Raw genomic sequence first — 114,594 nt, forward strand, 5'->3', positions numbered from 1 at the left:
CCTCCTGTCGGGGAGGCGCCGGCCGCGAGGGGGGTGGATCAGCCCTTGCTGAGTGCCGCGTAGCGGAACTTGAACGAGGCGTCGAGGGTGTCCTCGGCTCCGCTCACGGTGCTGCCGACGACCGCGACCTGCGAGCCCTGCAGGTAGGGGACGGTCGAGAGCTGCGCCGCGACCTTCTCCTGGATCTGCTCGATCAGCGCGGTGCGCGCGTCGGCGTCGGTGGTCGAGACCTGCTGCGCGATCAGGCTCTGCACCTCGGCGTCGTCGAAGTGGTTGGCGAGGAAGTTCTCCTTGATGAAGAACGGCGAGAGGTAGTTGTCGGCGTCGGAGTAGTCGGGGAACCAGCCGAGCTGGTACGCCGGGTAGACGTCGCTCGAGCGGTCCTTCGAGTACTGCACCCACTCCGTGGTCTGCAGGTTCACGGTGAAGAGGCCGGTCGACTCCAGCTGGTCCTTGATCAGCGCGTACTCGTCGCCCGAGGACGGACCGTAGTGGTCGTTCGAGTACTGCAGGTTCAGGGTGACCGGAGCGGTGACGCCGGCGGCCTCGAGGGTCGCCTTCGCCTTGTCGGCGTCGGGCGCGCCGTTGCCGTCGCCGTAGAGCGACTTGAGCGGCTCGACCGCGCCGGTCAGGCCGGCGGGGACGTAGGAGTAGAGGGGGGTGTAGGTGCCCTTGTAGACCTGGTCGGCGATCTCGTCGCGGTCGATCAGGTCGGCGACGGCCTGGCGCACGGCGAGGGCCTTGGCGCTGTCGGCCTCACCGGTCGTCGCGCCGAAGGGCTGGGTGTCGAAGTTGAAGACGATGTAGCGGATCTCGCCGCCGGGGCCGTCCACGACCTTGACCGTGTCGTTGCCGCGGAGGTCGTCGATGTCCGTCGCCGAGAGGCTGCGGAACGCGACGTCGATGTTCCCCTCCTGGATGTCCAGCTTGAGGTTGGACGAGTCCGCGTAGTACTTGACGTTGACGGTGTCCGTCTTCGCCTCGCCGAGAACGCCCTGGTAGTCCGGGTACGCCTTGTACTGGATGAGGTTGTTCACGTCGTAGTTCGCGATCGTGTACTGGCCGGCGAAGGCGTCGCCCGAGACGATGTCGGCGTCCGCGGTCAGCTCGTCGGCCGAGAAGACCTCCTCGTCCACGATCGGGCCGGCGGGGCTCGAGAGGATCTGGGGGAAGGTCTGGTCGTTCTCGGACTTGAGCGTGAAGACCACGGTCGTGTCGTCCGGAGCCGCGACGCTGTCGAGGTTCGCCAGGAGCGAGGACGGGCCGTTCTCAGCCGCGATGCCGACCTGGCGGTCGAAGGAGAACTTCACGTCGGAGGAGGTGAGGTCGTGGCCGTTGGCCCACTTCAGTCCCTCCTTCAGCTTCACGGTGTACTCCGTGGGAGCGGTGAACTCCGCCGACTCGGCGATGTCGGGCTCGACGTCCGGGCTGCCGTACGGGGTGTTCATCAGGAACGGGAACACCTGGTTCATCACGGCGAACGAGCCGTTGTCGTAGGAGCCCGCGGGGTCGAGCGTCGTGATCTTGTCGGTGGTGCCGATGGTCAGGGCCCCTCCGGCGCTGCCGCCGGACGAGTCGTTCCCGCCGGCGGCGCAGCCCGTCAGCACGAGCGCGACCGCGGCGAAGCCTGCGGCGGCGGCCAGTGCACGGGTGCCGCGAGTGGATGCGGAATTCATCTCCGTCTGCCTCTTCCTGTCAAGGATGGGATGCGGGCGCGCTCCGGGCGCGCGGACTCTCGGCGCACAGATCTCCTGTGGGCTGTGGCGTCACGACACTGGACGCCCGCATTGCTGTTCCTCATAGGTAACACAGTTGGAAGCGCTCTCCGAACCGGCACGGGCGTGCGGCCGATTTCTTCACACGACCGCAACACGCTCACTCCGTGCGCAGCGCCCGCTTCTCGCGCTCGAGCTCGACCAGGCGCACCTGCACCGCGCGGGCCATCACCGGATCGGCGGACGCGCGCTGGAGCGCCCCGCGCAGCTCGGCGATCTCGCGGAGCAGATCGCGCTCGATGAGCGAGATCGCCACGTCGCGGGAGTAGCGGGCGAGCCCCTCCTCGTCGGCGGCCGGGATCGGCGCCACCGCGAGCTGGCGCACCAGCGAGGCGAAGGGGCCGGGGACGTCGTCGGCGACGTGCTCGACCCAGTCGCGGTCCTCCGCCCGCTCGAGGTTCGCGACCACGGCGTCGCGGACCACGCGGAGGGTCTCGTTGGTGACCGCCGCGTGCGCCGCCCGGGCCAGGAGCTCCGGACCCATCGCCTGGGGCAGCTGGAGCATCGCCATCAGCGCCTCGCGCTCGATGCGCGTGACGACGTCGACGGGGAGGTCGGCGATGCGCGCGCCGAGGGGCGCCTCGGCCGCGGACGATTCGCCGCCGCCCCGCCCGCCCTGCTGGTCGCGGCCCTCGGGTCCGGAGGAGCGGGGCCGGGATCCGGCGGAGCGCACGGCGGAGTTGACCTCGGCCATGTCCAGGCCGAGCATCCGGGCGAGCTCGCGGGAGTAGCCGGGCCGCAGCGCCGGGTCGCGGATCTCGGCGACGACCGGGGCGGCCGCGCGCAGGGCCGCGATCCGGCCCTCGACCGTCTCGAGGTCGTAGCGGTCCAGCAGCTGCCGGATCACGAACTCGAACATCGGCTTCTTGTCGTCGATGAGGCGGCGGACGGCGTCGTCTCCGCGGTTCAGGCGGAGGTCGCAGGGGTCCAGGCCCTCGGGCGCGACGGCGACGAAGGTCTGCGCGGCGAAGCGGTGCTCCTCCTGGAACGCGCGCATCGCCGCCTTCTGGCCCGCCGCGTCGGGGTCGAAGGTGAAGACGACCTCGCCGACGCCGCTGTCGTCGCCCAGCACCCGGCGCAGCACCTTGATGTGGTCGACGCCGAAGGAGGTGCCGCAGGTGGCGACCGCGGTGGTGACGCCGGCGAGGTGGCAGGCCATGACGTCCGTGTAGCCCTCGACGACGACCACCCGGTGCCCGCGGGAGATGTCCCGCTTGGCGAGGTCGAGCCCGTAGAGCACCTGGGACTTGTGGTAGACGGGCGTCTCGGGGGTGTTGAGGTACTTGGGGCCCTTGTCCTCCTCGAGGAGGCGGCGGGCGCCGAAGCCGACGGTCTGGCCGGTCACGTCGCGGATCGGCCAGACGAGGCGGCCGCGGAAGCGGTCGTAGACGCCGCCGCGGTTGTTGCTGCTGACCAGGCCGGCCGTGGTCAGCTCCTCCTCCGAGAAGCCGCGGCGCTTGAGCGCGGTCGTGAGCCCGTCCCAGCCGTCGGGTGCGAAGCCGACGCCGAAGCGGTCGGCGGCGGCGCGGTCGAAGCCCCGCTCGCCGAGGAAGCGCCGACCGACGTCGGCGCCCGGGGTCGCGAGCTGCTCGCGGAAGTACTCCTCCGCGGCGTCGTTCGCGGCGAGGAGGCGCGCTCGCCCGCCGGTCTCGGGCGCGCGGCCGTCGCCGTCCTCGTACTGCAGCGGGAAGCCGATCCGCCCGGCGAGGCGCTCGACGGTCTCGCTGAACGAGCTGTGGTCCATCTTCATGACGAAGCTGTAGACGTCGCCCGACTCCTGGCAGCCGAAGCAGTGGTAGAAGCCGGCCTGCGGGCGGACGTGGAAGCTGGGGCTGCGCTCGTCGTGGAAGGGGCAGAGGCCCTTCAGCGAGCCGATGCCGGCCGACTTCAGCGTGACGTACTCGCCGATCACGTCGCCGATGTTCACCCGCGCCTTGACCTCCTCGACATCTGACTGTCGGATCCGAGGCATGGGGTCCATCGTATCGGCCGCCGGGGCCGCCGAGCCGGGGTGGGGAGAACTGCACCAGGGCGGCGCGGATCACCCCGAGACCTGTGATCCACCCGCACCCCGAGATCAGGGTCCTCCCTGATCCGCACCCGCCCGCCGTCTCCGAGAATCGACCCATGCCCCCTGCCGCCTCCCGCCCGCCTCTCCTGCGTGCTCTGCTCGTCGCCCTGCTCGGCGGTCTCGTCCTGGGCGGGCTCACCAGCCTGCTCCAGGGCTCCCTCCCGCCGTCGGTGAGCTCGTTCGCCAACTCCTCCGGGGGCTGGTCCATGCTCGTGTTCGCGCTCGTGCGCCTCGGCGGCGTCCGACCGGCAGCGGGGGCGGCGCTCGGCTTGCTGAGCTTCTGGGCGCTGCTCGAGGGCTACGACCTGGTGACCGCAGCGCGCGGCTTCGGCTACTCGCCTCCCTTCACGGACGTCTTCTGGCTGCTCGCCGTCCCCGCCGGGCCGATCCTGGGCGCCGCCGCCGCACTCACCCTCCACGGCTCGAGGACGTGGCGCGTCCTGGCTGTCGCGCCGCTCTCGGGCGTGCTGATCGGCGAGGGCGTCTGGGCGCTGGGCGCGGTCGCCGACACCACGAGTCCGGTGTACTGGTGGCTTCAGATCGTCCTGGGCGAGGGCTTCCTCGTCCTGGCCGTCGTGCGGAGGAGGCCGCGGGCACTCGTCTCGCTCGCGGCGCTCGGCGTCACCGCGTCGGCCGCCGTCGCCTTCTTCGTCGTCTACTCCGCGCTGTGAAGCGTTCGAGAGGGTCGTCGCGGACCCTCCGCGCACTCGCGGGTTCCGCCCTCCTCCTGGCCCTCGCCGGGTGCACCACCACCGCGGACGCCCCGGTCGCGCCGCCGTCGTCCGCCTCCGTGCCGTCGTCGGCGTCCTCCGCCACCCCTCCTCCGATCGACGTCTCCGCCGAGCTGGCCGTGCTCGAGAACGAGTTCGACGCCCGGATCGGCGTCAGCGCCGTCGACACCGGCTCAGGTCGCCGGGTCGATCACCGGGCCGACGAGCGCTTCGGCTTCGCCTCGGGCCTCAAAGCCCTCGCCGCGGCGGAGTTCCTGCGCACCGTCCCCGCCGCCGAGCGGGACGAGGTGGTCACCTGGACCGTGGCCGACGTCGAGGCGGCGGGCTACTCCCCCGTGACGGAGGAGAGCACCGCCACCGGCCTGCCGCTGTCGCAGCTCGCCGAGGCGGCCGTCCGCCGGAGCGACAACACAGCGCTGAATCTCGTCCTCCGGCGCCTCGGCGGACCCTCCGCCCTCGACCGTGGACTCGAGGCTCTCGGCGACACCACCACCGAGGTGGTGAACGAGGAGCCCGCTCTGAACACGATCGAGCCCGGCAGCATCGACGACACCACCACCCCGGCCGCGTTCACGGCGGACCTCGCCGCGGTCGCCACAGGTGACGTGCTGTCCGCGGAGGACCGGGTACTCCTGCTCGACTGGATGAGCGGCAACGCGACCGGCGACACTCTCGTCCGGGCGGGCGCTCCGGCCGGCTGGAGCGTCGCGGACAAGTCCGGGGGCGCCGGCGGGATCCGCAACGACGTCGCCGTGGTGACGCCTCCCGGGCGGGACGCGGTCGTGCTGTCGATCCTCTCGTCGCGCAACGACCCCGAGGCGGACTACGACGACGCGCTGGTCGCCCGAGCCGCGGCCGTCGTGCTGGGAGCCCTGCGGTAGCGTCCGCCCGGCGTCAGCAGTGCCGGTTCACGTAGCCCGGTGCGCCACGGGGGACGACGTCGCGGTCGCGGAGGGTGACCGAGATGCTCCGGCCCTGCGCGGCGCAGGCCTCGGAGTAGGCGGACCGGCCGTTGTCGGTGTACTCGATCTCGTAGACCTGGCGCCCGTAGACGTCCGTGTACGCCGCGCACTCGTCGTAGACCTGGCACTCCTCGACGACGGCGAAGTCGAAGCCGACCGTCCTCTTCCCGGCAGCGGCGAGATCGGCTCCGTTCTTCTGGCCGATCGCCAGGCCGGAGCGGTGAGCGCGCGCCGTCAGGAGGGTGGCGAACGCCAGCGCCTGCGACTTCGTCAGCCTCCCGCCCGAGCGGGTGTAGCTGTCCAGATTATCGGCCTCGACGGCGTCGAAGCCGTCCTCGGCGCAGCCGTCCTCGGCGCAGCCGTCCTCGGCGCAGCCGTCGATCCAGGCGCCGACGATCGCGAGCAGAGCGGTCCGCTTCGCGGCGGTCGAGACGTCGAAGAGGTACTCGTCCGGCCAGCCCGGATCGGCGAGGGGCTTCCCGTCCGCTCGCCTCACCAGGAGCTCGGGGTGCCGCTTCGCGAAGGCGGCGCTCTCGCCGGGCTGGGTCTGGAAGGCGTTCACGTAGCAGATGCTGTAGCGGCCGGCGGCGGGCGCGTCCGTGCGGTCGCGGTCGACGATGGTGACGCTCGACGCCGGAGCGTAGGCGCCTCCCAGCTGGTAGTCGAGGACGCCGTTCGCGGGAGGGAGCAGCGGTGCCGCCGAGGCCGCGGCGGGCTGGATCAGCAGCAGCCCCGCGACGACCAGGGCGAGGAGGCCGAGACGGGACCGACGCGGCCTCATCCGGGAGCTCCCGGCGTGCGCACTGCGGCTCGCACGCCCGTGGCCGCCGGCAGCGCGCCGAGTGCGAGCTCGCCGATGACCGCGATGCGGTCCGCCGGTGCTCCGTCGCGGGCCTGCGTCGACATCCCGCTGAGCACGGCGACGACGAAGGCGGCGACGGATCCGGCGTCCGTCTCCGGCGGCACGTCGCCCTCCTCGATCCCGCGCTCGACTCGTGCGGCGACGAGCGCCTCCATCTCGCGGCGACGGGCCTCGAGCCGCGGCTCGCTCAGCACGAAGCAGCCGGCAGGAGTGCCGGGCGCGGAGTACCCCTCCGCACTGACTCGGACGACGGCGGCGACGGCCTCGCGCGCCGTCGGCCGGTCGAGCAGCTCCTCGAGCACGGCGTTCGCGGTGCCGGCGTAGCAGGCCGCGGCGGCCTCGAAGAGCTCGTCCTTGTCGCCGAAGGCGGCGTAGAGGCTCGGGGCCGAGATGCCGATGTCCCGGGTGAGCACCGCGACCGTCGTCTCGTCGTAGCCGTCGCTCCAGAAGCGGTTCATCGCGGTCCGCAGCGCCGCTCCGCGATCGAAGCTCCTCGGTCGTCCTGCCATGCCCATTAATCTATAGCAGGCGCTACGGAATGTGCTAGCGTCCTCGCCACCCGTTCTTTATCGATCGCTACAGAAAGCGGACCTCATGCAGATCCACGATTCCACCGCCCTCGTCACCGGCGCCAACCGGGGCATCGGCGCCGAGTTCGTCCGGCAGCTCCGCGCCCGCGGCGCCCGCACCGTCTACGCCGCCGCCCGGGACGTCTCCTCGATCGCGGTGAGCGAGGGCGTCGTCCCCGTCGCGCTCGACGTGACGGACCCGGTGCGCATCGAGGAGCTGGCCGCCGAGCTCGGCGACCTGCGGATCCTCGTCAACAATGCGGGCATCGCGCCGACCGTGCCCTTCCTCACCGGCGACATCGCCGAGATCCGCCGCACCGTCGAGACGAACGCGTTCGGACCGCTCCTGCTGACCCGCGCCTTCGCCGGCCACCTCCGTCGCGCCGGCGGCGGCGCCGTGCTCAACGTGCTGTCCGTGTCGTCCTTCACGTCGTTCCCGGGCGCCGAGTCCTACTCGATGTCGAAGGCCGCGGCGTGGAGCGCGACCGACGGCCTCCGCCTCGCTCTGGCCGAGCAGGGCACCCAGGTCCTCGGCCTGCACATGGGGTTCGTCGACACCGACATGGCGTCCTGGACGGACGCGCCCAAGTCCTCACCCGAGGCGATCGTGACCGCCGCCCTCGACGGACTCGAGCGCGGCGACTCCGAGGTGCTCGCCGACGACATCGCCCGCAGCGTCAAGGCCGGGCTCGCCCTCGATCCCGCGGAGCGCTACGGGCAGCTGCTCGCCGGCTGATCCTCGACAGGCGGCGTCACCGGAGGTCGTCGTCGATGCCGCGGAGGTCGAGGACGAAGCGGTAGCGCACGTCGTTCCTCGCCAGCCGGTCGAGGGCGGTCCCGACCTCCGCGACCGGCAGCACCTCCACCTCCGGGGCGACGCCCTCCGCGGCGCAGAAGTCGAGCAGGTCCTGCGTGCAGCGGCGCCCTCCGCTGCCGGCCGAGGCGAGCCGCTTCCTGCCGACGAGCAGGTCCAGGACGTCCACAGTCACGGTGCCGAGGTACCCGAGGAGGAACAGGGTGCCGTCGAGGGCGAGCACGCGCAGGTAGTCAGCCGGGTCGTGCGGGGCGGACACCGTGTCGATCACGACGTCGAGCGAGTCGCGGACGGCGGTGAGCGCCTCCGCGTCCGTCGTGACGACGACGTGCTGCGCTCCGAGCCGGCGGGCGTCCGCCTCCTTGCCCGGAGACGTGGTCAGGAGCGTGACCTCGGCGCCGAGAGCCGCGCCGAGGCGGACCGCCAGGTGGCCGAGTCCGCCGAGGCCCGCCACACCGAGCCGGGTCCCGGGCCCGACTCCCGACGCTCTCAACGGCTCCCAGACCGTGATCCCCGCGCAGAGAAGCGGTGCGGCCGCGGCCGGGTCCAGGCCCTCGGGGAGTGCGTAGGCGAACCGCTCGCTCACGACGTACCGGCCGGAGTACGCCCCGAGCGTGGGCGTCCCGTCGATCCGGTCCGTGCCGCCGTAGGTGAGCGTCGGGAAGCTCGCGCAGAAGTTCTCCTGGCCCGCGCGGCACATGCCGCACTCGCCGCACGAGTCGACGATGTTCCCCACCGCGACCGCGTCGCCCGGATGGAACGCCGTGACTCCCGTGCCGACGGCGAGGACCTCGCCGACGAACTCGTGGCCGGGGACGAGCGGGAATCCCGCGTCGGCGCCCAGCGCGTGGAGGTCGCTGTGGCAGACGCCGCAGAAGTCGACGCGGACGTCGAGGTCGTCGGCGCGCAGCTCGCGCCGCCCGACGACGGTGGGGCGGAGGGAGTCGCCGGGACGCTCGGCGAGGAGTGCAGTGGTGAGCATGCCGGCAAGACTACCTACCGGTTGGTAGCTTCTCCGGGATCGTCAGCGGAGTCGCAGGGCCGCGTCGACGACCTGTCCCAGTGCGGCTCGTCGGCGCTGGTGCACAGGGTCGGGGTCGCCGGGGTCGGCGACCGTGGTGACGGAGCCCTGGGCCCAGGCCGCGGCGGTAGCGATGAGGAGGGTCCAGAGGTCGGCAGGGTCGAGGTCGGGGCGGAGGAGGCCGGCGCGCTGCTGCTCCGCGATGTCGGCGAGGTTCGCCTCGTCGATGCCCTCGTTGCCCGCGTAGAGGTAGCCGTCCGGCTCCTGCTCGAGCCGCTTCCACATGACCAGGCGCATCAGCGCGGGGTCGGCCAGGTAGTCGTCGTAGAGCCGTCTCGCGTAGTCCGCGGGGTCCGCCGCCGTGAACGGCACCCGCTGGGCGTTGGCGAGCACGTGCGCGTCGAACACCGCGTCGAACAGCCGCTCCTTCGCTCCGAAGTGCGAGTACAGCATCGGCTTGCTCATCCCCGACCGTGCCGCGATGCGGTCGACCCGCGCTCCCGCCAGCCCGTGCGCCGCGAACTCCTCCGTCGCCGCCTCGAGGATCCGCTGCCGTGTCCGCTCCGCTCCCACGCCCTCACCGTACCCGCCGCCCCGCGCCCCTCCGCGCCTCGCGGTGCGGCGCCCTCCCCGCCCTCCGAGCCGACCGGCCGACCCGCACACCAGCACATCGCCTCAGACGACGCACCCGGCTCCCTGGAACCCACCACCCCGACAAGCCGACCGCGGTGACGCCTGGCGGTGACCGGCGTGCACCGGCACCGCCGAACGGCCGATCCGCGTGCCAGCGGATCGCCCCAGGCGGACGCACCCCGCTCCACGAATCGCACTACCCCGACAAGCCGACCGCGGTGACGCCTGGCGTGACCGGCGTGCACCGGCACCGCCGAACGGCCGATCCGCGTGCCAGCGGATCGCCCTAGGCGGACGCACCCCGCTCCACGAAACGCACCACGTCGCCAAGCCGACCGCGCCACGCCGGGCGAGGACCGGCGTGGAATCAAGCACAGCCGAACAGCCGATCCGCGTAACAGCGGATCGCCCTAGGCGGACGCACCCCGCTCCCTCGAACGCACCACCTCGGCAAGCCGACCGCGGTGACGCCGGGCAGGGACCGGCGGCACAGCTGAGCCGGGCGCCGCCCGGCTCAGCGCATCAGCACAGCCTCTCGAACCAGGCGAGGGCGCTCTGGTCGGTGAGGTTGGCGACCTGGTCGACGACGACGCGGCGGCGGGCGTCGTCGTCGGGGGCGGCGTGCCAGTCCTCGGCGAAGCCGGGCTCGAGGGTTCCCGGGCCGCGGTCGAGGAGCGTGTCGGCGAGGCGGGTGAGGACTTCGCGCTGCTGGGCGTAGATGGGCTGGCGGGTGTTCCGCGACATCACGAACGTCGCGACGATCCCCTTGAGCACGGCGATCTCGGCCTGCTGCTCGCGGGGGACGACGACGTGGCCGCCGAAGCGGACGAGGTCGGGGTGCTGGTACGCCTCGCGGGTGGCCTCGGTGGCGGCGGCGGCGAAGCGGCCGATGAGCTGGCTGGTGAGGTTCTTGAGCCGGGCCTGGTCGCGGCGGGAGCCGTCCCAGGAGGAGACCCACACGTCGAGCGAGTCGAGACGGTCGAAGGCGGCGACGAGCTCGTCGTGTCCGACCTCCCCGCCGACCCAGGAGTGCATCGACTGCACGAGGTCCTCGTGGTCGGCGCGGGAGCCGAGTGCTTCGACGTCGATGTAGCCGGAGACCACCGCGTCCTCGAAGTCGTGCACGGAGTACGCGATGTCGTCCGAGAGGTCCATCACCTCGGCCTCGATGCAGCGCACCCCCTCGGGGGCGCCCTCGCGCATCCAGGCGAACGCGGGGGCGTCGTCGGCGTAGAACCCGAACTTGGCGCGCCCCGACGGGTCCGCGACCGAGCGCGTGTCGGGCCAGGGGTACTTGCAGCTCGCGTCGATGCTGGCGCGGGTGAGGTTCAGCCCGTAGGGGCGGGCGTCGTCGCCGAACACCTTCGGCTCGAGCCGCGTGAGCAGCCGGAAGGTCTGCGCGTTGCCCTCGAAGCCGCCGATCCCCTCGGCCCAGGTGTTGAGCGCGCGCTCGCCGTTGTGCCCGAACGGCGGATGCCCGATGTCGTGCGCGAGGCAGGCCGTGTCGACGACGTCGGGGTCCAGGTCGAGGCTCGTGGCGAGCTCCCGGCCGATCTGCGCCACCTCGAGCGAGTGGGTCAGGCGGTTGCGCGCGAAGTCGACGCCCGCCGTGGGGCTGAGCACCTGGGTCTTCGCGGCCAGGCGGCGGAGCGCGCTGGAGTGGAAGAGCCGGGCGCGGTCGCGGGCGAAGTCGGAGCGGCGGGTCGAGTGGTCCTCCGGCAGGAATCGCTCGGTGTCGACGAGCGAGTACCCCCAGAGCGCGCGGTCATCCACCGCTGTTGTGGATCTCGGCGGCCGAGACCGCGTCGCGCTGCCCGGCGTCGAGCTCGCGGGACTCGAGCCAGCGGTCCGGGAGGGAGGGGACCTTGGGCGAGCCGGCGCGGCCCCGCTGCCCCTCGGCCGCCTCGCCCGGGTAGGGCTGCGTCCAGTCGAGCGTCGCCAGGAGCTCGTCGAGCTGCGCGAGCGACTCGACGGTGGCCAGGCGGGCCCGGAGGTCGCCGCCGACGGCGTAGCCCTTGAAGTACCAGGCGACGTGCTTGCGGATGTCGCGGCAGCCGCGCTCCTCGCTCTCGAAGAAGTCGACGAGCAGCTCCGCGTGGCGTCGGAACGCCTCGGCGACCTGCCCGAGCGAGGGGCGGAACCGCTCGTCGGAGCCGGCGAACGCGGCGGCGAGATCGCCGAAGAGCCAGGGGCGCCCGAGGCAGCCGCGACCCACGACGACTCCGTCGCAGCCCGTCTCGGCCATCATCCGCAGCGCGTCCTCGGCCGACCAGATGTCGCCGTTGCCCAGCACGGGCACGCTCGTGACCGTCTCCTTGAGCGTGGCGATCGCCGACCAGTCGGCGTGCCCGCTGTAGAACTCGGACGCGGTGCGCGCGTGCAGCGCGATCGACGCGACCCCGGCGCCCTCGGCGGCACGGGCGGCCTCGAGGTAGGTGAGGTGGTCCGGGTCGATGCCCTTGCGCATCTTGACGGTGAGCGGGACGTCGCCGGCGGCCTTCACGGCGCCCTCGACGATCTGCCGGAACAGCGGGAGCTTCCACGGCAGGGCCGCTCCCCCGCCCTTCCGGGTGACCTTGGGCACGGGGCAGCCGAAGTTGAGGTCGATGTGGTCGGCCCGGTCCTCGGCGACGAGCATGGTGACCGCCTCGGCGACCGTGACCGGGTCCACTCCGTAGAGCTGGATCGAGCGCACCGACTCGCTGGGGTGGTGGCGGATGAGGCGCATCGATTCCGGCGTGCGCTCGACGAGCGCGCGGGAGGTGATCATCTCGCTCACGTAGAGGCCGTTGCCGAACTCGCGGCAGAGGCGGCGGAACGCCGTGTTGGTGATGCCCGCCATGGGGGCGAGCACCACCGGCGCGTCGAGTTCGAGGGGGCCGATCCGGAGCGCCGGCGCGGTGCGCGCGGGCGGGGCGGCCGTGAGAGTGGAGGACATCGGTATCGATTCTCCCAGATCCTGTGTTGGGGAAGGCGGAGTGACGAGCGGAGAGGTGGAGAGATGAACGGGAGCACACCTGTGCAGGACGGTTCGCAGCGGCTGGAGGCGGACGCGTCCGCCCGCGGCCTGGCGGTCGAGATCGTGGAGAGGCCCGCTGCCGGCAGCCTGCATGAGGCGGCCGCGCTGCTCGGCATCGAGCCCGGCGACATCGTGAAGTCGCTCGTGGTGAAGCGCCACGACGGCGGCTACCTGTTCGCCCTCGTCCCCGGCGGGCGGCAGATCGCGTGGCCGAAGCTGCGCGCGGTGGTCGGAGTGAACAAGCTCCGCCTCCCGGACGAGACGGCCGCCCTCGAGGCGACCGGCTACCGGCGCGGCACGATCACCCCGATCGGCTCCACGACGGCCTGGCCGGTCTACGCCGACGAGCGGATCCTCGGCCGCCGCGTCGCGATGGGAGCCGGCGCCGACGGGCGCAGCGCCTTCGTCGACGCGGACGCCCTCGTGGCCGCCTACGGCGCGACCGTGGCCGACATCACCGTGGAGGAGCCTCCGCGCTGATCGGCGGCACCTCGGCCTGCGCTTCCGCGGCCTGCGGCACGGCGCAGACGCCGTCCTCGCACAGCGGCACGCCGGAGTCGCCCAGCATCTCGAACGGCCCGCTCACGCGACGGCCGCCCGCTGCTCCAGCACGTGCTCGAGGACCTCGGTGAACGCCGCCGGCTCCTGGGCGCCGGAGACGCCGAAGCGCCCGTCGAGGACGAAGAACGGCACCCCCGAGATCCCGTACTCGCGGGCCTGGGCGATGTCGGACTGCACCCGCCCGAGGTAGCGCCGGTCCTCGAGAGCGCGGCGCGTCTCCGCCGGGTCGAGCCCGACCTCGCCGGCGAGCGAGGCGAGCACCTCCGGATCGGCCAGGTCGCGGCCCTCGACGAAGTACGCGCTCAGGAGACGCTCGACGAGCTCGAGCTGCAGTCCGTTCTCCTTGGCGTGGTGGAGCGCCTGGTGGGCGGTGACCGTCTTGACGTGGCGCACCGACTCGAAGTGGTAGTCGAGGCCGACGCCCGCCGCGATCGCCGTGACGGAGTCGAGCATCTGCTGCGCCTGCGCCTCCGGGATGCCCTTGTGCTCGGCGAGGAACGCCGCCTCTCCCCCGCGGTAGTCCTCCGGCGTGTCCGGCGAGAGCTCGAAGCTGCGGTACTCCACGACGACCTCCGGAGCCTCGGGGTGCGCGGCGCGGAAGGCCTCGAGCCCGCGCTCGAACCGGCGCTTCCCGATGTAGCACCAGGGGCAGGCGATGTCGGACCAGACGTCGACAGACAGGGGGCTCGGCTCAGCACTCACCCCCAGGACAACGGAGGGGGCGCCCCGCTATTCCCGCAGCACGCGGACGAGCTCGTCCACGTCGGACTCGTCGTTCCAGAGGTGGAAGGCGATGCGGAGCCGGCCGCCGCGGCCCGAGACGCGCAGACCCGCGGCCTGCAGCAGCTCCAGGTCCGCTCCCCCCTCGTCCGGCCAGGACACGAGCGCCCGGTGCTGAGGCTCCCGGTCCAGCCGCTCGCACAGCAGGTCGCCGAGGCCGGAGGCGTGCGCCCAGACCGCGTCGAGGTCGAGCGAGCGGAACAGAGCGAGCGACGCCTCGGCGCCGGCGAACGCCTGCCAGGCCGGCGAGACGTCGAAGCGGCGGGCGTTCTCGGCCAGGTGCATGGCCGGTCCGTAGCAGGACGACCACACGTCCTCCCCCGAGTACCAGCCCGCCTGCACGGGGACGAGCTCGGCCGCGTAGTCGGGCGAGACGGTGAGGAACGCCACTCCGCGCGGCGAGCACAGCCACTTGTAGGCGTGGGTGAGGGTCGCGTCGAAGCGGGAGGCGTCGACCGGCAGGACGCCGGCCGCCTGCGTCAGGTCGCACGCGGTCCGCACTCCGTGGCGCGCGGCCGCCTCGAGGACGGAGTCGAGATCGGCGAGCGCTCCGCTGCTGGACTGCACGGCGGAGAAGACGACGAGGTCGTCCCCGTCCTCGACGGAGTCGGACAGCGCCTCGAGCGCGACGGAGCGCACGGTCACTCCGCGGTGCGCCTGGGCGAGGAAGGGGAACACGATGGAGGAGAAGTCGCCGTCCACGCAGAGCACGCGGGCCCCGTCGGGCAGCGAGGCGGCGAGCACGGCGGCCATGGCGGAGGTCTGCGAGCCGATCGCGACCCGGTCGACCGGGACGCCGGCGATCGCGGCGAACGAGGCCCGCGCGCGCTCGGCGACAGCGCCGTAGGCGGCGGCCGTGCTCTCCCCGGACGACCAGCCGGCGAGGTCCGCCCGCAGCGCCTCGACGGTCTCCCGCGGCGGCAGGCCGAGGGTGCAGGCGTTGTGGTAGCCGCGGGCACCGGCGAAGCGCGCGCGCAGGTCGGCGGAGTTCGGCAGTGCGGTGCTCACCTCTCGAGGATGACGCTCCGGAGCCGGATCGCCAAGACCGGGGAGCGACCGGGCGCGTCGGCGGCGGGCCCGGTCAGCGGGCGGCGAGGGCGTGCGCCTGCTCGAGCACGGCGACGACCTCGCGGGCCTCTCGGACGTCCACCGGCGAGGGAGCGCCGTCCCGGAGCGACCGCGCGACCTGCTCGAGGAACGCGGCGTATCGTCCCCGCTCGCTCGGCACGGGGTGTGCGCCGGAGTCGTCGACGAGGACGCCCCATCCCTCCGGCGCGACCTCGCCGAAGCCGTCGTCGTCCGGTCGGGCGCCGCCGGTGCGGAGCGCGGTCTCCTGCGGGTCGAGACCGTCGACGCTGAAGGCGGCGCGGGTGCCGAGCACGCGGAAGCGGGGGCCTGTCGCCCGGGCGACGCGGCTCATGGTGAGGTGGGAGCGGACGCCGCTGTGATGCAGGAGCGAGACGAACGCGTCGTCCTCGCTCGCGGAGCCCTCATGAACGGTCCGGGTCTCGGCCGCCGTGACGACCGCCGGGCCGAACAGCAGCAGCGCCTGGTCGACCAGGTGGCTGCCGAGATCGAAGAGGATCCCGCCACCCTCGGCCGGACCCGTCTCGCTCTGCCACCGGCCCGTCTTCGGCGCGCTCCAGCGCTCGAAGGTCGACTCGAAGCGGAGGACCTCGCCGAGGACCCCTTCGCCCAGGAGGCGGCGGAGCGTGAGCAGATCGGCGTCCCAGCGCCGGTTCTGGAAGACGAAGACGGGCGCACCGCTCCGCTCGGAGGCGGCGATGATCGCGTCCGCGTCGGCCGTGCTCGGTGCGAAGGGCTTGTCGATCACGACGGCGACACCGGCCTCGAGCACCCGGACGGCCTGCTCCCGGTGCACCGACGGCGGCGAGGCGAGCACGACCAGCTCCGGCCGCTCGGCGAGCACCGCGTCGAGGTCGGGCACGATCCGGGCCTCCGGATGCGCGGCGGAGGCCGCCGCCCTCCGACCGGCGTCGCGGGTGGAGACGGCGACGACCTCGAAAGCGGGATCGGCCGCGAGGAACGGACCGTGGAAGACGCTGCCGGCGAGCCCGAAGCCGACGATCCCGGCCCGGATCACGAGGAGGCCCCCGGCACGTCGACCGCGCCGCCGAAGCGGCGGGAGCGGCCGGAGTAGTGCTCGATCGCGTCCCAGAGGTCGGTCCGCGTGAAGTCCGGCCAGAGCCGGTCGAGGAACACCATCTCGGCGTAGGCGCTCTGCCAGAGCAGGAAGTTGCTGATGCGCTGCTCGCCGGAGGAGCGCACGAAGAGGTCGACGTCCGGCATCTCCGGCACGTAGAGCGCCTTGGCGATCGTCTTCTCGGAGATGCCGGAGGGCTTGAGCCGCCCCGCCTGGACCTCGGCGGCGAGCCGCTGCACCGCGTCGGCGATCTCGGTGCGCCCGCCGTAGTTGACGCACATGGTGAGGGTGAGCACGTCGTTGTCCGCGGTCATCCGCTCGGCGAACTGCAGCTCGTTGATCACCGACGCCCACAGGCGCGGCTTCCGGCCGGCCCAGCGGATGCGCACGCCCCACTCGTTGAGCTGATCGCGGCGGCGGTGCAGCACGTCGCGGTTGAAGCCCATCAGGAAGCGCACCTCCTCGGGCGAGCGCTTCCAGTTCTCGGTCGAGAACGCGTAGACGCTGAGGTGCTTCACGCCGATCTGGATCGCTCCGGCCACGACGTCCAGCAGCGCCGTCTCGCCGCGCTTGTGCCCCTCGATCCTCGTCAGGCCGCGGGAGTTCGCCCAGCGGCCGTTCCCGTCCATCACGATGGCGACGTGCCCCGGAACGGCCTTCCGCGGGATCGCGGGCGGGTGGATCCCGGTCCAGTCGAGAGGGCGGTACGGCTCGGCGTCCTTGTGGGTGAAGGGCTTCATCGGGTGACGTGCTCCAGGGATCTCAGACCGCGTTCGAGGTGGAACTGCGTGTAGGCGGCGACCACTCCGCTCGCCCGCGACCGTGTGGTCGGCTCGGTGGTCTCGGCGTGGGCCCAGTCTCCCGTGAGCAGCGCACCCAGCAGGACCACGACCTCCGGAGCGACCCGCGGTGCGCCGGGCGGCGTGCAGTCGGCGCAGACGACGCCTCCGAGCTGCACCACGACCGCGCCGTGGGGCCCGGGAGCGCCGCAGCGCGCGCAGTCCTCGAAGCTGGGCGCCCAGCCCGCGATCGAGAGCGCCCGCAGGAGGTAGGAGTCGAGCGTCAGCACCGGCTCGTGCTCGTGCTTCGAGAGCGAGCGCAGGGCCCCGACGAGCAGCAGGTACTGCTGCAGGGAGGCGTCCGCGTCGGTGAGGCGGTCCGCCGTCTCGACCATCGCGCTCGCGGCCGTGTAGCTGTCGTAGTCGGCGGCGATCAGCGCACCGTAGGCGCCGAGCGACTCGGCCTGCGTGACGATGTCGAGGCTCCGGCCCTCGTAGAGCTGGAGGTCGGCGACCATGAACGGCTCGAGCCGCGAGCCGAACTTGGAGCCGGTCTTGCGAACGCCCTTCGCCACCGCGCGGATCTTGCCGTGGCTGCGCGAGAGCAGCGTCACGATGCGGTCGGCCTCGCCCAGCTTGTGCGTGCGGAGCACCACGGCTTCGTCGCGATAGGTGGGCATCCTCCGATTATCCCCCCGACCCCCGACACCCGGCCGGCAGCCCGGCCGGAGCAGGGCCCGCGCCGTGGAACGATGTCCGGGTGGCAGCCTCCCTCTTCGAGATCCCGGCCTGGGCCGACCTGCTCGCGATCGCCATCGGCTGCCTCCAGGGCGCGATGTTCGCGGGCGAGTTCCGCGACCGCCGGATCGACCTGCTCGGCGTCACGATCATCGGCACGGCCACCGGCCTCGGCGGCGGCGTGCTCCGCGATCTGCTGCTCCAGACGCCCCTGGTGGCCCTGCACACCGACGCGTACCTGATCGTCGCGGTGACCGCCTCCCTGCTCGGGATGCTGCTCCAGCACCTGCTGAACCGGGTCGACGGGACGATCACCGCCCTCGACGCGCTGACCCTCGGGCTCTTCGGCGCGATCGGCACCACGAAGGCCCTGTCGCTCGGCGTGCCGGAGGTGCCGGCCGTGTTCGTCGGCACCGTCTCGGCCGTCGGCGGATCCGTCGTCCGCGACATCCTGCTGAACCGGCCGATCGCGCTGATGCACGTCGGCTCGCTCTACGCGGTCGCCGCCTCGGTGGGCACGGGCGTGCTGGTCCTCGCGCTGCGCTTCGGAGTGACGATCGACTTCGCCGCGCCGCTCGCGGTGGGCGTGACCACGGTCATCCGCCTGCTCGCGGTCCGCTACGGCTGGAGCCTGCCCGAGCAGCGCGCGCTCAGCGGGGTGCCGCGCCTGCGCTGGCGCCGCCGGACCTAGCGGCGGCCGACCCGGACGCAGGGAGCGGAGTCCCGCGCGGTCCGCGCACGGGAATGCCGTGGGAGCCGCGACGCATCACGGCTCCCACAGCGGGGATCGGGCCCGATCAGGCGGAGGCGCCGGCCAGCTCGCGGACCGGGACCTCCTCGCGCAGGGCGCGGTTGACGGCCGAGACGATGGCCTTGAGGGAGGCGGTCGAGATGTCGGCGTCCACGCCCACGCCCCACAGGGTGCGGCCGTTCACCGTGCACTCGACGTACGAGGCGGCCAGCGCGTCGCCGCCGGCGCTGAGCGCGTGCTCGACGTAGTCGAGGACCCGGACCTCGACGCCCTGCTGCTCGAGCACGGCCTCGAAGGCGTTGATCGGGCCGTTGCCCCGCGAGCTGGCCGACACGCTCTCGTCGCCCACCCGGAGGACCGCGTCCAGCGCGATGCTGCCGCCCAGATCGCTCGACGTGTTCGTGCGCAGCAGCTCGAAGCGGCCCCACTTCTCGTCGGCGCGCTCGGCGGGCGCCGGCAGGTACTCGTCCTGGAACACCGTCCAGATCTGCTCGCTCGTGACCTCGCCGCCCTCGGCGTCGGTCTTGGCCTGCACGACGCCCGAGAACTCGATCTGCAGCCGGCGCGGCAGGTCGAGCGCGTGGTCCGTCTTCAGCAGGTACGCGACTCCGCCCTTGCCGGACTGCGAGTTGACGCGGATGACCGCCTCGTAGGAGCGGCCCAGGTCCTTCGGGTCCACCGGCAGGTAGGGCACGGCCCAGGTGAGCTCGTCGACGCTGCGGCCGGTCCGCTCGGCCTCGGCCTGCATCGCCTCGAAGCCCTTCTTGATGGCGTCCTGGTGCGAGCCGCTGAAGGCGGTGAAGACCAGGTCGCCCGCCCAGGGGCTGCGCTCGGGCACGGGCAGCTGGTTGCAGTACTCGGCGGTGCGCTTGATGCCGTCCATGTCGCTGAAGTCGATCTGCGGGTCGATCCCCTGGGTGAACAGGTTCACGCCCAGCGCGACCAGATCGACGTTGCCGGTGCGCTCGCCGTTGCCGAAGAGGCAGCCCTCGATCCGGTCGGCACCGGCCAGGTAGCCCAGCTCGGCCGCCGCCACGGCCGTGCCGCGGTCGTTGTGGGGGTGCAGCGACAGCACGATGTTCTCGCGCTGCGCGAGGTTGCGGCTCATCCACTCGATCGAGTCGGCGTAGACGTTCGGGGTGGCCATCTCGACGGTGGCGGGCAGGTTCAGGATGACCTTGCGCTCGGGAGTCGGCTCGAAGACCTCGACGACCCGGTCGCAGATCTCGCGGGCGAAGTCGAGCTCGGTGCCGGTGTAGCTCTCGGGCGAGTACTCGTAGTAGACGGCCGTGCCGGGGACGGTCGACTCCATCTCGCGGCACTTGCGGGCGCCGGCCAGCGCGATGTCGATGATGCCCTGACGGTCCTTGCGGAACACGACCTCGCGCTGCAGCACGCTCGTGGAGTTGTAGAGGTGCACGATCGCCTGGCGCGCGCCGCGGATCGACTCGTAGGTGCGCTCGATCAGGTGGTCGCGGGCCTGGGTCAGCACCTGGATGGTGACGTCCTCGGGGATCGCGCCCTCCTCGATGAGGCTGCGCACGAAGTCGAAGTCGGTCTGGCTCGCGCTCGGGAACCCGACCTCGATCTCCTTGTAGCCCATCCGGACCAGCAGATCGAACATGATGCGCTTGCGCTCGGGGCTCATCGGGTCGATGAGCGCCTGGTTGCCGTCGCGGAGGTCCACGGCGCACCAGCGGGGCGCGGTCGTGATGCGCTTCGACGGCCAGGTGCGGTCGGGCAGGTCCACGGCGATCAGCTCGTGGAAGGGACGGTACTTGCCGATCGGCATGGGCGACGGCTTCTGGTTGTTCAGCATGAGGTGCTCTCCCGGCGCAGTGGTGCGCACGTGTCTGTTCTCGCTCGTGACCGATCCCGCTCGCGTGCGGCTCCGCTGGTGGGCGGTGCCGGTCGGGCGGTCTCGCGGGGATCCGGATGCGGATCGACCTCGCGGGCGAGGGATGGTTCAGCCGACGACGGACTCCGCGACGAGGATGGCCTGAGGATCAGATCTCGTCGCGGCGGAGAAGGAGGAGCTGTCCGAAGCGCACCCGGTCAGGGTAGCACCGCCCCCGCGGCGCGTCACCCCGGCGTCCCGCGCTAGGAGACCAGGCCGTTCTCGTAGGCGTAGACCACTAGCTGCACGCGGTCGCGCAGGCCGAGCTTGCCGAGGGTGCGGCTGATGTGCGTCTTCACCGTCGCCTCGCTCAGGAACTCGGCGCGCGCGATCTCGGTGTTGCTCATCCCCCGCGCGGCCAGGTGGAAGATCTCGCGCTCGCGGTCGGTGAGGGTCGCGAAGGCGGGCGGGGTCTCGCGTCCGCTGCCCGCCGCTCCGAAGTGCTCGAAGAGCTCGCGGGTCGCGGAGGCGGCGACCACGGCGGTCCCCGCGTGCACGGTGCGGACGGAGGCGAGGAGGAAGCCGGGCTCCGTGTCCTTCAGGAGGAAGCCGCTCGCGCCCGCCCGGATGGCGCGCGCGGCGGCCTCGTCGAGGTCGAAGGTGGTCAGCACGAGGATGCGCGGAGGCTCGACCCGCCGCTCCTGCGCGTCCGCGAGGATCCGCCGGGTCGACTCGATCCCGTCGACGCCCGGCATCCGGATGTCCATCAGCACGACGTCGGGGGCCAGCCGCGCGACCAGCTCCGCGCCCTCCGCCCCGTCCGAGGCCTCGCCGACCACCTCGAGGTCGGGCTGCGAGCCGAGCAGCATGCGGATGCCGGCGCGGAAGAGGGCCTGGTCGTCGACGAGGACGAGGCGGATGGTGTCGGTCATGCGGGGCTGCCTCCGGAGGCGAGGGGTGGGGCGGTGCGGGCGAGGGACGGGGAGGAGGGCAGGCGCGCGTCGACGACGAAGTCGTCCCCGACCGGGCCGGCGGCGAGCACTCCCCCGACGAGCGCGGCGCGCTCGCGCATGCCGACCAGGCCGTGGCCCTCGCCCGGCAGGGAGTCGCGCTCGACGTCGGCGCACCGGGCGTTGCGCACGGTCAGGGCGAGCTCGCCGCCGTCCTGGCGCAGGGCGATGTCGAGCGGCGAGCCCGGGCGGCCGTGGCGGAGAGCGTTCGTGGTCGCCTCCTGGGCGATGCGGTACAGGGCCAGACCGACGGCGCGCGGCACCGCCTCCAGGTCGACGGCGAGCTCGGCGCGGACGGGGGCTCCGGCTCCGCCCACGCTGTCGAGGAGGGCCGGCAGGTCGCGGGCGCCGGGCTGCGGGCCGTCGCTCTGCGAGTGCCGCAGCTGGGCGAGGAGCACGCGCACGTCGCCGAGGGCGTCCCGGGCGACGGAGGAGATGGTCAGCAGCGCGGCGTCGGTCTGCTCGGGGCTGGTGGCGCCGAGGTAGCGCGCGCCGTCGGCCTGCGCGATCACGACGGCGAGGGAGTGGGCGACGACGTCGTGCATGTCGCGGGCGATCCGGTTGCGCTCCTCCACGGTGTCGAGCTCGCGCTGCGCCCGGGCGCGCTCCTGCTCGGCCTGCGCGCGCAGGGTCTGGCCCTCACGCGCCCGGCGGACCGAGCGGGAGAGCAGTCCGATGGTCCAGGAGAGGCCGAGCGTCGCGAGGATCCCGCCGAAGGTGGCTCCGGCCGACAGGAGGCCGTCGTAGGCGCTCGCGACGAGGTCGAAGACGAGGACGAGGTAGACGACGGCGACCACGGCGCCGAGGACGGCCGACACCGCTCCCGCGATCCGCATCCGCCGCGACTCCGACGCGCCGGCGCCGAAGAGGACGGCCAGGATGGCCAGATCCGCGGGTCCGGGAGCGAGGCTCGCGCTCATCTGCAGGGCGGCACCGGCCCAGGCGATCGAGAGGGCGAGGACCGGGGACCGCCGGTGCAGCACCAGCGCGACCGCGAGCACGCCCGCGACCAGCAGCTGCATCGCGCCCTCCACCCCGGCGAACGGGAGGCCGGCGACGAGGAGGAGCACCAGCGCCTGACCACCGGCGACCCCCACCGCGAAGGGGTCCTGCGGCCCGGCGACCCGGGTCAGCAGCGCGTCGATCCGATCGCCCGCGAGAACCGGCGCCCGCAGCGCGTTGAGGTACACGAGGACCTTCGCCGCACCGAGCACGGAGGCGACCGCGAGAGCGACCAGGGCGAGGACCACGAACTCCACGCGCGCCGGGAGCCCGGACGGATCGAGCGGGCCGGAGAGGCCGAGCGCGACGGTGACGCCGCCGATCCCGGCGAGGATCAGGCCGCCCGCGAGCGCCAGGGCACGGGTCCAGGGGCCCACCCGGCGGGTCGTCTGCCAGAGGACGACCAGGCCGACGAGCACCCCGTCGACGGGGACGCCGCCGAGCAGGACGCCTCCGTCGGCGAGCGCGCCGACCGCGACGAGCGAGGGGGCGAGCGCGGGCAGGAATCCCGCGACGGCGAGGGCCAGCGCGAGCACGAGGCCGCCGGCGATCCGCTCGGTCGGAGTGACCCCGGTGAGCCCGAGCAGCAGATGGAGGGCGGCGAGCAGCGCCCCGGCGATCGGCAGGGCCGCCGGTCGGTCGAGGAGGGCGCGCATGAGGACCACGCTACGGGTCCGCGCGCCCGGGGGCGTCGTCCTGGAGGGTGACCGCGGTCGTCCTCCGGCGTCAGAAGCCCAGGCGCCCCAGCAGCTTCGGGTCGCGCTGCCACTCCTTGGCGACCTTCACCCGGATGGAGAGGAACACGCGGCGGCCCAGCAGACGCTCGATCTGCTCGCGGGAGACGGCTCCCACCTCGCGCAGGCGCTGGCCGCCCTTGCCGATGATGATGCCCTTCTGACTGTCGCGCTCCACGAAGACGTTGGCGTAGATGTCGATCAGCGAGCCGTCCTCGCGCTCGACCATGTCGTCGAGCGTCACGGCGAGGGAGTGCGGCAGCTCGTCCGAGACGCCCTCGAGGGCGGCCTCGCGGATGAACTCGGCGATCCGCGAGGACAGGTCCTCGTCGGTCACCGCCTCCTCCGGGTAGAGGGCGGGCGAGACCGGCATCAGGCGCAGGAGCTCGACGGCCAGGACGTCCAGCTGCTCCTCGGTCACGGCCGAGATCGGCACGATCGTGTCCCACTCGCGCAGCTCCGAGACGGCGAGCAGCTGCTTCGCCACGGACTTCTTCGAGGAGAGGTCGACCTTCGAGACGATCGCGACCTTCCGGGCGCGCGGGAAGGAGTCGAGCTGCTCGTTGATGAAGCGGTCTCCCGGGCCGATCGGCTCGTCCGCGGGGAACAGCATCCCGATGACGTCGACGTCGCCGAGGGTCGAGGTGACGAGCGAGTTCAGCCGCTCTCCGAGGAGCGTGCGCGGCCGGTGGATGCCGGGGGTGTCGACGACGATCAGCTGGCCGTCGGTGCGGTGCACCACGCCGCGGATAGCGCGCCGCGTGGTCTGGGGCTTCGAGCTCGTGATGGCGATCTTCTCGCCGACGAGGGCGTTCGTGAGCGTCGACTTGCCCACGTTCGGGCGGCCGACGAAGGACACGAAGCCCGCCCGGTAGGGAGCGGCGGCGGGAGTGGTGTCGGTCATCGTGCGTCCTCGTGCTGATCGCCCGTGGCTCCGCGGGTGGGAGCCGTGCTCGGGCTGGGGGTGGTGGTGCCGCCGTCCGCGATGATCGCGACGGGGCCGGTGCCGGGCTCGCCGGCGGTGTCCAGATCGGGATCGCGGCGGACGATCACCGTGGAGATGGTCCCACGGCGCGGGTCCGCCTGCTCGGCCTCGAGCAGCACTCCGCCGATCCGCGCCGTCGCGCCGCGCTCGGGGAGGCGCCCGTAGGCCTTGGTCAGCAGTCCGCCGACCGAGTCGACGTCGTCGTCCTCGAGGTCGAGCTCGAACAGCTCGCCGAGCTCGTCCACCGGCAGGCGCGCCGAGACGCGGTAGACCCCGGGCGCCGTCTCCTCGAAGAGGTCGACCTCGCGGTCGTACTCGTCGGAGATGTCGCCGACGAGCTCCTCGATCAGGTCCTCGAGCGTCACCAGGCCCGCGATGCCGCCGTACTCGTCGACCACCATCGCGAGGTGGTTGGACTCGAGCTGCATCTGGCGGAGCAGCTCGTCGGCCTTCTTCGACTCGGGCACGAACAGCGCGGGGCGCGCGAGATCGGCGACCGTGTCGTCGTCGTCCGGCCGCTCGTAGGTGTGCCGGGCCACGTCGCGCAGGTAGAGCACGCCGAGGACGTCGTCGACGCCGTCACCGATGACGGGGAGCCGGGAGATGCCGCGGCTCAAAAGGAGCCCCATGCCGGCGCCGACGGAGGAGGTCGCCTCGATCGTCACCATGTCGGTGCGGGGCACCATCACCTCGCGGACGAAGGTGTCGTTGAACTCGAAGATCGAGTGGATCAGCTCGCGGTCGTCCTGCTCGAGCACGTCCTGCTCGGTCGCCTCGTCGACCATGCTGAGCAGCTGCTCCTCGGAGGAGAACCCCGCCGAGCGCCCGGTCCCCGGCGTCACCCGGTTGCCGAGAGCCACGAGCCCGTGCGCGACCGGACCCAGCGCGAGCCGGAGCACGTGCACGAGCGAGGCGCTGGTGGACAGGACCGCACGCGCGTTCGCGCGCCCGACGCTGCGGGGGCTGGAGCCGACCAGGACGAACGAGACCGCCGCCATGATCAGGACCGCCAGCAGGAGCGCGAGCCAGAGCTGCGGGACCTCGACGACCAGCACCGTGGTGACGAACACCGCGGCCGTCGTCTCGGCCGCGATCCGCGAGAAGTTGACGACGTTGACGTGGGCGCTCATGTCGCCCGCGATCGCGCGGAGAGCGCGGGCGCTGCGGGAGTGCTGGGCCATGTCGAGCAGGTCGCTGCGCGAGAGGACACCGAGTGCGGCGTCGGTCGCGGCGAACCAGCCGCCGACGGCGACGAGCGCGAGGGCGGCGATGAGGAGCTGGAGAGTGGGCACGGCGCGCTCTAGCGGCGTCGCTCGCTGATGTGGAAGCCGACCAGGATGTCGCGCTGGATGCCGAACATCTCGCGCTCCTCCTCCGGCTCGGCGTGATCGAAGCCGAGCAGGTGCAGGAGCCCGTGGGCGGTCAGCAGCTGCAGCTCGTCGAGCACGGAGTGGCCGGCCGACTCGGCCTGGGACTGCGCGACCTGCGGGCAGAGCACGATGTCGCCGAGGAGCCCCGCGGGGGTCTGCTCGTCCTCGGTCCCGGGACGCAGCTCGTCCATCGGGAAGCTGAGCACGTCGGTCGGCCCCGGCTCGTCCATCCACTGCACGTGCAGCTGCTCCATCGCGCCCTCGTCGACCAGCACGATCGCGAGCTCGGCGTCGGGGTGCACGTGGAGCGAGTCGAGCGCGTAGCCGGCGAGGCGCAGCAGGGCGGCCTCGTCGACGGGGACGCTCGACTCGTTGTTGATCTCGATGCTCACGGGGGCGGGTCTTCCTTCGGTTCGGGAGGGGCGGGCGGGCTCAGCCGCGCGGAGGCTGGCGGTCGCCGGGCGGGCGGGCGGCCTGGCCGCGGCGCTCGGCTCGGTTCGCGAACTCCCGGGCCTGCTCGCGCTCGAAGTGCTGCGCCTGCTTCTGCTGGTCGTACTCGGTGTACGCGTCCACGATGCGGCCGACCAGGCTGTGGCGCACCACGTCCTCGCTGGTCAGGCGCGAGAAGTGGATGTCGTCGATGCCGTCGAGCACGCGCGTCACGAGGCGGAGTCCGCTCGCGCCGGTCGGCAGGTCGACCTGGGTGATGTCGCCGGTGACGACCATCTTGGAGCCGAAGCCGAGGCGGGTGAGGAACATCTTCATCTGCTCGGGCGTCGTGTTCTGCGCCTCGTCGAGCACGACGAACGAGTTGTTGAGCGTGCGCCCGCGCATGTAGGCGAGCGGTGCGACCTCGATCGTGCCGGCCGCGAGCAGCTTCGGGACGATCTCGGGGTCCATCATCTCGTTCAGCGCGTCGTAGAGCGGGCGCAGGTACGGGTCGATCTTGTCGGTGAGCGAGCCTGGCAGGTAGCCCAGCCGCTCCCCCGCCTCGACCGCCGGGCGGGTCAGGATGATCCGCTCGACCTCCTTGCGCTGCAGCGACTGCACGGCCTTCGCCATCGCCAGGTAGGTCTTGCCGGTTCCGGCCGGGCCGATGCCGAAGACGATGGTGTTCTGATCGACCGCGTCGACGTACTCGCGCTGCCCGAGCGTCTTGGGCCTCACGCTCCGTCCGCGCGCCGTGAGGATGGCCTGGCCGAACGCCTCGGCCGGGCTCACCGGCCCGCCGTTCTGCAGGATGCGGGCGGACTCGCGCACGCCCTCCGGGTCGAGATCGTGCCCGCTCGCGGTCATGCGCACCAGTTCTTCCACCAGGCGCGTCGCCGCGGCGACGGGCTCGCGCTCGCCGTCGAGCGTCACCTCGTTGCCGCGCACGTGCACCCGGACATCGGGGAATCGTCCTTCGACCGCTCGGATGAGGCGGTCCTGGGGTCCGAGGAGGCGCACCATCGCGACTCCGTCGACGGCGACGACGCGCCGCGTCGTCTCGGACGCGTCCGCGCCGGGGGCGGGACGCTCGTCGGGGCTCGCGCCCGTGTTCTCAACCGGTGGCAAGGGAGCCTTCCGTCTGGTGGCCGCCCAGGACGTGGGCGTGCACGTGGAACACGGTCTGGCCCGCCTCTTCGCCGGAGTTGAAGACGAGGCGGAACTGACCGTTGCTGTGGGCGTCGGCGAGCGACTGGGCGACCTGCACCATCTCGGCGAGCAGGGCGGGATCGGCGGCGGCGAGGGCGGCGACCGTGGCGTGCTCCTGGGTCTTCGGGAAGACGAGGAGGTGGACGGGCGCCTTCGGCTCGATGTCGGTGATCGCGAGGATGCGCTCGTTCTCGAACACCACATCGGCCGGGATCTCGCCCTGGACGATGCGCGTGAAGACGGTGGGTTCGCTCATGCACTCATCTTAAACGGGGCCCGTGCGCGACGGGCGCCGCGTTCGCCCACGGCACCCTGCTCCGGCGCCCCGAGGCGGCTGTGGAGGAGCGTCACCAGCGGCCCAGGCGGGCCGAGAGGACGGCGATGGCAGCGGGACCTGCGGTCGAGGTGCGCAGGACGGAGTCGCCGAGCGCGACGGCCTCGGCACCCGCCTCCGCGAGCAGCCGCAGCTCCTCCGGAGCGATGCCGCCCTCGGGCCCGACGACGAGCACCAGGTCGCGTCCGTCCGGGACCACCTGGGAGAGCCGCGCCTGCGCCGAGGGCTCGAGGACCAGCACGCGGGACGTCGCGGCGCGCGCGACGAGACCGCGCACCTGCTCGAGCGGCGCGACCTCGGGCACCCGGGGGCGCAGCGACTGCTTGCTCGCCTCGCGCACGATGGCCCGCCAGCGCTCGCGCCCCTTCTCCTCCTTCGGGCCCGACCACCGCGAGATCGACCGCGCGGCCTGCCACGGGACGACCTCGTCCACCCCGAGCTCGGTCGCCGCCTGCACGGCGAGCTCGTCGCGGTCGCCCTTCGCGAGGGCCTGCACGAGGACAAGACGCGGGGACGGAACCGGGGACTCCTGCACCGACTCCACGACGAGCACCACTCGCGCCGGCTCCGCGCTCTCGACGACCGCGGTCGCGACGAGTCCGCGCCCGTCACCGACCCGGACGCTCTCGCCCGCGCGGATCCGGCTGACGGTCGCGGCGTGCCGTGCCTCCGCGCCGGTGAGCGCGAGCCGGCCCCCGACGACGAAGCCCTCGGAGTCCAGCGACTCGTCGATGTAGTGGTGCGCCACGGGCTCAGCCCAGGAAGCGGTCGCGGAGCTTCGAGAAGAGGCCCTGCTGGAAGTGGGTCAGCGCGGGCTTCTGCGGCTTGTAGTGCTTCGCGAGCTCCTGGACCAGCTCCCGCTCGCGGTGGCCCAGCTTCGTCGGAGTGACGACCTGGATGCCGATGCGGAGGTCGCCGCGTCCGCTGCCCCGCAGGCGCGTGACTCCGCGTCCCTTGATCGTGACGATCTCGGTGCTCTGCGTGCCCGGCTTGATCTCGATCTCGATGTCGCCGTCGAGCGCCTTGAGCGACGCCGTGGAGCCGAGGATCGCGTCCGTCATCTGCACCTCGAGGGTGCAGAGCAGGTCGTCGCCGTTGCGGCTGAAGACGTCGTGGTGCTTGACCTTGATCTCGAGGTACAGGTCGCCGTTGGGGCCGCCGGCCGGGCCGACCTCGCCGCTGCCGGGCATCTGCAGGCGCAGGCCCGTGTCGACTCCCGCGGGGACGTCGACGGGGATGGTGCGGCGGGCGCGGACGCGTCCCTGGCCCTGGCAGGTGGAGCAGGGGGTCGCGATGACGGTGCCGTAGCCGCGGCAGGTGCCGCAGGGGCTGGCCGTCATCACGTTGCCCAGGAGCGAGCGGACGGTGCGCTGGATCTGGCCCGAGCCGTGGCAGATGTCGCAGGTCACCGGCGAGGTGCCGGGCTGGCAGCACGAGCCCTGGCACGTCTCGCAGAGCACCGCCGTGTCGACCTCGAGGTCGCGGTGGGTGCCGAAGATGACCTCGTCGAGCGAGACCTCCACGCGCAGCAGGGCGTCCTGGCCGCGCTCGCGGCGGGAGCGCGGGCCGCGGGACGAGCCCTGCGCGCCCTGCCCGAAGAAGGTCTCGAAGATGTCGCCGAACCCGCCGAAGCCCTGGGCACCGCCGCCGAAGCCCTCCTGGGGCCCGCGGTCGTACTGCGCCCGCTGCTGGGCGTCGCTCAGGACGTCGTAGGCGTGCGTGACGAGCTTGAAGCGCTCGGAGGCGTCCGCGCTCGGGTTGACGTCGGGGTGCAGCTCGCGGGCGAGTCGGCGGTACGCCTTCTTGATCTCGTCGGCGGAGGCGTCGCGGTCGACGCCCAGCACTTCGTAGTGATCGGCCACAGGTGGCTTCGTCCTTCGTTCGTGGGTCGGTGGGCCGGGCACGGCGCACCGGGGGGATCCGGCGGGGGCCGGGAGGTCGGGCCTACTCCTCGCCGAGGAGGCGGGAGAGGTAGCGGGCGACGGCGCGCACCGCGGTGATGTTGCCGGAGTAGTCCATCCGGATCGGGCCGAGCACGCCCAGGCGCGAGACCTGGCCGCCCGCGGTGTTGTACCCGCTCGTGAGCACCGAGGTCTCCTGCAGCCCGAACGGCGCGTTCTCGCGGCCGATGCGCACCGAGATGCCCCGGGGGTCCGGGGTCATCTCGGCGAAGAGGCGCAGCAGCTCCACCTGCTCCTCGATCGCCTCGAGCACGGGGTAGATGCTGCCCGAGAAGTCCTCCTCGGTGCGGACGAGGTTCGCGGCGCCGGCCATGACCAGGCGGTCCTGCCGGTTGGCGCCGACCTGCTCGAGCAGGGTCTGCACGATCGGCGTCAGCACGTGGCGCCGCTCGGGGCTGAAGCGCTCCGCGACGGAGCCGAGCGTCTCGGCCGCCTGCTGGAGCCCGAGGCCCAGCACGGCCGTGTTCAGCTTCGCGCGGATCTCGCCGAGGAGCGCGTCGTCCACGTCCTCCGGGGTCTCGAGCACGCGCTGGTCGACCCGGCCGGTGTCGGTGATCAGCACCGACAGGAGGCGGCGGGGAGCGAGGGCGACGAGCTCCACGTGGCGCAGCCGCGCGGCTCCGAACGACGGGTACTGCACGAGCGCGACGCTGTTGGTGAGCTGCGAGAGCAGGCGGACGGTCTTGACCAGCACCTCGTCGAGGTCCGGGCTCTGCCCGAGGAACGTCTCGATCGCCTGGCGCTGCGCGGAGGTGAGCGGGCGCAGGTCGGCGAGCTGGTCGACGAAGAGGCGGTAGCCCTTGTCGGTCGGCACGCGGCCGGACGAGGTGTGCGGAGCCGCGATCAGCTCCTCCTCCTCCAGCTGGGCCATCTCGTTGCGGATGGTGGCGGCCGAGACGCCGAACGCGTGGCGCTCGACGATCGACTTGGAGCCCACCGGCTCCCGGTTCGCCACGTAGTCCTGCACGATCACGCGCAGGACCTGGAGACCGCGCTCCGTGACCATACGACCGACCTCCCGCCGGACTCCGAGTGCCCGCGGGCACGACCGTCTGCGGCGCTGACGCCGCGCGGAGCCTGGCACTCCGCAACTCTGAGTGCCAATCATAACCGGGAGGCGGACCGCCCGGCGGGGTTGCGCCGGGATCGGCCGGGGTGCACTCCTGCAGGGCCGCGGGGAGGAGCCCCGTCATCCCCGAGGAGGAGGTCCTGCGCGGCCCGGTGCGGAGGGAGTCGCCGCATGCCACGATGGACGCCGAGCGCACGGGGGACGCCCGTCGCCGCCGCCGGAACGGAGACCATCATGTCGGCCACCCCTCCCCCGCCCCCCGTCTACGGGACCCCGGCTCCGCCGCTGAACCCGGCGGACGAGAAGACCTGGGCGATCGTCACGCACGTGACCGGCATCTTCTTCAGCTTCCTGCCCTCGCTGATCGTCTTCCTGGTCTTCAAGGGGCGCGGACCGTTCCTCGAGGCGCACGCCAAGACGGCCCTCAACTTCCACCTGACGACGCTGATCGCCTACGTCGCCGGGACGATCCTGTCCTTCGTCCTCGTCGGCTTCATCGTGTTCCTGGTCGTGCCGATCCTGGTGATCGTCTTCGCGATCATCGCCTCGGTGCGCGCCAGCGCGGGCGAGTACTACACGTACCCGCTCAGCATCCCGTTCTTCAAGTAGCCGCGGAACCGGGGCGGCCGTGCGTCGGCCGCCCCGGGATCCGGCCTCAGCCGTCGGTGAGACGGCGCACGACCGCGTCGGCCAGCAGACGGCCGCGCAGGGTCAGCACGATCCGGCCGCCGAGCGCCGCCCGGCCGTCGACGAGGCCGTCGGCGATGAGCCCCGCCACCTCGCTGCGCCGAGCGGCGTCGATCGCGTCGATGGGCAGGCCGTCCGCCAGGCGCGAGCGCAGCAGCACGTCCTCCACCCGCCGCGTCCCCGCGTCGAGCGTCTCCCGCCCGGCGGCGGGCGAGGCCCCGGTGCTCAGCCGGTCGGCGTAGGCCGCCGGGTGCTTCACGTTCCACCAGCGCACGCCTCCGACGTGGCTGTGCGCGCCGGGACCGACGCCCCACCAGTCGTGGCCGAGCCAGTACGAGAGGTTGTGCCGGGAGCGGTGGGCTGCGTCGCGCGCCCAGTTGCTGACCTCGTACCAGGAGTACCCGGCCGCGGCCAGGCGCGCGTCGGCGAGCTCGTACATGTCGGCGGTGAGGTCGTCGTCCGGGGTCGCGACCTCGCCGCGGCGGATCTGCCGGGCGAGCTTCGTGCCGTCCTCCACGATCAGGGCGTAGGCCGAGAGGTGGTCCGGCCGGTTGGCGAGCGCGGAGTCGAGCGACCGCTCCCAGTCGGCCAGGGACTCCCCCGGCGTGCCGTAGATGAGGTCGAGGCTGACCTGCAGGCCGGCCTCCCTCGCCCACTCGACCACGAGCGGGACCCGCTCCGGGTCGTGGGTGCGCTCGAGCGTGGCGAGGACGTGCGGCACGGCCGACTGCATCCCGAAGCTGACGCGGGTGAAGCCCGCCTCGGCCAGCGCGCGGAGGTAGGCGGCGTCGACGGAGTCCGGGTTCGCCTCGGTGGTGATCTCGGCGTCGGGCGCGACCCCGAAGTGGGTGCGGAGACCGTCCAGCATCCGCACCAGGTCGCCGGCGGGCAGGAGGGTGGGCGTCCCGCCGCCGAAGAAGACCGTGCGGGCGGGGCGCCGGGGCAGGCCCGCGCGCTCGAGTACCTCGGCGCCGAGAGCCATCTCGGTGATCGCCTCGTCGGCGTAGTCCTGCTGCTTCGCCCCGCGGAGCTCGGTCGCCGTGTAGGTGTTGAAGTCGCAGTACCCGCAGCGGACCCGGCAGAACGGCACGTGCACGTAGAGGCCGAGGTCGCGCTGCTCCACGCCCTCGACGACGGACGCGGGCAGTCCGCCGTCGAGCGGAGCAGGATCGGCGATCGGGAGGGCGCTCCCCACGTCAGCTGACGCGCGCCGGCAGCAGCGCGCGCAGGTACTTGGCGACCTGGCGCTTCTGCACGGCGCGCAGCACCGGCGCGCCCAGGCGGTAGAGGCGGGTGGAGGGACGCGAGAAGACCCGGATGACGAGCCAGACCGAGTCGTCCGCGCGCTTCTCGACGACGAAGGACTCCTCGCCGCTCTCGGGGTGGCCCTCGAGGGTGCCGTAGGCGAAGCCGACCTGGTCGGGCTCGTCGACGACGTAGACCACGCGGACCGGGGCGTCGAAGACGCGGCCGAGCAGGGTCACGCGGAGCACGGCGGTCACGCCGGCGGTGATGTAGGGGGTGCCGTCGGGAGCGAAATGCTCCTCCGTCGGCCGGCTGACGAGGTCGATCGGGGTGCCCGCGGCGTCGAAGTTGACGCCGGTGTACTGCACGCCGCTCCCGCTGGTGATGTCGGTCACCTCGATGCCGCTGCCGCGCTGCACGCCCCAGGTCATCAGGGAGGCGGTGGTGATGGCGAAGCGCTCGTCGCCCGAGCCGAGACGGGCCTCGAAGCGCTCGGCCGTGAAGCCGTCCGGCGGGTACTCGAGCAGGTCGGGTGCCAGAGTGCCGCCGACCGCCGCGTAGGTGACCTGCGGCTGGCCCTCGAAGTTGGAGCGGCGGATGCTCACGTCCCGACCTTCTTCCCGGACTCCTCGAGCGCGGCGCGCGTCGAGTCCGCGTGCCGGGTGGTGCTGTCCATCCGACCCAGCGTATCCGACCGTCGGCGCCCCGAGCCGGGAACGACCGAGGGCCCTCCCCCGCCGGAGCGGGAGGAGGGCCCTCGTCGTGGTGCGGGTCGGGTCAGCTGCAGGGAGTCAGCTTCTGGACGGCCGGCGACAGGGTGCCGGTGCCGCCGAGGAGGACGACGCGCGTCGCTCCGCCGGCCTTGATGTCCTGCAGCACCTTGACCGGCACGCAGGTCGGGGGCACGGCGAAGAGGGGGCTCCCCGTGCGCCCGGCGGCCGCGGCTCCGGCCAGGGCGTCGGGGAAGTTCTCTCCGGTGGCCAGGAACACGGTCTTCGACCCGCGGGGGAAGGCCGCCCGGTTGAGCTGCTCCGAGGTGTCGTAGCGGTCGACCCCGCCGATGCGGGTGACGACCGGTCCGGCCGGCACCGTGAGGGAGTTCTGGATGCCGGCGCTGACCGACAGCTCGGAGCCCGCGATGGTGAGCACCGGAGGCCGGAGCCGCGTCAGGATCCCGACAGTGGTCGGGTCGGCCGCCGGGAGGCCGCCGTTCACGAGGACGACGGGGGCCGAGTTCTTGCCCGCTGCGGCGGTGGCGCTGAGCGCGTCGGGGAACTTCTCGCCGGTCGCGAGCCAGGCCCCCTTCGGCGAGCCGCCTCCGAAGGCGCTCTCGATGATCTTCCGCGACGTGTCGTAGCGGTCGGTGCCTCCGAGGCGGAAGACCCTCCCGTTCGCGTACTGGCCGAGGTCGGTGGCGAGAGCGTCGCTGACGCTGAGGTCGGAGCCGACGACGACGATCCGCTGGGGCTTGAGACGGGTGAGCTCGTCGCGGACGACCTGGCTCACCGAGTCGCGGTCGACCAGGAGGAGCGGGCCGCCCTGCTTCGCGGCGGCGGGACCGGCGCTGAGCGCGTCGGGGAAGTTCGCGCCGGTGGCGATGTAGACGACGGGGACGCCGGGGGTGTCGAAGGTCGCCTTCGAGATCTCGACGGCGGTGCCCTGGCGGTCGGTGCCCGCGAGGCGGACGACCTCCGGGCCGGTGCCCGGCGTCGGCGTCGGGGTGGTGGTCGACGGGACGACGCGCAGCGGCGCGCGCACGATGACGCCGGTGCCGGAAGGCTGCTCCCCGCCGCGGCTGAGTCCCTTCACCTCGACCGACGGGGCGCCGAGCGGCGTCGTGTCGCTGAAGTTGAGGTAGCGGTCGAAGAACTCCTGGGTCGGACGGATCGCGATGCCCCGTCCGCCCTCGACGACCGTGGGGGCGGCCTTCAGGCGGCCACCGTCCTCCGTTCCGACCGTGGCGCTGAGGCCCGCGAGGTCGAAGAAGCCGGGGACACCGGAGTCGAGGACGATGACGTCGCCCGCGCCGGCCTCGGTGACGGTGCCGCCGCCGGCCCAGAATTCGCCGCCGGCGCGCTCGGAGGAGGTGGACGTCGACAGGTCGAGGTCGGCCTCCGCGGACCCGCTCGCAGCAGTCACCTGGAGGGCGGCGGAGAGGGCGAGGACGAAGCCGGTCCGGTCGACGCCGGCCGGAGCGTACGCGTCGTCCGCCTCGTCCTCGGCGCCGTTCAGGAGGAGCGAGAGCGAGGTGCCGCCGAAGGAGCCGGCGGCGCGTCCGATCGGGATCTGGATCGAGTTGGTGGCGGTGTCGACGACGGATTCGCCGCTCTCGAGGTCCGTCGCGGTGCTCCCCAGCTGCCACGTCACGACCCGGTAGCCGGGGTGCGACCACTCGGTGAAGGTGTCGGGAGCGGTGGAGTCGGGCAGCTCGACGGTCAGCGTGGTCGCGTCTGCGGCCACCGGAAGCGGCACGTCGGTGCCGAACCGGGCGTTGTCCGACCAGGAGTACGGCGCGGGCGCGACCGGGATCACCTTGTTCGCCGCGGAGGCCGGCCCTGCCGCCACCAGCGATCCCGCTGCGACGGCCGCGATGCTCGCGAGCGCCGCCCCCGTCCTGATCCAGCGCTTCCTCGTGCTCGTAGGCACCACGGACTACCACCCTTCGTCATGGTGGAGGACCGGTCGTCGACGCTGCAGCCCCCCGTGCGGATCGATACCGATCCACGGCCGCGTCCTGGCGTCCGAAAGCTATCGGTCCGCTGTGAGGCGCCGCAATCCCCGCGGACACGATGTCCCGGACGGGGGGTGCGTCAACCGTCCGGGAGGGGGGACAGGCGCCGACGACGGGGCTCGCGCTACTTCTTGTCCTTCGTCTCGACGTCGCCCGAGAGCGCGGCGATGAACGCCTCCTGGGGGACCTCGACGCGGCCGACCATCTTCATCCGCTTCTTGCCCTCCTTCTGCTTCTCGAGGAGCTTGCGCTTGCGGGTGATGTCGCCGCCGTAGCACTTGGCCAGGACGTCCTTGCGCATCGCGCTGATCGACTCGCGGGCGATGATCCGGGCGCCGATGGCGGCCTGGATCGGCACCTCGAACTGCTGCCGCGGGATCAGCTTGCGCAGGCGTCCCGTCATCAGCACGCCGTAGGCGTAGGCCTTCTCCCGGTGCACGATCGCGCTGAACGCGTCGACCTGCTCGCCCTGCAGCAGGATGTCGACCTTCACGAGGTCGGCCTCCTGCGAGCCGGCGGGCTCGTAGTCGAGCGAGGCGTAGCCGGCGGTCTTGGACTTGAGGTTGTCGAAGAAGTCGAAGACGATCTCGCCGAGGGGCATGTGGTAGCGGATCTCGACCCGGTCCTCGCCCAGGTACTCCATGCCGATCAGGGTCCCGCGGCGGCTCTGGCAGAGCTCCATGATCGTGCCGACGTAGTCCTTCGGCGCGAGGATCGCGGCCTTGACGATCGGCTCCGTGACGGCGGCGATCTTGCCGACGGGGAACTCGCTCGGGTTCGTGACGGTGACGGTCTTCTTGTCCTCCGTCGAGACCTCGTAGATGACCGAGGGCGCCGTGGTGATGAGGTCGAGACCGAACTCGCGCTGCAGGCGCTCGGTGATGATCTCGAGGTGCAGGAGGCCGAGGAAGCCGCAGCGGAAGCCGAAGCCGAGCGCCACCGACGTCTCGGGCTCGTAGACGAGCGCCGCGTCCGAGAGCTTGAGCTTGTCGAGGGCCTCGCGCAGGTCCGGGTAGTCGCTGCCGTCGATCGGGTACAGGCCCGAGAAGACCATCGGGAGCGGCTCGGTGTAGCCGGGCAGCGCCTGCGTCGCGGGCTTGGACGCCGTGGTGACGGTGTCGCCGACCTTCGACTGGCGCACGTCCTTCACACCGGTGATCAGGTAGCCCACCTCGCCGACCGCGAGACCCTGCGTCGCGACGGGCTCGGGGCTCGACACGCCGATCTCGAGGATCTCGTGCGTGGCGCGGGTCGACATCATCTGGATCTTCTCGCGCGGCGAGAGCTTGCCGTCGATCATCCGGACGTAGGTGACGACCCCGCGGTAGGCGTCGTACACGGAGTCGAAGATCATGGCGCGCGCAGGCGCGGAGGGGTCGCCGACGGGCGGCGGGATGAGCTCGGTGACGCGGTCGAGCAGCGCCTCGACGCCCATGCCGGTCTTGCCGGAGACGCGGAGGACGTCGTCCGGGTCGCCGCCGATGAGGCTCGCGAGCTCCTTCGCGTACTTCTCGGGATCCGCGGCCGGCAGGTCGATCTTGTTGAGGACCGGGATGATCGTGAGGTCGTTCTCGAGCGCGAGGTAGAGGTTCGCGAGCGTCTGGGCCTCGATGCCCTGCGCCGCGTCGACCAGGAGGATCGCGCCCTCGCAGGCCGCCAGCGAGCGGCTGACCTCGTAGGAGAAGTCGACGTGGCCCGGAGTGTCGATCATGTTCAGGGCGAACGTGCGCCCGTCGCGCTCCCACGGCATCCGCACGGCCTGCGACTTGATCGTGATGCCGCGCTCGCGCTCGATGTCCATGCGGTCGAGGTACTGCGCGCGCATCGCCCGGTCCTCGACGACACCCGTGATGCCGAGCATCCGGTCGGCGAGGGTGGACTTGCCGTGGTCGATGTGGGCGATGATGCAGAAGTTGCGGATGGACGCCGGATCGGTCGCGGCGGGCTCGAGCCCGGAGTGTGCACGTGGAGACATCGTGGGACCAGTGTCCCATGCCCGGCGGCGGAGGCCGGGACCGGCGGCTACAGATCGAGTCCGTAGGTGCGGGTGGGCTCGACGCCGGGCGGGTTCTCCCGCTCGCCGAGGCGGACGAAGCCCATGCTCTCGTAGAGGGCGTGCGCGGTGGTCATCAGCGTGCCGCTGTTCATCACGACCCGCTGGAGGCCCCGCTCGGCGGCGAGCATCACGACGAACTCCGTGAGCAGCCGCCCGAGACCCCGCCCGCGTGCCTCCGGGGCGACGGCGAGCAGCCGCCAGTCCAGCTCGCCGGGGCGGCCGAGCTCGTACAGGTTCGCGCCCGGGCGCGCAGTGGTGACCGTGGCGAGGATCCGCCCGTCGCCCTCGACGGCGACCCAGACCTCGCCCTCGACGTCGTGCCGGGCGACCGCTGCGACGTCGGCGGCGTACTCCTCCCCCAGCTCGTAGTCGTGGGCGTAGGCGGCGAGCCGCAGGCGCGAGACCTCGTCGTACTCCTGGGCCCGGACGCGCCGGACCAGCACCTCGGCAGCGCTCATCCGCGCACCGGGGCCGGGAGGGCGCGCAGCCCGTGCTCGAGCGCGGCGGGATCCGCGGCGAGGCAGACGCGGATCCAGCCCTCGCCGGTGCGGCCGAAGGCGCTGCCGGGAGCGACGGCGACGAGGGTCTCGAGGAGGAACGACTCGACCCAGGAGGCGACGTCCCCTCCGGTCGCGTGCGCCATGTCGATCCACAGGTAGAACGCGCCCTCGGGCTCGCGGTAGGCGATCCCCCGCTCGTCGAGCACACCCGTCGCGAGCCGCAGGTTGGCGAGGTAGTGGTCGGAGGCGGCGGCCACCGCGTCCTGCGGCCCGGTCAGAGCGGCGAGGGCGGCGCGCTGGTCCGGAGTGGCGACGCAGCTGATCGCCGCCTCCTGCACCGTGACCATGATCGACGTGAAGCCGGGAGGCGTCACGAGGTAGCCGACGCGGACGCCGGTCATCGCGTAGGTCTTCGAGAAGGAGAAGACGCTGAGGACGCGGTCGGCGTCGTCCCCGCGCTCCTGCGCGATCGCCGCGAGGCTCACGTGCGGGCGCCCGTAGGTGAAGTACTCGTAGACCTCGTCGCTGAGCACCCACAGGTCGTGGCGCCGGGCGATGTCGAGCAGGCGCTCGAGGACCTCCCTCGGGAACACCACGCCGAGCGGGTTGGACGGACTGTTGACGATCAGGACGCGGGTCCGGTCCGTGATCAGGCGCTCGACCTCCTCGGGATCGGGGAGGAAGGCGTTCTCGGCGCGCAGCGTGTACGGCACGGGCACGGCGCCGATGGTCCGCGCGTTGGTCGTGAAGACGGTGTAGCCCGGGTCGGGGATGAGCACCTCGTCGCCGGGCCCGAGAAGGAGCGTCATCGCCTGGTGCAGCGCCTGCGTGGCGCCGACGGTCACCCAGACCTGCTCGACGTCCGCCTCGATGCCGTTGTCGCGCGCCAGCTTCTCCACGATGGCCCGCCGGAGCTCGGGGACGCCGCCGTTGGGCCCGTAGCGGGTGTCGTCGGCCGCCCACGCCGCTCGGGCCGCCTCGATGATGTGCGGCGCGGTCGGCACGTCGGGCTCGCCCACCGCGAGGAGGGTGACTCCGTCGAGCCGCAGCGCGATCTCGAACAGGTGGCGGATGCCCGAGGGCGGCACCGCGGAGAGGTGATCGGCGAGACGGGGCACCGGCGTCACGTTACCGGCGGGCCCGGACCGCGAGACGCCACGGCGGTCCGCCTCCCCCGGCGTGTCGCCCCGGCGGGCCCGACCCGGACGGCGCCGCACCCGCGGGCGCGGCGCGGTTGAAGGGTGACGACGGGTGCGCTAAAGTTCCTTGTTGGCTTGCGCTCCCCCTCCGGACACCCGGCAGGCGTGGAGTGATCAGAAGCCGGCGACCTCCAGTCGCACCGCAGGGCGTTCAGACGCCCGCGGAAGGGGCACTCCGTCGAGTAGCCGGCTGCACACACGCACATCCGAGAAGAAGGTAATCCACGTGGCAAACATCAAGTCGCAGATCAAGCGCAACCTCACCAACAAGAAGGCGAACGAGCGCAACAAGGCCGTCAAGAGCGAGCTGAAGACCGCCATCCGCTCGGTCCACACCGCCATCGCCGCCGGCGACACCGAGAAGGCCGGCACCGCCCTCGCCTTCGCCGCCAAGAAGCTCGACAAGGCCGCCAGCAAGGGCGTCATCCACAAGAACCAGGCCGCGAACCGCAAGTCGGCCATCGCGAAGCAGGTCGCCGCGCTGTAATACTGCGCGAAGCGGAAACGACGAAGGGTCCGGCCTCTGGCCGGGCCCTTCGTCGTTTCCGCTTCGCGGTCGACGGGCTCCTCGTGCCTCGTCGCCCGTCGCGCAGTCGGCTTCCGCGCTTGGTCGCGATGGGAGGAGCGGGTTTCGTTCCGGGTACGACGATCCGCTCGCACGCGGATCGCCGGTGACCCTGCGAGGGCATCGTCCGGCTCTCGATCGGCTGCGGCCCGGTCCGCTACCGCGGAGGGTCGCGGGGGGAGGAGCGGAGAGCGTTTCGGGGTACGACGATCCGCTGACACGCGGATCGCCGGTGACCCGCACCGATCTCGACGGGCTCCTCGTGCCTCGTCGCCCGTCGCGCAGTCGGCTTCCGCGCATCGTTGCGGTGGGAGGAGCGGGTTCCGTTCCGGGTACGACGATCCGCTCGCACACGGATCGCCGGTGACCCTGCGGGGTCGTCGTCCGACTCTTCGTCGGCCGCGGTGCGACCCTGCGAGGGGAGGTGAACCCTTCGCTGCTGGTCGAGCGGCCGCGGAGCGGCGTATCGAGACCCGCCGGGGACGAGGTCGGTGCGGATCGCGGGAGCAGGGCCTTTCGGGCGGGTCAGACGCCCCGGGCGGAGACGACGGAGACCATGCGCTCGAGGGCGTACACGGGGTCGCGGGTAGCGCCCTTCACGTTCGCGTCGGCGTCGGCGACCGTCAGGATCGCGGTGCCGAGGCCCTCGCCGGTCCAGCCCTGCAGGTCGCGCCGGGCCCGGTCCACCTGCCACGGAGCGAGGCCCAGACGCGAGGCGACCTGGCCCGAGCCCTCGCGCGAGCCGGCGACCTTCGCCATGGTCCGCAGCTTGCTCGCGAACGCGGCGACGATCGGTACCGGGTCGGCACCGGAGGCGAGGGCGTGGCGGAGCCCGAGCAGTGCCTCGCCGTGACGGCCCGCGATCGCGGAGTCGGCGACGGTGAAGGCCGTGGTCTCGACGCGGCCGCCGTAGTACTTCGCGACGGTCGCCTCGGTGATCTCGCCGGTGACGTCGGACAGCAGCTGCTGGCACGCCGACGCGAGCTCGTCGAGGTCGTCGGAGAAGGCAGACACCAGGGCTCGGACGGCACCGGTGGTCGCCGTGCGGCCGGCGGTGCGGAACTCGGCGATCGCGAAGTCGACCTTGTCGCTCTCGCGCTTGAGCTCGGCGCAGACGATCTCGATGCCGCCGCCCGTGCCCGAGCGGATGGCGTCGAGGAGCTTCTTGCCCCGGTTGCCGCCGCCGTGGCGGAGCACCAGGGTCGCCCCGTCCGCGGGCGCCGAGAGGTAGTCGAGGGTCTCGAGGAGGAACGCGTCCGTGCACTTCTCGACGTTCGAGACGCGGATGAGGCGGGGCTCGTCGAAGAGGGACGGGCTCGCGAGCGTCAGCAGCTCCCCCGGCGCGTAGCCGCCGGCGTCGATGTCGCTGACCTCGAGGCTCGGATCCTCGGCCCGGAGGAACTCACGGAGGAAGCGCAGCGCGCGGTCGGCGAGGAACTGCTCCGGGCCGGTGATCAGCACGATCGGCGCCGGCCGGGTCTGGTTCCAGGCGAGCTGCGGGATCGCCGCCTTCGAGGGCGCTGCCTTCGCGCGCGCCGGGGCCCTGCCTGCCATGCCGTGTCCTTCCGTGCCGCGCCCGTCCGAGCGCCCTCCACCCTACGGCCCGCTCACGGCGCCGCGAGGCCGCCGCGGAAGCCGTCGCGCCGCTCACCCAGACCGCGATCCCGTCGCTGCGGGACGCGAGCACGACCGTACCCTCGACATCCGACCTCAGCGCCTCGACCCCGCGCTCGGCCAGCAGAGCGAGGAGCGACGGATTCGGATGTCCGTAGTCGTTCTCCGCCCCGACGGAGATCAGCCCGACGCTCGCGCCGAGCGCGTCGTAGAGGGCGGGCGACTGGTCGGCGGAGCCGTGATGCGCGACCTTGACCACGTCGACCCGGCCGACCGGCAGCCGGGAGACGCGTCCCTGCTCCTGCTCGCCGAGGTCGCCCAGGAGCGCGACGGAGAGCGGGCCGCCGCGGGCGTCCGGGCCGATGTCGACCCGGAGGGTCACGCTCGCCTCGTTCCCCCGCAGCGCGCTCCGCCGCTCCGGCCACTCGACCCGCCAGCGCAGCGAGCCGAGCGCGCCGCTGTCGCCGCGGACCGCCTCCTGCACGGCGACCCCCGCGCCGGTGAGCGCCGCCCGGTCGCGCTCGTCGTCGCGGCCCGCGGCGGGCCCGACGAGCGCGGCGTCGGTCCGTCCGAGGACGGCCTGGAGCCCGCCGACGTGGTCGAGGTCGTAGTGCGTCAGCACCAGCAGAGGGATCCGGTCCACCCCCATCAGGCGGAGGCAGGCCTCGAGCGGTGCGGGCTCGGGCCCCGTGTCGACGAGCAGCACGCCCGCGTCTCCGCGGAGGAGGACCGCGTCGCCCTGCCCGACGTCGCACATCGCGACACGCCAGTCCTCGGGAACCGAGGCGGCGCGGAGGAGCGGCGTGGCGACGGTGGTGCCGCCGGCGGCGGCGATCGCGCACGCCAGCCCGACGGCGGCGATCCGGCGCACCCGCGCGAGCCGCGGCGACTGCGTGACCAGCACGAGACCGAGCAGGGTCAGCACGGTGAGCGCGAGCGCTCCTCCCACTCCGGGCCACCAGACGATCCTCGGGGCGGGCCACGAGTCGACGGCGCGGGCGATCGAGGCGATCCACCAGGCGGGGACGGCGGCGAGCCGGATCGCCGCGTCGGCGGCTCCGGGCCACCAGGGGGCGAGCAGGCAGCCGATGAGCCCGAGCCCGGTCGCGGCGGGTGCCGCGGGCTCGGCGAGCAGGTTGGCGAGCACTCCGTACACCGGCACCGACGGGTCCACGAGCAGCAGCACGGGCTGGCAGGCGAGCTGCGCCGCGGTCGGCACCGCGAGCAGCAGGGCGAGAGGCCGGGGCAGCACTCGACCGAGAGCGCCCGCGATCGGCTCGGCGAGCAGCAGGAGTCCGGCGGTGGCGAGGACGGACAGCACGAAGCCGAGCCTCCCCGCGATCGAGGGGTCGGCGGCCACGAGCACGACGACGGTCGCGAGCAGGGCGGGCACGGCCGCTCCGGAGCGACGCCCGAGCCGCGCGAGGAGGACCACCGTCGCCATCAGGGCGGCCCGCACCACGCTCGGCTCGGGGGTCACCAGCACCACGAAGCCGGCGAGCAGGGCGAGGGCGGCGACGGTCCGGAGGCGGCGCCCGGCGCCGAGGAGCGCCGCGATCGTCCAGCCGGCGACCACCACCACGGCGCAGTTGGCGCCCGAGACGGCGGTCAGGTGGGTGAGCGACGCGGTGCGCATCGCCTCCTCGAGCCCCGCGTCGAGCGCGGACGTGTCGCCGGTCGCGAGGCCCGGCAGCAGCCCCGCCACGTCGCCGCCGACCAGCGCCGTGCGCTCGAGGAAGCGCGAGCGCAGCACCTCCGCGACGGCCGCCGCTCCCCCGGGACCGTGCCGGTCCTGAACGGACGCCGCCCTCAGCATCGTCGCCTCGCCGACGGGCCCCTCCTGCGCGGCAGCACGCGCCTCCAGGTCGAGCTCGGCGCCCACCGGCAGCCGACCGCCGGGATCGGCGAGCAGCACGCGGACGGGGGCCGCGGTCGACGCGTCTCCCACCCGCAGCGCCGTCGCGTCGAACCACACTCCCCCGGTCGCGAGCGGTCGGGCACCCGTGTCGACGCGCACGGTGACCGGGGTGAGGGCGCGATCCTCCTGCGCCTCCCGCAGCGACGCCGGGTGGTCACCGGGCGCCGCGGCGACGACGGAGGTGAGGGCGAGGGCGGCACCCGCGCCCGCGACGAGCACCGCTCCGACCAGCCGCCCGCCGAGGCCGCGCCGGAGCAGGACGCACGCCGCCCCGAGGAGCACCCAGCCCGCGGCGCACCACGAGAGGCCCCCGTCGAGCACCGCCGCGACCGGCAGCATCCCGGCCGCCCACGCCGTGGTCCAGGCGGACACCGCTGCCGGCAGGAGCCGCAGGTCCGCCGCCCGCACGCTCCTCACGGCGCGACCTGGTCGCGGAACGCGGCGAGCGTCTTCTCGCCGATCCCGGGGACCTCGAGCAGCTGGTCGACAGAGGAGAACGGGCCGTTCGCCTCCCGGTGGGCGACGATCTTCTTCGCGGTCGCCGGGCCGATCTCGGGCAGCTCCTCCAGCTGAGCCGCCGTCGCCGTGCTCAGGCTCAGCACGGATCCGGCGGCGGAGGCCCCTCCCGGAGCGGATCCGCCCGGAGCCGCTCCCGCCGCGGCCGGCGCCGCTCCCACGGCCGGCACGACGATCTGCTCGCCGTCGACGAGCCTCCGGGCCAGGTTGACCGCCGCGCGCTCCGCCGACTCCTGGAACCCTCCGGCGGCGGCGACCGCGTCCGCCACCCGCGCCTCCGGCGACAGGACGTACAGCCCGGGAGAGGCGACCTCACCGGCCACGTGCACGTACAGCGACTCGACCACCGCAGCAGCGGGCGCGCTCGTCGACACGGCGGGCTCCAGGACCCGCTCATGACCGCTCGACCGCGCTCCCGCGAGCAGCACCGCGACCACCGCGGCGCCGATGACGAGCACGACCGCCGCTCCCACTCCCACGCGCCAGCGCGGGCGGGCGCGGCGGGGCCGCAGCAGCGCCGTCAGCTGCTCGTCGTCCGTCCCGCTGGTCTCTGGCATCCGCCGACGGTAGGACCCGTGTCCCCGCCCGGCGCGGCCGCCGACACCGATCCGGGGACAGCCCGCCGGATCGCCTCCCTGTGGAGGAGAGAGCAGCACCGGCGCAGGACGCACGACGGGGCCCCTCCTGCGAGAGGAGGAGCCCCGTCGGGACGGATCGGCGGCTAGACCGCCTTCGTCACCAGGTTCACCAGGCGCGGCGCCCGCACGATCGCCTTCACGACCTCGCGGCCGACGAGAGCCCGGGCGACGCCGGCCGTGGCCCGCGCCTTCTCCTCGAGCTCGTCGGAGGAGATCTTCGGCGAGACCTCGAGCCGGTCGCGGACCTTGCCGTCGACCTGCAGGATCGCCGTGACCTTCTCCTCGACCAGCAGCGACGGGTCGGCCTTGCGCCACAGCGCGTGCGCGACGGTGCCCTCGTAGCCCAGACGGTGCCACATGTCCTCGGCCGTGTACGGCGCGAACAGGTTGAGAGCCATCGCGACCACCTCGACCGCCTCGCGGACCGCGGGGTCACCCGCCCCGGCGCCCGAGTCGACGACCTTGCGGGTCGCGTTGACGAGCTCCATCAGCCGCGCGACCACGACATTGAACTTGAACGCCTCGATCAGCGACGGGGACTCCGCGAGGAAGCGGTGGGTCTGGCGGCGCAGAGCCGCGTCGCCCGACTTCCACTCGACGTCGGGCCTCGAGGTGACGTCCTTCGCCAGGCGCCAGGCGCGGGCCAGGAACTTCGCGCTGCCGCCGGGGGAGACGTCGGCCCAGTCGATGTCGTCCTCGGGCGGGCCGGCGAACGCCATCGTCAGGCGCACGGCGTCGACGCCGAACTCGTCCAGCTGGTCCGAGAGGCGGACGATGTTGCCCTTCGACTTCGACATCGCCGCGCCGTCCATCTGCACCATGCCCTGGTTGAGCAGCGCCGTGAACGGCTCCGTGAACGACACGTAGCCCAGGTCGAACAGCACCTTGGTGATGAAGCGCGCGTACAGCAGGTGCAGGATCGCGTGCGTCACGCCTCCGACGTACTGGTCGACGGGCGCCCACTTCTCGGCGAGCTTCGGATCGAAGGCCTGCGTGTCGTCCTTCGGCGAGAGGAAGCGGAGGAAGTACCACGAGGAGTCGACGAAGGTGTCCATCGTGTCCGGGTCGCGGCGCGCGGGCGAGCCGTCCACCGGGTGCGGCACGTTCACCCAGTCCTCCGCCGCTCCGAGCGGCGACGAGCCCTTCGGCTGCAGGTCGAGGCCGTCGGTGGAGGGCAGGACGACGGGCAGCTGGTCCTCGGGAACCGGCACGAGCTCGCCGTCGGCTCCGTGGATGATCGGGATGGGGGTGCCCCAGTAGCGCTGACGGGAGATCAGCCAGTCGCGCAGGCGGTAGTTCTTGGCCGAGCGGCCGCGGCCGCGCTCCTCGAGCATCCTGATGACGCGCTCGATGGCGGTGCGCTTGGAGAGCCCGTCGAGCGGCCCGGAGTTGATCAGGCGGCCGTCGCCGGTCAGCGCCTCGCCGGTCGTGGCGGGGTCGAGCGAGTACTCCTTCTCGAGCGCGGCCAGCTCCTCCGGGTCCTCCGGGATGACCGGGATCGCCCCGGTGACGGACGCGTTGGTGTCGACGACCACGCGCACGGGCAGGTCGAAGGCGCGGGCGAAGTCGAGGTCGCGCTGGTCGTGCGCGGGCACGGCCATGACGGCTCCGTGGCCGTAGTCGGAGAGGACGTAGTCGGCGGCCCAGATCGGCAGCCGCTCGCCGTTCACGGGGTTCACCGCGTAGCGGCCGAGGAACACGCCGGTCTTGGGGCGGTCGGCGGTCAGGCGCTCGATCTCGCTCGACTTCTGCACCGTCTCGAGGTAGCTGCGGAACGCGTCGCGGATCGCGGGCTCGGAGCCCTCGACCAGCTCGGAGGCGAGGTCGGAGTCGGGCGCGACGACCATGAAGGTCGCCCCGTAGAGCGTGTCGGGGCGCGTGGTGAAGACGGTGACGCGCTCGTCCCGGCCCTCGATCTCGAACTCGACGTCGGCGCCGATGGAGCGGCCGATCCAGTTGCGCTGCATGGCGATGACCTTCGACGGCCAGGAGCCCTCGAGCTGGTTCAGGTCGTCGAGCAGGCGGTCGGCGTAGTCGGTGATCTTGAAGTACCACTGCGTGAGCTTCTTCTTGACCACGACCGCGCCGGAACGCTCGGAGGTGCCGTCCGCGAGGACCTGCTCGTTCGCCAGGACCGTCTGGTCCACCGGGTCCCAGTTGACCCAGCTGTCCTTGCGGTAGGCGAGGCCCTTCTCGTACATCTTGAGGAACAGCCACTGGTTCCACTTGTAGTACTCGGGGTCGGAGGTGTGCAGCACGCGGTCCCAGTCGAAGGACGCGGCGTAGCGCTTCATCGAGCGCTTCTGCTGCTCGATGTTGTCGTAGGTCCAGGTGACCGGGTTCAGCCCGCGCTTGATCGCGGCGTTCTCGGCGGGCAGGCCGAAGCTGTCCCAGCCGATCGGGTGGAGGACGTTGAAGCCCTGCTGGCGCCAGTAGCGCGCGATCACGTCTCCGAGCGCGTACGCCTCGGCGTGGCCCATGTGCAGGTCGCCCGAGGGGTACGGGAACATGTCGAGCACGTACTTGCGGGGGCGCTTGTCGTCGGGGTCGTCCGTCGCGAACGGGCGCGTCTCCTCCCAGATCGGGAGCCACTTCTCCTGGAGCGCTCGGAAGTCGTAGCGCTCCTCGTCGCTCGCGCCGGTCTGCCGGGAGGTGTCTTCTGCCACAGGTGCTTCTCACTTCTGAAGGAGGGGGAGAACGCGCACGCGTGGGCGGCTGCGTTCGACCATCAACCCTACTGGCCCCGCGCGCACGGCAGACGAACGCGGCGCCCGCTCACTCCTCGGCGGCGCCCAGCACCGCGAGGAGCGCCCGCGCCTTCAACCGCGTCTCCTCGACCTCCTCCTCCGGCACCGAGAGCGCGGTGATGCCGCCGCCGGTCCCCAGGCGGGCGCGCTCGCCGTCGAGCACGAGGGTGCGGATGGTCATCGCGAGGTCCAGCGAGCCGTCCGAGCCCAGGCGGCCGAAGGCGCCGGAGTAGACGCCGCGGGGACCGCCCTCCCACTCCCGCAGCAGCTCCACCGCCCGGCGCTTGGGCGCTCCCGTCATCGAGCCGGCCGGGAAGAGGGCCGCGATCAGCTCGGCGATCCCGACGCCCGGCGCGCGGCGGGCCGAGACCTCGCTGACCAGCTGGTGGACGTGCGGGTAGCTCTCCACCTCGAGCAGGCGGTCGACGACGACGGAGCCGGGGGCGGCGATCCGGGCGAGGTCGTTGCGGACGAGGTCCACGATCATCACGTTCTCGGCCCGCTCCTTCACGCTCGACACGAGCTCGTCCCGGAGCGCGCGGTCCTCGTCGGCGTCCCGGCCCCGGGGGCGCGTGCCCTTGATGGGATGCGTGGCGACGCGTCCGTCGGCCCCGCCGGTGAGGAACCGCTCGGGCGAGGCGCTGACCAGCGCGAGCGGGCCGAGGCGGATCAGCCCGCCGTGATGGCTCGGGCTGGAGCGGCGGAGGCGACGGTACGCCTCGACCGGATCGAACCGGCCCTCGACGACGATCTCGTCGGTGAGGCAGAGCTGGTAGGCGTCCCCCGCGCGGATGGCCTCCTGGCAGCGGCCGATCAGCGCCGTGTACTCGGCGGCGGAGTGGCGGCGGACCGGGTCGCCGGCGGGCTCGGGATCCGCGGGGTCCGCGGGTGCGGGCGCGCCGACGAGCTCGAGCAGGCGCGCGGTGAGCTCCTGCACGTCTCCCGTGGCAACCAGGCGGACGGTCCGGGTGCCGTGGTCGAACTCGAGCACGGGGTCACCCCGGAGAAGGGCGAGGGCGGGCGGATCCGCGGGGCCGGTCGGCGCCGAGGACAGGGAGACGGAGGCGGCTCCCGCCTCGTAGGAGATCCAGCCGTAGCGGCCGAGCGCGCGGTCGCCCGCGGGGGCCTCGTCGTCGACCGCGGCGAGCGCCGCCGCCACGTCGCCGCCGGCCTCGACGAGGAGCACGTCCTCGCGGGCGCACGCGCCGAGGTAGGAGCGGCCGCTCGTCGCTCCGAGGCCCGAGTCGAGCCAGAACGACGCCTCGGCCGTGGCGAACAGGGCGTGGTGCGCGAGCTCCGGATCGACCCAGGGCAGCTCGACCGAGCGGACGTGCCGATCCTCCGAGACCACTGGGCTAGCGTAGGCGGTCGTGGACGGCGAGCAGGTTCGGGAGTGGGACGGGCGGGCCCTGACGAGCGTTCCCGAGCCGCCCGGCACCTCCCTGGACGCGGCCGACTCCTGGCTGGTGGACGAGGGCCGGGTCCGCGGACTCGACCTGCACCGCGAGCGGTTCGCCGCCTCCGTCGCCTCGGCGGGCGGGCACCCGGACGTCGAGCCGTTCCTCGACGCCGCGATCGCCGCCCTGCCCCGCGAGGGCCGCTCCTTCCCCCGCGTCGAGCTCTCGGGAGGCGCCCTGCGGCTCCGGCTGCGACCCGCCCCGCCGACGACCCGCTCCGTGGTGCTGTGGACGAGCCCGGTGGATCCGCGCCGGACGCCGTCCTGGAAGGGGCCGGACATCGCACGTCTGGCCCTCCTCCGCACGCGCGCTCACGCCGCGGGAGCGGACGAGGCCGTGCTGCTCGACGCCGACGGCGCCGTCATCGACGGCGCGAGCAGCGCGATCCTGTGGTGGCTGGGCGACGCACTGGTCGTCCCTCCGGCGACGAGCACCCGCGTGCGCAGCGTGACGGCTCGCACGGTCTCGGTGCTCGCCGGCGCGCTCGGCGTGGACGTGATCGAGGCCCCGGCCGAGCCGGAGTCGCTGGAGGGCCGTGAGGTCTGGACGGCCAACGCCCTGCACGGTCTCCGGCTGGTGACCGCCTGGGTGGACGGACCGGCGCTCGCCGCGGAGCCGGGTCGCCTGGACGCCTGGCGGAAGCGGCTGGACGCTCTCAGGCGGCCCCTCCCGGCGCTCTGACCCGCGGAGGACCTCAGCTCCCGCGCGTCCCCCAGACGGAGGGCCCCCGTTCCGGTCGCACTCGGGCGTCGGCCGTGCGAGCATCGAGTACCCCCTCTCCCGGCCCCCGCCGGCCACTCGAGAAAGTCCTGCGATGACGCGTTCCCCCTCCCCCCGCCCCCTCGCCTCCGGGCTGATCGCGCTCGTCGCGACCGGCGCCCTGCTCTTCGGCGCGACCCCGGCCCTCGCCGCGGAGAACCCGCAGAAGCCCCTGTCCTCCTCCGAGGAGGCGCCGACCGGCCTCGCTCCCGCGAGCGAGTCGCCCGAGGCCGCCCAGCAGACCGCCCGCGCGGCCGTCAGCTACTACAACGCCCTCGTCGGCGGCGAGGAGCTGGCCGCCGGACAGCGGATCGTCTCGGGCACGAACGGCTACTCGTTCCGGATGCAGACCGACGGCAACGCAGTGGTCTACGACCCGCAGGGCCGCCCCACCTTCGCCACGAACACCCAGGGCCGCGGCGACCACCTGGTCATGCAGACCGACGGCAACATGGTCGTCTACTCCGCCAAGGGCGGCCCCGTGTGGAGCACGAACACGATCAACGAGGCGGGAGCCTCGGTGATCATGCAGCCCGACGGCAACCTCGTCGTCTACCGCGAGAACGGCTCGCCCGCCTGGGCGAGCAGCGTCCGCCGCGTCATCGCCGAGCCGGTGACCGACACGCTGTTCACGGAGCAGACCCTCCGCCCCGTCCACCAGCTCACCTCCGCCGACGGCCGCTTCAGCGCCGTCATGCAGAACGACGGCAACTTCGTCGGCTACGGCCCCCAGGGCGCCGTCTGGGGCACCGGCACCGGCGGCTCCGGCAACCGCATCACCATGCAGAAGGACGGCAACGCCGTCATCTACGGCTCCGACGGCTCCGTCAAGTGGTTCTCGGGCACGCGCGGCAAGGACCTCCGCCTGGGCATCAACAACGCCGGCTCGCTGATCATCGTGAACCCGTCCGACGACGTGATCTGGACCAGCCAGGCCGCCTTCCCCTCGACCACCCTCTACGCGGCGAACTCGCTCGAGGCGGGCAGCTTCCTCCGCTCCGCGAACGGCGTCTACCGAGCGGTGATGCAGGCGGACGGCAACTTCGTCGTCTACGGCAAGAACGGCCCGATCTGGGCGTCGAAGACCACCCGCGCAGGCGGCTTCTTCGCCATCGACACCAGCGGGCAGATCGCCGTGGGCACCGAGACGACGAGCGGATGGTCGGTCGTCCCGCCCGCCGCGTCGGTCGGCCCCTACAAGCTCGTCATGCAGGACGACGGCAACCTCGTCGAGTACGACAGCCGCCGCGCGGTCTGGGCCAGCCGCGGCTGACGCCCCTCCGCCACGACGCCCCCTGGTCCCCGGACCGGGGGGCGTCGTCGTCTCCCCCGCCGTGGGACGATTCCCCCGACCCCGCCGCCCTCCCCGACAGGACCCCTGCGATGACGCACCTCCCCTCCGGCCGCTCCCTGACCGCCTCCCTCGCGGCGCTCGCCGCCACGAGCGCGCTCCTGCTGGGCTCGCTGCCCGCCGCCGCGGTCGAGGCCCCGCCCTCGGCGTCCTCCGCCGTCGCCTCCGCCGCGGTCCTCCGGGCCGGCGAGCAGCTCGCGCGCGGCGAGCGCCTGGTGTCCCCCGACGGCGCCTCCTCCCTCGTGATGCAGACCGACGGCAACGCCGTGGTCTACGCCGCCGGCGGCCGTCCAACCTGGGCCACGGGCACGCAGGGGCGCGGCGACAGCCTGCGGATGCAGGACGACGGCAACCTCGTCGTGTACGCCGCGGACGGGCGCCCGGTCTGGGCGAGCGGCACAGTGGCCGACCCCGGCGGCGAGCTGCGGATGCAGGACGACGGCAATCTCGTCATCTACCGCCGCAGCGGCTCGGCCGCGTGGGCCAGCAGCATCGGCGGCCGGATCGACGAGCCGCGCACCGACACCCTCCGCCGCGGCAGCACCCTCTACGCGGGGAACCGGCTCGCCACCCCGGGAGGCACCACGGCGGTGATGCAGGCGGACGGCAACCTCGTCGTCTACGGGCAGGGCGGGGCTCTCTGGGCGAGCGGCACCCGCGGCCGGGGCAACGTCCTCCGGATGCAGGACGACGGGAACGCCGTGGTCTACACCGCGGACGGCGTGCCCGTCTGGGCCTCGGACACGTCCGGCGAGCCGGGCGCCACGATGGTCCTCCGCGAGGGCGATCTCCGGATCGCGGACGACTCCGGCGTCCTCTGGAGCAGTGCTGCGCTCGTCGTGCGCGACTCGCTCTCCCCGAGCGGCCTCGTCGTCGCGGGCACGCGGCTGACCTCGGCGAGCGGGCAGTGGCGGGCCGAGATGCAGCGCGACGGCAACTTCGTCGTCTACGGGCCGAACGGTGCGGACTGGGCCACGAACACCTCCTCCGCCTCCGGTGCCGACTTCTCGATGAACTCCGAGGGCTGGCTGACCGTGGCCGACTCCCGGAACCTGTGGCTGCAGTTCCCGAAGACCTTCTTCGGCATCGGCTCGAGCGGCGTCGTCGCGCCCTACCGCCTCGTGCTGCAGAACGACGGCAACCTCGTCGAGTACGACGGCCTCGGCCGGGCCGTCTGGGCGAGCCGAGGCTGACGCGAGACGCATGATGGAGGGGTGAGCGACCCCGGCGACTTCATCCGCTCGGCCCTCGAGTACGAGGGCGACGTCTGGCGCGCGCACGACGTGCGCGAGCGCCTGGGCGCAGGGCTGGACTCGACGGGAGCCTCGGTCGGGGCGGTCCGCGGCACCGTCCGCGACGCGCTGAGGAAGTTCCGCTCGCTCGAGCACGACGACGTGACCGCCCTCTCCTCCGAGCTCTGGGAGTCGGCGGTGTTCGAGCCGCGCCTGGCGGCCGTGGTGCTGCTGCAGTCCCGCGCCGAGTGGCTGCGCGGCTCCGACCTCACCCGGCTCGAGGGCTTCGTCCGCGACTCGCGCGTGGACGAGCTGAGCGACCCGCTGGCCCGCGACGTCGTCGCTCCACTGCTGGCCGAGCTGCGCGGTGCGGCGCGGACCCGGGCGGACGCGGTCCTCGACCGCTGGGAGGCGGAGGGCGGGCGCCTGGCGCGCGCGGCCTCCCTGGCGCGGGCCTCGGCCCGGTCGGAGCACGACTGACCGGCCGGTCGGGCGTGCCGACCGCCCTCGCGGAGCCGGGCGTCCCTCAGGCGGCCAGGTGCTCCACGGCCGCCGTGCCGTCCGCCACCCGGATCCGCGTGTCGAACACCAGGCCGGGATCGACGCGGTGCGCGATCAGGACCACCGTCCGCCCCTCGGCGGCGTGGAGCAGATCCCCGAGCAGCGCGTCGGCCACGGGAGCGTCCACCGACGCCGTCGGCTCGTCCAGCACCAGCACGCGGAAGTCGGCCAGGAGTGCGCGAGCGAGCGCGATCCGCTGCGCCTGGCCGCCCGAGACGAGCGAGCCCCGCTCCCCCACCCGCGCGTCGAGCCCGCCGCGTGCAGCGGCCCAGGGCCCGAGCCCGACCCGCTCCAGCACCGCCTCCAGCACGGCGTCGTCGGCCTCGGGCCGCGCGAAGAGGAGGTTCTGCCGGATCGTGTCGTCGAAGAGGTACGGCTGCTGCTCCACGAGCCCGACCTGCTTGCGCACCTCCGCCTGCGGGAGCGTGCGCGCCTCGACTCCGCCCAGGAGGTAGCTGCCGGAGTGGTCGAGGAAGCGCACCAGAGCGTGCGCGAGCGTGGTCTTCCCGGAGCCGCTGCCGCCGGTGACGAGCACTCGGGCGCCCTCCGGCAGGTCGAGCGAGACGCCGCTCAGCGCGGCCGAGTCCGCACCGGGCCAGCTCACCGACAGGTCGCGCAGGACGATGCCGGCGCCCCGGGGAGCCCGAGCGTGCGGGTCCACGTCCGCATCGGTCGCGAGCGCCGGAGACGCCGCCTCCGCGTCCAGATCGGCCAGGCGCTGCGCACTCGAGAGCGCAGCGCGCGCCGCCTGCACGGCGAGCGGCGCGGCCGCGGCGACCTCGAAGACCGCGAGCGGCACGAGCGCGACGACTCCCAGCGCCGGACCGCCGAGGTCGCCGATCACCGGGATCCCGAGCGCGAGGCCCGCCCAGACCGCACCGCCCGAGCAGAGGGCGAGGACGGCCGCGGCCAGTCCGGCGGAGGCCGCCCGTCGTCGCGCCGCCCGGGCCAGCGACTCCTCCGCGCGTGCCACGTCCGCCAGAGCTTCTCCGGCCGCGTCGAAGGCGATCAGCACGTCGAGGCGGGTGACCAGCAGGTTCAGGCGCTCGGCGAGCTCCCCTCGCAGCGGCGCCAGCTCGCGGTCCGCCTGCGCGGAGAGCCGGCCGGCGCCCAGCGCCCCGCCCGCGAAGGCGAGGACGAGCAGCGCCAGCAGCACGGCGCCCATCGCCGGCAGCAGCAGCCAGACGCCGACCACGGAGACCGTCGCGACCACCGCCGCGACGGCCAGCGGCTGCACGACGCGCAGCGGCACGTCCTGCTGGGCGTCGACGTCCGACACCACCCGGGAGACCAGATCGCCGCGGCGCACGCGGCCCAGCCCGTCCGGCGCGACCGGCACCAGGCGCTCGTACACGCCCGCCCGGAGCTCCGCCAGCGCGCGGAAGGCGGCGTCGTGGCCGGTCAGCCGCTCGAGGTAGCGGAAGAAGGCCCGCGCCAGCGCGAACGCCCGCACGCCCACGACGGCCATCGAGAGGAACAGGATCGGGGGCTGCTCGGCCGCGCGGACGATCAGCCAGGCCGAGCAGGCCAGCAGGGCCACGACGGAGGCGGAGGAGAGCAGCCCGAAGGACAGGCCCGGCAGGAAGCGGCGCGGCCCGGGCATCGCGGCACGGAGGACGTCGGAGCGGTTCACCTCGCGACCACCCCCGCGGGCGCCAGGGCGATCACGGTGTCGGCCGCCGCGACGGTCGCGGGCCGGTGGCTGGCGACGACGACGATCGTCCCGCTCTCGGCCAGCGTCCGGAGCCCGGCGAGCAGGGCCCGCTCCGACTCCTCGTCGAGGGCGGCGGTCGGCTCGTCCAGGGCCAGCACGGCGCACTCGCGCTCGAGCAGGCGGTGCACGGCGCGGGCGACGGCGACGCGGGCGCTCTGCCCGCCCGAGAGGCCCGTCCCCTCGGCGTCGAGCCGGCGCTCGGGGTCCACGTCGGCCGCGGCGATCGCCAGGGCCCGCCGCACGCGCTCGGGGTCCGGCGAGAGCGCTCCGAGCCCGACCGTGGACGCGACGCTCCCCGGGAGCAGGTCGGGCCGCTGGCCCGCCCAGGCGAGCGTCGACCGCAGATCCGCGACCGGCGACCCGCCGAGCAGCAGCGTGCCCGAGAAGGGCACGAAGCCCGCGAGCGCGGCGAGCAGCGTCGACTTCCCGGATCCGCTGGGCCCGGTCACCACGGTGATCGACCCGACGGGGAGCACCGCGTCGACAGGAGCGAGCGCCCGCCCGCGTCCGTCGTCGACCGCGAGACCCCGCAGCTCGAGCGCCCCCGTCGCCGCCGGAGCCGTCCCGCGAGGGGGCAGCGCCGCCGCGCGCTCGAGGACGGCGAAGGCGCGGTCCGCAGCCTGCACCCCGTCGGCCGCCGCATGGAACTCGGCACCGACCTGGCGCACCGGCAGGAACACGTCCGGCGCCAGCACCAGGACGAACAGCCCGACGGCCAGCCCCAGTGAGCCGTCGACGAGCCGCAGCCCGATCGAGACGGCGACCAGTGCGACCGAGAGCGAGCCGGCGAGCTCCAGCACGAAGCCGCTGACGAAGGTCACCCGCAGCACCTTCATCGTGTGCACGCGGTAGTCCTCGGTCAGCGCGCGGATCCGCGTCGCCTGCCGCTCGGCCCGCCCGAAGATCTTGAGTGTTGCGAGGCCGCCGACGGTGTCGACGAAGCCGGACGCGAGCGCCTGCAGCCGCTCCCACTGCCGCGCCTGCACGGCCTGGGTCGCCCAGCCGATCAGCACCATGAACACCGGGATGAGCGGCAGGGTCACCACCAGGAACACCGCGCTGAGCGGATCGGCGAGGAAGACCACGAGTGTCAGGAGCGGCGTCGCCACCGCGGTGGCGATCAGCTGCGGGAGGTAGCGGGCGAAGTAGCCGTCGAGGGAGTCCAGTCCGCCGCCCAGCAGCGCGACGACCCCGCCCGAGCCCCCCTCGGAGCGGCCCGCCGGGCCGAGCTCGACCAGTGCGGCGAGGACCGCCTGCCGCAGCTGCGCCTTCGCTCCTGCTCCTCCGCGCACCGCGTTCACCTCGGTCGCCCAGGCGAGAGCCGCCCGCGCCGCGACGACCGCGAGCAGGGCGGCCAGCAGCGGCGCGAGATCGTCGGCGGTCCTCCCGTCGACCGCACCGGCCACCAGCTGCGCCACGAGCCACGCGAAGGCGACGATCGCCAGGGTCCTCGCCAGCGCGAGCACCCCGCCGAGCAGGAGGAACACGCGGGCCGCCCGGGCGTGGCGGAGCAGGCGCGGATCGAGGGGCTTCACGTCAGTGGGCGTCGACCGGGATGTGCGCGCGGCTGATGCGCTTGCGGAAGATCCAGTAGGTCCAGGCCTGGTAGCCGATGATGAGCGGCACGAACACCAGGGCGGTCCAGCTCATGACCGTCAGCGTATAGGGCGAGCTGGAGGCGTTCTCGATCGTCAGCCCGTAGGCGGGGACGTTCGAGGCGGGCATCACCGCGGGGAACAGCGTCGCGAAGAGGGCGAGCACGGCGAGCGCGATGGTGCCGGCCAGCAGCGCGAAGGCGCGTCCCTCCCGGCCCCGCGTGATGGCGAGCCAGCCGCCGACGAGGGTGGCGGCCGCCCCCGCAGAGAGCGCCCAGGAGGCGGTGCTCCCCTGGCCGAGGTTGGTCCAGGCCAGGAAGACCGCGGCGACGACCACAGCGAGCAGCCCCGCGCGGGTCGCCAGGCGGCGCGCCCGCTCGCGGATCTCCCCCTCGGTCTTCAGGGCGACGAAGACGACTCCGTGCGTGAAGAAGAGCAGGAGGGTCGTCGCTCCGCCCAGGAGCGCGTAGGGGTTCAACAGGTCCAGGGCGGTGCCGGTGTAGTTGTGGTCGGCGTCCATCGGGACGCCCCGCACGATGTTGGCGAAGGCCACTCCCCAGAGGAAGGCGGGCACCGCGGAGCCGACGACGATCATCGCGTCGAAGCGCCGCTTCCACTGCGCCTCCGGGCGCTGGTGCCGGTACTCGAACGAGACGCCGCGGGCGATCAGCGCGAGCAGGATGAGCAGCAGCGGCAGGTAGAACCCGCTGAAGAGCGTGGCGTACCACTCCGGGAAGGCGGCGAACAGGGCGGCTCCGGCGACGATCACCCACGTCTCGTTGAGGTCCCACACCGGGCCGATCGTGTTGATCAGCACGCGGCGGTCGGTGTCGTCGCGCCCGAGGAACGGGAGCGACATGCCGACGCCGAAGTCGAACCCATCGAGGACGAAGTAGCCGATGAAGAAGAACGCGACGATCCAGAACCAGAGAACGGCGAGATCCATGGGGGGGTGCCTCCTAGTAGACGGTGCCGACGAGCTGCGGGCGACCGCTCTCCTCGTCGACCTCGGGAGCGTCGTCGGGGCCGGCCTGCGCGGCCCGCTTGATCAGGCGGAACTCGACCACGGCGAGCGTGCCGTAGATCGCGGTGAAGGCGAGCAGCGAGATCAGGACCTCGAGGCCGCTCACTCCGGGCGAGACTCCGTCGGCGGTCTTCAGCAGTCCGAACACGAGCCACGGCTGGCGGCCCATCTCGGTGAAGACCCAGCCCACGATCATCGCCATCAGCGGCAGCGGGGCGGCCCAGATCGCGATCTTCCACATCCACTGCTTCGGCTCGCGGCCCTTGCGGGTGAACCACAGGCCCGCCGCGGCCACGCCGATGGCGAGGACGCCGAGCGCCATCATCCAGCGGAACGACCAGTAGGTGACCCAGATGATCGGCGTGTAGTCGCCGGGCCCGTAGACCCGGGTGTACTGCGCCTGGAGGTCGTTGATGCCCTCGACCGTGCCGGTGAAGGTGTGCGTCGAGAGGAAGGAGAGCAGGTAGGGGATGCGGATCGAGAACAGCTCGCTCGAGCCGTCCGGAGTGCCCCAGGTGAAGACCGAGAAGGAGGCGTCGACGCCCGTGGACGTCTTGTAGAGCGCCTCCGCGGCCGCCATCTTCATCGGCTGCGTGTCGACCATCGCCAGGCCGAGCGAGTCGCCGGTGAACAGGGTCAGACCACCGCTTATGAGCATCATCCAGGCGCCGAACCTCAGCGCGGGGCGCATGGTCTCGAGGTGCTGGTTCCGCGAGAGGTGGTACGCCGCGACGCTGACGATCACGGCCGCCGAGACCATGAAGCAGGCGAAGATCGTGTGCGGGAACGCGGCGAGCGCGACCTTGTTGGTCAGGAGCGCCCAGATGTCCGTGAGCTCCGCGCGGCCCTTGGTCTCGTTGATGCGGAAGCCGACCGGGTTCTGCATGAACGCGTTCGCGGCGATGATGAAGTAGGCCGAGAGGGTGGTCCCCAGCGTGGTCAGCCAGATGGTGGCCAGGTGCAGCTTCTCGGGCAGCTTGTCCCAGCCGAAGATCCAGAGGCCGATGAAGGTCGCCTCGAGGAAGAAGGCGAGCAGGCCCTCGAACGCGAGCGGCGCCCCGAAGACGTCGCCGACGAAGCGGGAGTAGTCGCTCCAGTTCATCCCGAACTGGAACTCCTGGACGATCCCGGTCACGACGCCCATCGCGAAGTTGATCAGGAAGAGCTTCCCGAAGAACTTCGTCAGCTGCAGGTAGTGCACCTTCCCGGTGCGCACCCAGCAGGTCTGGAAGATCGCGACGGTGAGCGCCATGCCGATCGTGAGCGGCACGAACAGGAAGTGGTAGATCGTCGTCAGACCGAACTGCCATCTCGACAGCAGGAGCGGGTCCAGGAGTTCGTTCACAGCTCCGAGAGTAGGTCGGCGGAAGGGGTCCGACGGCCTTCGATCCCAGTACTGGGGCGGATGTGCGGCCTTCCGCGAGCTCCTGGCGGCACCCTTTCCGGGGTGGCCCCGGACGCCCCTCCGAGCGCTCCCGCCGACCGGTCGCTCGACGTCGAGACAGTCCCTCTCGACGTCGAGGGAGTCCACCGCGCGGCGACTGCCGAGCGGGGCTCGCCTCCGTCGGACGCGCCGCCGCCGGCCTCTCGACGCCGAGCGATCAGGCGGGCGACGGAGCGCTGAGACTTCCTCTCACGGGCCTTCAGCGGATTCCCAGGCGCACGTCCGCGAGATCGGCTCTGGGAATCCGTTCACCGCGCGACGCATCGACGGACTCGCCCGGTGAAGAGACTCCCGGGGCCGATGCCGAGGCGCCGTCGGCGGGCGCCCCGCGGTCAGCCGGCGTCGACGCGAGAGCGGGAGCCGGAGAACCAGGCGGGCGCCTGGAAGCCGTACTTCAGCACGGGCAGGTCGCGGGTGAGGCGCCAGTAGCCCAGTGCGGCCGCGACGCCGATCCCGCAGACCAGGAGCGGCACGACCGGCCCGATGACGTCGAGCCAGCGCTCTCCGTCGAAGAGCAGCAGGGCGCTCGTGGCGAGCGAGACGAAGAGGACGTGCACCACGTACACCGGGAGCGTGTTGCGGCCGATGAAGGTGATCCAGCCCGCGCCGCGCCTGGTCGAGAGGAAGCGGGCGACCACGAGCCCGGCGAGGACCGCCAGCACGCTCACCAGGACCAGCCCGATCGTCAGCAGCGGGAAACGGGCGCGGACGGCGAGGATCACGCCGGCGAGCACGAGGAACAGCACGCCGAAGCCGACTCCGCTGAGGATCCCGCGGCGCTCCACGAACGCGATCACCGCGTTCCGCAGGTAGAGGCCGAGCAGGAAGAACATCAGGTAGCGGGCCATGCCGTCCCAGGCGATGTTCCCGGTGCCCTCGGAGGTGCTGGAGCGGACGGCGTACCAGACCACGGCGATCGCGGTCGCGATGCCGATCTGCACCCGCCAGTCGATCCGGCCCTGCGCGAGCTTGGCGGCCACGAAGAAGATCGTGAGCGCGTAGAGGAACCAGAGCCCGTTGTGCGGCATCACCGGCTGGAGGAGCAGCGCGAGCGGGTCGGACTCGTCGGTGCCGCCCGGGTTGGGCACCACCAGGAAGAAGAGGAACCGCACCACGGACCAGAGCAGGAAGGCCCAGACCAGCAGGCTCAGCCGCGAACGCCAGAGCTCCGGCCACGACCGGGTGAGCACGGAGCCGGCGAACAGCCCCGAGGCGAGGAAGAACAGCGGCATCCGGAAGGTGATGAGGAGGAGGTTGATCTCGTTCCACGAGTCGGGGGCGATCCCGGCCGTCGTGGTCCACTGCACGGAGTGGGCCAGGGCGACCAGGATGATCGCGATGCCCTTCGCCGTGTCCACCCAGGTGATGCGTGCGCGTGCCATGAGTCCTCGTCGTGATCGTCCATCGGAAGTCGGCCGGCGGCGACGATGACGATGGCGATGTGCAAGTGTCGCACGGCTGTGCATCCTCTGTGATGTTCTGCGCGGATCCGATCACGGCGATCCGGTGACGGAGAGACGGCCACCGGGTGCGCGGGTCCTCGGACGGCCTCCTCGTGGACGACGCGCCCCCGCCGATGCCGGAGGATCGAGCCATGACTCGAGCGACGCCCTCCGGCTCCGCCCCCGGCCCCCGCCGCATCCGCCTCCGCCTCCTGGTCGCGCTGCTGGTGCTCGCGCTGGTCCTCGCCGGCGCGGGCATCGCCCTCTCGCTCGCCTCGCGGAGCGGAGGCGCGGGCGCTCCGGCCGCGAGCTCCCCCGACCCCGGCCCGACCTCCTCCGTCGACATGGCCGAGCGCGTCGCCGGTCTCGAGAAGCGCTTCGCCGCCGGGTTCCCGCAGCACAGCATCGTCCTCACGGGCAGCTCCACGATCGGCCGCTGGACGACCTCCAAGGAGGACCTGCGTCCGCTCGAGACCTACAACATCGGGATCGGCGGCACGACCGTCGCCGATCACCTCGCGTGGCTGGACCGCATGGTCGCCCCCTTCGATCCCCGCGCCGTGATCGTGTACGTGGGAGCGAACGACATCAGCGGCGAGGAGGGTTCGCGCACCGGCGCCCAGACCGCCGGCGCCGTCGTCGAGTACCTCCAGCGCGTGGAGGAGGTCGCCCCCGACGCCGAGCTGTTCTACGTCGAGATCGCGGAGACGCCCGCCCGCGCCTCCGTCGGCGCCGAGGTCCGCGCCGCCAACACCGCGGTCAGCGCCTACGCCGAGACGGACGACCGCGTCACCTTCGTCCCCACCGCCGACGCGCTCGTCACCTCCGACGGCTCTGTCGACCCCTCCCTCTTCGTCGACGACGGCCTGCACTTCGACGAGGCCGGCTACGCCCGGTTCTCGGAGGCGGTCCGCGCGGTGGTCCTGCCCGCTCTGGAGTGAACCGGCGGGCCGACGCACTGCAGCCCCGCTCGACGTGAGCGGCCCGGGGACACCGCGCCCGGAGCCCCCAGTGTTGACCCTGAAGGGGGACACGGCCCCTCCGCCGCGCGCGCCTATCCTGGCCCCGCGTCATCGCCGACAGCGCCCTCTGCACCGCCGCAGACCGCCGCTCGCTCAGCAGCGCCGACCGTCTCGGAGTCACCGATGCCCCGCTCGAGGATCCGCCCCCGCGGTCTCGCCCTGCTCACCGTCCTGGCGATCACGGCCGCCGCGCTCGTCGCCGGGCCCGCGGGTCCGGCGTCCGCCGCTCCCGTCGTGCCCGTCGGCTTCACCGACTCCCGGGTGGCGGCCGTCCCCGCGCCGACCGCCCTCGCCTTCACGACCGACGGGCGCACCCTCGTCTCCTCGCAGACCGGAGCGATCCGGGTGATCCGCGGAGGCAGCCTTATCGCCACCCCGGCCCTCGACCTGCGCTCGAAGGTCTGCGCCAACGGCGAGCGCGGCGTGCTCGGCCTCGCGGTCGACCCGGCACCGGGCTCGCGCACCGTCGTCGTCTACTACACGGCGAAGGGCTCCGACTCCTCCTGCCCGACCAACGCCGGCGGCACGGTGAACCCCGCGGGAGCCCCGCGCAACCGCGTCTCCTCGTTCCAGCTCGGCACCGACGACCGCATCGACCCGGCCTCCGAGCGCGTCCTCCTCGACGGCATCTACTCCCCCGCGAGCAACCACAACGGCGGCGACCTCGCCATCGGCAAGGACGGCCTGCTCTACGTCAGCGTCGGCGACGGCGGCTGCGACTACCGCGGCGGGGTCGGCTCGCCGGGCGGCAGCGGCTGCGGCGGCCGGAACGACGCCGCCCGCGACCCGAACATCCTGAACGGCAAGATCCTCCGGATCACCCTCACCGGCGGCGTCCCGGCCGGCAACCCCTACCTGGGCACCGGGACCGCCTCCTGCCGGCTCGCCCCGGCCGCCGAGGGCCTGCGCTGCCGCGAGACCTTCGCGAGCGGCCTGCGCAATCCGTTCCGGATGGCCTTCGACCCGAACGCGACCGGCACCGTCTTCCGCATCAACGACGTGGGCCAGGACGCCTGGGAGGAGATCGACCAGGGCGTCGCCGGCGCCGACTACGGCTGGAACACCCGTGAGGGCCACTGCGCGAAGACCGGCTCGGCCTCGAACTGCGGAGCCGCGGCGCCCGCCGGGCTCACCGACCCGGTCCACGACTACGCGCACAGCAGCGGCTGCGCCTCGATCACGGGCGGCGCCTACGTCCCCCGCGGCGTCTGGCCGGCCGCCTACGACGGCGCGTACCTCTTCGGCGACTACGTGTGCGGGAAGATCCGGACCCTCGGCCGCACCGGCGCGGCAGGCGATCTCGTGACCGGCCTCGGCGGCAGCAGTGCCGTCGCCATGGCCTTCGGCCCCTCGCGCGGGACCCAGGACCTCTTCTACACCAGCTACGCGAACGGCGGCGAGGTCCGGCGCCTCGCCTACACCGCCGCGGCGAACCGCGCCCCGACCGCGGCCCTCACCGCCGCCCCCTCCTCCGGCGCGGCTCCTCTCGCCGCGCGGCTGAACGGCTCGGGCAGCAGCGACCCGGAGGGCGGTGCCCTGACCTACCTGTGGTCGTTCGGCGACGGCACCCCCGACCGCATCACGACCGGCCCGACCTTCACCCACAGCTACGCCGCCGGCAGCTGGACCGCGTCCCTCCGCGTCCGCGATCCGAAGGGAGCCGTCTCCGCACCCGCGACGACGAGGATCACCTCGGGCGACAGTGCCCCGACGGTGAGCATCACCGCACCCGCCGACGGAGGGGTGTTCGTGACGGGCCGGAGCTACGGCCTCCGCGCCACGGCGACCGACGCCGAGGACGGCGTCCTGCCCGCCTCGGCGCTCACCTGGACCGTCCAGCGCCGCCACGCTCAGCACACGCATCCCTTCCTCGGGCCGCTGACGGGGAACGACCTCTCCTTCGTCGCCCCCGGCCCGGAGGACCTCGCCGCCGCCGCGGACAGCGACCTCCTGATCAGCGTCACGGCGACGGACTCGAGCGGAGTGTCGACGACGGCGACGCGGACGTTCTCCCCGCAGAAGGTCTCCGTCACCCTGGCCACCGCTCCCGCCGGCCGGACGGTCGTCGTCAACGGCACCGAGGTCGCCGGAGGCACGACCGTCGTCTCGTGGGCGGGCTCGGCCCTCCAGCTGGAGGTCCCGGACCAGACCGACGCGTCGGGCACGGCCTACCGGTTCTCATCCTGGTCGGACGGCGGCGCCGCCTCGCACAGCGTCGTCACTCCCGGGAGCAGCACCACGCTGACGGCGACCCTCGTCGCCGCCGGGCTCCCCGGCGCGCCGACCGCGGTCACCGCCACGGCGGGCTCGGACGGCACGGCGACGCTCGCGTGGTCGCCCCCCGCGGGGACCGGCGGCTCGGCGGTCACCGGCTACCGGGTGTCGCGCGACGGGTCCGACACGAGCGGAGCCGGAGCCTGGAGCGCCGTGGTCGCCGCGACCAAGCGCTCGCAGACCTTCACGAAGCTGGTCCCGGGCCGCAGCTACACCCTCTCGGTGCAGGCGGTCACGGCGAACGGCACCGGCCCGGCGGCCTCCGCGCTCGTCGCCGTCCCCTGACCGCTCGGCGTCCACCGGCCTCCCGGGCGCAGCCCTGCCGCCGCCCAGCCGTGCGCCCCTACGATCGAGCCATGCCGAGCATCCGGAGCCGCCGTCGGCCCCAGCCCTTGATCGAGTCCGCGGCGGGCGGGGGCGCCCGGTGAACGACACCCTCACCGGGATCCTGGACTTCGTCGTCAGCGTCCCCCCGGTCTGGCGGACGCTCCTCGCCGGACTCGCGATCTTCTTCGAGACCACGATCCTGGCGGGCCTCGTCGTCCCCGGCGACACGATCGTGATCGTCAGCGCGACCGGCGTGACCAGCCCGCTGCAGTTCGCGGCGCTGGCCGTCACGGTCGTCATCGGCGCCCTCTGCGGCGAGTCCGTCGGCTTCTACCTCGGCCGCTGGTTCGGGCCGCGGATCCGCGCGTCGCGCCTGGGACGCCGGCTCGGCGAGAAGAACTGGCTGAAGGCCGAGCGCTACCTCGCGCGGCGCGGCGGGTTCGCCGTGTTCCTCTCGCGATTCCTGCCGGTGCTGCACTCGCTGATCCCGCTGACGGTGGGGATGAGCGGGATGCGCTACCGGACCTTCATGGCCTGGACGATCCCGGCGTGCGTGCTCTGGTCGTCCGCCTACGTCGGCGTCGGCGCGGCCGCGGCGGGCAGCTACCGGGAGCTCTCGGAGAGCCTGCACGGCGCCGGCTACGTCTTCGTGGGCGTCATCGTCGTCTTCGCCCTGCTCGTGCTCCTCGGGAAGAAGCTCCTGAACAGAGCGGAGGCGCGTCACCTCGACGAGTGACGCGCCTCCGGGCGTGGATCCGGGGAGGATCAGTCGACGAGACCCGCCGACTTCAGCCACTCGCCCGCGATCGCGGACGCGGACTTCTGCTCGTTGACGCTCTCGGAGTTGAGGGCGACGAGGTCGTCCGCCGTGAGCTTCGCGCTGACCGCGTTCAGCACCTCGGCCGCGTCGTCCGTGATCTTGCTCGAGACGATCGGCACGACGTTGTCGGCCACGAACAGTCCGTCCGGGTCCTCGAGAGCGACGAGGTCGTTCTTCTGGATGTTCGGGTCGGCCGTGTAGACGTTCGCCAGCTGGATCTGGTCGCTGGTGAGCGCGTCGACGGTGGTCGATCCGCCGCTGTCCTCGATCGCCTGGAAGGTGGTCGTGATGCCGTACTTCGACTGCAGGGTGTCGGGCCCGTAGGGGCGCGTCTGCAGCTCGGAGTTGCCGCCGACCACGATCGGGTCGGTGACGTTCTTGAGCGACGCGATGTCGGTCAGGTCCCACTTGTCGGCGAAGGCCTGGGTGACGGTGTACGAGTTCTGGTCGCTGGCCTCAGCGGCGTCGAGGGCGCGGAGGCCGTCGGGCAGCGCGTCGCCGAGCGCGGAGTACACGTCGTCGGCGGTGGTGGCCGTCGCGTCGGGCTCGAGCGCCTGCAGGAGGCTGCCGTCGTACTCCGGGAAGACGTCGATGGATCCGCTCTCGATCTCGGGCAGGTAGATCTCGCGCTGGCCGATGCGCAGCTGGCGGTCGACGGTGAAGCCGTCGTTCTCCAGCGCCTGCGCGTAGATCTCGGCGAGGATCTCGTTCGAGTAGTAGTCCTGCGAGCCGACCACGATGGTCTCGCTGCCCGCAGTCGCACCCGATCCCTCATCGAGCGGATCGCTCGAGGAACACCCTGCCAGTGCCACGACGGCACCGACCGCGAGTGCGCTGAGCGCGACACGGCCCTTCGTGAAATGTGCTGTGAACATTGCTATTTCCCTTCTTCGATGGGGATTCCCATCACCGCGCGTCGTCGGGGCGACGAAGCGCGGGAACCTGTGCGGCCGGCGGTGCCGGCCAGGCCGAGCACGACTCCGCGCGGCACGGCGAGCCGCTGGAGGAGGGCGAAGAGGACCTCGCTGAGGAGCGTCAGCACGATCACCAGGATCGAGCCGGCGAGCATCTGCGGGTAGTCCCCCGACTTCACTCCGCGGAAGATGTACTGCCCGAGGCCGCCGGCGCCGATGTAGTCGGCGAGCGTGGCGGTCGCGATGATCTGCAGCGCCGCCGAGCGGAGCCCGCCGATCAGCAGCGGCAGCCCCAGCGGGATCTCGACCTTCCTCAGGATCTGCCACTCGGTCATGCCCATCGAGCGCGCCGCGTCGATCGTGCGGCGGTCGACCGCCTCGAGCCCGGAGTACGCGCCGGCGAGCACCGACGGGATCGCGAGCACGACGAGGGCGATCACCGGAGCGCCGAGGCCGAGCCCCAGGCTCATCGCCGCGAGGACGAGCACGCCCAGCGTCGGCAGGGCGCGCAGGCCGCCTGCGACCGGCACGGCGATGCCCTTGCCGCGCCCGGTGTGCCCGATCAGGTAGCCGATCGGGATCGCGATAGCGGCCGCGATCACGAGCACCAGCAGGCTGATGCCGACGTGCTGGGCGACACGGGTCGGGATCGCGTAGACCCCGGTCCAGTGCGCGGGGTCGGCGATCCAGGCGAAGGCCTCGGCGATGAGGTTCACGACGTCACCGCCCTCTCGACCGCGACCGGTCTGCGCGAGCGGCGCGTGCGGTCCAGAGCCGTCCAGGGCATGAGGAGACGGCCGATCAGCACCAGCAGTCCGTCGAGCACCAGCGCGAGGACGATCGTGAGGACGATGCCCGTGACGATCTCACCGGTGATGCCGCGCTGGAAGCCGTCGGTGAAGAGCAGGCCGAGGCTCTGGATCCCGAGCACCGCGCCGACCGTCACCAGGCTGACCGTGCTGACCGTGACCACGCGCAGGCCCGAGAGCAGGACCGGACCGGCCAGCGGGAACTCGACCCGCCAGAAGCGCGCCCAGCCGGAGTAGCCCATCGCGGTCGCCGACTGGCGGACGTCGTCCGACACCGCGCCCAGTGCGTCCGAGGTGGTGCGGACCATCAGCGCGACGCCGTAGAGGGTGAGACCCGTGATCACGTTGGCGGTCGAGCGGAGCGGGATGCCCAGCAGGACCGGCAGCAGGATGAACATGGCCAGCGAGGGGATGGCGTAGAGCACGCCGAGCCCTGTCAGCAGGGTGCCGCGGCTCCAGCGGTAGCGGTTCGCGAACCAGCCGAACGGCAGCGAGACGAGGAAGCTGAGCAGGATCGGCGGGACCGACAGGGCCAGGTGCGCCAGCAGGTTCGCGACGATCGCGTCCGTGTTGTTGACGACCCAGTTCACGCGGCGGGGCCGTCCTGCGCGCGCAGCACTCCGGTCGGGCGCCCGTCGCCGTCGACCACGATGCGGGCGCCGTCGCGCTCCTCGATCCGGAGCGAGCGCTTGCCGCGGTCGGCACCGACGAAGCCGGCGACGAACTCGCTCGCGGGGTTCGCCAGGATCTCGGCGGGCGAGCCCTTCTGCGCGATCCGGCCGCCCTTCTCGAGGATGACGACCTGGTCGCCGAGGAGGAACGCCTCGTCGATGTCGTGGGTGACGAAGACCACGGTCTTGTCGAGCTCGTCCTGGAGCCGCAGGGTCTCGCGCTGCAGGTCGGCGCGCACGAGAGGGTCGACCGCGCCGAACGGCTCGTCCATCAGCAGGATGTTCGGGTCGACCGCCAGGCCGCGCGCCACCCCGACGCGCTGCTGCTGGCCGCCGGAGAGCTGGCTGGGGTACCGGGCGGCGAGCGCACGGTCCAGTCCGACCGTGTCCATCAGCTCGAGCGCGCGGGCGTGCGCCTGCTTCTTGGCGACCCCGTTCAGCCTCGGCACGGTCGCGATGTTGTCGATGACCTTGCGGTGCGGCAGGAGGCCGGAGTTCTGCATCACGTAGCCGATGCGGCGGCGGAGCGCGACGGCGGGCAGGGACGAGATGTCCTCGCCGTCGATCTCGATGGTGCCGGAGGTCGGCTCGATCATCCGGTTGATCATGCGGAGGATCGTGGTCTTCCCGCACCCCGAGGAGCCGACGAAGACGGTCGTCTGCCGGGAGGGCAGCACGAGCGAGAAGTCGTCGACCGCCCGCGTGCCGTCCGGGTACTGCTTGCTGACGTTGCGGAACTCGATCACGAGGCCGCCCGCCGTCCGGCGGTGTGCGCGCCGATCTGTCCCTGGTCCACGACTGTGCCCGCTCTCGCTCCGCGCGTCCGGCCGTTGCACGGCCCGCGGCCCCGAACGGGGCCAGGCGGCAAGGAAAACACCAATAGCAGCCGCCTGCCAACCCGGACCGCGAAGTGTTGCGGGATGTTCCGGGAGCGACTAGGGCCTTGACAGTCCTAGCCGGTCAGGACTCCTCGACGGCTCCGTAGTGCGAGGTCATGTAGTGGCGCAGCAGCGAGCGGCTCTCGTCGATGAAGCGCTGGTCGCCGTTGGGGTCGATGAGGAACGCGCGCGTGAGCAGCGCGTCCGCGACCTCGATGGTCACCTCGAGGCGGAAGGACAGCTGCGCGCCGCCCGGGAGGCCGTACTCGGACGCGAGGATCTCGGCGAAGCGGCGGGCGAAGAAGCCGGCCTCGAACGCCTCGCCCGCGACCTCGGGGGCGTGGATCGTGTCGACGAAGCGGATGGAGCGGAAGCCCGGCTCGTTGCGGTGCATCTCGCAGAAGGCGTCGATCGCGCAGTCGACCGCGCCCCACCAGTTGCCCGGGTGGGTGTCGCGGATCTCGGTGATGACGCGGCGGCGGAAGCGCTCGAGGGCCCGCTCGCGCAGCGCCTGGAGGACGGCGATGCGGTCCGGGAAGTAGCGGTAGACCGTGCCGATCGCGGCTCCCGCGCGCTCGGCGACCATCGCCGTGGTCAGGCGGTCGAAGCCGACCTCGTCGACGACGGCGGCCGCCGCGTCGAGCAGCGAGGCGAGACGGGCGGCGCTGCGCACCTGCACCGGCTCGTTGCGGACCTGGGACGATTCACCGAACGGTCGATCGACGAGGTTTCCAAGAGGCACGGCGGGCTCCTTCGGTCGTGGTTCCTACAATCGTACGCACGGCGACCGCCGGTCGGGGTCGTCTCATCGAAAGTCCCTCGTGTTTCGCGCCCCCGGAAGGGCGACGGCTCCGCGGGTCCGATCCACCCGGGAGAAACCATGTGCGGACGCTTCGTCCTCTCGCAGACCACCGCCGACCTGGTGGCGCTCTTCGACATCGACGAGCCGGGCGCCGACCTTCCGGAGCCGTCCTGGAACATCGCGCCGACCCAGCGGATCGCCGTCGTCGCGGAGTCGATGAAGGGGGTCGAGGAGGGCAGCCCGCCGCGGCGTCGGCTCGCCGGAGCCCGCTGGGGCCTGGTGCCCCGCTCCGCCGCCGACCCGTCCGCGGGGCCGCCGCTGTTCAACGCGCGGATCGAGTCCGTCGCCGAGAAGCCGTCGTTCCGCGAGTCCTACGCCTCCCGGCGCGCGATCGTGCCCGCCTCGGGCTGGTACGAGTGGCGGGTCGGCGCGGACGGGGCGAAGGCACCCGTCTACGTCTCGCCGGGCGAGGGCTCGCTCCTCCTGTTCGCCGGTCTCTACGAGTGGTGGCGCTCGGCCCAGCCGGGCTCTCCGTGGCTGCTCTCGGCGACGGTCCTCACCCGCCCCTCCGCCGGGCCGCTCGCCGAGGTGCACGAGCGGATGCCCGTGCTGCTGCAGCCGGAGCTGATCGAGGACTGGCTGGACCCGGCGTCCCCCGGGGACGGCGAGCTGCTGCGCGCGGCCGCCGAGGGCGCGGCCGAGCTGGCCGAGGAGCTCGAGGTGCACGGCGTCGGCGCGGCCGTGGGCTCCGTCTCGGCGAACGGCCCCGAGCTGATCGAGCCCACCGGAGGCTGACGATCGCGTGAGAGCGCGATCTGCGGTCCGGCATCCGGTCTGACAGACTGGGCGGATGCCGCTGACGCCCGAGAGCAAGCCCCTGAGCGCAGGCAAGGCGGAGGTCATGCACCGCGCCGCCCGCCTCGAGGACCGACTCCACTCCTTCCGGATGAGGCGCGTGAAGCGCAAGGGCTACGTCCCGAGGGTCATCCCCTACACCGGCTACGGCTCGACGACGCAGCTGCGCGTCCTGGCCCGCGTCCTCTACACGCGGCCGACCCCTCCCGGGGTCGAGGAGGTCCGCCCCGTCGAGGGCGTGCGCGGCTGGCGGAGCTTCACCAGCGTCTTCGTGAGCGGGGCCGTCGTGACCGTCGAGGCCGACGGGCAGACCCACCGGGTGACGGCCGACCGCGGCGGAGTCGTCGACGCGGACCTCCCGATCACGCTCGAGCCCGGCTGGCACACCATCACCTTCTCGACCGCGGGCTCGAAGCCCGTCGAGGCGCCCGTGTTCATCGTGCGTCCGGAGGCGCGGCTGGGCGTCGTGTCGGACGTGGACGACACGGTGATGGTCACCGCGCTCCCCCGCCCCTTCGTCGCCGCCTGGAACACCTTCGTGCTCGACGAGCACGCCCGGATGCCCACGCCCGGCATGGCGGTCTTCCTCGACCGCTTCGCCCGGCAGTACGAGGGCTCCCCGGTCATCTACCTCTCCACCGGCGCGTGGAACGTCGCCCCGGCGCTCACCCGCTTCCTCTCGCGGCACCTGTACCCGGCCGGAGCGCTCCTCCTGACCGACTGGGGCCCGACGCACGACCGCTGGTTCCGCAGCGGCAAGCAGCACAAGGAGATGAACCTCCGGCGACTCGCGGCCGAGTTCCCGGACGTGCGCTGGCTGCTGGTCGGCGACGACGGGCAGCACGACGAGGAGATCTACTCCGACTTCGCGGACGAGCACCCCGACAAGGTCGCGGCGATCGCGATCCGCCAGCTCTCCACCGGCGAGGCGGTGCTCGCGGGAGGCCGCTCCAAGGCCGAGGACCGCTCCCTGACCAGCGGCACGACCTGGGTCTTCGCGCCCGACGGCGCGGGCATCTCCGAGCAGCTGACGGAGCTCGGCATCCTCTGATCCCGCACCGGCTCCGGGAACGACGGAGCCGTCCGCTCCCCGGGGGGAGGGACGGCTCCGGTCGATCGGCTCGGACTACGCCTGGTGGGCGGCCTGCAGGTCGAGGGTGATGGTGACCTTCTCGCCGATGAGCACGCCACCGGTCTCGAGGGCCGCGTTGTAGGTCAGACCGAAGTCGGTGCGGTCGATGGTCGCCTTGGCGGTGAGGCCGGCCTTGTAGTTGCCGTAGGGGTCGGTGCCGAAGCCGCCGAACTCCACCTCGAAGGTGACGGGCTTGGTGGTGCCCTTGATGGTGAGCTCGCCGTCGACGAGGAAGTCGTCGCCGTTCGGGCGGACGGCGGTCGAGACGAAGTGGATCTCCGGGTACTTCTCGGCCTCGAAGAAGTCGCCGGTGCGGAGGTGGCCGTCGCGGTTGGGCTCGTTGGTGTTGACGGAGGCGACCTCGGCGGTGGCCTCGACCTTGGAGTCGAGCGGGTTCTCGCCGGTGGTGAACGTGGCGGTGAAGCGCTCGAACTTGCCCTTGACCTTGCTGATCATCAGGTGGCGGACGCTGAACGCGACCTCGCTGTGGGTGGGGTCGATGACCCAGGTGCCGGCCTTGTAGCCGGGGATGGTGACGGTGTCGGTCATGGTTTCTCCTCGAGTGTGACGGTCGTCGCGGGGAGAGCGTCCCCGTCCGATGTATGCAAGCGCATCGACGTCGATCAGTATTCCATGTAGCGACAACTATTTCATCCACGTTCCGTCGAAGGATCGGCGGACATCGCGTGAACGCGGAGCGCCGCACCCCGGACGGGGGTCGGAGACGCTCCCCGAGCAGTCGTCAGCGGTCGGCGGGAGCCGGGTTGCGGATGCCGAGGAGGGAGACGACGCCGCCGGCGACCAGGAGGGCGGAGGTCGCGACGGCGGCACGGGAGAAGCCCTCGACGTCGAGCGAGTCGCCGACCACGAGCGAGGTCGCGGCGATGGCGACCAGCCCCGCGATGCGCGAGACGGCGTTGTTCACGGCGGAGCCGACTCCGCTGTGCCCGTCCTCGACCGCGCCGAGGATCGTCGAGGTCAGCGGGGCGACCGTCACCGCGAGGCCGAAGCCGAAGAGGAGGATCCCCGGCAGCAGCTGCGTGGCGTAGTCGGCGCCCTCGTCGACGAAGGAGAGCAGGAGGAACCCGGCCGCGGCGATCAGCGGTCCGACGCCCATGAAGAGCCGCGGGCCGAACCGCGCCGACAGCGACCCGGAGACCTGCGAGAGCAGGAGCAGCAGGATCGTCGGCGGGAGCGTCGCGAGCCCGGCCAGGGTCGCCGAGAAGCCCAGGGTCTGCTGCAGGAACAGGCCCAGCGCGAAGAAGCCGAAGGAGAGCGCGCCGTAGACGAACGCCGTCGAGACGTTGCCGACGGTGAAGTTCCGCGACGCGAAGAGCGACAGCGGCAGCATCGGATGCGCCGCGCGCCGCTCCCACACGACGAACGCGACGAGGGCGGCGACTCCCCCGATCAGGGCGGTCAGCACGAGCGGATGCTGGACCCCGAGCCGCTCCTGCTCGATCAGCGCGAACACCGGCCCTCCCAGGCCGATCACCCCGAGCACCGCGCCGACGCCGTCGATCGGCACCCGGGTCCCCGAGTCGACCGCGCCGAGCCTGCGCAGCAGGACCAGCGTCACCGCGATCGGCAGCAGGTTGAGCGCGAAGACGTACCGCCACGAGCCCGCGTCCACCAGCAGGCCGCCGAGCACGGGGCCGGCGATCGTCGCCGTGCCGGTCCAGGCCGTCCACGCGCCGATGGTCCGGGCCTGCGCGGCGCCGTGGACGGTCGCGATGATGAGGGCGAGCGAGCTGGGCACGAGGATCGCGCCGGCGGCGCCCTGGAGCATCCGCGCCACGATGAGGACCTCGGCGGTGGGGGCCAGCGCGCACAGCAGCGAGGTGACACCGAAGCCGATCAGGCCGATGGTCATGCTGCGGGCCCGGCCGATGCGGTCGGCGAGCGAGCCGGCCACGAGGATCAGCGCGCCGAGCGTGATCAGGTACCCGTCGACCACCCACTGCTGCACCGCGAGCCCGCCGCCGAGCTCGCGGGTGATGGCGGGCAGGGCGACGTTGACGACGGTGCCGTCGAGGAAGGCGACGAAGGAGGCGAGGACGGCCACCACGAGCACCGCGCGGCGGCGCGTCTCGGCGGGGTCGGCGGAGGCGGTCATGCTCGGGCTCTGGTCACCCGCTCACCGTACCGGCGGCCGCCGTTCCCGGGGCCGGGAGGGCGGGCATCAGGGCCCGCGAGCGCGGCCGCACGACGGATCCAGACTCGTCGCCTACTCTCGTAGCCATGTCTGCGCAAGGAACCGCCCGCGGCGGCGTGCTCGCCCGGGTCCTCGGGATCGTCGGAGCCAGCCTCGCCGGGGGCCTGCTGATCACGGTCGGGGTCACTCCCGCCCTCGCCGTCACCGGTCTCGCCGAGAACAACCCGATCGGGCTGTTCGAGACGGTGCCGGAGTACCTCGAGCTCGGCCAGCTGGCCCAGAAGACCGAGATCTACGCCAAGCGCACCGACGGCTCGGACGAGCTGCTCGCCTCCTTCTACGCGCAGAACCGCGAGGAGGTGGCCTTCGACCAGGTCAGCCAGTCCGTGAAGGACGCGGCGGTCTCGACCGAGGACCCGCGCTTCTACGACCACGGCGGCGTCGACCTGCAGGGCACGATCCGCGCGGTGCTCAGCAACATCGTCGGCGGGGACCTCCAGGGCGGATCCTCCATCACCCAGCAGTACGTCAAGAACGTCCTCGTGCAGAAGGCGGAGTCGCTGAGCGCGACCGACGAGGCCGCCTCGGAGGCCGCCTACGAGGAGGCGACCGCGACCACTCCGAGCCGCAAGCTCAAGGAGATGAAGCTCGCCGTCGACCTCGAGAAGAAGTACAGCAAGGACGACATCCTCCTCGGCTACCTCAACATCGCCGGCTTCGGCGGCCAGGTCTACGGAATCCAGGCGGCGGCCGAGTACTACTTCTCGACCACCGCGGCCGACCTGAGCCTGGCGCAGGCCGCGAGCCTGATCGCCACGGTCAACAACCCCAACGGCCTCCGGATCGACCAGCCCGAGAACATCCCGGACAACAAGATCCGCCGCGACTACGTCCTCGACCAGATGCTGCAGGAGGGGAAGATCTCGCAGGCCGACCACGACGCCGCCGTCGCCGAGGAGGTCGTCCCCGCGATCACGCAGACGCCCACCGGCTGCCAGACCGCCGGCAACGCGGCCTTCTTCTGCGACTACATCACCCGCGTCGTCCAGAACGACCCGGCGTTCGGCGACGACGCGGACACCCGCCTCGCCAACTTCCAGCGCGGCGGCTACAAGATCTACACGACGCTCGACCGCGACCTGCAGGACACCGCGGCCAACGCGACGAACAACGCCGTCCCCAAGGTCCCCACCCTCGACACCAACATCGGCAGCGCGACCGTCTCGATGGAGGTCGGCACCGGCCGGATCCTGGCGATGGTGCAGAACAAGGACTACGACGCGGCCGGCGCCGTGAACGGCGCGAACTTCTCCGCCGTCAACTTCAACACCGACACGGCCTACGGCGGCTCCGCCGGGTTCCAGGTCGGATCGACCTACAAGGTGTTCACGCTCGCGCAGTGGCTCGCGAGCGGACGCACCCTGAACGAGACGATCAACGGCCGCGAGCGCACCTTCTCGGGCTTCCCCGCCAGCTGCGCGCCGGGCGGCGAGCTCGACACCTCCTACGAGGTCAACAACGACGACAGCGAGAACGGCAGCTACAGCGTGCTGACCGGCACGATGCAGTCGATCAACACCGTCTACGTCTCGATGGCGCAGCAGCTCGACCTCTGCGCGATCCGCGACCGCGCGGTCGGCTTCGGCGTGAAGGCGGCCGACGGCGGCGAGGTCGACTACAAGCCGTCCGCCGTCCTCGGCTCGGACACGCTCATCTCCCCCCTCTCGATGGTCACCGCCTTCGCCGGCTTCGCCAACAACGGCACCGCCTGCTCCGCGATCGCCATCGACGCGATCACCGACGCGACCGGCGCCGCCGTCCAGCCGCCGGCCTCCACCTGCAACCAGGCCCTCAGCCCCGAGCTGACGGCGGTCGCGAACTACGCCCTGCAGCGCGTCGTCACCGGCGGCACGGCCGCCCAGTCCGACCCGGACGACGGCATCGAGCACATCGGCAAGACGGGCACCACCGACAACGCGGAGTCGACCTGGATGGACGGCGCGAGCTCGCGCGTCGCGACCGTGGTCTGGGTGGGCAACATCGACGGCCACACCTCGATGCGCGAGGTCCGCTTCCCGAACTCGGAGCTCGAGAGCCGCCCGTACGCCTCCAACATCCGCCACTACATCTGGAACTCGGTGATGACCCGCGCCGACCAGAAGTACGGCGGGGACGACTTCGAGGAGCCCAGCAGCGCCCTGCTGAACGGCCGCCAGATCGCCGTGCCGACCGTCTCCGGCCGCTCGGTCGACGACGCCACGGAGGCGCTGGAGGACCTCGGCTTCGACGTCGAGGAGGGGGCGACCATCGACTCGTCGCTCCCGGCCGGCGTGGTGGCGGGCACCGACCCGGCCGCGGGCACGACCGTCGCGCGCTACTCCGACATCGCCCTGCTGATCAGCAACGGCTCGCAGGTCCCGGCTCCCGCCACCCAGGCACCGGCTCCGGCTCCGACCGGCACGGGAGTCCCCGCGACCGAGGCTCCCCCGGCGACGCCCACGGCGACCCCGACAGCGACAGCCACGGCGACTCCGACGGCGGAGGTCGAGGAGTGAGCTTCGACGCGGACTTCCTCGGCGTCCCCGCGGCGGCGCCGCGCCTGAGGGTCGAGCGCCCGGTGCGGCTCCTGCCGTACACGCACTTCGAGGTGCTGCTGGATCCGGAGCGGCGCCTGGCCGTCTCGACGGCCGTGAACATCGACGGCGCGCGCCTGGTCGAGCTCGGCCGCGGCGACGACTGGCACCTCGACGACCGCATCCCCGCCTCCGAGCAGACCGGGCCGGAGGTGTACGCCCGCAACGACCTCGACCGCGGCCACCTGGTCCGCCGCCGCGACCCCGTCTGGGGCGACCGGGACGAGGCCGCCGCGGCCAACCGCGACAGCTTCTGCTACACGAACGCCGCGCCCCAGGCGAGCGGCTTCAACCAGTCGCAGGAGCTGTGGCTCGGGCTCGAGACGCTGGTGCTCGAGTACGCGCAGACCTGGCGCACGCGCCTGAGCGTCTTCACCGGGCCCGTGCTCGCGGACGACGACCCGGTCTACCGCGGTACGGGCATCCCCCGCCGCTTCTGGAAGATCGCGGCGTGGAGCCCGGACGGATCGACGCTCGCGACGAGCGCGTACCTGCTCGACCAGAGCGAGCTCGTGGAGCGCGTGCGCGAGGGCCTGGTGCCGCTCGGCGGCTTCAGGACGTTCCAGCTGCCGGTCGCCGCGATCGGCGAGCTGACCGGTCTCGACGTGGACCTCCTCGCCGGGGCCGACGTGCTCGGCTCGGCAGGACTCCGGCCGGAGCCGTGGCGCGAGATCGTCGAGCCGTCAGACGTGGCGAGCGGCCTCCTCCCCCGCTGAGGCTCCGCCGGGGGCAGGATGGGCGGATGAGCACCCCCGTCCTGGTCGAGATCACCTCCGGCGCCGTCGTCCTCCGCGACCCGGAGGGTCCGCTCGTCCGCGTCGACGAGGCGGGCTACCTCCGCGGCGACGGGGTCTTCGAGACCGTCGCGGTCCTCGACGGACGTCCCCGCGCGCTCGGCGAGCACCTCGCGCGGCTGGCCGGATCGGCCCGGGCCGTCGGGCTGACGATCCCGGAGGCGCCCCTCTGGTCCCGAGCGGTCGACCTCGCCGTGGCGGAGCACGACCGGGTCGACGACCTGACGGTCCGCTTCATCGCCGCCCACGGCTCGGGCGACTCCGCCCGGTGCACCGTGCGCGCGGCTCCGACTCCCGACTCGAGCGCGCTTCGGGAGAAGGGCGCGGCCGTCGTCGTGCTGGACCGCGGGTACGCGAGCGGTCCGCTCGCGCCGTGGCTGCTCCCGGGCGTCAAGACCACCTCGGGCGCCGTCACCCGGGCGGCGCTGCGCGAGGCGGCGTCCCGGGGCGCGGACGACGTGGTCTGGCGCACGAGCGACGGGCTTCTCCTCGAGGGGGCGACGTCGAGCCTGGTGCTCCTCGGCGACGGGGTGCTCGCGACGCCGCTCTCGGGCAGCGTGCTCGCCGGCACGACGGTCGAGCGGGTCCTCGCGCTGGGCGAGCGCCGCGGGCTCGCGTCGTCGCGCCGCGAGCTGCCGGTCACGGCGCTCACCGGTGCGGATGCGGCGTGGCTGGTGTCGAGCACCCGGCGGGCGATCCCCGTCCGCTCGGTCGACGGCGCACCGCTCGCGATCGACGCGGGCCTGACGGCGGCGTTCGAGGCGGGGCTGCTCGCCGGCTGACCGTGTCCGCGGCTCGGACTCCCTGCGCGTCAGGCCGCTGCGGCCAGCGCGCGGGACGTATGCGGGCCGACCCCGGCCTCCTCCGCGTCTCCGAGATCGGCGAGCGTGTCGACGTCCAGCCTCAGCGTCGACGAGCCGGGCAGCACGACGACGGCGCAGCCCGCGTCGCGGTGCCGGGCCAGCGAGCCCGGGCCGAACGCCGGAGCGACGAGGGCCCCGGCCGCCAGCAGGAGCGCCGTGGTGCCGCTCCCCTCGCGGTCCGGGACGACGGCCGGGAGCGACCGCGTCGCGAGCGCCTCGGAGAGGTCCGACGGCAGCAGGGCGGGCAGGTCCCCGGTCAGCACGATCACCGGGGCGCCCGGCCGGCGGTGGAGGGCGGCCTCGGCTCCCCCGGACACGGCGGCGTCGAGGGTTCCCGGGTCGGGCACCACCACCAGCTGCGGGTGCTCCGCCCGTGCGCGGTCGGCCGCACCGGCGTCGGAGGTGACCAGGAGAAGGCTCGCCACCGGCTCCGCGGCGGCCACGGCGGCGAGCGTGTCCAGGAGGAACGCCTCGGCCAGCGCCGCGCGGCCCGGCACGTCGAGGCGCGTCTTCGAGCCGCCGCGGCCCTTGAACACGACGACCGCGCTCCAGCCGGTCACGCGCGCTCCTCGCGCGAGGCTGCTCCGGCCGCGAAGCCCTCGGCGAAGGCCTCGTCGGCGCCGAGGCGGAACATGTCGTCGGGGCCCGTGCGGGTCAGCGTGCGGGCACCCGGGCTCTCGACCCTCGTCACCAGGCGGGCGAGCCCGCGGACGACGGCGACGGGGCGTCCGCTCGCCTTGCCCTTCACCAGGTCGCCGAGCGCGGCGATCTCGTCCGCGACGGCCGGCATGGTCACTCCCAGCGTGCGCCCCAGGGCGTCGACCCCGCCGCGGAGGTCGTCGATCACGAGGACGCCCGCGGCTCCGATGGCCGCGTCGGTCTGCCCGACCCGCCAGGCGCGGCCCAGGGTGTCGCTGACGAGCACGCCCACCTCCACGCCGAGCCGCTCCCGGAGGCCCGCGCAGAGGGCCCGCGCCGAGGCGTCCGGGTCGAGGGGGAGGAGGAGGACCGTCCCCTCCGCGACGTTGCTGGCGTCGACTCCGGCCGCCGCCTGGACGATCCCGAGGCGGTTCTCGACGATGCGGGTGACGCCGGAGCCGTGCGCCCGGGTGGCGACGACGCGGACGGTCTCGGCCGTGATCGCGTCCTCGCGGTCGGCCGCGGCGACGACGCGCCCCTCCGCCTTCGAGACGATCTTGCTCGTGACGACGAGGATGTCGCCGTCCGCGGGCCGGTCCTCCTCGGCGGCGGCGGCGACGGCCGCGAGGATCAGCTCGAGCAGGTCGTCACCGGGAGTCACCTCCGGGATGCCGTCGAGGGCCCAGGCCTGCACGCGCGTCTCGCTCACCGGTCCATTCTCCCGGCTGCCGCGGGCGCACGGGTCCACGGCCCGAGATCGCCCGAGCAGGCGATCGGCGGCGCCTCAGCCGGCGGCGAGGTACGCGGCGACCGCGGGCGGCACGTAGGGGGCGACGTCGCCGCCGAGGGAGGAGACCTGCCGCACCAGCGAGCTCGACACATGGGCGTGCGCGGGATCGGGCAGGAGGAACACCGTCTCGACGTGCGCGAGGTTGCGGTTCACGATCGCCATAGGGGTCTCGTACGCCACGTCGACCTGCGAGCGGATGCCCTTCACCAGGATGCTCGCGCCGACGTCGGTGCAGTAGTCGACGAGCAGGCCCATGCTCCACGAGGCGACGACGATCCGCCCCTCGACCCCGGCCTCCGCGATCGACTGCTCGATCAGCGAGACGCGCTGGGCGATCGGCAGCAGCGCCGTCTTGGCGGGGTTGTGCACCACCACGACGTGCAGCTCGTCGACCAGGCGCGCGGCCCGCTCGATCACGTCGAGATGACCGAGGGTCACGGGGTCGAAGGAGCCGGGGACGACGGCGATGCGGGCCATGCCGACAGAGTAGCGGGCGGGCACCGCCTAGCTCTTGGCGAGGAACTCCCGGTCGCGGTCCTGCACGCGGCGCTCGAGCGCGGCACGGAGCCGATCGTGCGCGGCGAGGGACGGGTCCTCCGCGAGGAGCCGCTCCGCCAGCGCCCGCGCCTCCACGATCACGTCGGCGTCCTGCACCACCCGCAGCAGGCGGAGCGACGAGCGCCCGCCGGACTGCGAGTCGCCCAGCACGTCGCCCTCGCGGCGCAGCTCCAGGTCGACCTCGGCGAGCGCGAAGCCGTCGAGCGTCGCGGCGACCGCCTCCACCCGCTCGCGCGCGACCGTCCCCGCCTCCGCCGCCGTCACGAACAGGCACACCCCCGCGACGCCGCCGCGCCCGATGCGCCCGCGGAGCTGGTGCAGCTGCGACACTCCGAACCGCTCCGCGTCGAGCACGACCATCATCGAGGCGTTCGGCACGTCCACGCCGACCTCGATGACCGTCGTCGACACCAGGACGTCGATCTCCCCCGCGGCGAAGGAGCGCATCACGGCGTCCTTCTCCTCCGTCGTCATCCGCCCGTGCAGCGCGGCCGACCGGCGCTTCCCGAGCAGCGGATGCGCGCGCACGCCCTCCAGCGTCGCCGCGACGGTCGTGAGCGGCGCGGCGGCGTCCTCCTCGGGCGGCTGCGCGCCCTCGGCGGGCTCCCCCGGCTCGATCGCCGGGCAGACGAGGTAGACCTGGTGCCCCGAGCGGATCTCCTCCTCGGCGCGCTCCCAGGCCCGCGCGATCCACGCGGGGTGGTCGGCGAGCGGCACCACGTGGCTCGTGATGCCGGGGCGCCCGGCGGGCAGCTCGCGGATGGTCGAGGTGTCGAGATCGCCGAAGACCGTCATGGCGACGGTCCGCGGGATGGGCGTGGCCGTCAGCACCAGCACGTGCGGCGGGGTGGCGCCCTTCCGGCGCAGAGCGTCCCGCTGGTCCACGCCGAAGCGGTGCTGCTCGTCGATCACGACGAGGCCCAGGTCGTAGAAGGAGACCGCGTCGCCGAGGAGGGCGTGCGTGCCGACGACGATCTTCGCCGTGCCCGAGACGATCCGGAGGAGGGCCGCACGGCGCTGCGCCGCCCCCAGCCCGCCGGTGAGGAGGGTCGGCACCAGCTCGGCCGCGAGCTCCGGGCCGAGGGTCCTCGCGATCGAGCGGAGGTGCTGCCCCGCGAGCACCTCTGTGGGAGCGAGCAGAGCCGCCTGCCCGCCGCTCTCGGCCGTGGCGAGCATCGCCCGGAGCGCGACGAGGGTCTTGCCGGAGCCGACCTCGCCCTGCACCAGCCGGGTCATCGGGCTCTCAGCGGCCAGGTCGGCGGCGATCTCGTGCCCCACCGCGGTCTGGTCTCCGGTGAGGGCGAAGGGCAGCGCGGCGTCGAAGCGCTCGAGCAGCCCGCCGGGGCCGGGCACGCGGGCGGTCGCGGGGCTGCTGCGCGCCGAGGCCCGGCGCTCGAGCAGGGCGAGCTGCAGGAGGAACGCCTCGTGGAAGCGCAGCGTCTCGCGCGCCTGCGCCTCCTCGCCCTCCCGCTGCGGGCGGTGGATCAGCTCCAGCGCCTCGCCGAGGCCCAGCAGCGAGCGGCCGGCGCGCACCTGCTCGGGCATCGGGTCGGGCACGTCGCGCAGGCCGTCCAGCAGCACGCCGATCGCGGCCTGGAGCTGCCAGCTCGAGATCGCGCTGGTCGCCGGGTAGATCGGGATCGGCCGCTCGGCCCAGTCCTTCGCGAGCTCACCGCCTCCCGTCTCCGTCGCGGCGGCCTCCTCGTCGTCGAACAGGCGGTAGTCGGGATGCGTGAGCTGCGGGGTGTCGCGGAACATCGAGACCGTGCCCGCGAAGATCCCGCGCACGCCGCGGTGGAGCTTCGCCGCGCGCCAGGGCTGTCCGAAGAACGTCAGCGAGAGCGTGCCCGAGCCGTCCGAGATGATGACCTCGAGCAGGGTGCCGCGCCGGTTGCGCATCGGCCGCTCGCGCACCTCGCGCACCTCCGCCACGATCGTCACGCTCTCTCCCACGGGGAGGCGCGAGAGCGCCGTCAGCTCGCCCCGCTTCGCGTAGCGGCGCGGGTAGTGGCCCAGGAGCTCGCCGACCGTGCGGTACCCGAAGGCCTTCTCGACCGCGCTCGCCGTGCGCGGCCCGATCAGCGGCGCGAGCGAGGCGTCGAGGGGGTCCGGGATCACCTAGCGATCATAGGTCGGACCTCGGACGCGCGAGCCGGGCGACCGGGTCCAGCGCCGAGCGGGGCACGACCGACGCGAGCACCCGACGACCGGCACCCGCGGAGCCGCGGAGCGCGGCGGCCACGGCGGTCGCGTCGTCCCACGCCTCCGACTCGCTCGCGGACGGCGAGTAGCGCCGGCGCTCGACGCGCTCCCGGAGCCCCTGCAGACGTGCCGCCGCTCCGGGGTCGAGGGCGGGAGCCATGCGGGCCTCCTGCGCGCGCGGCGACTCCGTGTCCTCCACGGGGACGCCCAGGTCGCGGGCGGTCGCCAGAAGCTCGGCCCACGCGGCCTCGACGGAGCCGGAGCGCGCGGACCGGCGCCGCAGCGCGCGCTGGACGGCGCGCATCAGCCAGGGGACGAGCACGAGCAGCAGGAGCAGCACCCAGAGCGTCGCCGCGGGAGCCGCCGTGGTGCTCGAGGCGCCGACGGCACCGGGGGTCGGCGTCGCCGACGCGGCCGTCGGAGTGGGTGTCGCGGCGGGAGCGCTGGTCGCACCGGGCGCGGTGGTCGCGGTCGAGCCCGGGGCGGTGGGGCCCGAGGACGCCGTCGCGCTCGGCAGGGTGTACGAGGCCGGAGCGCCGCGGCTGGGCGTCGGCTCGAAGGGCAGCCAGCCGACCCCCTCGAAGTACAGCTCGGGCCAGGCGTGCAGGTCGGAGGAGAGGACGCGGTAGGTGGTCAGGTCGCTGCCGCCGGAGGGCACGACGGAGCCGGGCTGGTAGCCGATGGCGAGCCGCGACGGGATCCCGAGCTCGCGCGCCATCACCGCCATCGCCGAGGCGAAGTGGACGCAGTAGCCCTCCTTCGTCGTCAGGAACGCCGAGAGCACGCCGACTCCGTCGCCGTCGTAGCCCTCCTCCGCGGGGGTGTCCTCGGAGTAGCGGAACTCGGACGAGCGGAAGTACGTCTGCAGCGCGCGCGCCCGGTCGTAGGCGGTCGGAGCCTCCGCCGTGACCTCCTCGGCGGTGGTGCGGACGATCTCGGGCACGTCGTCGGGGAGCGAGAGGTACCGGTCGACGCCGGACGGCGCGGGCGCGGCGAGCAGCTGCTGCGGGTCGGGCTCGAGCCGCAGCGCCTGCACCTGGTAGTCGTCTCCGGAGCGGGTCGTCGCGTCGCCGCGGATCGAGCCGTCCTGCACGTCCTGGAGCCAGCCGTCGCCGACGCCCGTCAGCGACGAGACCGGATACGGCACGGGGAGCCACTGGCTCCGCAGCGTCTCCACCGAGACGTCGACCTCCTCCGCCTCGCGCGGCACGCTCTCGGAGAGCCCCTCGGGCGCGATCGGCGCCTCGATCGGAGCGGTCTGCTCCGTCTCGCTCGGCGCCCAGTCGTCACCGTCGAAGTCCGAGACGGTCAGCACGCGGAGGTAGACGGGCAGGTCGGAGTCGGTGGCGTAGCGCAGCACGGTCACGGGGTTCGGGCGGCGCAGGTCCGCGCCGAGAGCGACCACCGGGTCGATCGCGCCGTTGAAGAGGCTGCCGGAGACGCCCGAGGGGGCGGTGGTGCGCGCGTAGCCTGCCGCCGACCCGGCGACGACTCCCGCGCCCAGGACGACGACGGTCACGGCCGCGAAGGCGGGCAGCACGGCCGAGGCCGCGCTCGGGCCGCTCGGGCGTCGGGGGGCGGCCGTGGCGGCGAGCACGCCCGCGTAGGCGAGCGCAGTGACGACGAGGCTCGCCCAGGACACCTCGGAGGGGTCCACGATCGCCGGCACCGCGAGCAGCGCCGCGGGGAACAGACCGGCCAGGGCGGGGAGGCGGACGGAGAAGGCGAACAGGTCGGCCGCCCAGGCGAGCACGACCACCCCGCCGATCAGGAGGAACGAGATGCCGTCGTCGGCGACCGCCGGGAGCCCCTGCTGCGCGATGGACTGGAAGCCGCCCTGCGCGAGCGCCTCCGCCTGCGCGACGGCGCCGGGCGTGGGGATCACGAACAGCAGGGCCCGACCGGGCACGAACATCGCGGTCAGCACGCCGACCATCGTCAGCGTGCCGAGGATCGGCGGGACGACGGGGTGCACGCGCAGAGCCCGGGCGGCGGCCGGGACGCCGAGCACCACGGCGACCGCGCTCGCGAGGAGCACCAGCCAGTCGACGCCGACGAGGAGCCGACCGATCCCGGCGGCGGCGGCCGTGATCGCGAGGAAGAGCAGACCGCTCAGAGGAGCCGACCCGGCGCGCGGATCGCTCTCGACGCGGCGGCTCACGCCACCACCCGCAGAGCGAGGGCCTGCGCCCACGCCTCCTCGACGGAGGCGCTCGGGTCGACGGACACCGCGTACCAGCCGAGCGAGGCGAGAGCCGCCTCCTCCTCAGCGGTGCCGGCGACGACGAAGGCGATCGCGGGGCGCGACTGCGCGGCCAGGGAGCCGAGGCCATCGAGGTCCGACTCGAGGAGTCGGGTGAGCACGGCGAAGACCGGTCGTACTCCCCCGGTGTCGCGCATGTCGGCCGAGATCCGGGTCACCGCGTCGACCGACTCGCGCGAGGGCGCCAGCTCGGCCAGGCGCAGCAGCACGTCGTGCGCCACCTCGCGCTCGTCCTCCGAGTGCTCCGGCTCGCCGTCCGCACCCGTCTCGACGAGGTGGGTCTCGAAGCCGCGGTCGAGCAGGTGCACGGCGAGGGAGGCCGTCATCGACACCGCCCACTCGAGCCGGTCGTCGCCGCGCCGCTCGAGCACGCGCTCGGCCCGGGTCTCGAGGAGGATCCACGCGTGCGGATCGGTGTTCTGCTCGTCCTGGCGGACCATGAGCTCACCGGAGCGGGCGCTCGCCCGCCAGTGCACCCGGCGCATGGCGTCCCCCGGGCGGTAGTCGCGCGGGATCACGTCGTCCGTGCCGGCGCCGGCCGTCGCGTGCGCGACCGGGCTCGATCCGCCTGCTCCGTGCGCGTCCAGGACGTCGCTCTGGAGCGGCACGACCCGCGGAGTCACGACGAACGGCTGCGCAGCCCCCACGACGCTCTCGCGGAGCGCGAGCCCGAGGCCGTCGCCGCGCACCAGGCGCAGCGGGCCGATGCGGTGGATCCCGCGCCCCTCGGCGGGCAGACGGTAGCGGGCGCGCACGCGGCCGCCCGACGGGACGCCCGGCAGCCCGAAGACGCCCTCGGCGACCGGCCGGCCGACGACGACCCCGCGCTCCACGCGCTCGAGCCGGTCGTGGGCGCGCGCCCCGCTGCGGACGGCGCGGCCGCGGTTCTCGAGCAGCACGTCGACCTCCACCACGTCGCCGGCCGCGACGGTCTGGGGAGCGAAGCGGCGCTGCACCCGGAACGACGCCGGCGCCAGGAGCAGGGAGACGAGCGCGCCCAGGGGCAGGCCCAGCAGCACCAGGCCGACGAACAGCAGCTCGCGGAACTCTGTCAGCGGCGCGATCACCACTCCCGCGACGCCCAGCAGAACGAGCGCCCAGCCGCGCAGCGTCAGCGCGACCCCGCGGAGCGCGGGCAGACCGCCGAGACGGGACGACGGCGTCTCGGCGGGGCGGGCCTCAGTCGCCACGGTTGCCGAAGGGGACGGGGGTGGCCGCGACGATGCGCTGCACGATCTCGGTGACCGAGTGCGAGGATCCGGCGCCGGAGCGGCCGGGGAGGCGGGTGGCGGGCAGGAGGCGGTGGCCGAGCACGGGGACGGCGAGCGCGTCCACGTCGTCCGGCACCACGAAGTCGCGGTCGCTGAGGGCGGCGAGCGCCTTCGCGGCGGCGATCAGCTGGAGCGTGGCGCGCGGGCTCCCCCCGAGCCGCAGCTCGGGGTCCACCCGCGTGGCCTGCATGATCGCCACCACGTACTCCTGCACGGGCGGTGCGACGTACACGGAGCGCACGTAGGCCATCATCCGCTCGAGCTCGGCGAGGCCCACGACGGGCCGCAGCTCCTCGAGCGGGCTGGCCGAGTCGCGGGTGCGGATCATCTCGAGCTCGGCGCGCTCATCGGGGTAGCCGAGCGAGAGGCGGGCCATGAAGCGGTCGCGCTGGGCCTCGGGCAGCGAGTAGGTGCCCTCCATCTCGACCGGGTTCTGCGTCGCGATCACGGCGAAGGGGCGCGGGAGGAGGTGGGTCGTGCCGTCGACCGAGACCTGGCGCTCCTCCATGCACTCCAGCAGCGCCGACTGCGTCTTGGGCGAGGCCCGGTTGATCTCGTCCCCGATCAGGATGTTCGCGAACACCGGCCCCGGCTTGAACTCGAAGTCCCGCGTCGCCTGGTTGTAGACCGACACTCCCGTGACGTCGGAGGGCAGCAGGTCGGGCGTGAACTGGATGCGCGCGACGCTGCCGCCCACGGAGGCGGCGAGCGACTTCGCCAGGACCGTCTTGCCGGTGCCGGGGACGTCCTCCATCAGGAGGTGCCCACCGGCGAGGAACACCGTCAGCGCCATCGAGACCTCGGCCGACTTGCCGTCGATCACGCGGGTGAGGTTCCCGAGGACGGCGCCGCAGTGCGCCGTGAACTCCTCGCGGGTCAGGGGCGTCTCGGGAGCCGCTCGGCGGCCGACAGCGGAGCGGGTGTCTTCGAGCGACGTCATAGCTACGGATTCTCGCAGTCCTGACGGGAAAAGGGTCCAGGTTCCGCGAGTTCGCAGTGTGCCGCCAGGCGGGAGCCGCGCGGCGGCCACCGGACGCCGCAGGCAGGGGTGCCGCCCTATGCTCGGTCCGGTGACCAGGATCATCGCCGGATTCGCCGGCTCGCTCACCCTCCGGGTCCCGCGCGCGGGCACCCGCCCCACCAGCGACCGCGTGCGCGAGGCCGTCTTCTCGGCCCTCGAGGCCCGGGACGCCCTCGACGGCGCGACGGTGGTCGACCTCTACGCGGGCTCCGGCGCCCTCGGGCTCGAGTCGGCCAGCCGCGGAGCGAGCGCGGTCGTCCTGGTCGAGCGCGACCCGAAGGCCGCGAGGACCGCGGGCGAGAACGCACGGGCGATCGCGACCGCGGCGGCCAAGAACAAGCGGCCCGCCCCGCGGATCGAGGTGGTGACCGGCTCGGTCCGCTCCTTCCTCGACGGCTCCCCGGCCCTCAATACAGACACGGTGTTCCTCGACCCGCCCTACGACCTCGGCGAGGACGACCTGGCCGCCGATCTCGCCGGTGTGCTGCCGCTGCTGCGCGAGGACGCGGTGGTCGTCGTGGAGCGGAGCTCCCGCAGCCCGGAGCCGCGCTGGCCCGCGGGTCTGGAGCGGGAGCGGAGGAAGGACTACGGCGAGACCACCATCTGGTGGGCTTCGCCTGCGTCGCCCGCGCCGGCCGCCTCGCCCGCTTCCTCCGCGGCCGGCTGACCGGCCTCAGCCCGCCGCGCCGTCCCAGCCGAGGTACGGGTCCCAGCCCCCGCGCCCCTCGAGCGCGACCCCGCCCAGTCGCACCTCCGGGTCCCCCTCGCGGACGGCCCCGAGCGGGACGAAGCCCTCCGGCAGCGCCGCGGCGGGCGGGAAGCACGCGAGCATCGCGTGGTCCTCGCCGCCTCCCAGCACCAGCGCCCTCGCCAGGTCGAGGTCCACGCCCTCCACCCCCGCGAGCCCGCGCGCGTGCACGTCGACCTCCGCGGGATCGAGGTCGATCGCCACTCCGCTCGCACGCGCCATCCGACGGGCGTCGAGCACCACGCCGTCCGAGACGTCCATCATCGCGGTGGCGGTCCCGCCCGCGGCCTCGCCCGCGGAGATCGGCGCGGTCGGGCGCAGCTGCGCCTCGAGGAGGGACGGATGCCGCTCGCGGAGCCGGTCGGCGAGGTCGGCCGACGGCTCCCCGTCCCGCCGCGCCTGCTCGAACAGCAGGCGCAGCCCGAGCCCCGCTCGTCCCAGCGGGCCGGCCACAGCGAGCACGTCCCCCGGCCTCGCACCGCTGCGGAGCACCGGCGGTCGTCCGTCGAGCGAGCCGAACGCCGTGATCGAGAGCGTCAGTGTCGCGGAGGCGGACAGGTCTCCCCCGACGACTCCGCATCCCGGCGCCATCGCGGCGCAGCCGGCGGCGAGTCCGCCCGCGATCCCCTCCAGCACGTCGACGCCCAGCGACTGGGGCGCCGCGAGCGCGACGACGAGCCCGGTGGGACGGGCCCCCATCGCCGCGACGTCGGCGAGGTTCGAGGCCGCCGCCTTCCAGCCCAGGTCCGCCGGGCTCGACCAGGCCAGCCGGAAGTCGGGGCCGTGCACCATCATGTCCGTGGTCACCACGAAGCGGCCGTCGGGAGCGCGCAGCACCGCGCAGTCGTCCCCGGGCCCGACCAGGGTCTCCGCTCCCGGGCCGCCGAGGCGGGCCAGCACCCTCGCGAGCACCTCGCCCTCGCTGAGCTCGGCCAGGGTGGGACTCCGATCCTCTGCCATGGTTCACACGCTAGCGTTGACGGCGATGTCAGCCGACACGCCCTCCTCGAGTCGACCAAAGAGGATGCTGACCCCCGGTCATGCTGTAGAGCACGAAGTTTGTGTCGTCTTGCATAACAACCTTGAATTCTTCTCCGCTATGTCCAGCCGTTCCCGAACTCCACAACGGTCGGTCACTGCGGCTGTAAACGACAATATTCCCGTCACTTTGAAGCGCGAGCTTCTTCCCCGACGACCTAGTGCCCGACGCCCAATACGGTGATCGATTTGCGTCGTGCGCAACAAAGTTGCCATCAGACTGGAAGTACGTGTACGAGTCGTTCGATCGAGCAACGAAGCGACCGTCAGATCCATTTCCATAGATCCGGGAAATTGGTCCGGTAGAACCGCCGGGTATCTTGCCGAATCGAACTTCACTAGGTGCCGCATTGGCACTTTCAGCAAAAGTTACAGACCCCACAAGGACGAGACAAAGCGCCATCGCGGGAGCGAAAATTGACTTCTTATTCACCTGGGCTTCCTTTCGTTCGGAAGCCTCAACTTATCGCATCACAGTGCCTTCGCGGGCGATCGCGCCAATGTCGCGCCAACACTACTGCGGAGCGTCCGTCGGCAATACGAGGTCTCCGAGGTCCTGGCACTCAACATTTCCCGTGGGAGCAAGGGCACCGACTGCAGGAGCCAAGTCGACGAGCACGGTACTTCCGGAGATTGACTCGCTATCAATGATTACTTCGGTCGCAGGTACGCGACCAAAGGTAACGAATCTATAATTTGGTGCGTCGGAGTCATCTGGGATCCAATCAATACCATTTACTTCGATACATCTCGGATCCGCAGCCGGGGGCTCAAGACCGCACCGCAAAAGAACTATTGCTGGAGAACCCCAAGCTGCGGTCGCTTGGGCGTTTGTTTCGCGTCGCGCGACATCCCCGCCAGCCCCGTCGGTCAGCCCATCGGGAAGCCGTGACGAGATTGTTGCGCAGCTAGCACTCTCCGAGTCGTCTGCAGCCTCCAATGCAACTACAGGCGCGCATCCGCTCAACAACAGGGCTGCGAGCCCGTAAACTCCGTATAGCGAGTATCGGGAACTAGCCAAATGACCACCTAGCCAATCGAGTATATTCAGATAACAACGGAAAACACACAGTAAAGCATTTTCATCATTTAGGGCATGTTAGAAGAATCCTCAAAGCGATAGAAGAGGATATAAATTTTCTCGGATTAAAACGTGGAGCTTCGGAACTAAGTTGCGGATATCTGCACACACCGGTCTCCACCTGCGCCAAAGAACTACCTGATCTTATCCCACTAGAGACGCCCCACCAGTCTGGTGCTCTAAACGCCGCAAATCTACCTATTCCCTCATAAGAGTTGAAGTAGGCCTTGCTGAGGGCGACGACGGGCGCGCTCCCCGAGAGCAGCAGCGCCGCCGCGCCGAGGAGCACGGCCCCTCCCCGCGGCCGTCGGTCGAGCATCGTCCGGCGCCTCAGCGGTCCGGTCGCAGGGCCAGCCCGACGACGCGACGGGCGTGCTCCTCCGCCGCCCCGAGCTCGCGCGCGCGGGACGCGTACACAGCGGCCGCGGCCTGCAGCTCGCGCTCCAGCGCGTCGACGCCTCCCGCGACGACCGTGCCCGCCCGGCCGCGCGTCTCGACCAGGCCCGCCGACTCCAGCTCCCGGTAGGAGCGGGCGACCGTCCCCGCGGCGACGCCCAGCGTCTCGGCGAGTGAGCGCACCGGCGGCAGGCGGGTGCCCACCGGCAGCTCGCCGGCGGTGATCAGCGCCGTGATCTGCTCGCGGATCTGCTCGAACGGCGCGGCGGCCGCGCCCGCTTCGACGCGGACCGCGAGCGCCGGCGTCATCGTGCGGCGACCGGCTCGCGGTCGAGCGCCGAGTCGAGCAGCTCGCTGATCAGGTCCGGGTAGTCCACGCCGCTCGCGCCCCACATGCGCGGGAACATCGAGACCGGCGTGAAGCCGGGCATGGTGTTGATCTCGTTGACGACGAAGCCGTCGGCGGTGAGGAAGAAGTCGACCCGGGCGAGGCCCTCGGCTCCGATCGCGTCGAAGGCGCGGATCGCGAGGGACCGCATCTCGGAGAGCTCGCCGTCCGTGAGATCGGCCGGGCAGACCAGCTCGATGCCGGACGCCCCGAGGTACTTCGCCTCGAAGTCGTAGAAGCCGCGGCCGGAGACGACCACCTCGCCGGCGACGGAGGCGCGGGCCGGAGCACCGCGGCGGCCGCCGAGCACGCCGATCTCGACCTCGCGGCCGACGATGCCCGACTCGATCAGCACCCGCGAGTCGTGCGCGAACGCCTCCTCCAGCGCGGCCTCGAGCTGCTCGCGCTCGTCGATCCGGCTGACGCCCACGCTCGAGCCGGCCCGCGCCGGCTTCACGAACGCGGGCAGGCCCAGCTCGTCGAGCGCCGAGGAGGCGTCGCCCGGGTCGGCGCGCCACTCCGCCTCGGTCACGAGGTACCAGGGCGCCACCGCGAGGCCCGCGGCCCGCAGCACCGTCTTGGTGAAGTGCTTGTCCATGCCGAGCGCCGACGCGAGCACGCCCGAGCCGACGTAGGGCAGCCCGACGAGCTCGAGCATCCCCTGGACGGTGCCGTCCTCGCCCCACGGGCCGTGCAGGATCGGCAGCACCACGTCGACCTCGCCGAGCGAGCGCGTCGCGCCGTCCTCGGTCGTCACGGTGAGCTCGCGCGAGAGGGCCGACTCCGGCCAGCGCACACGGGAGCCGTCGTCCTCGACGCGGGGCAGCGACGCGGCGTCGAGAGCGAACTTCTCGGGACGGTCCTCCTCGAGCACGAACGCGCCGTCGGAGGTGATCCCGACGGGGATCACCTCGAAGCGGTCACGGTCGATCGCCCGCAGCACCCCGGCCGCCGTTGCGCAGCTGATCGAGTGCTCGCTGGAGCGCCCCCCGAACAGAACGGCCACGCGGAGCTTGCTGGTCATCGAGGTTCCTCTCACCCTGTGGCTCGTCCGAATCCGTGGTCAGGTGCGGCGCGATGTCCTTCGGATCGAGCGTACCGGCGAGCACCTGCGACACCTGCTCGACGATGGGCATGTCGACTCCCCTGGCGCGCGCCAGCTCGAGGACCGGCGCGACGGAGGCGAGCCCCTCCGCCGTCTGCTGCATCGACTTCACCACGTCGGTGAAGCTGTAGCCCTGGCCGAGCAGGCGCCCGGCCGTGTTGTTGCGCGAGAGGGACGAGCTCGACGTCGCGATGAGGTCGCCGAGCCCCGCGAGTCCGGCCATCGTCTCGGCCCGTCCGCCGTACGCGACCGCGAAGTCGGTCATCTCGGCGAGACCGCGCGTGATGATCGACGCCTTCGTGTTCTCGCCGTAGCCGACGCCGTCGACGATGCCGATCGCCACGGCGATGAGGTTCTTCAGCACGCCGCCGAACTCGGTGCCGATCACGTCGGTGTTGACGTAGGAGCGGAAGTAGCGGTTGGTCGCCGCGAGGGCCACCTCCTGCGCGGTGACGAGGCTCTCGGAGGCGATGACCGCCGCGGTCGGCTGCTCCTTGGCGATCTCGAGTGCGAGGTTGGGCCCGGAGGCGACGGCGATCCGGTCGGGAGAGACCGGCAGCATCTGCGCGATCACCTCGCTCATCCGCTGGCCCGTGCCCTTCTCGACCCCCTTCATCAGGCTCACCAGCACCGTGCGCTCGGTGAGGAACGGCGTGATCGCCTCGAGGTTGCTCCGCAGCGACTGCGACGGGATGGAGAGGTAGACGTGGTCCGCGCCCTCCAGCGCCTCCTCGATGCGCGGCGTGGCCCGGATGTTGCGCGGGAGGTTGATGCCGGGGAGGTAGTCGCTGTTGCGCTTGGCCTCGGTGATCTCGCGGGCCAGCTCGGCGCGGCGCGCCCACATCACGACGTCGGAGCCGCCGTCGGCGAGGATCTTCGCGAACGTGGTGCCCCAGCTGCCGGCGCCGAGGACGGCGACGCGGCGGGGCACGGGGATGGGCGCCTTCCTACTGCTCGGACTCAAAGCGACCCGTGCCCTTCTGGTTGTGCTCGGAGGGGTTCCAGCGCTTCTCGGGCGCCGCCTCGCCGCGCAGCTCCTCGAGCAGGGCGGTGATCGCCGCCATCACGACCGCGGAGGCCTCGTTGAGTGTGGCGGAGTCGAGGCTGCGTCCGCGGAAGGCGGACAGGTCGACGGGGTCGCCGACGATCACGTCGACGCGCTTGCGGCGGAAGAGGGTGATCCGCTTGGAGTAGCGGCCCATCAGCTGCTGCGCACCCCAGTGCGCGACCGGGACGACGGGCAGGCCGTACTGCAGCGCCATCCTCACCGCTCCCGTCTTCCCGCGCATCGGCCAGAGCTCGGGGTCGCGGGTGAGGGTGCCCTCGGGATAGATGATGACCGAGCGGCCCTCGTCCACGAGAGCCTTGGCGGTCTTCAGCGGCTCGCTGCCGCGGACCGAGCCCGAGCGCTCGACGGGGATCTGCCCGGAGCCGCGCAGGATCGAGCCGAGCACGGGCACCGAGAACAGCGAGGCCTTGGCGAGGAAGCGCGGTGCGCGGCCGGCGCGCCACAGGGTCCAGCCCGTGATGATCGGGTCGATCTCGCTGTAGTGGTTCGGCGCGAACACGAAGGCCCCGGTGCTCGGGATCTTGTCGCCGTTCCGGATCCGCAGGTCGACCGAGGCGGTCATCACGGGGATCACCGCCGCCGCGAGGAACCAGAAGATGGACGGACGGCTTCGCTCAGACACCCGCCCATCCTCGCATCCCGCATCGGAGGGGCCGCGTCCCCACGCCCGGGAGCAGCTGGGCCCCGCGGTGGGAGGAGCGGCCCGGCCGCCGGGTACGGTACCGGCATGCCCCGTCCGCGTCGCCGCCCGTCGCCGTGGGACGCCGTCGGCAGGGCCCTCGGCCGCCTCGCCGACTCGCCGATCGCGCTGTCCGGCCTGGTGCTCCTGATCGTGTGGGGAGTCGTGCTGCTCGCCACGCAGGCCGACCGCGATGCGGCCGCGCTCGGCGACGGCCTCCTGCTGACGCTCGCGGTCCTCGTCGGCGGCTCGGCGTCAGTCGCCCTCGTGATCGGCGGGGTCGACACCCTCTGGCGCGTGGCGGTGGCACCGCTCGCGCACGTCGAGGCGGAGGCGACCGGCGGCGTCGCCGTCCTCGGACGCGGCCGGCTCGGAGCGGGCCTCCGTCGTGTCGAGCCGCGGTTCCCGCTGCCGACGCTGCGGCCCTACGCGGTGGTCGTGCCGCGCCGCCGGGGACTGACCGTCTCCTTCGGCGACTGGGGCGTCGTGGTGCCCTGGGCGCGGATCGCGCGGCTGGAGCGGCGGTGGGTCCTGGTGGGCCTGCGTCCGCGCGAGGCCCTCGACGTCGTCCTGGCCGGCACGCGGCGCGGGCGGCTGACGCTGGTCCTGGTCGAGTCGCCCGGACCGCTGGGCCTCCGGCCCGCGCCGGAGACGACGCTCGCGCTCCTCGAGAAGCGGATCCGGGGACGCCTGGAGGAGGCCGCGGAACCGCCCGCGTGGGGCGCGCCCGGACGCGACAGGACCCCGGGCCGCTGAGGACGGTCGTCCTCCGCGGCACCGGGGTCCCGGTGGGCGGCTACGCGTCGAGCGAGAAGTCGGCGCCCAGCAGCTCGAGCTTGGTGAGGAAGTTCTCGTAGCCGCGGCTGATGATGCCGACGTTCGAGACCGTCGAGGTGCCCTCGGCCGAGAGCGCCGCGATCAGGTGCGAGAAGCCGCCGCGCAGATCCGGCACGACGATGTCGGCGCCGTGCAGCTTCGAGGGTCCCGAGATCACGGCCGAGTGCATGAAGTTGCGCTGCCCGAAGCGGCAGGCCTGCCCGCCGAGGCACTCGCGGTGGATCTGGATGGTCGCGCCCATCTCGACGAGCGCGTCGACGAAGCCGAAGCGCTGCTCGTAGACGGTCTCGTGCACGATCGAGACGCCCTTGGCCTTCGTGAGCGCCACGACCAGCGGCTGCTGCCAGTCGGTCATGAAGCCGGGGTGCACGTCGGTCTCGATGATGACCGGCTTGAGCTCGCCGCCCGGGTGGTAGAAGCGGATGCCGTCCTCGGCGATCTCGAACGCGCCGCCGACCTTGCGGAAGACGTTGAGGAAGGTGGTCATCTCCTGCTGGCGGGCGCCGCCGACGAAGATGTCGCCGTCGGTCGCGAGGGCCGCGGCCGCCCAGGAGGCCGCCTCGTTGCGGTCGAAGAGCGCGCGGTGGGAGTAGCCGGTGAGCCGGTCCACGCCCTCGATGCGGATCACGCGGTCGGTGTCGACCGAGATGATGGCGCCCATCTTCTGCAGGATGTTGATCAGGTCCATGATCTCGGGCTCGATCGCCGCGCCCGAGAGCTCGGTGATGCCGGAGGCGCGCACCGCGGTCAGAAGGACCTGCTCGGTCGCTCCGACGCTCGGGTAGGGCAGCGACACCTTGGCGCCGTGCAGGCCCTCGGGAGCCGACATCCGGATCCCGGAAGGCAGCTTCTCGATCACCGCGCCGAAGTTGCGGAGGACCTCGAGGTGGTAGTCGATCGGGCGGTCGCCGATGCGGCAGCCGCCGAGGTCGGGGATGAACGCCTCGCCCAGGCGGTGCAGGAGCGGGCCGCAGAAGAGGATCGGGATGCGGCTGGAGCCGGCGTGCGCGTCGATGTCGGCGAAGTGCGCGGACTCGACGTTCGAGGGGTCGAGGATCAGCTCGCCGACCTCGGCGCCCTGCTTCACCTTGACGCCGTGCACCTCGAGGAGGCCCTTCACGACGCGGACGTCGCTGATGTCGGGCACGTCGCGGAGGGTGGACGCGGTCTCGCCGAGGAGCGCCGCGACCATCGCCTTGGTGACGAGGTTCTTCGCTCCCTTGAGCTCGATGCGCCCCACCAGCGGCCGACCGCCCTTGATGGTGATCCGCTCCGTCGTCATCCCCACGCGGGCTCCCGAGGCCTTGGCGTCCTGGAGGGCCTTGGCGTCCTGAAGAAGTGTGTTCACGCTATTTCACCGGCAATGTCTTGGGCCGCCAGCTCTCGCGGCGGGTCTCGAATTCGGAAATGAGCGCTTCGTCGCGCAGGGTCAGGCCGATGTCGTCCAGGCCCTCGATCAGGCGCCATCGAGTGTAGTCGTCGATCTCGAAGTCGAAGGCCTCGCCACCGGCGGTGACCGTACGCGCAACCAGATCCACCGTCGGTTCTATTCCCGGGGTGCTCTCGATGATCTCCCACAGGCGCTCGACGTCGGCCTCGGACACGACGGCGGCCAGGAGTCCCTGCTTGCCGGCGTTGCCGCGGAAGATGTCGCCGAAGCGGGGCGAGATCACGACCCGGAAGCCGTAGTCGCGCAGCGCCCACACGGCGTGCTCGCGGCTGGAGCCCGTGCCGAAGTCCGGCCCGGCCACGAGGATGCCCGCACCGCGGTACCGCTCCTGGTTGAGGACGAAGTCCTCCTCCTGGCGCCAGCCGTGGAACAGGGCGTCCTCGAATCCGGTCTTCGTGATGCGGCGGAGGTAGACGCCGGGGAGGATCTGGTCGGTGTCGACGTTGGCGCGCTTCAGGGGCGCGGCGATCGCGGTGACGGTCTCGAACTTCTGCACGGTCAGACTCCTGCTCTCTCGCGCGCCGGCTCCAGGTCGGAGGGGCTCGAGAGCGTGCCGCGCACGGCCGTGGCGGCAGCGACGAGCGGCGAGACGAGGTGGGTCTTCGCCCCCTTGCCCTGACGGCCCTCGAAGTTGCGGTTGGAGGTGGAGGCGACGCGCTCCCCCTCGAGCAGCTGGTCGGTGTTCATGCCGAGGCACATCGAGCAGCCGGCGAAGCGCCACTCCGCCCCGAACGCCGTGACGATCCGGTCGATGCCCTCGGCCTCCGCCTCGAGCCGCACGCGGGCGGAGCCGGGGACGACCATCACGCGGACGCCCGGCGCCTTGGTGCGCCCCTCGACGATCGCGGCGAAGGCCCGCAGGTCCTCGATCCGGGAGTTGGTGCAGGAGCCCATGAAGACGACGTCGACCGGGATCTCCTTCATCGGCGTCCCGGGCTCGAGCGCCATGTACTCCAGCGCGCGCAGGGCGCTGGTGCGCTCGTTCAGGTCGTCGATGGCCTCGGGGTCGGGGACGGACTGCGAGAGCGAGACGCCCTGGCCGGGGTTGGTCCCCCAGGTGACGAACGGCTCGAGCGCGTCGGCGTCGATCACGACCTCGGCGTCGAAGACCGCGCCCTCGTCGCTCGGCAGCGTCCGCCAGTAGGCGACGGCGGCGTCCCAGTCCTCGCCCGCGGGGGCGTGCGGACGGCCCTGCAGGTAGGCGAACGTCGTCTCGTCCGGCGCGACCATGCCGGCGCGCGCGCCCGCCTCGATCGACATGTTGCAGATCGTCATCCGGCCCTCCATCGAGAGCGCCCGGATCGCGGAGCCGCGGTACTCGAGGATGTAGCCCTGGCCGCCGCCGGTGCCGATGCGGGCGATGACCGCGAGGATGACGTCCTTGGCCGTGACCCCCTCCTTCAGCGTCCCCTCGACGGTGATCGCCATCGTCTTGAAGGGCTGCAGCGGCAGCGTCTGCGTGGCCATCACGTGCTCGACCTCGCTCGTGCCGATGCCGAAGGCGATCGCGCCGAACGCGCCGTGCGTCGAGGTGTGCGAGTCGCCGCAGACGACGGTGATCCCGGGCATCGTCAGGCCGAGCTGAGGGCCGACGACGTGCACGATGCCCTGCTCCACGTCGCCGAGGGAGTGCAGGCGGACGCCGAACTCGCCGGCGTTCCGGCGCAGAGCGTCGATCTGGGCCCTGCTGGTCGGGTCCTCGATGGGCCGGCCGATCTGCAGGGTCGGCGTGTTGTGGTCCTCGGTCGCGATGGTGAGGTCGGGGCGGCGGAGGGGGCGCCCGGCCGCGCGCAGCCCGTCGAACGGCTGGGGGCTCGTCACCTCGTGGAGGAGGTGGAGGTCGATGTAGACGAGGTCCGGAGCGCCGTTCTGGCCCTTGACGACGACGTGGTCGTCCCAGACCTTCTCGGCGAGGGTGCGGGGCCTCGGGGTGCGGATCGTGTCCGCGAGCGAGCGGGGTTCCGCTCCGCTCGACGCGGGCGCGGCTGCGCCGGGTGACTTCTCGGTCATGACGGGTCCTTCTCCTTCAGGAGTCGCTGCTCGGCCGGGCGAGGCACCGCGACGAGGGAGGCCGTCAGATCGAGGTCTCGTCGCGGCACGGAAGGAGGTGCGGGCCGCTCAGCATGGACCGAGAATAGCACCGCGCTCCCCCGCTCCCGGGAGCCGGCGGCGCACGGTCGACGGGCTCAGGCGCGGGCGTCGAGCACCGCGTCGACGACGACCACGGTCACGTTGTCCCGCCCGCCGGCGTCGACCGCCGCGCTCACGAGCGCCTGGGCGAGGTCGGCCGGGTCGCCGGAGTCGCGGCGCGCGAACAGCGCCGCGATCCGCTCGTCCGAGAGCTCCTTGGTGAGCCCGTCGGAGCAGAGCAGGTAGCTGGCGCGCGGCACGACGGGCAGCGTCCAGACGTCCGTCTCGACCTCCTCGTCGGCGCCGAGGGCGCGGGTGACGATGTTGCGGTCCGGGTGCGACTCGGCGGACTCCCGCGTGAGCAGGCCCGCCGAGACGAGCTCCTGCACGGCCGAGTGGTCCACGGTCAGCTGCTCGAGCTCCGTCCCGTCCCAGCGGTAGACGCGGGAGTCGCCGACGTTGAAGAGCGCCCAGCGGGCGGGCCCGGAGGGCTCGGGCAGGACGAGCATCAGCCCCGTGAGCGTCGTGCCGCAGAGCGCACCGCCCACGTCCAGCGCGCGCACCGCCGTGTTGGCGCCCTCGACCAGGTCGAACACCGCGTCGACCGGTCCGAGGGCCGTCGGCCGGTTCTCGTGCAGAGCCCCGACCGCCGCGGCGCTCGCGAGGTCGCCGCGGGCGTGCCCGCCCATCCCGTCGGCGACCGCGAGCAGCAGCTCGTCGGCGAGGAGGGAGTCCTCGTTGACCCGGCGGACGGCACCGACGTCGGTGCTGCTGCTGACGGCGAGCCGCAGCGCCCCCTGGGGCAGGTCGACGGTGGTGGTCGTCATCGCGGGGTCACTTCTCCTCGGCGGCCGAGCGGGCGTCGTCCGAGACGACCTCGGGGTGCCCGTCGTGCATCTCGATGTGGCGGTGCTCGCGGCGCATCTTCGCCAGGCTCGCGAGCGTCGCGACGGTCATGCTCAGGACGATGACCACCAGCGAGGTGATCGTGTCGATGTCCCACACCGGCACGGGCTCGCCGCCGTTGATGAAGGGCAGGTCGTTCTCGTGCAGGGCATGCAGGACGAGCTTCACGCCGATGAAGGCGAGGATGAACGCGATGCCGTACTTGAGGTACTCGAGCTTGTCGATGAGGCCGCCGAGCAGGAAGTAGAGCTGGCGGAGCCCCATCAGGGCGAAGATGTTCGCGGTGAAGACGATGAACGGGCTCTCCGTGATGCCGAAGATCGCGGGGATCGAGTCGAGCGCGAAGAGCAGGTCGGTCGAGCCGATCGCCAGGAAGACGATCAGCATCGGGGTGAAGAACCTCGTGCCGTTCTTGACCGTGCGGATCTTCGAGCCGTCGAACTCGTCCGAGATCCTCACGCGCTTGCGCAGGAGGCGGATGAGCAGGTTGTCCGTGCCCTCGTCCTCGTCCTCCTTGCCGAACGCCTGGTTCCACGCCGTGTAGACCAGGAACGCGCCGAAGAGGTAGAAGATCCAGCTGAAGCTCTCGATGAGCTGCGCGCCGAGGAGGATGAAGATCCCGCGGAAGACCAGCGCGATGATGATGCCCACCATCAGCACCTCCTGCTGCAGCTTCGCCGGCACCGCGAAGCGGCCCATGATGATGACGAAGACGAACAGGTTGTCGATCGAGAGGCTGTACTCGGTCAGCCAGCCCGCGACGAACTGGCCCGCGAGCTCGCCGCCGCCGAGGATCAGCATCGCCAGCGCGAAGATCAGCGCGAGCGTGACGTAGAAGCCGACCCAGAGGCCGGACTCCTTCAGGCTCGGCACGTGCGGCCGCTTGTAGACCAGCAGCAGGTCGGCGGCGAGGATCAGGCTCAGGACGACGAACGAGCCGATCACGAACCAGACGGGCAGATCGAGCATGAGGGCCTTCCGAGTGGGTGGGGGGCCGAAAGTCTCTCCCCGGGGAGCGGACGGCCGTGCCGGTCCGCGTCACCCGTCCCGCCCCCGGCACCGCGCAGGGGCGATGCGTACTGACGGGAGCGGAAAGGCGGGATACTCCCCTTCGCGGATGCGATCCTAGCGCCGATCCGGCCGGATGCGGCCCCGAGGCGGCGGAGCGGGAACGAGGCGATCGGCGCGATGCGTCGAGCGGGTGCCGCGTCGCGAGCACCCGGGTGTTAAACGAGAAGAACCCCCGGTCAGACCGGGGGTTCTTCTCGTGTTGCCGTGGTGACCCCAGCGGGATTTGAACCCGCGTTACCGCCGTGAGAGGGCGACGTCCTAGGCCGCTAAACGATGGGGCCGCGTTTTTGCAACTCGAAGAGTGTTGCACACGGATCCGCATCGATGCAAATCGAGCGCCCGGCCCACCCGGTCTCCGCTCGGCCGGGGCCTTGCCCGCCGCCTGCCGAGGCGGTTGGCTCGGGTCATGAGACTGACGAAACTCGAGCACGCCGCCGTCCTGATCGAGGAGGACGGCGCCCGGCTGGTGATCGATCCGGGGTCCTTCACCCGGCCCGTCGAGGGGACGGCCGACACCGTCGCCGTGGTGCTCACCCACGAGCACGCCGACCACTGGACCCCGGAGCAGCTGCAGCGCCTGCGCGACGCGGCCCCGTCGCTGCGGATCCTCGGCCCGGCCGGAGTCGCCGCCGCGGCCGAGGGCTTCGACGTCGAGACGGTCGCCGACGGCGACGTGGTGACGGTCGGCCCGTTCGAGCTGCGCTTCTTCGGCGCCCGCCACGCGGTGATCCACCGGAGCATCCCCGTCATCGACAACGTCGGCGTCCTCGTCGACGGCCGCGTCTACTACGCCGGCGACTCCTTCACCGTCCCCGAGGGCGTCGACGTCGAGGTCCTCGCGGCCCCGTCGGGCGCGCCGTGGATGAAGATCGCCGAGGCGATGGACTACGTGCTCGAGATCGCGCCGCGGCACGCCTTCGCGACCCACGAGCAGGTCCTCTCGGAGGCGGGACGCGCGCTCGGCCACGACCGGCTCGGCTGGGCCGTGCGCGAGGGCGGCGGGGAGTACCACGCGCTCGAGCCCGGCGACGTGCTCGAGCTCTGACGCCGGGGACGACGACGGCCGGGTCGGGGGTGAGCCCCGGCCCGGCCGTCGCGGCGATCCGCTAGCGGATCAGTAGTACTCGCCCTGGCGGTAGTCCCAGGAGTTGAACTGCTCGGCGAGGTTCAGCATGATGCGCTCGTAGTCGAGGCCGCGGCGGATCAGCACGGGGCCCGGGGTGATCGAGCGCTCGCTGCCCTGCACGGGGATGAGGGCGCCCGAGGCGTCCACCATCGAGACCATGACGCCCTGCTCGTGGCGGGAGTCCTCGTCCTTGTCCGGCTGGATGGAGGAGACGTACGAGTCGGCCGAGACGATGACGTCCGCCTCGTTCTCGATCCGCTCGCCGATGTTCGCGACCCGGCCGCGGTTGCCCACGCCCGAGGGGTTGGCCGAGCTGGCGAAGGTGAGGGTGCGGTCGCGCTCCCACAGGGTGGCGACCAGCTGCTCGGCGGGGCGGCCGAAGCGGATGACGAAGCAGCTCGTGCCGCGTCCGTCGCGGACCAGCTCGCGGGCGTCCTCGTCGATGAGCTCGACCGCCTCGGCCTTCCACGGGAGGATGCAGCCGAGCAGGACGTCCTGGTCCCAGTGCTTCCGGTAGAAGGCGAGGACCTCGTCGTTGAGCTCCGCGAGCTCGACGAGCTGCTCGATGCTGGAGCAGAGCACGACGCCGGGCTTGTTGCGGTTGCGCTGCTTGGCCGAGAACTTGCGCTCGAGGCCCGCACCGTCGGTCGTCATCAGGATGTAGCCGACCTTGGTCGCGCAGACGACCAGTCCACCGGGAGCGGCGAGCGCGTCCACTGCCTCGGCAGGAGCCTGCTCACGCCATTCGATCACCGTCGTGCTGGTCATTCTTTCCCTTTCGTGGTGTCCAGAGACGCCATGGGCGGGGCCCCGGCCGAGCGGAAGCCTAGCGGATGGCCCCGCGGCGGCAGGCGCGGCGGACCCCGGTCCCACGGCGGGAGCGGCCCGGCCGGAGTGCACTCCGCCGGGTGCCGGCACGGGTCGTCACGAGCCCGCTGTCGGGCCCCAGGAGGTCACGCTCGCGAGGTCGGCGCCGAACTCGACGCGGAGGCGGACGGGCGGGCCGCCGCGCAGCAGGTCCGGCAGCCACAGGCGAGCGTCGTCCCACATGCGGTCGAAGGGCACGTCGTCGACCGGGACGAACGCGGCGGCGAGCTCGCTCGACTCGCGGACATCGCCGGCGACCCGGCGGCAGAGGAAGACGTGCGAGCGCTGACTCCACGCCGGCCGGTGGGGGAAGGAGTAGTCGAGCACGCCGCGCGGCTCCAGGTCGGCCGGGAGGGCGACGAGCCCCGCCTCCTCCTCCAGCTCGCGGACGGCCGCGTCGAGGGGCGACTCCCCGGGCTCGAGCTTGCCGCCGGGGGCGACCACGCGGCCCTCGCCGAGGCCCCTGCGCTTGCGGCCGAGGAGCACCTCCGCGCCGCGCGGGCCGTCGCGGAGGACGTAGACGACGCAGACCTCGGGCAGCCCCACCGCGCACCTCCGCTCCGGCGGGCCGGGGGCCCGGCACCGCCGTCGTAGGCTAGCCCGGTGACGACGACCGCGCTCGAGCGCTTCCAGGCCCTGCTGCGCGTCGACACCGTGTCCCACTCGGACGAGTCGGCGACCGACTGGAGCCGTTTCCACACCTTCCGGGAGCTCGTCGCCGAGCTCTACCCGGCGCTGCACGCGGCGCTGGAGTCCGAGACCGTCGCCGGCCACTCCCTCCTCTGGCGCTGGCGCGGTGAGGAGCCGGGCGAGCCGGCCGTGCTGATGGCCCACTACGACGTGGTCAGCGTGACGGCGGCGGAGTGGTCGCACGACCCGTTCGCGGCCGAGACGGTCGTCGCCGCGGACGGCCGCACCTCCGTCGTGGCGCGCGGCGCCCTCGACGACAAGGGCTCCCTCGTCGCGCTCCTCGAGGCGGTCGAGGCGGCCGTCCTGCGGGGCGAGCGGCCCCGGCACGACGTGTACCTCCTCTCCACGCACAACGAGGAGACGGCGGGCGACGGCGCCCCCTCGGTCGTCGCCCTGCTCGGCGCGCGCGGGGTCCGCCCGCGCCTCGTGCTCGACGAGGGCGGGAACGTGCGACGCGGCATCCTGCCCGGCGTCACCACCCCGATCGCCGTGATCGGCGTCACCGAGCGCGGGATCATGAACCTCGAGCTGACCTGCCGCGACGTCGGCGGCCACGCCTCCGCTCCGCCGCCCCCGCCCGGGCTGCTCGCCACCCAGCGGCTCGCGAGGGCGATCCACCGCCTGACCGAGAACCCGTTCCCCTCGACCCTCCCGGAGCCGATCGCCCAGCTGGTGCGCGCGGCGGCCGACCACGCGGACGCGGCCCACGCCGTCTGGTACGCCCGCCCGCACGAGCACCCGGACGCCGTCGTCGGCGCGCTCGCCGCCCACTCCAACCGCTCGGCCGCGATGCTGCGGACGACGGTCGCGATCACCGAGCTGCGCGGCAGCACCGGAGCGAACGTCCTCGCCTCCAGCGCCAGCGCCACCGCGAACGTGCGGATCAACCCGGGTGGCACCGTGGCGGGCGTGGTCGAGCGCATCCGCGCCGTCATCGACGACCCGGAGGTCGAGGTCGAGGTGAAGGTCGCCCACGAGCCCTCCCCCGTCTCCCCCACCGGCGAGCCCGGCGACGGCGGGCCGTACGACCTGCTCCGCGCGGTCGTGCAGGAGTCGTTCCCAGACGCGGTCGTCGCCCCCTACGTGCAGACCGGCGGCAGCGACGCCCGGCACTTCCACGCCATCAGCGACCACGTCTACCGCTTCATCCCGTTCGAGATCAGCCCGCGGCAGCAGCTCGGGATCCACGGGGTCGACGAGTCGGTCGAGGCCGACCAGTTCGAGCGCGCCATCGAGTTCTACGCGCGGCTGCTCGCCCGGCTCTGATCGCGGCGGTCCTCCGGGGTCCGGGAGGACCGCGCAGCGACCGGCAACCTGGGAGAACCGTTCGATGACGCGCCGACCGGTGTTGGCCCGGAGTTCACCCCGCGATGATGGACTGATCGCAGCGGGGTCGCCTCCGCTGGAGCAGTGCGCAAGTGCCGACGCCGGGTCGCGTGATCCGGCTCCCGCCGATCGTGGAACCCGAGGATCATGTCCCTCCGCCAGGCCGAGTACCCCCGGCCCAACCACTTCATCCTTCACCTGAGCGACACCCACTTCATCGCCGGAGACGGCGGCCTGTACGGCTCCGACGTCGACAGCGAGGCCCAGCTGCGGCTCCTGTTCGACGAGCTGGAGGCGTCCGGCGGACGTCCGGAGGCCGTCGTCATCACGGGTGATCTCGCCGACAAGGGCGAGCCGGAGGCGTACGCGAAGCTGCGCGCCGTCGTCGAGCCCGCGGCCGCACGCCTCGGCGCCGAGGTGATCTGGGTGATGGGCAATCACGACGACCGCGGCGCGTTCCGCTCGGGGCTGCTCGACCAGCTCCCGACCACGCAGCCGGTCGACCGCGTGCACGACGTGAACGGGCTGCGGATCATCGCGCTGGACTCCACCGTGCCCGGCGCCCACTACGGGGAGATCTCGGACGCGCAGCTCGACTGGCTGGCGGAGGAGCTCTCCAGCCCGGCCCCGCACGGCACGATCCTCGCGCTGCACCACCCGCCGGTGCCGAGCGTGCTCGACCTCTCTGTCCTCGTGGAGCTGCGCGACCAGCCCGCCCTCGCGGAGGTGCTCGAGGGCTCCGACGTCCGCAGCATCATCGCGGGCCACCTGCACTACTCGTCGACGGCGATGTTCGCGGGCATCCCGGTCTCGGTCGCGTCGGCCACCTGCTACACCCAGGACCTCAACGTGCCGGTGGGCGCGACCCGCGCCCGCAACGGCGCCCAGGCGTTCAACCTGATCCACGTCTACGACGGCACGGTGCTGCACTCGGTGGTGCCGATCGGCGCCTCGACCGAGGTGTCCTACGTCTCGGCGAACGAGACGCAGCGGATCCTCGCGGACCACGGCGTCGAGATCGCCGCGGCGACGGCGGCCCCCGTCGCCCGGGACGAGGAGCTCTACCCGCCGCTCGTGGAGCGGGTGGGCGTCAGCGCGTAGCGGCGCGGCGGGGTCGCTACCACGCCTCCGGGCGCCGCGTCGACCGCGTCCTCGACCACGGCCGGCGGCGTCAGCGCCCGCCGGCGCGGTCCCGCGCGAACAGCCATCCGGCGAACGCCAGCGCCGCGGCCAGCGCGACGCCCACGCCGACGCCCGCTCCCACTCCGATGCCCGGGAACACGAGCGAGCTCGCCAGGCCGAGCAGCAGCCCGGCCACCGCTCCCCCGACGGCCCAGCCCACGGTCAGTCCTCGCGCTCCCACGGAGCCGGGATCGGGTAGTACTCCTCGAGGAACCCGATGACGGCCTTGGTGCGCGCCTCCGCCGAGATCTCGGGGAAGCTGCCGTCGTTGAGGCAGAAGAAGTCGACTCCGCGGTTCTTGAGGAGCTTGCGCATGTCCTTCAGCCCCTGGTGCATCGTCGTGTCGACGTACTTCACCGAGGCGTTCTCCTGCACGACCGCGCGCCCGGTCATCAGCGCGTAGTAGTGGTAGAGCGAGTTGGTGACGGAGACGTCGCTCGCGGAGCGGAAGCGGCTCGCGGCGGTCGCGGTGAACTCCGGCTCGAACTCGGCCTCGAGCTCGGCCATCACGGTCTTGCGGAGCGGCGTGGCGGCGTGCTCGAGGTGACGGGTCGTCATCGCGCCGAAGCGCTCGCGGAGCAGGCGCCGGTTGACGCGGGCCGCGTTCTCGAAGCCGCTGCGGGAGGCGTTGGAGTCGCCCATGCCGATGCGCGTCGTCGCCTCGATGAACTTCGTGATGCCCCCGGGCGAGAAGAAGATCGACGGGTCGACCGGGCGCCCGAAGAACATGTCGTCGTTGGAGTAGAGGAAGTGCTCCGCCAGCCCCGGAATGCGGTGCAGCTGGCTCTCGACCGCGTGGGAGTTGTGCGTCGGCAGCACCGAGAGGTCGCGGAAGTGGTCCTCGCTGCGCACGAGGGTGACGTCCGGGTGCTCGTCCAGCCAGCGCGGGCGCGGGGAGTCGGTGACGATGTAGATGTGCCGGATCCACGGCGCGTACATGTAGACGCTGCGCAGGGCGTACTTGAGCTCGTCGATCTGGCGGAAGCGCGCCGGAGCGTCGTCGCCCTCGCCCACCACGTAGCTCGCCATGCGGGCCGCACGGGCGCGCTGGAACTCCAGGTCGGTGCCGTCGACCCACGAGAAGACGATGTCCACCTCGAAGCGGATGTCGCTGACGAGCGGCTCGAACATGCCCTCGAACGTCGGCCAGGTGCGGCCGTACGCCTCGACGTGGGCGTCGATGGCTTCGGCGACGGGGAGGCTGTTGCGCATGAGCGCGTTCTCGGCGGGAGTGATGATCTCCTCCTCGCCCACCTTCCACAGCTCGAGGCGGACGCCGCTGCGGGCGCCGTAGCGCAGCGATCCCGTGGAGGAGACGCGCGGGCGGAAGAGCTTGAAGACGGAGGCGCGCGGATACGGCGCGAGCACGCCCTCGGCCAGGAGCTGCGGCGGGGTGCCCCGCTTGTCGACCGTCTTGGCGTAGAAGGGCTCGGTCGCGAAGGCGCGCGCCAGCAGCGTCGCCAGCTCGGCGCCGAGCACGCGGTCCACCGCGAGGAAGGGCGAGCCGTCGGTGCCGCGGATCAGGCGGTAGGGGAATTCGGCGGCGTCGAGGACCTCGCCGATGGCGATCAGGTCCTCGGTCCAGGCCGCGCGGGGCGTCGTACTCGAGTTCACCAGCGAGAACAGGCCGGCATGGACCACGACGTCGTCGCGGTCGAAGTGGCGCGGGCGCAGGAGCGGTGACGGAAGAGCACGGACGGAAGGCATGATTCACATTATCCGCCGTGGATTTCGTCCGTGTGACCGGGCCGTCGGCTTGACAGCGACCGCGGGGCCGCACGGTCAGCGCGAGAGCGACCCCAGACGGTCCCCCGCCTTCTCCGCGGCCTTCGCGGCCCGCCTGGCGCGGTGCCGCTCCTCGGCGGCGACGACCCCCAGCGCGAAGGCTCCCTCCCCGCTGCGATCGGCCTCCTCCAGGATCAGCGCACGGGCGGCGAGCGCGTCGCGCTCCTCCCCCAGGGCGTCGGCGAGGTCCTCGCCCGCCTCGGCGAGCGAGCGGCGCCGGGCGCCGACGGCCTCGGGGACGACCGCCCGCCACGCCTCCACGGTGTAGCGGAGCCGCTTCGCCGCCTTCCGCAGGTCGTGTCGGGCCTCGAGCGAGCCGCCGGCCGCCGCGGAGCCCGCCGCGGAGATGCGCGCGAGGTCCTTCGCGACGGAGCGGCGCACCAGCGCCGTCGCGCTCGAGCCCGCCCGCGCGGTGCGGGGCGGATCCGCGAGCAGGGCGTCGAGCGAGGCGAGGAGCGCGAGGTAGCGGCCGCCGCGCAGAGTGCGGTCGACGCGGCGCAGCGCCGAGGCGTGCCGGTGCTCGATCTCGTCCAGCAGGGCGGAGGGGGTGCTCGGGGCGCCCTCGACGGCCGCCAGGGAGGTGCGGAACCGCTCGGCGAGCACCTCCTGATCGCGGGCCGCGCCGAGGACCCCTCCCAGCCAGCGCAGCTCGTCCCGCACGGGGTCGGTCGCCGCACGGTCGAGCACGGAGCGGGAGGCGGCGAGGACGGACCGGAGCCGGCGTGCGAGCACGCGCATCCGGTGCAGGGCGTCGTCGGCCTCGAGGCGCACCCGCGGGTCGACGGCGCGCAGCTCGCGCAGGAGCGAGCGGACCGCGGCGAGCGCCGCCTCCCCGCCGTTGCGCGGATCCGGGACCGTCTCCTCGATCGGGCCGCCGGTGGCCCGGGCGAGCTTGGAGGCGCTGGCGGCCGGGCGGGCGCCCGCGGCGAGGAGGCGCTGCTCGATCGCGTCGAGGACCCGCTCGCCCTCGTCGCCCGGGACGTCGACGAGCTCGACCTCCCACTCCCTCCAGCGCCGCTCGCGGCCGGTGCGCTGGTCGCGCGCGGTCACCAGGTCGTCGGCGATCTCGGCGAGCTCCCGCCCGTGGGAGTCGAGGGCGCGGGTGATCGAGCGGACCGTCTCGAGCAGCGCCAGCGGCTCGAGCGGCGCGCGCCCCACCTGCCCGAGCACCGGCTCGCGGACGGCGGACGGGACCGTGCGCGAGGCCGTGAGCTCCGCGTGGATCTCGGTGCGGCCGGAGGAGCCGGGCAGCTTGACGTGCCAGCCCTGGTCGGATCCGCCCTCGCGGCGGCGCAGCGTGATCCGCGCCCGGGACAGAGCGCGCTCGGCGGTGTCGAAGTACTCGGCGCGGAGGGTCACCGGCTCCTCCGTGCGGACGCTCGCGACGCTCGCGGTGCCTGTCAGGTCGGGCAGCCGGGTGCCCGCGTCGACGTCGTACTTGCGCTCGACCTCGGTCTGCACTCTCCGCGCACCGCCCGCCCGGGACGTCGCCGACTCGTTCTCCGCACCGCTGGCCATGCTCCATTGTGATCACGCCCGGCGCCGCTGCGGCACCCCGGGGCGGCCAGGGGCGCCCTCGCCCTAGGCTGGAGCGATGACCGCGCCCGTTCCGCCCGTCGCCCGCCGCGTCCCCCTCGAGCGCCGCCACCACGGCGACGTGGTGGTCGACCACTACGAGTGGCTGCGCGAGAAGGAGAGCCCCGAGGTGATCGCGCACCTCGAGGCCGAGAACGCGTACACCGAGGCGGTGCTGGCTCCTCTCGCTCCGCTGCGCGAGCGCCTGTTCGAGGAGATCCGCTCGCGGACGAAGGAGACCGACCTCTCGGTCCCCGTCCGGGAGGGCTCCTGGTGGTACTTCTCGCGCTCCTACGAGGGCCGCCAGTACGCCGTGCACTGCCGAGCGCCGATCAGCGGGCCGGACGACTGGACGCCGCCGTCGATCGCCGAGGGCGGTCCGCTCGAGGGCGAGCAGGTCGTCCTGGACGGCAACGCGGAGGCGGAGGGGCACGACTTCTTCTCGCTCGGCAGCTTCGATGTCTCGGCGGACGGCCGACGGCTGCTCTTCGGCACCGATGTCGAGGGCGACGAGCGCTACACCCTCCGCATCCGCGACCTCGAGACCGGCGAGGATCTGCCGGACGTCATCGAGGGCACCGGCGGCGGAGCGACCTTCGGCGCCGACGCGCGCTTCGTCTTCTACCCGACCGTCGACGAGTCCTGGCGCCCCGACACGATCTGGCGGCACGAGGTCGGCGCCGGGACCCCGGACGAGGTCGTCTTCGCCGAGCCCGACGAGCGCTACTGGATCGGCGTGGGCCTCACCCGCAGCCGCCGCTTCCTCGTCATCGAGATCGGCAGCAAGATCACGAGCGAGTGCCTGCTGCTGGACGCGTCCGACCCGACCGGCTCCTTCCGCTCGGTGTGGCCGCGCCGCGAGGGCGTGGAGTACGAGGTCGAGCACGCCGTCGTCGACGGACGCGACCGCCTGCTGATCGTGCACAACGACGGCGCCCTCGACTTCGAGATCGTCGAGGAGCCGGCCGACCTGTCGCTCGACGCCGACGCCCGGGCCCGCGAGCGCCGCGTGGTGGTGCCGCACCGCGAGGGCCGCCGGATCGAGGGCGTCGACGCCTTCGCCGGGCACGTCGTCGTCTCGTACCGCGCCGACGGAGCCACCCGGCTCGGGCTCCTCCGCGAGGACGGCGCCGGAGCGCGGCTCGAGGAGATCGTCTTCGACGAGCCGCTCTACGACGCGGGCCTGGCGGGGAACCCGGAGTGGGAGCAGCCCTCCCTCCGCCTCGCCTACACCTCGTTCGTCACCCCCTCGACCGTGCTCGCGCTCGACGTCGCGACGGGCGAGCGCACGGTGCTCAAGCAGCAGCCGGTGCTCGGCGACTACGACCCCGCGCTCTACGTGCAGAGGAGGGAGTGGGCCGTGGCGGAGGACGGCACGCGGGTGCCCCTCTCGCTCGTCTGGCGCCGCGACGCCGCCGATCCGGACTCGGCCCCCGCGCCGCTCCTGCTCTACGGCTACGGCTCGTACGAGGCGAGCATCGACCCGGGCTTCTCGATCGCGCGCCTCTCGCTGCTCGACCGCGGCGTCGTCTTCGCCGTCGCGCACGTCCGCGGCGGCGGGGAGATGGGCCGCTCCTGGTACGAGAACGGGAAGACGCTGGCGAAGCGGACGACCTTCACCGACTTCGTCTCCGCGGCGCGGCACCTGGTCGACGCGGGCTTCACCACTCCGGACCGCCTGGTCGCGCAGGGAGGGTCGGCCGGCGGCCTGCTGATGGGCGCGGTCTCGAACCTCGCCCCGGAGGCGTTCGCCGGCGTCCTCGCGCAGGTGCCGTTCGTCGACGCGCTCACCTCGATCCTCGACCCGTCGCTGCCGCTCACGGTGATCGAGTGGGACGAGTGGGGCGACCCGCTGCACGACGCCGAGGTGTACGCCTACATGAAGTCGTACTCGCCCTACGAGAACGTCCGCGAGGGCGTGCAGTACCCCCGGATCCTCGCGACGACGAGCCTCAACGACACCCGGGTGCTGTACGTGGAGCCGGCGAAGTGGGTGGCCAGGCTCCGCGAGGTCGGCGCTCCCGCGCTGCTGCGCACCGAGATGACCGCGGGACACGGCGGAGTGAGCGGACGCTACGAGCGCTGGCGCGAGATCGCGTTCGAGTACGCCTGGACGCTGGACGTGCTCGAGCTGGCCTGAGCGCCCCGCCGCAAGCCCCTCCGCCCGTCGTCCGCGGCCAGTAGGGTTCGGGGTGCCGACGGAGGGAAGAGCATGAGCGCAGGCCTGTCGATCGACCGCATCGCCGCATGGGTGGCGGACCAGAGGTGGTACGCGAGCAAGGGGCGGCGCCCCGAGCTGGAGGTCCGCGGCGCCTGGTCGCTGCACCCCGGAGAGGCGGAGGTGGTGGACCACCTCTTCATCGACCGGGCAGGCACGAGCCCGGTGCTGTACCAGGTGCCGGTGACCGTCCACGCGGATCCGGTGCCCGGGCTCGAGGACGCCCTCGTCTACTCCGACGACTCGCACTACGTGTACGACGCTCCGCGCGACCCGGTGTTCGCCCGCGCCCTGCTAGGGATGATCGCCGACGGTGGCCGCTCCGACGAGGACGGCGCCCAGGGCGGCGCCCGCGCCGAGGGCCACCGGCAACCGGGTGCCGCGATCGGGGCGTTCGCGTCCTCGAAGGTGCTCAGCGGCGAGCAGTCGAACACCTCGGTGATCGTCCGCACCACCGCCGACGACGGATCCGACGCGACCCCGGTGATCGTCAAGGTCTTCCGCGCCCTCCACCACGGCGACAACCCGGACGTGACGGTGCAGTCGGCGCTCAACGCCGCCGGGAGCGCCCTCGTCCCGCCCGTGATCGGCAACGTGACCGGCGAGTGGGACGACGAGGGCGAGGAGACGGGCCGCGCCTTCGGGCACCTCGCCTTCGCGCAGGAGTTCCTCCCCGGGGTCCAGGACGCGTGGCGCGTCGCCCTCGAGGCGGTCGCCGTCGACTCCGACTTCACCGGACCCGCCCGCGAGCTGGGCCGCGCCACCGCCGAGGTGCACGCGACGCTGGCGGAGGTCATGCCGACCGAGGACACCACGTCCGAGGTCGTCGAGCGGATGGTCGCGACCATGCGCCGTCGCCTGCGCATCGCCTCGGCCGAGGTCCCCGTGATCGCGGAGGACTCGGAGGCGATCGAGGCCGTGTTCCGCGCCGCCGAGACCGCGCCGTGGCCGAGGCTCCAGCGCATCCACGGCGACTACCACCTCGGGCAGGTCCTGTCCGTGCCCGACCACGGCTGGGTGCTCCTCGACTTCGAGGGCGAGCCGCTGCGGCCCATGCACGAGCGCCGTCTTCCCGACGTGGCCCTGCGCGACGTGGCGGGGATGCTGCGCTCCTTCGACTACGCGGCGGGTGCGCACGAGCAGGCCGAGCCGGGCGCCTCGAGGGCGGCCTGGGCGGCGGCGAGCCGGGCCGCGTTCCTCGAGGGCTACACCGAGCGGGCGGGCGACGCGGTCACCGCGCACCGGGCGGTGCTCGACGCGTTCGAGCTCGACAAGGCCGTCTACGAGGCGATCTACGAGGCGCGCAACCGGCCGGAGTGGCTGTCGATCCCGGTCGCCGCGGTGCAGCGCCTCGCCGGACGCTCGTAGGGTGGCAGGCATGAGCGACGACACCGACGACAAGAAGCCCCTGGACCCGCTGAGCGACTTCAGCATCCCGGGCGACACCGATCTGCACACGACCGGCGACGCCTCGGGCGCGGACGGCGACGAGGTCGCGGAGCCCGGAGCGGACGAGGACTGAGCCGCCTGCTCCGCGGGGCCTGCCTCGGCCGTCGGCTCCGCTGAGCCGGCGGCCGTCCTAGTCCAGCGGGGCGAGAGGCTCGACCGCCGGCCCCTCCAGCACCGTCCCGTCGGCTGCGAAGCGGGAGCCGTGCAGCGGGCAGTCCCAGCTGCGCTCCGAGTCGTTCCAGGTGACGATCCCGCCCAGGTGCGGGCACACCGCCGACACCGCGCAGCGCCGCCCCTCCACGGTGGAGACCGCGACGGGCTGCAGGCCGTCGCGGGCGAGCGAGCCCTGGCCCTCCGCCGGCACCACCCCGGCCGAGCGGGGCGCGCGGAGCGCTGCCGACCACCCGCGGGCGTACCAGGCGCCCACCGCCAGCCCGGCGCCGAGCCCCTCCGCCATCACCCGCGGCAGCGTGGGCCGGCGATGCAGCGTCCTCGCCCAGGCCGGCGTCCCGCCCTCGAGGTCGGCGACGAGCGTCAGCGCGGCCTGCACCGCGTTGGTCATCCCCCACTTGTCGTAGCCGGTCGCCAGGAAGATCCGTCCGCGGCCCCGCGGCAGCCAGCCCACGAACGGCACACGGTGGAACGGCTCGTAGTCCTGGGCGCTCCACTGCGCGACCGGCTCCGCCCCCGGGAAGGACCGCCGCGTCCAGGCGACCAGGTCGTCCACCGCCTCCGAGGTGACGGGCCTGCGCCCCACCGGGTGGCCGTTGCCGCCGATCAGGAGGAGCCGCTCGCCGTCGCGCTCGGCGTCGCGCACCGAGCGGGACGGCTCGTCGACCGAGAGGTACATGCCGTCGGGGATCGGCGCGTCGGTGCGGAACGCGACCGCGTACGAGCGCAGCGCGGCGATCTTGGCGAAGTAGAGGCCGCGGTCGAGGATCGGCGCCCCCGTGAGCAGGTAGGCCCGGTCCCCGGTCACCGGGCCCGCGCTGGTGCGGACCCGGACGGGAGCGGTCGCTCGCATCCCGAGGGCCCGGACGCCCTGCACCAGCGTGCCCCCGGCGGCGCGGAAGTCGGCGGCGAGCGCCGTGAGGACGTCCATCGGGTCGAACTGGGCCTGGTCGTCGAGGGCAACGGCCGCCGTGCTGGGGAACGGCACGTCGAGCTCGCCGACGAGGCGGGTCGCGAGGCCGAAGCGGCGCGCGGTCGCGTGCTCCTTCAGGACGGCGTCCACGCCCTCGGGCGTCTGCGCGTAGCTGTAGGCGGTGCGCCTCTGCACCGGCACGCCCGCGCCCTCGCAGTAGTCGAGCAGCCAGCGGAAGCCCGCGAGATTCGCCGCGACGTAGGCCTCGGTCACCGCGGGGATGTTGCGCTCCGCGATCCGGGAGAGGTGCGCTCCCTGCAGGAGGCTGAGCTTCGCCGTCGTGTTCCCGGTCGTGACGGCGCCGACCTCCCGCGCCTCCAGCACCAGCACGCGCCGGCCGGTCCGCTGCAGGAGGAGCGCGGTGACCAGCCCGGTGAGCCCGGCGCCGACCACGACGTCGTCGTAGTGCGCGCCCGGCACGAACTCGTCGGAGGGGATCGGAGCCGCGCCCGCACGCCAGAGGGAGCGGGGCCGCGGGGCCGTCGTGGTCGTGTCCTCCGGAGTCATCGGGAGTCCCTCCGTTCAGGGGCCGGACGGCCCGCGAGCGACGCTACGCGGAGCCTCCGGGACCGTCACGGTGTTGACACGTCGCGGGACGCGGGCTCAGAGCCAGCCCCACCGCTTGAAGAGCCGGTGCAGCACCACGCTCGAGGCGAGCATCGCCGCGAGCGCCGCCGGGTACCCCCACGCCACGTGCAGCTCGGGCATCACGTCGAAGTTCATGCCGTAGATGCTCGAGATCATGGTCGGCGCGAAGAAGATGGCCGCCCAGGCGGAGATCCGCTTGACCTCGTCGTTCTGCTGGTTGCCCACCTCCGCGAGCTTCTTCATGTCCTCGTTCTGGCGCTGGGCGACGAGGGTCGCGTTCACCGCCAGGATCTCCCGCAGCGTGGTGCGGAAGCCGTCGACCCGCTCGGTGACGAGCGCGACGTGGTCGGCGACGTCGCGGATGTAGCGGCGCAGCTCCACATCCGACTGGAACACCTCGAAGTCGGTGACGAGCCGCCCGAGCATGCCGGTCAGCGGAGCGACCGCACGCTGGAAGTCCAGCACCTCCTGGCTGAGCTCGTAGATGCGGCGGGACACCGCTGGGTCGCCCTCGAAGACCTGCGCCTCGATCTCGTCGATGTCGTTCTCGAGACCGGCGACGACGGGCGAGTACTGATCCACGACGGCGTCGAGGATCGCGTACAGCACGGCGACCGGGCCGACGCGCAGCAGCTCCGGATCGGCCTCCATCCGCCGCCGCACCAGCGAGAGGTCGGGCTTCTCGGAGTGGCGGACCGTGACGACGAAGTTCGACCCCACGAACAGGTGGAGCTCGCCGAAGTCGACCTCCTCGCGCTGGTCGGAGTAGCTGGCGGCGCGCAGCACCACGAACATGTCGCTGCCGTACCGCTCGAGCTTGGGCCTCTGGTGCGCGCTGATCGCGTCCTCGAGGGCGAGCGGGTGCATCGAGAACTCGTCCTCGAGCGCGGCGAGCTCGGCCGCGTTCGGCCGGTACAGCCCGATCCACGCCATCGCGTCGGGCAGCTTCTGCAGGGCGGCGAGCGCCTCCGGGATGCTGCCGGGTGAGACGACCCGGCGGCCGTCCTGGTAGATCGCGTTGTCGACCGTGCTGGTGCGGGCCGGCTCGTCGTCCGGGCGCAGACGCTGGATGGGAGCGGTGTCCTCGGCGGCGGCGCGGGTGCGCGAGCCCAGACCCAGGATCGTCGCGGGGACGCGGGGCAGCTTCACGACCATCTCCTCTGCTCGACCGACGCCCTATTGTGCACCTCCCGGTGAACGGGAGGTGTCCGCTGCGCCGCCGGTGTCGGAGGGCCTCACTAGCCTGGAGTCGCTCCCCCGGACGACGCAGAGGAAGGACGACCGTGAAGCTGCTGCACACCTCGGACTGGCACATCGGCCGCACCTTCCACGGGCACTCCACGACGGCGGCGCTCGCGACCGTGCTCGAGGCCCTGGTCGAGACGGTGCGGGCCGAGCGCGTGGACGCGGTGCTGATCGCCGGCGACGTCTTCGACTCCGCCGTGCCCGCCGCGGAGCACTACACCCTCCTCACCCGCACGCTCGAGGCGATCCGCGCGGCCGGCGCCGAGGTCGTCCTCACCAGCGGCAACCACGACTCCCCCGCCCGGCTCGGCTTCCAGGCCGGGCTCCTGCGCGGGGCGGGCGTCCACGTCCTCACCGACCCCGAGGCGTACGCCGAGGCGGTCGTGCTGCGCGACGCGTCCGGGCTCGAGGTCGGCGTCCACGGCATCCCCTTCCTCGAGCCCGCCCTCTACCGCCACCGCCACCCGGAGGAGCAGCTGCGCCGCCACGAGGACGTGCTCGCCTTCGCGATGGCGCGGGTGCGCGCCGCCGCCGAGGCGGCGGGCCGTCCCTGGGTCGTGCTCGCGCACTGCTTCGCGGTCGGAGCCCCGGCCGCGGTCCTCGAGCGCGACATCACGGCGGGCGGGCTCGACTACGTCTCGGTCGAGCACTTCGCCGCGGCCGACTACGCGGCGCTCGGGCACATCCACGGACGCGCCGAACTGCTGCCGGGAGTGCGCTACTCCGGAGCGCCGCTGCACTACTCGTTCGGCGAGGCGTCGAAGCCGCGCGGCGCCTGGCTGGTGACGATCGGGCCCGAGGGGCTCGAGGGCGTCGAGTGGTCGCCGCTCCCCGTGCCGAGGAGGCTCAGCGTGATCGAGGGCGAGCTCCAGCAGCTGCTGCGCGATCCCTCCCTGGCCGAGGTGGAGGGCGACTGGGTCGCGGCGGTGCTCACCGATCCCGTGCGCCCGCTCGACGCGATGGCGCGCCTGCAGTCGCGCTTCCCCGGCTGCGCCACGCTCGAGCACCGGCCCCCGCACGCCGCGGCCGAGCCGCGCGCGTACGCCGAGCGGATCCGCGGGCGGAGCGACGTGGAGGTCGTCGACGACTTCCTCGCCCACGTCCGCGGCGGTCACGGCGCCACGAAGACCGAGCGCGCCCTCACCCTCGACGCGCTCGCGGCCGTCGAGGCCGAGGCTCTGCGGTGAGGATCCGCCGACTAGCCTTCGCCGGACTCGGACCGTTCCGCGCCGAGCAGTGCGTCGACTTCGACCGGCTCGAGGACGTGGGCGTGTACCTCATCGCCGGGCGCACCGGAGCGGGCAAGTCGACGATCCTCGACGCGATCGCGTTCGCGCTCTACGGCTCGGTCCCCCGCTTCGACGGCACCGCCTCGCGCCTCCGGAGCGACCACAGCGGCCCCGAGGACGAGACCTTCGCCGAGCTCGACTTCGAGGCGGCGGGGCGCGTCTACCGCGTCCGGCGCTCGCCCGAGTACGAGCGGCCGAAACGGCGCGGCACCGGCACCACGACCCAGCCGGCGAAGGTCGAGCTGCTGGAGCAGGTCGACGGCACCTGGGTCGGGCTCTCGTCGAGCGCGAAGGAGGTGGGCGCCGACATCGGCCGGATCGTCGGCCTGACGAAGGACCAGTTCCTCCAGGTGA

The 114,594-nt window shown here is 72.8% G+C and carries 101 protein-coding genes and 1 tRNA gene (1 of these 102 running past the window's edge); 29 read left to right on the forward strand and 73 right to left on the reverse strand.

What is annotated here, in order from left to right; translation table 11 throughout:
- Positions 1-38: 38 nt before the first annotated feature.
- On the reverse strand, positions 39-1,676 hold the full coding sequence (locus GSU40_RS09540; RefSeq protein WP_104223443.1) for an ABC transporter substrate-binding protein: 1,638 nt from the start codon (positions 1,674-1,676) through the stop codon (positions 39-41).
- 199 nt (positions 1,677-1,875) lie between these two features.
- Positions 1,876-3,747 (reverse strand): DNA primase, encoded by a 1,872-nt coding sequence (gene dnaG / locus GSU40_RS09545; protein ID WP_104269262.1) that lies wholly within the window; start codon positions 3,745-3,747, stop codon positions 1,876-1,878.
- Positions 3,748-3,902: 155 nt separating this feature from the next.
- On the opposite strand from dnaG, the gene GSU40_RS09550 reads away from it, so the two are divergent.
- Together GSU40_RS09550 and bla are read left to right on the forward strand one after the other, a co-directional pair.
- Complete coding sequence (locus tag GSU40_RS09550) at positions 3,903-4,517, forward strand: DUF6518 family protein (RefSeq protein WP_208543308.1); 615 nt, start codon at positions 3,903-3,905, stop codon at positions 4,515-4,517.
- On the forward strand, positions 4,514-5,458 hold the full coding sequence (gene bla / locus GSU40_RS09555) for a class A beta-lactamase (protein ID WP_160034742.1): 945 nt from the start codon (positions 4,514-4,516) through the stop codon (positions 5,456-5,458). Before GSU40_RS09550 ends, bla begins: the two co-directional genes overlap by 4 nt.
- Before the next feature lie 13 nt (positions 5,459-5,471).
- On the opposite strand, the gene GSU40_RS09560 is transcribed toward bla, so the two are convergent.
- Positions 5,472-6,320 carry an endo alpha-1,4 polygalactosaminidase gene (locus tag GSU40_RS09560; RefSeq protein ID WP_160034745.1) on the reverse strand — a complete coding sequence of 283 codons (849 nt, stop codon included), beginning with the start codon at positions 6,318-6,320 and terminating at the stop codon, positions 5,472-5,474.
- Positions 6,317-6,910 (reverse strand): TetR/AcrR family transcriptional regulator, encoded by a 594-nt coding sequence (locus GSU40_RS09565; protein ID WP_160034747.1) that lies wholly within the window; start codon positions 6,908-6,910, stop codon positions 6,317-6,319. The genes GSU40_RS09560 and GSU40_RS09565 overlap by 4 nt, the downstream gene beginning before the upstream one ends.
- A gap of 85 nt (positions 6,911-6,995) precedes the next feature.
- Between GSU40_RS09565 and GSU40_RS09570 the strand changes: the two genes are divergently transcribed.
- Positions 6,996-7,706 (forward strand): SDR family oxidoreductase, encoded by a 711-nt coding sequence (locus GSU40_RS09570; RefSeq protein ID WP_104283506.1) that lies wholly within the window; start codon positions 6,996-6,998, stop codon positions 7,704-7,706.
- Positions 7,707-7,722: 16 nt separating this feature from the next.
- Here the strand turns inward: GSU40_RS09570 and GSU40_RS09575 are convergent, their stop codons facing one another.
- The 4 genes from GSU40_RS09575 to dusB form a co-directional block, all read right to left on the reverse strand.
- A complete protein-coding gene (locus GSU40_RS09575) occupies positions 7,723-8,766 on the reverse strand; it encodes an NAD(P)-dependent alcohol dehydrogenase (RefSeq protein ID WP_160034750.1) in 1,044 nt (347 codons plus the stop codon).
- A gap of 42 nt (positions 8,767-8,808) precedes the next feature.
- Complete coding sequence (locus GSU40_RS09580) at positions 8,809-9,378, reverse strand: TetR family transcriptional regulator (protein WP_104283504.1); 570 nt, start codon at positions 9,376-9,378, stop codon at positions 8,809-8,811.
- Between the two features lie 582 nt (positions 9,379-9,960).
- Positions 9,961-11,211: a deoxyguanosinetriphosphate triphosphohydrolase gene (locus tag GSU40_RS09585; RefSeq protein ID WP_104223438.1), complete on the reverse strand. Its 1,251-nt coding sequence runs from the start codon at positions 11,209-11,211 to the stop codon at positions 9,961-9,963.
- The gene (gene dusB, locus GSU40_RS09590) at positions 11,204-12,376 is read right to left on the reverse strand and encodes a tRNA dihydrouridine synthase DusB (protein WP_104223437.1); all 1,173 of its coding nucleotides are present in this window, start codon (positions 12,374-12,376) and stop codon (positions 11,204-11,206) included. Before dusB ends, GSU40_RS09585 begins: the two co-directional genes overlap by 8 nt.
- A 63-nt stretch (positions 12,377-12,439) precedes the next feature.
- Here dusB and GSU40_RS09595 point away from each other — a divergent pair, with 63 nt between their 5' ends.
- Positions 12,440-12,937: a YbaK/EbsC family protein gene (locus tag GSU40_RS09595; RefSeq protein ID WP_160034753.1), complete on the forward strand. Its 498-nt coding sequence runs from the start codon at positions 12,440-12,442 to the stop codon at positions 12,935-12,937.
- A gap of 102 nt (positions 12,938-13,039) precedes the next feature.
- Here the strand turns inward: GSU40_RS09595 and GSU40_RS09600 are convergent, their stop codons facing one another.
- The 5 genes from GSU40_RS09600 to recO form a co-directional block, all read right to left on the reverse strand.
- Positions 13,040-13,720, reverse strand: a complete 681-nt coding sequence (locus GSU40_RS09600) for a DsbA family oxidoreductase (protein ID WP_104226692.1) — start codon at positions 13,718-13,720, stop codon at positions 13,040-13,042.
- Positions 13,721-13,747: 27 nt separating this feature from the next.
- A complete protein-coding gene (locus tag GSU40_RS09605) occupies positions 13,748-14,806 on the reverse strand; it encodes an aminotransferase class V-fold PLP-dependent enzyme (protein WP_160034755.1) in 1,059 nt (352 codons plus the stop codon).
- A gap of 73 nt (positions 14,807-14,879) precedes the next feature.
- Positions 14,880-15,902 carry a Gfo/Idh/MocA family oxidoreductase gene (locus GSU40_RS09610; RefSeq protein ID WP_160034758.1) on the reverse strand — a complete coding sequence of 341 codons (1,023 nt, stop codon included), beginning with the start codon at positions 15,900-15,902 and terminating at the stop codon, positions 14,880-14,882.
- Complete coding sequence (locus GSU40_RS09615; protein WP_160034760.1) at positions 15,899-16,702, reverse strand: isoprenyl transferase; 804 nt, start codon at positions 16,700-16,702, stop codon at positions 15,899-15,901. Before GSU40_RS09615 ends, GSU40_RS09610 begins: the two co-directional genes overlap by 4 nt.
- A complete protein-coding gene (gene recO / locus GSU40_RS09620; protein WP_104223431.1) occupies positions 16,699-17,421 on the reverse strand; it encodes a DNA repair protein RecO in 723 nt (240 codons plus the stop codon). The genes GSU40_RS09615 and recO overlap by 4 nt, the downstream gene beginning before the upstream one ends.
- Before the next feature lie 80 nt (positions 17,422-17,501).
- Here recO and GSU40_RS09625 point away from each other — a divergent pair, with 80 nt between their 5' ends.
- On the forward strand, positions 17,502-18,170 hold the full coding sequence (locus GSU40_RS09625) for a TRIC cation channel family protein (protein ID WP_104223430.1): 669 nt from the start codon (positions 17,502-17,504) through the stop codon (positions 18,168-18,170).
- A 106-nt stretch (positions 18,171-18,276) separates the two neighbouring features.
- Here the strand turns inward: GSU40_RS09625 and leuA are convergent, their stop codons facing one another.
- The 11 genes from leuA to hrcA form a co-directional block, all read right to left on the reverse strand.
- On the reverse strand, positions 18,277-20,049 hold the full coding sequence (gene leuA / locus GSU40_RS09630; RefSeq protein ID WP_104276824.1) for a 2-isopropylmalate synthase: 1,773 nt from the start codon (positions 20,047-20,049) through the stop codon (positions 18,277-18,279).
- 281 nt (positions 20,050-20,330) lie between these two features.
- Complete coding sequence (locus GSU40_RS09635; protein ID WP_104234459.1) at positions 20,331-20,999, reverse strand: response regulator transcription factor; 669 nt, start codon at positions 20,997-20,999, stop codon at positions 20,331-20,333.
- Positions 20,996-22,735 (reverse strand): histidine kinase, encoded by a 1,740-nt coding sequence (locus tag GSU40_RS09640; protein WP_146085502.1) that lies wholly within the window; start codon positions 22,733-22,735, stop codon positions 20,996-20,998. The genes GSU40_RS09635 and GSU40_RS09640 overlap by 4 nt, the downstream gene beginning before the upstream one ends.
- 70 nt (positions 22,736-22,805) lie before the next feature.
- Positions 22,806-23,717, reverse strand: a complete 912-nt coding sequence (gene era, locus GSU40_RS09645) for a GTPase Era (RefSeq protein WP_104223426.1) — start codon at positions 23,715-23,717, stop codon at positions 22,806-22,808.
- On the reverse strand, positions 23,714-25,090 hold the full coding sequence (locus GSU40_RS09650) for a hemolysin family protein (protein ID WP_104223425.1): 1,377 nt from the start codon (positions 25,088-25,090) through the stop codon (positions 23,714-23,716). The genes era and GSU40_RS09650 overlap by 4 nt, the downstream gene beginning before the upstream one ends.
- 8 nt (positions 25,091-25,098) lie before the next feature.
- Entirely contained in the window at positions 25,099-25,560 is a 462-nt protein-coding gene (gene ybeY, locus GSU40_RS09655; RefSeq protein WP_104223424.1) for an rRNA maturation RNase YbeY, read from the reverse strand.
- Between the two features lie 40 nt (positions 25,561-25,600).
- Positions 25,601-26,620: a PhoH family protein gene (locus GSU40_RS09660; protein ID WP_104225204.1), complete on the reverse strand. Its 1,020-nt coding sequence runs from the start codon at positions 26,618-26,620 to the stop codon at positions 25,601-25,603.
- Between the two features lie 91 nt (positions 26,621-26,711).
- Entirely contained in the window at positions 26,712-27,062 is a 351-nt protein-coding gene (locus GSU40_RS09665; protein WP_104225201.1) for an HIT domain-containing protein, read from the reverse strand.
- Between the two features lie 91 nt (positions 27,063-27,153).
- A complete protein-coding gene (locus GSU40_RS09670) occupies positions 27,154-27,888 on the reverse strand; it encodes a 16S rRNA (uracil(1498)-N(3))-methyltransferase (protein WP_104239705.1) in 735 nt (244 codons plus the stop codon).
- Between the two features lie 4 nt (positions 27,889-27,892).
- Positions 27,893-29,002: a molecular chaperone DnaJ gene (gene dnaJ / locus GSU40_RS09675; RefSeq protein WP_104251191.1), complete on the reverse strand. Its 1,110-nt coding sequence runs from the start codon at positions 29,000-29,002 to the stop codon at positions 27,893-27,895.
- Positions 29,003-29,084: 82 nt separating this feature from the next.
- Positions 29,085-30,107 carry a heat-inducible transcriptional repressor HrcA gene (hrcA, locus tag GSU40_RS09680; protein WP_104223131.1) on the reverse strand — a complete coding sequence of 341 codons (1,023 nt, stop codon included), beginning with the start codon at positions 30,105-30,107 and terminating at the stop codon, positions 29,085-29,087.
- 234 nt (positions 30,108-30,341) lie between these two features.
- Between hrcA and GSU40_RS09685 the strand changes: the two genes are divergently transcribed.
- Positions 30,342-30,779, forward strand: coding sequence for a DUF4870 domain-containing protein (locus tag GSU40_RS09685; protein WP_244229439.1), 438 nt, complete (start codon positions 30,342-30,344; stop codon positions 30,777-30,779).
- A gap of 46 nt (positions 30,780-30,825) precedes the next feature.
- On the opposite strand, the gene hemW is transcribed toward GSU40_RS09685, so the two are convergent.
- From hemW to GSU40_RS09715, 6 genes are all read right to left on the reverse strand, one after another.
- Positions 30,826-32,052: a radical SAM family heme chaperone HemW gene (hemW, locus tag GSU40_RS09690; protein WP_160034763.1), complete on the reverse strand. Its 1,227-nt coding sequence runs from the start codon at positions 32,050-32,052 to the stop codon at positions 30,826-30,828.
- Between the two features lies 1 nt (position 32,053).
- Positions 32,054-32,707: a DUF1990 domain-containing protein gene (locus tag GSU40_RS09695; RefSeq protein WP_244229440.1), complete on the reverse strand. Its 654-nt coding sequence runs from the start codon at positions 32,705-32,707 to the stop codon at positions 32,054-32,056.
- A gap of 172 nt (positions 32,708-32,879) precedes the next feature.
- On the reverse strand, positions 32,880-34,748 hold the full coding sequence (locus GSU40_RS09700) for a cell wall-binding repeat-containing protein (RefSeq protein ID WP_160034766.1): 1,869 nt from the start codon (positions 34,746-34,748) through the stop codon (positions 32,880-32,882).
- Between the two features lie 209 nt (positions 34,749-34,957).
- Positions 34,958-36,808, reverse strand: a complete 1,851-nt coding sequence (gene lepA / locus GSU40_RS09705; RefSeq protein ID WP_104223127.1) for a translation elongation factor 4 — start codon at positions 36,806-36,808, stop codon at positions 34,958-34,960.
- A gap of 47 nt (positions 36,809-36,855) precedes the next feature.
- Positions 36,856-37,347 (reverse strand): GNAT family N-acetyltransferase, encoded by a 492-nt coding sequence (locus GSU40_RS09710; RefSeq protein ID WP_104223126.1) that lies wholly within the window; start codon positions 37,345-37,347, stop codon positions 36,856-36,858.
- On the reverse strand, positions 37,344-38,507 hold the full coding sequence (locus tag GSU40_RS09715; RefSeq protein ID WP_104248213.1) for an aminotransferase class I/II-fold pyridoxal phosphate-dependent enzyme: 1,164 nt from the start codon (positions 38,505-38,507) through the stop codon (positions 37,344-37,346). The genes GSU40_RS09710 and GSU40_RS09715 overlap by 4 nt, the downstream gene beginning before the upstream one ends.
- A gap of 307 nt (positions 38,508-38,814) precedes the next feature.
- On the opposite strand from GSU40_RS09715, the gene rpsT reads away from it, so the two are divergent.
- Positions 38,815-39,075, forward strand: a complete 261-nt coding sequence (gene rpsT, locus GSU40_RS09720; protein WP_097165711.1) for a 30S ribosomal protein S20 — start codon at positions 38,815-38,817, stop codon at positions 39,073-39,075.
- 603 nt (positions 39,076-39,678) lie between these two features.
- Here rpsT and holA read toward each other — a convergent pair.
- From holA to pabB, 5 genes are all read right to left on the reverse strand, one after another.
- Positions 39,679-40,656 (reverse strand): DNA polymerase III subunit delta, encoded by a 978-nt coding sequence (gene holA, locus GSU40_RS17070; RefSeq protein ID WP_244229664.1) that lies wholly within the window; start codon positions 40,654-40,656, stop codon positions 39,679-39,681.
- Positions 40,556-43,102 (reverse strand): ComEC/Rec2 family competence protein, encoded by a 2,547-nt coding sequence (locus tag GSU40_RS09730; RefSeq protein ID WP_160034769.1) that lies wholly within the window; start codon positions 43,100-43,102, stop codon positions 40,556-40,558. The genes holA and GSU40_RS09730 overlap by 101 nt, the downstream gene beginning before the upstream one ends.
- Positions 43,099-43,758, reverse strand: coding sequence for a ComEA family DNA-binding protein (locus tag GSU40_RS09735; RefSeq protein WP_104251142.1), 660 nt, complete (start codon positions 43,756-43,758; stop codon positions 43,099-43,101). The genes GSU40_RS09730 and GSU40_RS09735 overlap by 4 nt, the downstream gene beginning before the upstream one ends.
- Positions 43,759-43,922: 164 nt before the next feature.
- Complete coding sequence (gene leuS / locus GSU40_RS09740; protein WP_104225642.1) at positions 43,923-46,505, reverse strand: leucine--tRNA ligase; 2,583 nt, start codon at positions 46,503-46,505, stop codon at positions 43,923-43,925.
- Between the two features lie 109 nt (positions 46,506-46,614).
- A complete protein-coding gene (pabB, locus tag GSU40_RS09745) occupies positions 46,615-47,937 on the reverse strand; it encodes an aminodeoxychorismate synthase component I (RefSeq protein ID WP_160034771.1) in 1,323 nt (440 codons plus the stop codon).
- A gap of 19 nt (positions 47,938-47,956) precedes the next feature.
- Between pabB and GSU40_RS09750 the strand changes: the two genes are divergently transcribed.
- The 4 genes from GSU40_RS09750 (at position 47,957) to GSU40_RS09765 (ending at position 51,865) form a co-directional block, all read left to right on the forward strand.
- Positions 47,957-48,724, forward strand: a complete 768-nt coding sequence (locus tag GSU40_RS09750) for an aminotransferase class IV (protein WP_244229441.1) — start codon at positions 47,957-47,959, stop codon at positions 48,722-48,724.
- A 133-nt stretch (positions 48,725-48,857) separates the two neighbouring features.
- Positions 48,858-50,075, forward strand: a complete 1,218-nt coding sequence (locus GSU40_RS09755) for a hypothetical protein (RefSeq protein ID WP_160034774.1) — start codon at positions 48,858-48,860, stop codon at positions 50,073-50,075.
- Positions 50,076-50,185: 110 nt separating this feature from the next.
- Positions 50,186-51,346, forward strand: a complete 1,161-nt coding sequence (locus tag GSU40_RS09760; RefSeq protein ID WP_160034776.1) for a hypothetical protein — start codon at positions 50,186-50,188, stop codon at positions 51,344-51,346.
- 21 nt (positions 51,347-51,367) lie between these two features.
- Positions 51,368-51,865: a DNA alkylation repair protein gene (locus GSU40_RS09765; RefSeq protein WP_160034778.1), complete on the forward strand. Its 498-nt coding sequence runs from the start codon at positions 51,368-51,370 to the stop codon at positions 51,863-51,865.
- A gap of 46 nt (positions 51,866-51,911) precedes the next feature.
- Here the strand turns inward: GSU40_RS09765 and cydC are convergent, their stop codons facing one another.
- The 5 genes from cydC to GSU40_RS09790 form a co-directional block, all read right to left on the reverse strand.
- On the reverse strand, positions 51,912-53,579 hold the full coding sequence (gene cydC, locus GSU40_RS09770; protein WP_160034780.1) for a thiol reductant ABC exporter subunit CydC: 1,668 nt from the start codon (positions 53,577-53,579) through the stop codon (positions 51,912-51,914).
- The gene (gene cydD / locus GSU40_RS09775) at positions 53,576-55,195 is read right to left on the reverse strand and encodes a thiol reductant ABC exporter subunit CydD (RefSeq protein ID WP_160034782.1); all 1,620 of its coding nucleotides are present in this window, start codon (positions 55,193-55,195) and stop codon (positions 53,576-53,578) included. The genes cydC and cydD overlap by 4 nt, the downstream gene beginning before the upstream one ends.
- A gap of 1 nt (position 55,196) precedes the next feature.
- Positions 55,197-56,201 (reverse strand): cytochrome d ubiquinol oxidase subunit II, encoded by a 1,005-nt coding sequence (cydB, locus tag GSU40_RS09780; RefSeq protein WP_160034784.1) that lies wholly within the window; start codon positions 56,199-56,201, stop codon positions 55,197-55,199.
- Between the two features lie 13 nt (positions 56,202-56,214).
- The gene (locus GSU40_RS09785; protein WP_160034786.1) at positions 56,215-57,624 is read right to left on the reverse strand and encodes a cytochrome ubiquinol oxidase subunit I; all 1,410 of its coding nucleotides are present in this window, start codon (positions 57,622-57,624) and stop codon (positions 56,215-56,217) included.
- Between the two features lie 431 nt (positions 57,625-58,055).
- Positions 58,056-59,105, reverse strand: coding sequence for an acyltransferase family protein (locus tag GSU40_RS09790; RefSeq protein WP_160034788.1), 1,050 nt, complete (start codon positions 59,103-59,105; stop codon positions 58,056-58,058).
- Between the two features lie 212 nt (positions 59,106-59,317).
- Here GSU40_RS09790 and GSU40_RS09795 point away from each other — a divergent pair, with 212 nt between their 5' ends.
- The 3 genes from GSU40_RS09795 (at position 59,318) to GSU40_RS09805 (ending at position 63,524) form a co-directional block, all read left to right on the forward strand.
- Entirely contained in the window at positions 59,318-60,106 is a 789-nt protein-coding gene (locus GSU40_RS09795) for a GDSL-type esterase/lipase family protein (RefSeq protein ID WP_146083679.1), read from the forward strand.
- A 204-nt stretch (positions 60,107-60,310) separates the two neighbouring features.
- A complete protein-coding gene (locus GSU40_RS09800; protein WP_160034790.1) occupies positions 60,311-62,746 on the forward strand; it encodes a PQQ-dependent sugar dehydrogenase in 2,436 nt (811 codons plus the stop codon).
- A gap of 139 nt (positions 62,747-62,885) precedes the next feature.
- Positions 62,886-63,524, forward strand: coding sequence for a DedA family protein (locus GSU40_RS09805; RefSeq protein WP_104223112.1), 639 nt, complete (start codon positions 62,886-62,888; stop codon positions 63,522-63,524).
- 29 nt (positions 63,525-63,553) lie between these two features.
- On the opposite strand, the gene GSU40_RS09810 is transcribed toward GSU40_RS09805, so the two are convergent.
- The 5 genes from GSU40_RS09810 to GSU40_RS09830 form a co-directional block, all read right to left on the reverse strand.
- Positions 63,554-64,483, reverse strand: coding sequence for an ABC transporter substrate-binding protein (locus GSU40_RS09810; protein ID WP_104223111.1), 930 nt, complete (start codon positions 64,481-64,483; stop codon positions 63,554-63,556).
- Positions 64,484-64,485: 2 nt separating this feature from the next.
- Positions 64,486-65,238: an ABC transporter permease gene (locus tag GSU40_RS09815; protein WP_160034792.1), complete on the reverse strand. Its 753-nt coding sequence runs from the start codon at positions 65,236-65,238 to the stop codon at positions 64,486-64,488.
- Entirely contained in the window at positions 65,235-65,921 is a 687-nt protein-coding gene (locus tag GSU40_RS09820) for an ABC transporter permease subunit (RefSeq protein ID WP_104223109.1), read from the reverse strand. The genes GSU40_RS09815 and GSU40_RS09820 overlap by 4 nt, the downstream gene beginning before the upstream one ends.
- On the reverse strand, positions 65,918-66,748 hold the full coding sequence (locus GSU40_RS09825) for an ATP-binding cassette domain-containing protein (RefSeq protein WP_104225631.1): 831 nt from the start codon (positions 66,746-66,748) through the stop codon (positions 65,918-65,920). The genes GSU40_RS09820 and GSU40_RS09825 overlap by 4 nt, the downstream gene beginning before the upstream one ends.
- 214 nt (positions 66,749-66,962) lie before the next feature.
- Positions 66,963-67,622 (reverse strand): TetR family transcriptional regulator, encoded by a 660-nt coding sequence (locus tag GSU40_RS09830; RefSeq protein WP_104223107.1) that lies wholly within the window; start codon positions 67,620-67,622, stop codon positions 66,963-66,965.
- 138 nt (positions 67,623-67,760) lie between these two features.
- Between GSU40_RS09830 and GSU40_RS09835 the strand changes: the two genes are divergently transcribed.
- Entirely contained in the window at positions 67,761-68,477 is a 717-nt protein-coding gene (locus tag GSU40_RS09835; protein WP_160034794.1) for an SOS response-associated peptidase, read from the forward strand.
- 55 nt (positions 68,478-68,532) lie between these two features.
- A complete protein-coding gene (locus tag GSU40_RS09840; protein WP_244229442.1) occupies positions 68,533-69,588 on the forward strand; it encodes a phosphatase domain-containing protein in 1,056 nt (351 codons plus the stop codon).
- A gap of 75 nt (positions 69,589-69,663) precedes the next feature.
- Here GSU40_RS09840 and GSU40_RS09845 read toward each other — a convergent pair whose 3' ends face one another.
- Together GSU40_RS09845 and GSU40_RS09850 are read right to left on the reverse strand one after the other, a co-directional pair.
- Complete coding sequence (locus GSU40_RS09845) at positions 69,664-70,218, reverse strand: YceI family protein (RefSeq protein WP_104223105.1); 555 nt, start codon at positions 70,216-70,218, stop codon at positions 69,664-69,666.
- Positions 70,219-70,411: 193 nt separating this feature from the next.
- Complete coding sequence (locus GSU40_RS09850; protein ID WP_160034796.1) at positions 70,412-71,785, reverse strand: DHA2 family efflux MFS transporter permease subunit; 1,374 nt, start codon at positions 71,783-71,785, stop codon at positions 70,412-70,414.
- A gap of 125 nt (positions 71,786-71,910) precedes the next feature.
- On the opposite strand from GSU40_RS09850, the gene GSU40_RS09855 reads away from it, so the two are divergent.
- The 3 genes from GSU40_RS09855 to GSU40_RS09865 are packed head-to-tail and all read left to right on the forward strand — an operon-like array spanning position 71,911 to position 76,033.
- A complete protein-coding gene (locus GSU40_RS09855) occupies positions 71,911-74,379 on the forward strand; it encodes a transglycosylase domain-containing protein (protein ID WP_160034798.1) in 2,469 nt (822 codons plus the stop codon).
- Positions 74,376-75,173: a DNA/RNA non-specific endonuclease gene (locus GSU40_RS09860; RefSeq protein ID WP_244229443.1), complete on the forward strand. Its 798-nt coding sequence runs from the start codon at positions 74,376-74,378 to the stop codon at positions 75,171-75,173. The genes GSU40_RS09855 and GSU40_RS09860 overlap by 4 nt, the downstream gene beginning before the upstream one ends.
- A 26-nt stretch (positions 75,174-75,199) precedes the next feature.
- Positions 75,200-76,033, forward strand: coding sequence for an aminotransferase class IV (locus GSU40_RS09865; protein ID WP_104255130.1), 834 nt, complete (start codon positions 75,200-75,202; stop codon positions 76,031-76,033).
- Positions 76,034-76,062: 29 nt separating this feature from the next.
- Here the strand turns inward: GSU40_RS09865 and cofC are convergent, their stop codons facing one another.
- From cofC to GSU40_RS09900, 7 genes are all read right to left on the reverse strand, one after another.
- Positions 76,063-76,674 carry a 2-phospho-L-lactate guanylyltransferase gene (cofC, locus tag GSU40_RS09870; protein WP_104225626.1) on the reverse strand — a complete coding sequence of 204 codons (612 nt, stop codon included), beginning with the start codon at positions 76,672-76,674 and terminating at the stop codon, positions 76,063-76,065.
- Entirely contained in the window at positions 76,671-77,462 is a 792-nt protein-coding gene (locus GSU40_RS09875) for a coenzyme F420-0:L-glutamate ligase (protein WP_244229444.1), read from the reverse strand. The genes cofC and GSU40_RS09875 overlap by 4 nt, the downstream gene beginning before the upstream one ends.
- A gap of 75 nt (positions 77,463-77,537) precedes the next feature.
- A complete protein-coding gene (coaD, locus tag GSU40_RS09880) occupies positions 77,538-78,020 on the reverse strand; it encodes a pantetheine-phosphate adenylyltransferase (protein WP_104223138.1) in 483 nt (160 codons plus the stop codon).
- Positions 78,021-78,047: 27 nt separating this feature from the next.
- Positions 78,048-80,216: an ATP-dependent DNA helicase RecG gene (locus GSU40_RS09885; protein ID WP_160036207.1), complete on the reverse strand. Its 2,169-nt coding sequence runs from the start codon at positions 80,214-80,216 to the stop codon at positions 78,048-78,050.
- A gap of 10 nt (positions 80,217-80,226) precedes the next feature.
- Positions 80,227-82,464, reverse strand: a complete 2,238-nt coding sequence (locus GSU40_RS09890) for a DUF3488 and transglutaminase-like domain-containing protein (RefSeq protein ID WP_160034800.1) — start codon at positions 82,462-82,464, stop codon at positions 80,227-80,229.
- On the reverse strand, positions 82,461-83,756 hold the full coding sequence (locus tag GSU40_RS09895; RefSeq protein WP_160034802.1) for a DUF58 domain-containing protein: 1,296 nt from the start codon (positions 83,754-83,756) through the stop codon (positions 82,461-82,463). The genes GSU40_RS09890 and GSU40_RS09895 overlap by 4 nt, the downstream gene beginning before the upstream one ends.
- Positions 83,746-84,777, reverse strand: a complete 1,032-nt coding sequence (locus GSU40_RS09900) for a MoxR family ATPase (RefSeq protein WP_104225624.1) — start codon at positions 84,775-84,777, stop codon at positions 83,746-83,748. Before GSU40_RS09900 ends, GSU40_RS09895 begins: the two co-directional genes overlap by 11 nt.
- Positions 84,778-84,907: 130 nt before the next feature.
- Here GSU40_RS09900 and GSU40_RS09905 point away from each other — a divergent pair, with 130 nt between their 5' ends.
- The gene (locus GSU40_RS09905) at positions 84,908-85,525 is read left to right on the forward strand and encodes an RsmD family RNA methyltransferase (RefSeq protein WP_104283473.1); all 618 of its coding nucleotides are present in this window, start codon (positions 84,908-84,910) and stop codon (positions 85,523-85,525) included.
- Between the two features lie 6 nt (positions 85,526-85,531).
- Here the strand turns inward: GSU40_RS09905 and thiL are convergent, their stop codons facing one another.
- From thiL to GSU40_RS09935, 6 genes are all read right to left on the reverse strand, one after another.
- Positions 85,532-86,566, reverse strand: a complete 1,035-nt coding sequence (gene thiL / locus GSU40_RS09910; RefSeq protein ID WP_160034804.1) for a thiamine-phosphate kinase — start codon at positions 86,564-86,566, stop codon at positions 85,532-85,534.
- A gap of 592 nt (positions 86,567-87,158) precedes the next feature.
- The gene (locus tag GSU40_RS09915) at positions 87,159-87,665 is read right to left on the reverse strand and encodes a DUF3515 family protein (RefSeq protein ID WP_104283465.1); all 507 of its coding nucleotides are present in this window, start codon (positions 87,663-87,665) and stop codon (positions 87,159-87,161) included.
- Between the two features lie 390 nt (positions 87,666-88,055).
- Positions 88,056-88,430 (reverse strand): GntR family transcriptional regulator, encoded by a 375-nt coding sequence (locus GSU40_RS17155; protein WP_160034806.1) that lies wholly within the window; start codon positions 88,428-88,430, stop codon positions 88,056-88,058.
- Positions 88,427-89,533, reverse strand: a complete 1,107-nt coding sequence (locus GSU40_RS09925) for a D-alanine--D-alanine ligase family protein (RefSeq protein WP_160034808.1) — start codon at positions 89,531-89,533, stop codon at positions 88,427-88,429. The genes GSU40_RS17155 and GSU40_RS09925 overlap by 4 nt, the downstream gene beginning before the upstream one ends.
- Positions 89,430-90,545 (reverse strand): NAD(P)H-dependent glycerol-3-phosphate dehydrogenase, encoded by a 1,116-nt coding sequence (locus tag GSU40_RS09930; RefSeq protein ID WP_181067828.1) that lies wholly within the window; start codon positions 90,543-90,545, stop codon positions 89,430-89,432. Before GSU40_RS09930 ends, GSU40_RS09925 begins: the two co-directional genes overlap by 104 nt.
- Positions 90,546-90,561: 16 nt before the next feature.
- Complete coding sequence (locus tag GSU40_RS09935) at positions 90,562-91,305, reverse strand: lysophospholipid acyltransferase family protein (protein ID WP_244229445.1); 744 nt, start codon at positions 91,303-91,305, stop codon at positions 90,562-90,564.
- A 105-nt stretch (positions 91,306-91,410) separates the two neighbouring features.
- Here GSU40_RS09935 and GSU40_RS09940 point away from each other — a divergent pair, with 105 nt between their 5' ends.
- Positions 91,411-92,118, forward strand: a complete 708-nt coding sequence (locus GSU40_RS09940) for a hypothetical protein (RefSeq protein WP_160034810.1) — start codon at positions 91,411-91,413, stop codon at positions 92,116-92,118.
- A gap of 40 nt (positions 92,119-92,158) precedes the next feature.
- On the opposite strand, the gene murA is transcribed toward GSU40_RS09940, so the two are convergent.
- From murA to GSU40_RS09970, 6 genes are all read right to left on the reverse strand, one after another.
- A complete protein-coding gene (gene murA / locus GSU40_RS09945) occupies positions 92,159-93,481 on the reverse strand; it encodes a UDP-N-acetylglucosamine 1-carboxyvinyltransferase (RefSeq protein ID WP_167299052.1) in 1,323 nt (440 codons plus the stop codon).
- Positions 93,482-93,548: 67 nt separating this feature from the next.
- Complete coding sequence (gene leuD, locus GSU40_RS09950; RefSeq protein WP_104283461.1) at positions 93,549-94,145, reverse strand: 3-isopropylmalate dehydratase small subunit; 597 nt, start codon at positions 94,143-94,145, stop codon at positions 93,549-93,551.
- A 2-nt stretch (positions 94,146-94,147) separates the two neighbouring features.
- The gene (gene leuC, locus GSU40_RS09955) at positions 94,148-95,659 is read right to left on the reverse strand and encodes a 3-isopropylmalate dehydratase large subunit (RefSeq protein ID WP_160034812.1); all 1,512 of its coding nucleotides are present in this window, start codon (positions 95,657-95,659) and stop codon (positions 94,148-94,150) included.
- Positions 95,660-95,835: 176 nt separating this feature from the next.
- On the reverse strand, positions 95,836-96,606 hold the full coding sequence (locus GSU40_RS09960; protein WP_104283459.1) for a protein phosphatase 2C domain-containing protein: 771 nt from the start codon (positions 96,604-96,606) through the stop codon (positions 95,836-95,838).
- A gap of 7 nt (positions 96,607-96,613) precedes the next feature.
- On the reverse strand, positions 96,614-97,654 hold the full coding sequence (locus tag GSU40_RS09965; RefSeq protein ID WP_104283458.1) for a TerC family protein: 1,041 nt from the start codon (positions 97,652-97,654) through the stop codon (positions 96,614-96,616).
- A gap of 307 nt (positions 97,655-97,961) precedes the next feature.
- Positions 97,962-98,037, reverse strand: a tRNA-Glu gene (locus GSU40_RS09970).
- 125 nt (positions 98,038-98,162) lie between these two features.
- On the opposite strand from GSU40_RS09970, the gene GSU40_RS09975 reads away from it, so the two are divergent.
- Positions 98,163-98,801 (forward strand): MBL fold metallo-hydrolase, encoded by a 639-nt coding sequence (locus GSU40_RS09975; protein WP_104249616.1) that lies wholly within the window; start codon positions 98,163-98,165, stop codon positions 98,799-98,801.
- A 69-nt stretch (positions 98,802-98,870) separates the two neighbouring features.
- On the opposite strand, the gene GSU40_RS09980 is transcribed toward GSU40_RS09975, so the two are convergent.
- Positions 98,871-99,650: a Sua5/YciO/YrdC/YwlC family protein gene (locus GSU40_RS09980; protein WP_104283457.1), complete on the reverse strand. Its 780-nt coding sequence runs from the start codon at positions 99,648-99,650 to the stop codon at positions 98,871-98,873.
- Between the two features lie 156 nt (positions 99,651-99,806).
- On the reverse strand, positions 99,807-100,295 hold the full coding sequence (locus tag GSU40_RS09985; RefSeq protein WP_160034814.1) for an 8-oxo-dGTP diphosphatase: 489 nt from the start codon (positions 100,293-100,295) through the stop codon (positions 99,807-99,809).
- Between the two features lie 57 nt (positions 100,296-100,352).
- Between GSU40_RS09985 and GSU40_RS09990 the strand changes: the two genes are divergently transcribed.
- Positions 100,353-101,705, forward strand: coding sequence for a M20/M25/M40 family metallo-hydrolase (locus tag GSU40_RS09990; protein ID WP_160034816.1), 1,353 nt, complete (start codon positions 100,353-100,355; stop codon positions 101,703-101,705).
- Positions 101,706-101,912: 207 nt separating this feature from the next.
- Positions 101,913-102,866 (forward strand): phosphodiesterase, encoded by a 954-nt coding sequence (locus tag GSU40_RS09995; protein ID WP_104237890.1) that lies wholly within the window; start codon positions 101,913-101,915, stop codon positions 102,864-102,866.
- A gap of 70 nt (positions 102,867-102,936) precedes the next feature.
- On the opposite strand, the gene GSU40_RS10000 is transcribed toward GSU40_RS09995, so the two are convergent.
- The 3 genes from GSU40_RS10000 to GSU40_RS10010 all read right to left on the reverse strand — a co-directional run bounded on the left by GSU40_RS10000 (position 102,937) and on the right by GSU40_RS10010 (position 106,250).
- A complete protein-coding gene (locus tag GSU40_RS10000; protein WP_159939285.1) occupies positions 102,937-103,107 on the reverse strand; it encodes a hypothetical protein in 171 nt (56 codons plus the stop codon).
- 2 nt (positions 103,108-103,109) lie between these two features.
- Entirely contained in the window at positions 103,110-104,654 is a 1,545-nt protein-coding gene (locus GSU40_RS10005; RefSeq protein WP_104233778.1) for a stealth family protein, read from the reverse strand.
- Positions 104,655-104,729: 75 nt separating this feature from the next.
- A complete protein-coding gene (locus GSU40_RS10010; RefSeq protein ID WP_160034818.1) occupies positions 104,730-106,250 on the reverse strand; it encodes a CYTH and CHAD domain-containing protein in 1,521 nt (506 codons plus the stop codon).
- Between the two features lie 76 nt (positions 106,251-106,326).
- Between GSU40_RS10010 and GSU40_RS10015 the strand changes: the two genes are divergently transcribed.
- The 3 genes from GSU40_RS10015 to GSU40_RS10025 all read left to right on the forward strand — a co-directional run bounded on the left by GSU40_RS10015 (position 106,327) and on the right by GSU40_RS10025 (position 110,047).
- Positions 106,327-108,447, forward strand: a complete 2,121-nt coding sequence (locus GSU40_RS10015; RefSeq protein ID WP_160034820.1) for a S9 family peptidase — start codon at positions 106,327-106,329, stop codon at positions 108,445-108,447.
- Positions 108,448-108,519: 72 nt separating this feature from the next.
- Entirely contained in the window at positions 108,520-109,893 is a 1,374-nt protein-coding gene (locus GSU40_RS10020; protein ID WP_160034822.1) for a phosphotransferase, read from the forward strand.
- A gap of 10 nt (positions 109,894-109,903) precedes the next feature.
- Complete coding sequence (locus tag GSU40_RS10025) at positions 109,904-110,047, forward strand: hypothetical protein (RefSeq protein WP_159914626.1); 144 nt, start codon at positions 109,904-109,906, stop codon at positions 110,045-110,047.
- A 57-nt stretch (positions 110,048-110,104) separates the two neighbouring features.
- Here the strand turns inward: GSU40_RS10025 and GSU40_RS10030 are convergent, their stop codons facing one another.
- Together GSU40_RS10030 and GSU40_RS10035 are read right to left on the reverse strand one after the other, a co-directional pair.
- Positions 110,105-111,625 (reverse strand): FAD-dependent oxidoreductase, encoded by a 1,521-nt coding sequence (locus GSU40_RS10030; RefSeq protein WP_160034824.1) that lies wholly within the window; start codon positions 111,623-111,625, stop codon positions 110,105-110,107.
- 96 nt (positions 111,626-111,721) lie between these two features.
- Positions 111,722-112,777, reverse strand: coding sequence for a magnesium and cobalt transport protein CorA (locus GSU40_RS10035; RefSeq protein WP_244229666.1), 1,056 nt, complete (start codon positions 112,775-112,777; stop codon positions 111,722-111,724).
- A 212-nt stretch (positions 112,778-112,989) separates the two neighbouring features.
- On the opposite strand from GSU40_RS10035, the gene GSU40_RS10040 reads away from it, so the two are divergent.
- Both GSU40_RS10040 and GSU40_RS10045 read left to right on the forward strand, forming a co-directional pair.
- Positions 112,990-114,138 (forward strand): exonuclease SbcCD subunit D, encoded by a 1,149-nt coding sequence (locus GSU40_RS10040; RefSeq protein WP_160034826.1) that lies wholly within the window; start codon positions 112,990-112,992, stop codon positions 114,136-114,138.
- Positions 114,135-114,594: the 5' portion of an AAA family ATPase gene (locus GSU40_RS10045; RefSeq protein WP_160034828.1), read on the forward strand. 2,468 nt of this gene lie beyond the right edge of the window; only the first 460 of its 2,928 coding nucleotides appear in the window; its start codon is at positions 114,135-114,137; its stop codon lies beyond the right edge, outside the window. The genes GSU40_RS10040 and GSU40_RS10045 overlap by 4 nt, the downstream gene beginning before the upstream one ends.

Origin of the sequence: Rathayibacter sp. VKM Ac-2805, assembly GCF_009834265.1 — a bacterium.
Lineage (GTDB): Bacteria > Actinomycetota > Actinomycetes > Actinomycetales > Microbacteriaceae > Rathayibacter.

Bases quoted from the DNA above. Each gene is read 5' to 3' on its own strand.
- GSU40_RS09540 (WP_104223443.1), bottom strand. From the start codon at position 1,676: ATGAATTCCGCATCCACTCGCGGCACCCGTGCACTGGCCGCCGCCGCA.
- dnaG (WP_104269262.1), bottom strand. From the start codon at position 3,747: ATGCCTCGGATCCGACAGTCAGATGTCGAGGAGGTCAAGGCGCGGGTG.
- GSU40_RS09550 (WP_208543308.1), top strand. From the start codon at position 3,903: ATGCCCCCTGCCGCCTCCCGCCCGCCTCTCCTGCGTGCTCTGCTCGTC.
- GSU40_RS09560 (WP_160034745.1), bottom strand. From the start codon at position 6,320: ATGAGGCCGCGTCGGTCCCGTCTCGGCCTCCTCGCCCTGGTCGTCGCG.
- GSU40_RS09565 (WP_160034747.1), bottom strand. From the start codon at position 6,910: ATGGCAGGACGACCGAGGAGCTTCGATCGCGGAGCGGCGCTGCGGACC.
- GSU40_RS09570 (WP_104283506.1), top strand. From the start codon at position 6,996: ATGCAGATCCACGATTCCACCGCCCTCGTCACCGGCGCCAACCGGGGC.
- GSU40_RS09575 (WP_160034750.1), bottom strand. From the start codon at position 8,766: ATGCTCACCACTGCACTCCTCGCCGAGCGTCCCGGCGACTCCCTCCGC.
- dusB (WP_104223437.1), bottom strand. From the start codon at position 12,376: ATGTCCTCCACTCTCACGGCCGCCCCGCCCGCGCGCACCGCGCCGGCG.
- GSU40_RS09595 (WP_160034753.1), top strand. From the start codon at position 12,440: ATGAACGGGAGCACACCTGTGCAGGACGGTTCGCAGCGGCTGGAGGCG.
- GSU40_RS09615 (WP_160034760.1), bottom strand. From the start codon at position 16,702: ATGAAGCCCTTCACCCACAAGGACGCCGAGCCGTACCGCCCTCTCGAC.
- recO (WP_104223431.1), bottom strand. From the start codon at position 17,421: ATGCCCACCTATCGCGACGAAGCCGTGGTGCTCCGCACGCACAAGCTG.
- leuA (WP_104276824.1), bottom strand. From the start codon at position 20,049: ATGCTGAACAACCAGAAGCCGTCGCCCATGCCGATCGGCAAGTACCGT.
- GSU40_RS09635 (WP_104234459.1), bottom strand. From the start codon at position 20,999: ATGACCGACACCATCCGCCTCGTCCTCGTCGACGACCAGGCCCTCTTC.
- GSU40_RS09640 (WP_146085502.1), bottom strand. From the start codon at position 22,735: ATGCGCGCCCTCCTCGACCGACCGGCGGCCCTGCCGATCGCCGGGGCG.
- era (WP_104223426.1), bottom strand. From the start codon at position 23,717: ATGACCGACACCACTCCCGCCGCCGCTCCCTACCGGGCGGGCTTCGTG.
- GSU40_RS09660 (WP_104225204.1), bottom strand. From the start codon at position 26,620: ATGGTGCGCCTCCTCGGACCCCAGGACCGCCTCATCCGAGCGGTCGAA.
- GSU40_RS09665 (WP_104225201.1), bottom strand. From the start codon at position 27,062: ATGAGCGAACCCACCGTCTTCACGCGCATCGTCCAGGGCGAGATCCCG.
- hrcA (WP_104223131.1), bottom strand. From the start codon at position 30,107: ATGGTCACGGAGCGCGGTCTCCAGGTCCTGCGCGTGATCGTGCAGGAC.
- GSU40_RS09685 (WP_244229439.1), top strand. From the start codon at position 30,342: ATGCCACGATGGACGCCGAGCGCACGGGGGACGCCCGTCGCCGCCGCC.
- lepA (WP_104223127.1), bottom strand. From the start codon at position 36,808: ATGTCTCCACGTGCACACTCCGGGCTCGAGCCCGCCGCGACCGATCCG.
- GSU40_RS09710 (WP_104223126.1), bottom strand. From the start codon at position 37,347: ATGAGCGCTGCCGAGGTGCTGGTCCGGCGCGTCCGGGCCCAGGAGTAC.
- GSU40_RS09735 (WP_104251142.1), bottom strand. From the start codon at position 43,758: ATGCCAGAGACCAGCGGGACGGACGACGAGCAGCTGACGGCGCTGCTG.
- GSU40_RS09755 (WP_160034774.1), top strand. From the start codon at position 48,858: ATGACGCGTTCCCCCTCCCCCCGCCCCCTCGCCTCCGGGCTGATCGCG.
- GSU40_RS09760 (WP_160034776.1), top strand. From the start codon at position 50,186: ATGACGCACCTCCCCTCCGGCCGCTCCCTGACCGCCTCCCTCGCGGCG.
- cydB (WP_160034784.1), bottom strand. From the start codon at position 56,201: ATGGATCTCGCCGTTCTCTGGTTCTGGATCGTCGCGTTCTTCTTCATC.
- GSU40_RS09790 (WP_160034788.1), bottom strand. From the start codon at position 59,105: ATGGCACGCGCACGCATCACCTGGGTGGACACGGCGAAGGGCATCGCG.
- GSU40_RS09795 (WP_146083679.1), top strand. From the start codon at position 59,318: ATGACTCGAGCGACGCCCTCCGGCTCCGCCCCCGGCCCCCGCCGCATC.
- GSU40_RS09800 (WP_160034790.1), top strand. From the start codon at position 60,311: ATGCCCCGCTCGAGGATCCGCCCCCGCGGTCTCGCCCTGCTCACCGTC.
- GSU40_RS09810 (WP_104223111.1), bottom strand. From the start codon at position 64,483: ATGTTCACAGCACATTTCACGAAGGGCCGTGTCGCGCTCAGCGCACTC.
- GSU40_RS09835 (WP_160034794.1), top strand. From the start codon at position 67,761: ATGTGCGGACGCTTCGTCCTCTCGCAGACCACCGCCGACCTGGTGGCG.
- GSU40_RS09840 (WP_244229442.1), top strand. From the start codon at position 68,533: ATGCCGCTGACGCCCGAGAGCAAGCCCCTGAGCGCAGGCAAGGCGGAG.
- GSU40_RS09845 (WP_104223105.1), bottom strand. From the start codon at position 70,218: ATGACCGACACCGTCACCATCCCCGGCTACAAGGCCGGCACCTGGGTC.
- GSU40_RS09850 (WP_160034796.1), bottom strand. From the start codon at position 71,785: ATGACCGCCTCCGCCGACCCCGCCGAGACGCGCCGCCGCGCGGTGCTC.
- GSU40_RS09855 (WP_160034798.1), top strand. From the start codon at position 71,911: ATGTCTGCGCAAGGAACCGCCCGCGGCGGCGTGCTCGCCCGGGTCCTC.
- GSU40_RS09865 (WP_104255130.1), top strand. From the start codon at position 75,200: ATGAGCACCCCCGTCCTGGTCGAGATCACCTCCGGCGCCGTCGTCCTC.
- coaD (WP_104223138.1), bottom strand. From the start codon at position 78,020: ATGGCCCGCATCGCCGTCGTCCCCGGCTCCTTCGACCCCGTGACCCTC.
- GSU40_RS09900 (WP_104225624.1), bottom strand. From the start codon at position 84,777: ATGACGTCGCTCGAAGACACCCGCTCCGCTGTCGGCCGCCGAGCGGCT.
- thiL (WP_160034804.1), bottom strand. From the start codon at position 86,566: ATGGCAGAGGATCGGAGTCCCACCCTGGCCGAGCTCAGCGAGGGCGAG.
- GSU40_RS17155 (WP_160034806.1), bottom strand. From the start codon at position 88,430: ATGACGCCGGCGCTCGCGGTCCGCGTCGAAGCGGGCGCGGCCGCCGCG.
- GSU40_RS09925 (WP_160034808.1), bottom strand. From the start codon at position 89,533: ATGACCAGCAAGCTCCGCGTGGCCGTTCTGTTCGGGGGGCGCTCCAGC.
- GSU40_RS09940 (WP_160034810.1), top strand. From the start codon at position 91,411: ATGCCCCGTCCGCGTCGCCGCCCGTCGCCGTGGGACGCCGTCGGCAGG.
- murA (WP_167299052.1), bottom strand. From the start codon at position 93,481: ATGACGACGGAGCGGATCACCATCAAGGGCGGTCGGCCGCTGGTGGGG.
- leuC (WP_160034812.1), bottom strand. From the start codon at position 95,659: ATGACCGAGAAGTCACCCGGCGCAGCCGCGCCCGCGTCGAGCGGAGCG.
- GSU40_RS09960 (WP_104283459.1), bottom strand. From the start codon at position 96,606: ATGACGACCACCACCGTCGACCTGCCCCAGGGGGCGCTGCGGCTCGCC.
- GSU40_RS09965 (WP_104283458.1), bottom strand. From the start codon at position 97,654: ATGCTCGATCTGCCCGTCTGGTTCGTGATCGGCTCGTTCGTCGTCCTG.
- GSU40_RS09975 (WP_104249616.1), top strand. From the start codon at position 98,163: ATGAGACTGACGAAACTCGAGCACGCCGCCGTCCTGATCGAGGAGGAC.
- GSU40_RS09980 (WP_104283457.1), bottom strand. From the start codon at position 99,650: ATGACCAGCACGACGGTGATCGAATGGCGTGAGCAGGCTCCTGCCGAG.
- GSU40_RS09995 (WP_104237890.1), top strand. From the start codon at position 101,913: ATGTCCCTCCGCCAGGCCGAGTACCCCCGGCCCAACCACTTCATCCTT.
- GSU40_RS10005 (WP_104233778.1), bottom strand. From the start codon at position 104,654: ATGCCTTCCGTCCGTGCTCTTCCGTCACCGCTCCTGCGCCCGCGCCAC.
- GSU40_RS10010 (WP_160034818.1), bottom strand. From the start codon at position 106,250: ATGGCCAGCGGTGCGGAGAACGAGTCGGCGACGTCCCGGGCGGGCGGT.
- GSU40_RS10015 (WP_160034820.1), top strand. From the start codon at position 106,327: ATGACCGCGCCCGTTCCGCCCGTCGCCCGCCGCGTCCCCCTCGAGCGC.
- GSU40_RS10020 (WP_160034822.1), top strand. From the start codon at position 108,520: ATGAGCGCAGGCCTGTCGATCGACCGCATCGCCGCATGGGTGGCGGAC.
- GSU40_RS10025 (WP_159914626.1), top strand. From the start codon at position 109,904: ATGAGCGACGACACCGACGACAAGAAGCCCCTGGACCCGCTGAGCGAC.
- GSU40_RS10030 (WP_160034824.1), bottom strand. From the start codon at position 111,625: ATGACTCCGGAGGACACGACCACGACGGCCCCGCGGCCCCGCTCCCTC.